This is a genomic window from Streptomyces cyaneochromogenes, from assembly GCF_003963535.1.
Lineage (GTDB): Bacteria > Actinomycetota > Actinomycetes > Streptomycetales > Streptomycetaceae > Streptomyces > Streptomyces shaanxiensis.
The window spans coordinates 4,113,099-4,226,599 of sequence record NZ_CP034539.1; the positions used below are offsets into that span (position 1 = coordinate 4,113,099).

Genomic DNA, 113,501 nt, shown 5'->3' on the forward strand with positions numbered 1-113,501 from the left:
GACGTCTCCTTCACCGAGGTCAAGCAGCAGAAGAAGAAGGAGGCCGCCGCCGTGGCCGCCCGGCTGAAGGGCACCAAGTCCGACGCCTCCGAGGTGCGGGTGCGGATCCTCAACGGCGGCGCCGAGGCCGGCAGCGCGTCGTCGACACTCACCTGGCTGCAGACCGAGGAGGGCGTGACCAAGTCCGAGAACGCGGGCAACGCCCCGGCGACGCTGGCGAAGACGACGCTGGAGTACGCGCCGGACCAGGCGGACCAGGCACGCCGGCTCGCCGCCATCATGGGGCTCTCCGGGTCCGCGATGAAGCCCGGCAAGAGCGTGACCAACTCCCAGGGCCTGCCCACGATGACACTGACGCTGGGCAAGGACTTCGAGGGTGCGGGCGTGTCCCTCACGACTCCGACCAAGGCGCCCGACGTGGAGAAGTCCACCGCCGACAAGGTCGAGTGCGCGAAGTAGTACCGGCCCAACGGGTCCGTCCCACAGCCGACTTGGGCTGAGGGCGGGCCCGTTGCCGGTACGCGGACTCCGGCTGTGAAACTCCGGCCGGGAACGCAACTGTGCAGCAGGTTCGTTGGTCTGACACAGGACGTGGTTGTGTCAGGCGGCGGCGGTGGTTGATTCAGGCGCCGTTCGTCCGACACACCGAACGGCCGTGCCGGGCGTGGATTTTGCCGACACGTGGCCAACCCGATGCGGACCCACAGTGGTCTGACAGGGTGCGAACCGGTGTCGGACAGGGAGGTCTGACATGGTGCGCTCCGCACCGGACAGGGAGGTCCGGCGCGCAGCGGAGCCATGTCGGACCAAGGGTGGGGAAGGGCAGAGAGTTGGCGCAGAGCAGTGTGCGAGGGGAGGCCCCTGCGGTGGACGACACCATGTCGCTCACTCCGCAGACCGACCAGGACACGCCGGCCGACCAGGGCGGCCGGCACGGCGGCGGGGGTCGCAGGGGCGGCCGGGGAGCCGACAGCAGACGCCGCAGACGGCGTGTGCTGCGCTGGTCGGCGACGGTTCTGGCGGTGGTGATACTGGGCACCGCGGGTGCCGGCTATCTCTACTACCAGCACCTCAACGGCAATCTGAGGAAGGACGACCTCAACATCGGCGACGCCAAGGACCGCGCCGCCGAGACCGAGGCGAACGCGGCCGGCCAGACGCCGCTGAACATCCTGCTGATCGGCTCGGACGCGCGCGACAGCAAGGAGAACCAGAAACTCGGCGGCGCCAAGGAGACGTTCGGCGGCACTCCGCTCGCCGACGTGCAGATGCTGCTGCACGTCTCCGCCGACCGCACCAACATGTCGGTCGTGAGCATGCCGCGCGACACCCTGGTGGACATCCCCAAGTGCACGGACCCGGACAGTGGTGACGTCTACGAGGCCCGCGAGCGCGAGATGACGAACCGCTCGCTCGGCCGGGGCGGCCCGGGCTGCACGGTGGTGACGTGGGAGAAGCTGACCGACATCCACATCGACCACTTCATGATGATCGACTTCTCGGGTGTGGTGTCGATGGCGGACGCGATCGGCGGCGTCCCGGTCTGCGTCGACAAGAACATCGAATCCAGGGACCGCAAGGGCCACGGCTCCGGGCTGAAGCTGGAGGAGGGCACCACGTACGTCAAGGGCGAGCAGGCCCTTCAGTGGCTGCGCACCCGGTACGGCTTCGGGGACGGCAGCGACCTTCAGCGCGCCAAGGCGCAGCACATGTACATGAACTCGATGGTCCGCGAGCTGCGCAAGAACGCCAAGCTGAGCAACCCGGGCAAGCTGCGCGCCCTCGCCGAGGCGGCCACCAAGGCGCTCGTCGTCGACCCGGGCCTGGGCAGCCTCACCAAGCTCTACGACCTGGCGGAAGAGCTCAAGAAGGTGCCCACCTCGCGCATCACCATGACGACGATGCCGAACGAGTACGACACGATCCAGACCGGCCGGGTGGTGCCGACCGACGACGCGACCAAGCTGTTCCGGCTGGTCCGTGAGGACATCGCGCTCGACGGCAAGGACAAGAAGAAGTCCACCAAGGAGAAGGCCTCCACCGACCCGGCCGCGGCGGACGACAAGATCGCCGTCCAGGTGCAGAACGGCACCCGCACCGAGGTCCTCGCCCCGGCCCAGGGCCGCGCGACCACCGTCGCCGGGCTTCTCGTCGGCAAGGGCTTCACGCAGGCCGTGGCGGACTCGTCGAACACGCCGACCGCGGACACGACACTCGTCCGCTACCCGTCCGCCGACCTCCAGGGCGACGCCCAGCGGGTCGCCAAGGCCCTCGGCATCCCGACCAGCGCCGTGAAGAAGTCCACGGACGTCTCCGGCGTCACCCTCGTCGTCGGCGCCGACTGGCGGGAGGGTACGGCGTACAAGGCGCCCAAGCAGGACGACAGGACGCCGGACACGGCGGAGGCGCTGAACGCCTCCGACACCAAGGCCTGCATGAAGGTGGACCCGGACTTCACCTGGTGACGTCACTCGCCACCCGGCGGGCTCAGTTGGTGCTGAGTACCGCCGGGCGCCGGGACGCGATGACCTTCTTCGCCAGCGCACGCGGGCTGGTCAGAAAGCCGTAGCCCCAGCACATGTGCATGGTGGCGAGGGCGACCGGGATCTGGAGGCGTGCCTTCAGGGGCAGGCCCTTGCCGGCCGGGACCGAGCCGGCGGTGATGGCCGCGAGGTAGCCGCCGGGGATCAGCAGGGCCCACGGGGTGACCAGGACGCCCACCACCAGGCCCGCCGCGATCGCGCACACGGCCGTCGGCGGGGCGAGGTAGCGCAGGTTGATGGAGCCGGCGTGGTAGCGGGCGACGACGTGGCGCCAGCGGCCGTAGTCCTTGTACTGCTTGGCGAGGGCGCGCACCGACGGACGGGGGCGGTACGACACCTTCAGCTCGGGCGAGAACCAGATGAGCCCGCCCGCCTCCCGGATCCGGAAGTTGAGCTCCCAGTCCTGGGCGCGGATGAACTCCTCGTTGTAGCCGCCCTGTTGCTCCAGCGCCTCGCGCCGGAAGACGCCGAGGTAGACGGTCTCGGCCTGCTGGGCCGCGCCGCCCGTGTGGAAGGCGGCGTTGCCGACGCCGATCTTCGAGGTCATCGCGGCCGCGACGGCGTGCTCCCAGTCGTTCTCGCCCTCGGCGTGCATGATGCCGCCGACGTTCTGCGCGCCGGTCTCCTCCAGGAGCCGTACGGCGGTGGCGATGTAGTTCGGCGAGAGCATGCCGTGGCCGTCGACGCGGACGACGATCGGATGCCGGGAGGCCTTGATCGCGGCGTTGAGGGCGGCGGGGGTGCGGCCGGTGGGGTTCGGGACGGTGTGAACGCGCTTGCTCTGAAGAGACGCGGTTTCGGCCACGAGCTCGGCGGCGATCTCGTCCGTGCGGTCCGTGGACGGACCGAGGGCGATCACGACCTCCATCTCGCCGGCGTACTCCTGCGCGAGGATCGCTTGGACCGCTCCGCGCAGATGCCGCTCCTCGTTCAGGACGGGCATGATCACGGAAACGGCGGGGAGCTGCGCGTCGGGATTGGCGTTCATAGGGGGCTCACGTTACCGCGAACGGGGGACACCCTTGCGCGCCGCCGGGGTCGCTGCACCGGGCAGGAGATCGTATGGGCCTACGGTGCTCACGGATCCCACGTACGGCCCCCAGGGCAAGCGACAGCGGAGGTATCTCCCCCATGCCCACGCCGCCCCGCCAGTCCCCCTCCCCCGCGCAGCGCCGTCCGCAGCCGTCGTCCCGCCGCGGGGCGCGGCCGGTCGCGCCGGTACGGCGGAAGAGGCCGCGGTGGGCCATGCGCGCGGTGACCACGCTGTCCGTCGTGATCCTCGCCTCGGCGGGGATCGGGCACGCGGTGGTCACCAGCCTGGACGCGAAGATCGAGCGGGTGGACCCGTTCAAGGACATGAAGAACCGGCCGCAGGCCGGGACCGGGATGAACGTCCTGCTCGTCGGCACGGACGGCCGCGACCGCATCAGCGCGGAGGAGCGGCGCAAGTACCGGCTGGGCGGGGCGCCCTGTCACTGCACCGACACGATCATGATCGTGCACATCTCGGAGGACCGGGAGCGGGCGAGCGTGGTGAGCCTGCCGCGCGACTCGTACGCCGAGGTGCCCGACGGTGAGGGGCGCGAGGCGCACCCCATCAAGATCAACGCGGCGTACGCGGAGGGCGGTCCGAACCTCACCGTGCGCACGGTCGAGCACATGACCCACGTCAAGATCGACCACTATCTGGAGGTCGACTTCACCAGCTTCATGAAGACGGTGGACGTGGTCGGCGGCGTGCAGATCTGCACCGCCGAGCCGCTGAAGGACTCGTACACCGGACTCGACCTGCCGGCCGGCACGCACCGGCTGATGGGCGGCGAGGCGCTGCAGTACGTGCGCGCGCGGCACATCGACAGCGGCTCCGACCTGGGCCGGATGCAGCGGCAGCAGCGTTTCATGGCGGCGCTGATCGAGCGGGCGACGTCGTCCGGGATCCTGCTGAACCCGATGCGGTTCAGGGACGTGACGCGGGCGGTGCTCGGGTCGGTGCGGGCCGACAAGGGCTTCGGTACGGGGGAGCTGCTGGATCTCGGGCGGGCGATGCGGAACTTCTCGCCGTCGTCGTCGGAGTTCACGACCGTGCCCATCGGACAGATGGGGTACACCGTGAAGGGCATCGGCTCCACCGTGAAGTGGGACACCGAGAAGGCCGAGCGGCTCTTCCGGGCGCTGCGCGAGGACCAGCCGCTGGCCACGCAGCGGGTGCGGAGCAGGGTGGTCCCGGTGGAGGTGGCCCCGCAGGAGATCCACGTCCAGGTGGAGAACGGCACGAAGACCGAGGGCCTCGCCAAACGCGTCGACACGGCGCTGGCGGCGACCGGGTTCCGGACGACCGGGCGGCCGGTGGACGGGGAGAACCGCTCCGTGCCGCAGACGGTCGTCGCCCACGACCCTCGCTGGGACCGCTCGGCGAAGTCGCTGGCGGCCGCGCTGCCCGGGAGCCGGCTGCGGCCGGTGAAGGGGCTGGGGCCGACGTTGAAGGTGATCGTCGGGGAGGACTTCCGGCAGGTCAGGAAGGTGCGCTCCGAGGATCCGACGCAGGGTGAGTCGATCGTGGTGCGGGGGGACGAGGCGGTGTGCTCGTAGCTTCGGGCGCACGCGGGTGACCTGCCCGGAAGTCCGGGCCCTCCCGGCTCACGTACCTCTCGGCCTCGTTCCCGTCAGGCCTCGCGTCGCCTCAGTCCTCGTACCCCTCCGCCGCCCGCTTCTCGCGCAGCTCCTTGATCGCGCGCCGGCGGGCCAGGCGATGGGTCCGGCGGATCTGGGCCTCCTGGTAGCGGCGGTTGTCGCGCTCGGTCTCCGGTATGACGGGCGGGACCCGGCGCGGTTTGCCGTCGGCGTCCACGGCCGCGAAGACCAGGTAGGCCGAGCCGACCTGGGTGGGCGGCGCCGACTCGTTCCAGCGCTCGGCCAGGACCCGTACGCCGACCTCCATCGAGGTGCGGCCGGTCCAGTTGACCTGGGCCTTCACATGGACGAGGTCGCCGACGCGGACCGGCTCCAGGAAGGCCATCTCGTCCATGGACGCGGTGACGGCGGGTCCGCCGCTGTGCCGGCCGGCCACCGCACCCGCGGCATCGTCGACGAGCTTCATGATCACACCGCCGTGCACCGTGCCCAGAAGGTTGGTGTCGTTGTGGGTCATGATGTGGCTGAGGGTGGTGCGGGATGCGGATATCGGCTTGCCCGGGATTTCCGGAGTGCCCGACTCCGCTGTGGTGACCTGGTCTGTCATGGCCTCCACCTTATGCCGAGCTGACATTCGCGGACTTTGTGTTGGGTTCGCAACAGCCGTGCCTCTATTTTCCGCCGAACCTTGTAAGAGGCATGGCCATGCCCTGCACACTGGGGCGCATGAATGACTGGCCCCAGGCATGGTCCGACGACAACCGCGGCAACCGTTACGGACGCGGCAGCGCGAGCGCACAGCCCGAGGGCGCGCGCGTGATGCGGCAGGTCCGCCGCGGTCAGGCGGCACCGCCCGGCCAGGGCTACGGCGGGGTGCCGCAGCAGCCGTCGTACGTGAACGGCCAGGGCCACGGCGGTTACCACAACGACAGCGGCTACGACGACGGGTACGACAGCGGCTACAACACCGGCCAGGTCTACGGCGGTGGCGATGACGGTGGCGGCAGAGGGACGCGCGAGCCGCGGCCCGCGCCGAACTGGCGGCGCCGGATAAAGGTGACCTCGATCACGCTCGTGACGTTGCTGCTCGTGACGACCGTCGCCACCTACTTCTGGGCCGACGGCAAGCTCAACCGCGAGGTCGACCTGTCCAAGGTCATCGAGCGGCCGGAGGCGGGCGAAGGCACCAACTACCTGATCGTCGGCTCCGACAGCCGTGCGGGCATGTCCGCCGAGGAGAAGAAGAAGCTGCACACCGGGTCCGCCGAGGGCAAGCGCACGGACTCGATGATGATCCTGCACACCGGCAGCAACGGCCCGACGCTGATCTCGCTGCCCCGTGACTCGAACGTCACGATCCCGTCGTTCAAGGGCTCGGACTCCGGCAAGCTCTACCAGGGCACCGGCCGTCAGGTGAAGCTGAACGCGGCGTACGCGGAGGACGGCCCCGAACTGCTGGTCCGCACCGTCGAGGCCAACACCGGTCTGCACATCGACCACTACGTCGAGATCGGCTTCGCCGGTTTCGCGAACATCGTGGACTCGGTCGGCGGCGTCGAGATCGACATCCCGCAGGACATCAAGGACTCCAAGTCCGGCGCGGACTTCAAGAAGGGCAAGCAGACCCTGAACGGCGAGGAGGCGCTCGCCTTCGTCCGCACCCGGTACGCGCTGGCCGGCTCCGACCTGGACCGTACGAAGAACCAGCAGAAGTTCCTCTCGGCGCTGGCCAACCAGGTGGCGACGCCGGGCACGGTCCTCAACCCGTTCAAGCTGTACCCGACGATGGGTGCCGGCCTGGACTCCCTGATCGTCGACAAGGACATGGGCCTGTACGACCTGGCGTCCATGTTCTGGGCGATGAAGGGCGTCAGCAGCGGCGAGGGCAAGTCCATGAACATGCCGATCTCGGGCAACTCCGCGAACGGCAACCTCCAGTGGGACACCGCGAAGGTGAAGACGCTGGTGGAGCAGCTGAAGAACGACGAGACGGTGACCGTCTCCGGCAAGTGAGCAGCGCGCACCGCGCACACATCGAGGGCACCCCGAGGGGTGCCCTCGCGTGCGTCACGCACGGCGCACGTCACATCGTGGCGCCCGCCATCGTGCGACAGGACTCGGCGCAGCGGCGACACGCCTCGGCGCAGCGCATCATCTGGGGATCGTCCGGCATGGACATACACGCCTCGGCGCACATCTCACAGGCCTTGGCGCACATCGCGCACATCTCGGCCGACATGGGCGAGCGGCGCATCATCATGTCCGCGCACATGCGGGTCGTCTCGGCGCAGTCCATGAGCGCCCGCATGATCTGCATCTGCGGCTGACCGCCCATCTGCATGCAGGAGCTCATGGTCTCCTCGCAGACCACGTGGCAGGACATGCACGCGTCCACGCAGGCCTGCATCTCCTTGCTCATGGCGGTCATGGTTCCGGGCTGGGTCATGGCTCCTCCTGGGGGGGCGGGAGCCCAGGGCGGGCCCCGTGCCCTTCCGTCCTACGCCTACCGGACGCGGGGCGCCATCGGGCGGACGGGAACAATCCGCACCGGATGCCGCACAGGGCACGGACCTCCGTGTTCCACCGAAGGCGAAGATACGGGACCGAACGGGTGAAGGGTGCCCGGAAGACCCGGACACCCTTCGACGTCAAATCCCCTGGGGTTACGGCAGGTTGCGCGCCATGACGATGCGCTGGACCTGGTTGGTGCCCTCGTAGATCTGCGTGATCTTGGCGTCGCGCATCATGCGCTCGACCGGGTAGTCACGGGTGTAGCCGTAGCCGCCGAGGAGTTGGACCGCGTCGGTGGTGACCTCCATCGCCACGTCCGAGGCGAAGCACTTGGCGGCGGCGCCCAGATAGGTGAGGTCGGCGTCGACGCGCTGCGAGGCGGCCGCCGCCTGGTACGTCAGGGCGCGGGCGGCCGAGATCTTCATGGACATGTCCGCGAGCATGAACTGGATGCCCTGGAAGTCGGCGATCGGCTTGCCGAACTGCTTGCGCTCCTGGACGTAGCCCTTGGCGTAGTCCAGGGCGCCCTGGGCGATACCGAGGGCCTGGGCGGCGATGGTGATGCGGGTGTGGTCCAGCGTCTTCATCGCCGTGGCGAAGCCGGTGCCCTCCTCGCCTATCATGCGGTCCGCCGGGACGCGAACGTTGTCCAGGTAGACCTCGCGGGTCGGCGAGCCCTTGATGCCGAGCTTCTTCTCGGGGGCGCCGAAGGAGACGCCCTCGTCGGACTTCTCCACGACGAAGGCCGAGATGCCCTTCGAGCGCTTGGTGGGGTCGGTCACGGCCATCACCGTGTAGTACTCGGACTCGCCCGCGTTGGTGATCCAGCGCTTCACGCCGTTCAGGACGTAGTGGTCGCCGTCGCGGACCGCCTTCGTCTTCATGCCGGCCGCGTCGGAACCGGCGTCGGGCTCGGAGAGGCAGTACGAGAACATGCCGTCGCCCTTGGCGAGCGGGGTCATGTACCGCTTCTTGAGGTCCTCGGAGCCGGAGAGGATCACCGGGAGCGAGCCCAGCTTGTTCACCGCGGGGATGAGGGAGGAGGACGCGCAGACGCGGGCCACCTCCTCGATCACGATCACCGTGGCGAGCGCGTCGGCGCCGGCGCCGCCGTACTCCTCGGGTACGTGGACGGCGTGCAGGTCGTTGGCCACCAGCGCGTCCAGCGCCTCCCGCGGGAAGCGCGCCTCCTCGTCCACCGCGGCGGCGTACGGCGCGATCTTCGCCTCGGCCAGGGAGCGGATGGCGTCACGGAGCATGTCGTGCTCCTCGGACGGGCGGTACAGGTCGAAGTCAGCCGATCCGGCCAAGGTCTCTCACGCTCCAAGGACGCTGGTTGTAAGTGCGCTGGTGCTAATTACCGTTAAGTAACTCAAATTTTAGAGGGCGGCTCACGGGAGTGATACGTGAGCTTGGCGACAGGGGGGAAGTTGCCCGTCGGAAGCGCCGACTATGCTCGGGCGCGCACTGCCCCGTCCCCGTTTCTGGAGTCCCCATGGCCCTGAAGATCACCGTGATCGGCACCGGCTATCTCGGCGCGACGCACGCCGCCGCCATGGCCGAGCTGGGGTTCGAGGTACTGGGGCTGGACGTGGTGCCCGAGAAGATCGAGATGCTCCGGCGCGGCGAGGTCCCGATGTACGAGCCGGGACTCGAGGAACTGCTGCGCAAGCACGTCGCCGGCATCGAGGGGTCCACCGGGCGGCTCCGGTTCACCATGGACTTCGCCGAGGTCGGCGAGTTCGGCGATGTGCACTTCGTGTGCGTGAACACGCCTCAGCGGCATGGCGAGTACGCCTGTGACATGTCGTACGTCGACCGCGCCTTCGAGTCCCTCGCCCCGCACCTCACCGGTCCCGCCCTCGTCGTCGGCAAGTCCACCGTCCCCGTCGGCTCCGCCGACCGCCTCGCCTCCTACCTCGCCGAGCACGCACCGGCCGGCGCGGACGCCGAGCTGGCCTGGAACCCGGAGTTCCTGCGTGAGGGCTTCGCGGTCGACGACACGCTGCACCCGGACCGGATCGTGGTCGGTGTGCGCAGCGAGCGGGCCGAGAAGCTGCTGCGCGAGGTGTACACGACCCCGATCGCCGACGGCTCCCCGTTCGTCGTCACCGACTTCCCCACCGCCGAGCTGGTGAAGACCTCCGCCAACTCCTTCCTCGCCACCAAGATCTCCTTCATCAACGCGATGGCCGAGGTGTGCGAGGCCGCCGGCGGCGATGTCGCCAAGCTCGCGGAGGCCATCGGGTACGACGACCGGATCGGAAGGAAGTTCCTGCGGGCCGGGATCGGATTCGGCGGCGGCTGCCTGCCCAAGGACATCCGGGCCTTCATGGCCCGCGCCGGCGAGCTGGGCGCCGACCAGGCGCTGACCTTCCTGCGCGAGATCGACTCCATCAACATGCGCCAGCGCGGGCAGATGGTGGAGCTCGCGAGGCAGGCGCTGGGCGGCGGACCGTTCCTCGGCAAGCGGGTCGCGGTGCTCGGCGCCACCTTCAAGCCCGACTCCGACGACGTACGGGACTCGCCCGCGCTGAACGTCGCCGGCCAGATCCACCTCCAGGGCGGCCAGGTCACGGTCTACGACCCCAAGGGCATGGAGAACGCCCGTCGTCTCTTCCCGACCCTCGGCTATGCCGACAGCGCGGTCGAGGCGGTGCGGGGCGCCGATGTCGTACTGCATCTGACGGAATGGCGGGAATTCCGCGAGCTTGACCCGGCGGAACTCGGTGAGGTCGCGGCGGCGCGGGTCGTTCTGGACGGGCGTAATGCGCTCGATCCGGCGGTGTGGCGGAAGGCCGGTTGGACCTATCGGGCGATGGGGCGGCCGACGGCCTGAGAAAAGGGCCTTTCCGGTAGGGGAATTCAGCCCTTTGACGGACGCGTAGCCCTGCGGAATTCGCTCGCCACTCTGGTCGGTCATCGACGAGGAGGACGGACACGCCTCCTCCGGCAGGCTGGACTTCGGCATCGGCACCGGCGCGTACGGCCCACTCGGCGGCCTGCGCGACGCGCTGCGCGCCAGACGTACGTGGACGGACGCCGGTCCGGCCGAGGCTCAGTCGGCCGGACCGGCGCTCCCCCCATTGTCCCCGTCACCGCCGCTTTGACGGAACCGCTTTCCAAGGAGACCGGGATGACAACCGTCACCCTCTTCACCGAACCGACCCCTCCCGGCGCCCCCGGCTCGGCCGCCCCCTGGCTGCCGCTGCCCGGCCACTACAAGGTGCCCCCGGCCGCTCACTGGTCGAACTCACCGCCCTCTGCGGCCCGTTACCGGTACGCCGCCGTATCCTCACCCTCGCCGAGGCCACGCAGGCCCAGCAACGACGCCCTTTCTCTCAGGGGCGCGGGGAACCGCGCGACCAGCCCCCACGGCGCAGCAGACGATCAACTACTTCGCCCGATACCGCCGCATCTTCGCCCGCGCCCCACACACCTGCATGGAGCACCACCGCCCCCGCCCCGCCGGACTCCGGTCGTAGTACGCCCAGTGGCAGTCGACCGCCTCACAGGCCTTCAGCCGCATCCAGGTGCCCTCCACCAGGGCCTGGGCTATCGCCGCCGCGACCCGGGAAGCAAGCGGAACCTCATCGACCGCCCCCAGCACGGCGGAGCCACCCGCGTCGACCCGGACGAGCAACGGAGCCGCCGCCAGCAAGTCACCCAACGGCGTCACCACCCGATGCGGCACATGCCCCGCATGCGCGAGCAACGCCACCCGCAGCGACTCCCGCAGTTCCCGCACCCCCGCCAGATCCGCCTCGGCCACCCCGAACCGCGCCCGCCCTTCCACGGTGTCCAGCGAGTCGGCCCCCGACTCGATGTCCAGCGTGTTGACCAGGGACTGGACCAGCTCCAGGCCCCCGGGCGCGGGCGATCTCTCACTCATGGCTGCACGCTACCTCCGACTGTCCCCTTGCGACGTTACCGCCAATGCGGGACCATGCGGTAACGGAGTTACCTGTTGCAGCGTGTTGCAGGTAACCGAGACTTCGAGGAGGAAGTCATGGCCATCGCCGAACTGGGCGTCGTCGTCCTGGACTGTCCCGACCCCCGCGCCCTCGCCGACTTCTACGCCCGCGTGCTCGGCGGCAGCGTCGAGGGCGAGGGCGACTGGGTGGACCTGAAGGTGTCCGGCGGACAGTCGCTGGCGTTCCAGGCCGCGCCCGGTTTCGTACCGCCGAAGTGGCCCGCGCCCGACCACTCGCAGCAGTTCCATCTGGACCTGACCGTCGAGGACCTGGACGCGGCCGAGAAGGAGATCCTGGCCCTGGGCGCGAGGCCGCTGGACACCGAGGACCGCTCGCGGAGCTTCCGGGTTTACGCGGATCCGGCGGGGCACCCGTTCTGCCTGTGCGCCTGCTGATCACACCAGCGCTGATCACACGTCTCACACCTCGACCGCCGGAGGAACCACCCATGGCCCCCGTGGCACGCCTGCGTACCGTCGCCATCGACTGCCCCGACCCGCGCGCCCTGGCCCGCTTCTACGCCGATGTCGCGGGCGGTACGCCGGAGGACGACGACCCCGAATGGGTCGTGCTCCAGCTGCCGGACGGGCCACGGCTCGCCTTCCAGCCGGCGCCCGGGTACACCCCGCCGGAGTGGCCGCGCGCCGACCGCAACTCGCAGCAGTTCCACCTCGACTTCGACGCCGGGTCCACCTGGGAGGAGGTCGAGGCGGCCCAGGAGAAGGTGCTGGCGCTGGGCGCGCGGCTGCTGCAGGCGGAGGACAAGGAGGGCTGGCGGGTGTACGCCGACCCCGCGGGCCACCCCTTCTGCCTCTGCCTGATCGAGCGCCCCTGAGCAGCCCCGGTTGCCCTCCTGATCAGCCCCTGATCAGCCCCTGATCAGCCGTCGAAATCCGCGATCTTCGCCGTCGACGGCTCCCGCCGCCGCTGCGCCTCCCGCGCCGTGAAGTCGGCCTCGCGCAGCACCCGCTGAACGTTGCCCCAGGTCAGCAGCGCGATGTCGGCCTCGGACCAGCCCCGGCGCAGCAGTTCGGCGATGAGGTGGGGGTAGCGGGAGGCGTCGGCGAGGTCCTGGGGGTGGGCGGTGCCGGCGTCGTAGGTGCCGGAGAGGCCGACGCACTCCGGGCCCGCGACCGCACGGACGTGGTCGAGGTGGTCGGCGACGTCCCGTACGGACGGCCCGGTCTGCTCGGCGGTCAGCGGCACCATGCACACGCCCTTGACGGCGCCCAGGTCGGTGAGCAGGTCGTCGGGGAGGTTGGCGGGGTGGGGGCGCAGGGCGCGGGCGGCGGAGCGGGCGCACAGGACCGGAGCCTTGGAGACCGCGCAGGCACGGCGGACGGTGTCGGCGGAGCCACCGGAGAGGTCGGCCACCACCCCGAGCCGGTTCATCTCGCGCAGCACCTCCTCGCCGAACCGGGTCATCCCCGCCTCGCTCGCCCAGGACGTGCCGGACAGCGTGAGGGCGCGCAGTCCGAGCCCGTGCAGGGAGCGCAGGATGCCGAGCGAGTCACCGAGGGCGGCGGCCCCGGCGGGTCCGGGCAGGACGGCGATGCGGCCGCTGTGGCGGGCGTCGGTGATCGGTCCGGGGGTGCAGGCGAGGCGCAGGCCGTCGGGGTGGGACCGTACGACGGTCTTCACCAGGTCCAGCTGGTCCAGCGTGGCACTGACCGCCTGGTCCCCGTCCAGTGACTCGGGCAGGTGCAGCGCCCAGAACAGCGCGCCGACGTGACCTTCGCGCATCCGCGGTATGTCCGTGTCGACGGCGCTCTCGCCGAGCTCCAGGTCGAACCAGGGCAGGTGACGCAGCGCCCACGGCAGTCCGCTGTAGCCGTCGGCCACGGGGTGGGCGGCGAGCAGGACGTGGGCACGGTCGAGGAGGTCGCTGCCGGTGCCGTCGGCCGGGCCGGAGACGGACGCGGACCGGCCGCCGGGCAGCGGGTCGGGCAGGTCGTCGAGTTCGCCGACCTCGGGGCTGGTGTCCAGTTCGTCCTTGAGGTCGGCCATGGCGGTCTCCGTACGTGATCGGTGCCCTGATCAGCAGTAACGTCACCGTCGCACGGACCCGGAGCGGCTTCCTGGTGGACGGTCCGTTCGGGGGTGAGGCCCGGCGATCCGCGTGGAGAGGCGCCTTCGGGGGTAGAGGGCGGCCGTCAGCGTTCCCGGGCCGCCTCGATCACCCCGTCCAGGGTGTCCCGGGAGCGCACGAGGTCGGCGATCAAGCGGTCGATACGGTCACGTTCGGCGGTGAGGTCCTCGACCAGCCGGGGCGTGGCGACGGCGGAGGGGCCGCCGTCGGTGTCCCGCATGCAGGGCAGCAGCTGCGCGATCCGGTTGCTGTGCAGTCCGGCGGCGAACAGCTCCTGGATCCGGATGACCCGGTCGACGGCCGCCTCCGGGTAGTCGCGGTGCCCGCCCGGGGTGCGCGCGGCGGGCAGCAGCCCCTGGGTCTCGTAGTAGCGCAGCGACCGCTCGCTCACGCCGGTGCGCCGGGCGAGTTCACCGATCCGCATCCGAAACCTCCGAGGGTTCACGGGCTTGAATCTGACACTGATGTCAGGTTCTAGCGTACGGGCATGACGCAGACAAAGGGCTTTCTGGCACCAGCCCGGCTGGGCCGGCTCGAACTTCCCAACCATCTGGTGATGGCCCCGCTGACCAGGAACCGGGCGGAGGCCGACGGCACCCCGACGCCGCTCATGGCGAGGTACTACGCCCAGCGCGCCTCGGCCGGGCTGATCATCGCCGAGGCCTCGACGCCGAACGCGGTCGGGCAGACGTATCCGAACATCACCGCGATCCACACGCCCTCGCACGTGTCCGGCTGGCGGCAGGTCACTGAGGCCGTGCGGGCGGCCGGTGGCGGCCCGATGTTCCTCCAGCTCCAGCACGGCGGCCGGGTCGGCCACCCCGCCACCAGCGGGCTGACCCCGGTCTCGCCCTCGCCTCTGCCGCTCCCGGAGACGATCTTCACGCCCGACGGGCACCGCCCCGCCGTAGTCCCGCAGGAGATGACCGTCGACGACATCCGCGCCACCGTCGCCGACTTCGCCACCGCCGCCCGCAATGCGATCGACGCCGGTTTCGAGGGTGTGGAGGTGCACTCGGCCAACGGCCATCTCCTCCACCAGTTCCTGGCCGGCAACACCAATCGCCGCGGCGATGCGTACGGCGGCCCGGTGGGCGGGCGGATCCGGTTCGTGCGGGAGGTGACCGAGGCGGTGGCCGCCGCGATCGGACCGGAGCGGGTGGGCGTACGGATCTCGCCCCGGAACACCGTCAACGGCATCGCGGAGACCGACACCGACGCGCTCTACCCGGCGCTGGTCGAGGCGCTGGGCGGGCTGGGGCTCGCGTATCTGCACATCGTGTACGCCGACCCGGACGACCCGCTGTTCCAGCGGATCCGTGCCTCCTGGCCGGGGACCCTCATCGCCAACCCCGTACTGCCGGAGCTGTCCGCCGAGGCGATCGGCGACGAGTCGGACCGGCTGCTGGCGGCCGGCGCCGATCTGATCGCCCTGGGGCGGCCGTTCCTGGCCAACCCCGACCTGGTGCGACGGCTGGCGGTCGGGGCGCCGCTCAACCCGGTGCGGGACCGGTACCTGATGTACACGGGCGGGGCGACCGGCTACACCGACTACCCCGCCCTCGACGATCAGCCGTCCAGTGCCTCGATGGTCGCGTTGGACGGACCCCGCGTCGCCTGAAGGTCGCGCGCCACGTCCTCCGCCGCGCCCAGGACCCGCACCGCGTTCTGCCAGGTCAGCTTGGCCAGGTCGGGCTTGGACCAGCCGCGGTCCAGCAGTTCGGCGAGCAGGTTGGGGTAGCCGGTGACGTCGCTGAGGCCGTCGGGGGTGAACGCCGTGCCGTCGTAGTCGCCGCCGATGCCGAGGTGGTCGACGCCGACGACCTCGCGCATGTGGTCCAGGTGGTCGGCGACCGTGGACGCCGTGGCGATCGGGCGCGGGTTGCTCTCCTCGAAGGCGCGGTGCACCTTCATCGCCTCGGCGGTCGTGTCGAGGTGGTGGAAGCCGTGGGCGCGCATGTTGTCGTCGGCCGCGGCCGTCCAGTCGACCGCCGCCTGCAGCACGAACTTCGGCACGAAGGTCACCATCGCGACGCCGCCGTTGCCGGGCAGGCGCTCCAGGACGTCGTCCGGGATGTTGCGCGGGTGGTCGCACACCGCGCGCGAGGACGAGTGGGAGAAGATCACCGGGGCGATGGTGGTGTCGAGCGCGTCACGCATCGTCGAGGGCGCCACGTGCGAGAGGTCCACGAGCATGCCCTCGCGGTTCATCTCCCGGACCACCTCGCGGCCGAAGGCGGACAGTCCGCCCACGCCCGGCTCGTCCGTCGCCGAGTCCGCCCACGCGATGTTGTCGTTGTGGGTGAGGGTCATGTAGCGGACGCCGAGCGTGTACAGCGCCCGCAGCGTGGCGAGGGAGTTGGCGATCGAGTGGCCGCCCTCGGCGCCCATCAGGGAGGCGATACGGCCCTCCGCGCGGGCCGCCTCCATGTCCGCCGCCGTCAGCGCGCGGCGCAGGTCGGCCGGGTAGCGCGCCAGCAACTGCCGTACGCAGTCGATCTGTTCGAGGGTGGCGCTGACCGCCTTGTCACCGGCGTAGTCCGACCGCACGAACACCGACCAGAACTGCGCGCCCACGCCGCCCGCGCGCAGGCGGGGGATGTCGGTGTGCAGATGGGCGGCCTGGTCGCCGGCGATGTCGCGGGCGTCGAGGTCGTAGCGGACCTGCTCGCGCAGGGCCCACGGGAGGTCGTTGTGGCCGTCGACGACGGGGAACTCGCGCAGGAGTTCCCGGGCTGCCTCCACAGAGGTCATCGTCGTCACTTCCCCGTGCCGAAGCCGAAGCCGCCCGATCCCTCTACCTTGGCGCGCAGACGCTTGCCCTTCTCGGTGGCCTGGTCGTTCAGGTCCTGCTGGAACTCCCGCATCCGCTGCTGCAGGTCCTCGTCGTGGGCGGCGAGGATGCGGGCGGCGAGCAGACCGGCGTTGCGGGCGCCGGCGACCGAGACGGTGGCCACGGGCACGCCGGCCGGCATCTGCACGATGGAGAGCAGCGAGTCCATGCCGTCGAGGTACTTCAGCGGCACCGGGACGCCGATGACCGGCAGCGGCGTGACCGAGGCGAGCATGCCGGGGAGGTGGGCGGCGCCCCCGGCCCCGGCGATGATCACCTTCAGGCCGCGCTCGGCCGCCTGCTCGCCGTACGTGACCATCTCGCGCGGCATGCGGTGCGCGGAGACGACGTCGACCTCGTACTCGATCTCGAACTCGTCGAGGGCCTGGGCGGCGGCCTCCATGACGGGCCAGTCGGAGTCGGACCCCATGACGATGCCCACGACGGGGCCGGCAGCGGTACTCATTCGGTGATCGTGCCCTTCAGGTAGCCGGCTGCGTGACGTGCGCGCTCCAGCACGTCGTCGAGGTCGTCGCCGTAGGTGTTGACGTGGCCCACCTTGCGGCCCGGCTTCACGTCCTTGCCGTACATGTGGATCTTGAGCTGGGGGTCGCGGGCCATGCAGTGCAGGTACGCGGAGTACATGTCCGGGTAGTCGCCGCCGAGGACGTTGACCATGACCGTCCACCTGGCGCGCGGGCGCGGGTCGCCGAGGGGGAGGTCGAGGACGGCCCGGACGTGGTTGGCGAACTGCGAGGTCATGGCCCCGTCCTGGGTCCAGTGGCCCGAGTTGTGGGGGCGCATCGCCAGCTCGTTGACGAGGATGCGGCCGTCGCGGGTCTGGAACAGCTCGACGGCGAGGTGGCCGACGACGCCGAGTTCCTTGGCGATGGTCAGGGCCATCTCCTCGGCCTTCAGGGCGAGCGTCTCGTCGAGGTCGGGGGCGGGCGCGATGACGGTGTCGCAGACGCCGGCCACCTGCTGGGACTCGACGACGGGGTACGCGACCGCCTGGCCGTGCGGGGAGCGGACGACGTTCGCCGCGAGTTCGCGTACGTAGTCGACCTTCTCCTCGGCGAGGACCGGGACGCCGGCGCGGAACGGTTCGGCGGCCTCCTCGACGGAGTCGACGACCCACACGCCCTTGCCGTCGTAGCCGCCGCGGACCGTCTTCAGGACGACCGGGAAACCGCCCGCCCGTCGCCCACCACCGCCCTTGCCGGAGGGCACTTCGTGCCCGCCCCTTTCGAGCTCGGCGGCGAAGGCCGCCACGTCGTCCGGATCGGCGACGATCCGGTGCCGTGGGCACGGGACGCCGATCGCGTCGAGCTTTGCGCGCATCACCCCCTTGTCCTGGGCGTGCACGAGTGCGTCGGGGCCCGGGCGGACGGGGATGCCGTCCGCCTCCAGAGCCCTGAGGTGCTCTGTGGGTACGTGTTCGTGATCGAAGGTGATCACATCGCAACCGCGCGCGAACTCGCGCAGCGTGTCCAGGTCGCGATAGTCGCCGATGACGACATCGCTGACGACCTGCGCCGCGGAATCCTGTGGGGTGTCACTGAGGAGCTTGAACCTGATGCCCAGCGGGATGCCTGCCTCGTGTGTCATACGAGCGAGCTGGCCCCCGCCGACCATGCCGACTACCGGGAACGTCACGTGCCTAGGGTATCGGCCGACCGGAGTGCCCCTCTTACCGGAGTTTTCCGGGTCTCTTCCCGACCTATGAGCCGGCGCACAGGCAATCACGGAGGGGGGTGGTTAGCATGGCTGGGTTGACGAAACCGTCCGACGAATCGACCGACAGGAGCCTTCACGACCATGGGACGTGGTTCCTCGGGGCTTCATGCGGCGCCTCCGGTACCTCAGAGTGCCGTCCGGCAGCGCTTCGACCGGCTGATGCGTGAGCTCGCCAAGTTCGGGGCGGTGGGAGGATCGGGGGTCCTGGTCAACTTCCTCGTGTTCAACCTGGTGCGGCATGTGACCGACCTCCAGGTGGTGCGGGCGAGCGTGATCGCGACGCTGGTCGCGACTCTCACGAATTACATCGGCTACCGGTACTTCACGTACCGCGAGCGCGACAAGGGTCGCCGTACGAAGGAACTGGGTCTGTTCCTGCTGTTCAGCGCGGTCGGCCTGGTGATCGAGAACGGTGTGCTGTACGCGGCGACGTACGGCTTCGGCTGGGACAGCCCGCTGCAGAGCAACGTCTTCAAGTTCCTCGGCATCGGGGTCGCGACGCTGTTCCGGTTCTGGTCGTACCGGACGTGGGTGTTTCGCGCCCTTCCTTCGGAGAAGGAGAAGGCGGCGGCTGCCTCCGGCGCGGAATCGTTCCTGGAGCCGCGGCGGCAGCGGGCGGAGCAGCGAGTGAAGCAGCGGGTCGGCTGAGACGGTTTTCGCCCCCGCCGCCCCTACCCTTCCCGTCCCTGGGGGCCTGCGGCCCCCAGACCCCCGCTTCGGCCCGAAGGGCCTCGTCCTCAAACGCCGGACGGGCTGAGTTTGCCTGGTCCGGCGAGAAACGAAACCCCTACCTGACCGTCGCCCCCGACTCCTCCGCCGCCTTCTTCGCCGGTGGAGTGCGGGACAGGAACAGGGCGATGACCGGCGGCTTCGCCTGGAGCATCTCCAGGCGGCCGCCGTCCGCCTCCGCCAGGTCGCGGGCCACCGCGAGGCCGATGCCCGTGGAATTGCGGCCGCTGATGGCGCGCTCGAAGATGCGGGCGCCGAGGTCGGCGGGGATGCCGGGCCCCTCGTCGGTGACCTCGATGACCGCCTGGTTGCCGGTGACGCGGGTACGCAGCGCCACCGTGCCGCCGCCGTGCATGAGCGAGTTCTCGATCAGCGCGGCGAGGACCTGCGCGACCGCGCCGGGCGTCCCTACGGCCTCCAGGTGCCGCTTGCCCGAGGTGACGATCGCCCGCCCCGCGCTGCGGTACGCCGGCCGCCACTCCGCCAGCTGCTGCTGGATGACCTCGTCGAGGTCGAAGGTGACGGCGGAGCCGTTGCGCGGGTCGCGGGAGTTGGTGAGGAGGCGTTCGACGACGTCCGTGAGGCGTTCCACCTGCGTCAGGGCGATCGTCGCCTCGTCCTTCACCGTGTCGGGATCATCGGTGAGGGTGATCTCCTCCAGGCGCATCGAGAGTGCCGTGAGCGGCGTGCGGAGCTGGTGGGAGGCGTCCGCGGCCAGCCGCCGCTCCGCCGTGAGCATGCGCGCGATGCGCTCGGCGGAGGAGTCGAGGACGTCGGCCACACGGTCCAGCTCCGGGACGCCGTACCGCTTGTGCCGGGGGCGGGGATCCCCCGAGCCGAGACGTTCCGCCGTCTCCGCGAGGTCGGTCAGCGGCGAGGCCAGCCGGTTCGCCTGGCGCACCGCCAGCAGGACCGCCGCGATCACCGCGAGCAGCGCCACCGCCCCGATGATCAGCAGCGTACGGCCGACCTCCCGGGTCACCGACGACCGCGGCTCCTGCACGGTGACGGTCTCGCCCTCCTCGCCCGTCTCACGGGCGCTGATGACGTCACCGGTCGGCCTGGTGCCCACCTCGATCACCGGCTTGCCCGGGATCCGGATCTCGGCGTAACGATCCCCCTGGATCTGCTCGCGCAGCACGGAAGCGTCCACGGTCTCGTCCCCGAGCAGCCGGCTGTCCACGATGCTGACCAGCCGGACCGCCTCGGTGTCCACCCGCTCCTGAGCGGTGCTGGTGATGGTCCGCGTCTCGACGATGACGAGCGACACGCCGAAAACGGCGATGACGACGAGAACGACGGCGAGAGTGGACTGGATCAGTCGGCGGCGCATGTCCTCTTACTCACCTGTACTGCGTGGTTACCGTGCGGCGTGGTGACCGGTACGGCTGGGTGACGTGACTTGTGGCGGCGCGGGAGCGCGGAGGCTCGGGGGCTCGGGGGCTCAGGGATCGGGGGCTCAGGGGCTCAGGATTTCTCGAAGCGGAAGCCCACGCCGCGCACCGTGGCGATGTAGCGGGGGTTCGCCGCGTCGTCGCCGAGCTTCTTGCGCAGCCAGGAGATGTGCATGTCGAGCGTCTTGGTCGACGACCACCAGGTCGTGTCCCAGACCTCGCGCATCAGCTGGTCCCGGGTGACCACCCGCCCGGCGTCCCGCACCAGCACCCGCAGCAGGTCGAACTCCTTCGCCGTGAGCTGGAGTTCCTCCTCCCCCATCCACGCCCGGTGCGACTCGACGTCGATGCGCACCCCGTGCGTGGCCGGCGGCTGCTGCGGCTCGGCCGCCCCGCGCCGCAGCAGGGCCCGCACGCGGGCGAGCAGCTCGGCGAGCCGGAACGGCTTGGTGACGTAGTCGTCGGCGCCCGCGTCCAGACCGACGACGGTGTCCACCTCGTCGGCACGCGCGGTCAGGATGAGGATCGGCACGGTGTGGCCCTCGGCACGCAACCGACGGGCGACCTCCAGGCCGTCCATGCCGGGCAGGCCGAGGTCCAGCACGACCAGGTCGATACCGCCCTGATTTCCGGCGTCGAGCGCGGAGGGGCCGTCCTCGCGTACCTCGACCTCGTACCCTTCCCGGCGCAGTGCGCGGGCCAGCGGCTCCGAAATGGACGCGTCGTCCTCGGCGAGCAGTACTCGGGTCATGAGCTGATGGTAGTCCGCCCATGACAAGAGCCGGGGTGTGATCGGAGCCCTTGATTCTTACCGCTCTCGGGCCCGTCTCTTACCTTCACCCGCTGTGGTACAGACCTATGCCTACGAGGTGCGATCCTGGAAAGGACCTTGGAATGGGCGTCCGCGGTTCCCTCGACACCTGTGATCCCAGTCTCAAGTCCTTCCATTTCCGGCAGTGTCCTGACGTATGGTGAATCTACGCCCGTAGCACTGCGGGGACCTTCGGCGCACTTGACGCCGGGGGTCTCTTTTGTGTGCGGGCCGTGTTGCGGATCAAGGATCCGAGGAATGTGTTGTGGCCGGGCGGCCGAACCCGCCGGAGCCGGCCGCCCCCCACCGGGCGCGTGACCCCCAACGTCGATGCGCGTCCCGACCAGCAAGGATCGACCATGGCGTCCAGCCTGACGAAGGACTCGGCCTCCCCGGGCACCCCCGGCTCCGAGAAGACCTTCTTCGGCCACCCCCGCGGTATGGCCACGCTCTTCATGACGGAGATGTGGGAGCGCTTTTCCTGGTACGGAATGCGCGCCATCCTCACCCTCTACTTGATCGCGGCCGTCCTCGACGGCCCCCTGGAGGACCGGGAAGCCCTGGCCGCCGCGATCTACGGCGTGTACAACGCGGTCGTGTACATGGCCGCCATGCCCGGCGGCTGGGTCGCGGACCGCCTCTGGGGCGCACGCAAGGCCGTGCTCGTCGGCGGCATCGTCATCGCCGCCGGCCACTTCACGCTGGCGATCCCCTCGGACATCGCCTTCTTCTGCGGTCTCGGCCTGATCGCGATCGGCACCGGCCTGCTGAAGCCGAACATCTCCGCGATGGTCGGCGGCCTCTACGAGGGCCAGTCCAGCGCCCGCCGCGACGCCGGCTTCACGCTCTTCTACATGGCGATCAACATCGGCGGCATGGCCGCCCCGCTGGTCGTCGGCTACCTCGGCGAGAACGTCAACTGGCACCTCGGCTTCGGCGTCGCCGGTGTCGGTATGACCCTCGCCGTCATCCAGTACGTCCTCGGCGGCCGCCACCTCGGCGACATCGGCAAGGAGCCCGGCACCCCTGCCTCCCCGGAGGAGAAGCGCACCGCGCTGCGCAAGGTCGCGCTGTGGGGCGGCATCGCCGTCGTCGCGCTGGTCGCGGACATCGCGCTGGGCACGTACGACATCGAGCACATCGTCAACGTGCTCGCGGTCCTCGGCATCGTGGTCCCGATCGTCTACTTCGTGACGATGTACCGCAGCCCGGCCCTGGCCACCGAGGACAAGCCCAAGATCAAGGCCTTCGCCTGGTTCTTCGCCACCGCCGTGCTGTTCTGGATGATCTACGACCAGTCCGGCTCGCTGCTGACGATCTTCGCGGACACCAAGACCGACCGCATGATCGGCGGCTGGGAGTTCCCGGCGTCCTGGTACCAGTCGGTGAACCCGGCCATGGTCATCGTGCTCGCCCCGATCTTCGCCGCCCTGTGGGTCAGGCTGGCGAAGCGCAACCGTGAGCCCAGCACGCCCATGAAGTTCGCCCTGGCGATGCTCCTCATCGGTGGCTCGTTCGGCATCATGGGCCTGGCCGGCGCGGCCGCCGCGAACAGCGACACGGGCAAGGTCACCGTCTTCTGGCTGCTGAGCGTCTACCTCGCGCAGACCCTCGGCGAGATGTGCCTCTCCCCGGTGGGCCTGTCCCTGTCGACGAAGCTCGCGCCGAAGCAGTTCGTGGGCCAGATCATGGGCCTGTGGTTCCTGGCCGTCGCGACGGGCAACGCCCTCAACGGCTGGACCACCAAGCTCAACGCTCCGCTGGGTGACGCGCTCTACTACAGCCTGTGGGCCGTCATCGCCGTGGCCGCCGGCCTGGCCTTCATGATCGCCGGCCGCAAGATCCGCGCACTGATGGGCAACGTCCGCTAGGCGCCTGCGGCTGGGCTGAACGGACGGAGGCCGTCGCACCTTGGGTTGGTGCGGCGGCCTTCGGCTTTTTGCGGGTCAGGTCAGGTCAGTTCGGCAGTTCGTTGCGTCGTACGGCCGTGACGAAGGAGGCCCAGGCCGTCGCCGGGAGGATCAGGGCGGGGCCTTGGGGGTTCTTGGAGTCGCGGACCGGGATGAGGGGGGTGGGGAGGTTGTCGGCGACTTCGAGGCACTGGCCGCCGTCCGGGTTGCTGTAGCTGCTCTTGCGCCACGTCACGCCGTTCAGGTCGATGGATCGCACGGTGCTTCCTCCAGCATCTGCCCGATGAACTTCAGCGACTCGGCCGGTGACAGCGCCAGGTCGCGCATCGAATCGTACGCACGTAGCAGCCGCTCAACCTCCCCGTTCTTCTCGATCAGTTCACCGTGGTAGGCGGTCTCGGTGTAGGCGACCGTTCGCCCGTCGGGCAACCACAGGAACATGACGTCGGTGCTGACCAAGCCGTGCATACCGGCACCCAGAGGCAGCACCTGAATGGTGACGTTCGGGCGCTCGGCCATTTCCGCAAGGTGTTCAAGCTGCTCCCGCCAGGCTCCGGTTTCCCTCAACAGCGTGCGTAGTACGGCCTCGGACAGGATGGTGCGGAACGTCGGCGCGTCCTCACCCACCAGCAACGCGCGGCGGCCGACACGAGCCTCCACTTGCTGAGCAAGCTGTCCGCCCTCGATGCCGCCCGTCGCGAGCACCTCACTCGCGTAGCCGTCCGTCTGGAGCACGCCCGGCAGAATGCTCACACCGAAGTGCCACAGCCTCACCGCCTCGGCCTCCAGCAGCATGTACCTCCGGTACTGCTCCTTGAACTGCGTCGGATCCCCCACCGCCAGCTCCCACAACGCCAGCAACAACCCCGGCGTCCCGTAGAACTCGTCCAGCGCCTGCGCCACCTCAGGGCTCCCCAGCGTCTGGCCCCGCTCCAGCTTCCCCAGGGTCGACCAGTCCCAGCCCAACTGGTCAGCGAGCTCCCGCAGGGTGAGCCCTCTCCCCTCGCGCAGCCTCCGTACCTCCTCCGCGTACCTCAATCGCGGCTCGTGACTGCGACTCGTCACCGTCCGTCGCTGCGGCAACCGTTCCTCCCCATCCGCCCGGCTGTGGAATTTGTGGAATTTGGCGTACCGAGCGTGGAACTAGCGCGTCTCAACAGCCATTTCGCGTCCCGGGCACGGCATGCTCGTATCTGCACCTGAACACGCACCGTAATCCAGCGGATGCGTACAGCACAGGCGTTCCCCCGAATCGCCCCTGAAGGAGTCAGCCATGATCACGCCCACGACGCTCCCCCGCCTCCCGCGCCGCACGCGTCCGGTCCGCCCGTCCGCCGCCACCTGGACGCCGCGCGGCGGCTGGGCGCGGCCGACGCCCTCCGTGCTGCGGGCGATGGAGTCGGCGCTCGCGCGGTGGTCCGCGTGACCACGCGTGCGGCCTGGGCGGCGGCGCCCCCTCCCCCGCCCACCTGTGATGTGTGCGGGGCGTTAACGGCCCAGCGGGACGCGGCGAGGGAGGCGGGCCGGACCGCCGAAGCCAGCGCCTGCGAACGGGAGTTGAGGGAGCACTGGAGCCTCGGACGGGGGTGTACGCGGTGACCGAGCAGCCGCCCCGGACGAAGCCCTCGTTCGACGTGAGCCGCTCACCCGCCCCCGTGGCCGGCTGCGAGTCCTGCCGGGACCTCGCGGCACGGCGGGCGGCGGCGCGGACCGCGTTCGACTACAGCGCGGTGGCCGACGCCAACGTGATGATGCGCTCACATCAACGTCTGGACCACTGACCGACTGACGGCAGCGGCAACGTCCCTAAGGGGCGCGGGGAACTGCGCGACCAGCCACAACGGACCCGCAGACACCCGACGCCCCTTCCCGGCACTACCGCAGACGACGCCCGGGCATGAACGTGAAGACCGCACCACCCAGCAGCAGCGCCGTCCCTGCCACCAACCCCAAGGCCTTCAGAGAACCGTGGTCCTCAGCGCCGGTCGCCGCCAAGCCGCCGTCCGTGGACGAACCACCCGCGGAACCGCCGGCCGAACCGCCACCGGCAGCCCCACTCGCCTGCTCGGTGGTATCCAGCGTCAACGACACCTCCGTCTTGGCCGGCGTGCACGTCGTCGTCGTACCGAGGGCCTCGATCGTCAGCACGCCCGGCGACAGCGTCGACTCCCCGCTCGCGCCCGGCTTGTACGTGCCCGTGAGGTCCGGGATCTCGATCGGCTCGCCCGCCTTGATGTCCTCGGAGTTGGTCGGGCCCTCGACGTGGACCGTGCCCTTGTCCGCGCCGCCCAGGACGACCTCCATCGACGGCTTGACCGAGTCCTTGGGGATGTCGGCGGGGCTGTCCATCACCGACTTCTTGAACTGGACCGTGAGGTCGAAGCTCCCGCCGTTCTTCTTGGCGTTGATCTGGACCGGCGAGGTCGCCTCCTTGTCACCGATGGGCGTCTTGCACTCGTACGGGACCTGGACCTCCTTGCCCGTGAAGTCGCTCTGGCCGCCGTCACCGCCCCCACCGGTGCTCGATCCGCCGGCGTCCCCGCCCGTCTCGCTCTCACTCGGCGACGGAGTCGGAGTCGGGCTCGACGACCCTGTCGGCAGCCCGGTGGGCAGATCGGTCGGCACACCCGTCGGCAGCGTCGGTACGACCGTCGGCAACCCGCCCGTCGTACCGCCCGGGCCCCCGCCGCCGTCCGTCACCTTGATCGTCGCCGCCTTCTGCACCGTCTCCTTCGGCGTGCACTTGGTGTCCGTGGAGATCGGCTTGTTGACGTTGATGTTGTACGCGCCCGGCGTCAGGGTCACCTCGCCCGGCGCCGTCAGCTTCAGCTTGCCCTTCATGTCGGACAGCTTCATGTCGCTGTTCTTGGGGATCGGCGGGTTCTCGCGCGGCCCCTGCATCGCGATGTCCGCCGTCTGCGCACCGGCGGCCTTCAGGGTGCCGGTCGGCTGGACCGTGTTCTGCTCCAGGTCGAGGATGTTCGGGTTCTTGGACGCCGCCTGCACGAACTTCCAGACGACCTCCACCTCGTCGCCGACCTTCGCCTCGGCGGGCGCGGTGATCTCCACCTTGGTGGTGCCCTGGACCGGCGGCAGCCCGGAGATGGCGGGCGGGATGCACTCGGTCGCGTACGCCACCCCGGCCGCCTGCGCGGGCGCGGCGGCGACGCCGAGCAGGATGCCCGCGCCGCCGAGCATCAGGGCGGCGCCCGCCGCCGCCCCTCTCCGGGGTCGTGCCGGTGTGACTCTCCTTCGCATGCTCACGGGGGTCCTTTCCTGAGGGGAGTCGTAGGACTCGTCGGGCTGTCGTCGTGCGGTGCGGAGAGCCGACCGGCCGCGCCCGGGTCGTTGTCCGGGGTGAACCACGGCAGGGTCGAGGGAGCGGGCGAGGCGTGCCTCGCTTCTTGCCGGGGCCTCAGCCCCGGGATGCGCAGGGCCACTTCGGGCATGCGAAGACCGCGGCGGCGGGACGTCTGCCGCGGCCGTACCCGGTCCACCACCGCCATCCCGGCGCGGAACAGAGCCGCCGGTACGACCAGGCAGACCAGCACCCAGAACAGCGTCACGCCCCAGGGCCGGCCCACGCCCCAGGGCTGTTCGGCCATCACCTTGCCGCCGTACTTCAGGGAGACCGTGTAGTCGCCGTGCGCTCCGGCGGTGAGCTCCACCGGCAGTTCGATCCGCGCCTTCTTGCCCGGCTGGATCGTGCCGCGCCACTGCTGTTCCTCCCACTGAGGGGCGAACACGCCGTGGGAGGTGCCGACCTGGAAGACCGGGTTCTTCACCGGCGACGTGCCGACATTGCCGACGGTGAACACCAGCCTCCGTGCCGGCGGTGCGCCGAACCAGGTCAGCAGGGAGCCGGAGCCGTCGAGGCGGGTGTCCGTGAGGACCGACAGTCTGCCGCCCGCCGCCTCCGCGGGCAGCGGCTCGACCGCGTGCCCGGCCACCTGGAAGATCGCGTCGGCCTCGGCCTTCGCCCCGGTCACCGTCGCCACGTGCACGACGCACGGGCACGGCACCGGCGGCTCGGCCACCGGCAGCTTCCGGCTGAACCGCCCCTCGGCATCCGTCGTCACGGCCCTGCCGTCCGCGTTGGCGCAGGAGTTGGTGCCGCCGCTCACGCCGGTCGACGGCACGGACTGGCCGCAGATGAGGATCATCAGCAGCGCCTTCGACCGCCAGCCGCTGCCGGTCACGGTGATCGAACCACCCGTCCCCGCCTGCGACTTGGAGAGCTTCACGGCGGGCGGATCGGCGGCCGCGGCAGGGGCCGGAGCCAGCAGCAGCGCCAGCACGGCCGCCACGGTCGGCAGCACAGCCATTCGCACCCTGCCGTTCACGCCCCTGCTCCCGTCAACTCTGCTTGCCTGTCCGGCCGTTCGACCTCGGCGACCTCTCCGTCGTATGGCCTGCGCCGCCTTCGATGTCGTACGACCAGCCAGGCGCCCAGCGCCGCCCCCGCGCACCCCGCGACCCCGGTCACCGCGCCCCACGGCACGAACCGCGCGGACGCCTCAGCCGTGTCGCGCACTCCGCCCGCCGCCGTCACCGTCAGCCGCACGTCGACCGCGTCGAGCGCCGGCCGGTCCGGCCACGGCTCGTCGAGCTTCGTCCTGCTGCCCGGGGGCAGCTCGACGGGGAGATCGCGCGGGGCCCTGTCGAGGACGCGGCCGAAGACACCGTCGGCCCGGACGGCCAGCCTCGGGGCGATGGGCGTCGTACCGCGGTTGACCAGCTCGTACGCGATACGGTCGCCGCTCACCCGCACCCGCTCGACGGTCAGCGCCGACAGCTCCGGGACGGTGACACGGAGCTGCACCCGCACCCGCCGTTCGTCGCCGTCCGTGTCGCGGGCCACGATCTCGACGGCTCGGTCGGCGGTCGGGACGGTCACCGTGAAGGGAACGTCGGCGCGGGTGCGGGCGGGGACGCGCACGGTGCCGTCCTTGAACGTGACACCGGCGCCGCGCAGACGGACCGTGACCGGCGTGCCGCTCCGGTTGGTCACGGACACCGCGTCCTCGAGGACCGTCCCCGCCGGACCCTCGCCGTAGAAGGACGGTCGTCCACCGCCCGAGGGCGCGAGGGACCACCGCTCGGCGGCCGTGGCGGCAGGGCACACCGCGAGCAGAAGCAGCAGGGACAGGCACAGGACACGGGCGGCTGACGACATCGGCGGCTCCTGCAGTCTGACGAAAACCGGTCAGCGACGTACCGTCTGTCCCCTCCGCGTCAGCCACAGCGCACCCGCCGCGCCCGCCAGCAGGACCGTGCCGCCGAGGGTGCCCAGGGCGATCGCCGAGTCCTCGGGGCCGGTCTGCGGGAGCTCGGAGCCGGAGCCGGAGCCGCTCTGGGTTCCGCCGCCGCCTCCACCGCCCACCGTGGTCACGTCGAGGGTGAGCGACGGTCCGGGGCTGTTGGTGGGCGTGCACGTGGTCGTCGTACCGAGGGCCTTGATGGTGAGCACGGCCGCCGTGAAGGTGACCTTGCCGGTCTTCTTCGGGGTGTACGTGCCCGTGAGGTCGTTGATCTTGATGGGGGTGTTGGCGGGAATCGCCTCCTGGTTGGCGGGGCCCGTCACCGACAGGGTGCCGCTGTCGGCGCCGCCCAGCTTGATGGTGGCGCTCGGGTTCATCGCGCCCTTGCCCAGCTCGACCGGGCTGGACGAGACGCCCTTCTGCCACGACATGGTGATCTTGTAGCCGCTGCCGCTCTTGACTCCCTTGATGTCGATGGGCGAGACGGCGCTCTTGTCGCCGATCGGCGTCTTGCAGGCGTAGTTGACGTCGACGACCTCGGCCCGGGCCGCGGGGGCGGCCATCAGCACCGCCGATCCGGCCAGGGCCGCGGCGGTCGCGAGCGCGGCGGTTCGCTTCTGCTTCGACACGGTCCCCTCATTCCTGACGGCACATCAGATCGGCCGTCAAGGTACGCCCGGGGCCTTGAGGAAGGAAGACACGGCGCACGCCGGAGTTGTGGCGATCCGGCGTGCGCGCGAAGGGGTTCGGGTGGAGAGCGACCCCCTCAGGGTGACCCTGGGTAACACGGGGTCAGGCCGGGCCCAGCACCTCGGGCAGCCCCCACCGTCGCAACACCTCCGGCACGGCCACCGTCCCGTCCGCCCGCTGGTGCTGCTCCAGGATCGCGGGCAGCAGGCGGCTGGTGGCCAGCCCCGAGGCGTTGAGGGTGTGGACGTACTCCGCCTTGCCCCCGCCGGCCGGGCGGTACCGGATACCGCCGCGCCGGGCCTGGTAGGCGCGGGCGTTCGACACCGAGCTGACCTCGGCGTACGCGCCCAGGCTGGGCAGCCAGACCTCCACGTCGTACGTCCTGGCCTGGGCGGCGCTGGTGTCCCCGGCGGCGAGGTGGGTGACCCGGTGATGCAGGCCCAGTCCGGCCACCAGCTCCTCCGCCCGGGCCAGGAGTTCGAGGTGGGCGGCGTCCGAGTCCTCGGGCCGGACGAACTGGAACAACTCCACCTTGTTGAACTGGTGGCCGCGCAGCGTCCCGCGGTCCGCCGTGCGGTGGCTGCCGCTCTCCTTGCGGTAACAGGGCGTGTAGGCGACGTACTTGCGCGGGAGCTCGGCCTCGTCGAGGGTCTCGCCGCGGTGGAGGTTGACCAGAGCGGTCTCGGCGGTGGGCAGGAGGAAGTGCTCGCCCATGCGGAAGACCTCGTCGGCGAACTTCGGGAACTGGCCCGCCGTATAGCCCGCTTCGTACGTCAGCAGATGCGGCGGCAGCACGAACTCGTAGCCCGCCCGGCGATGGGCGTCCAGGAAGTGGTTGAGCAGCGCCCACTCCAGGGCGGCGCCCTCGCCCCGGTAGACCCAGTGGCCGTTGCCGGCCAGGCGCGTTCCCCGCTCGTAGTCGACGAGGCCCAGCTCCTGGGCGAGCCGGACGTGGTCCTTCGCGGCGAAGCCGAAGGCGGGCGGGGCGCCCACGCTCCGTACGACCTGGTTGTTCTCCTTGCCGCCCATCGGCACGTCGTCGTCGGGCAGGTTGGGCAGGGCGTCGAGGAACTCCTGGTGTCGGGCGGCGAGTCGAGCGAGGCCGGCCTCGGCCTCGGTGAGGCGGTCGGTCAGGGCCTTGGCCTCGGCCCGGAGCTCGTCCGCGGGGGCGTCCGTACGGTGTCGTACGGCGACCTCGGCCGAGATCCGCCGCCGCTCGCCGCGCAGCCGCTCCACGGCGGTACGGGCCTCGCGGAACTCGGTGTCCAGGGCGAGGAAGGCCGGGATGTCGGCGTCCACGCCGCGTTTGCGCAGGCCGTCGCGGACCTGGTCGGGGTGGTTTCGGATGAGGGTGACGTCGAGCATGGTGCGCGCTCCGTCCAGTTCTGCCGGAACGGCACACACCGCCCCGGGGTGGGTCCCTCGGGGCGTGGGCGAGAGGGTGCTCGCGGTGCCACCACGCCTTCACCGTCGTACGTACGAAGACTCACGGCCGTACGACGGTCTCGTTGTGGCCCGATGACGGGGGCCGGCCGGCGGGGCATTTCCTCCCCGCACTCGGGAGTGGATTCACCCGGGCCCGTGCGGCCCCGGCTACTTGTCTCCGTCAGCGCGTTGCCGGAGAGCGTAGAGCAGCACGTCAGCGGCACGGAACCGATTTTTCGGTACGGCGGTGGCGGGCGGCCCTAGGCCGGTGCTCCCAGCTCCGCCCACACCGTCTTGCCCGCGACCCCCGGCGACCGTACGACCCCCCAGTCCAGGCACAGCCGCTGCACGATGAACATGCCGTGGCCGCCGGGGCGGCCCGCGCGGTGCGGGGTGCGCGGGGCCGGCTGGCCCGTGCCCCGGTCGGAGACCTCGACGCGGATCACCTTGTTGTCGCAGGCGATCGCCATCTCGGCCGGTCCCTCGGCGTGCAGGCAGGCGTTGGTGACCAGCTCGGAGACGACGAGCAGCACGTCCTCGGCGGCGGCCCGCTGGTCGGCGGTGGCGGCGGGCAGCCAGCCCCACGCGTACAACGCCTGGCGGGCGAAGTCACGGGCGAGCGGGACGACGCCGCTCTGGCCCGCGAAGTCCAGCCGCCGGACCTGCCGCCCCGCGGGCGGCTCGGCGGACGACGCGGGCCCCTCGGACGCCCCTGAGGGCCCCTCGGGCGCGCCAGAGGGCCTTTCCGACGCCCCGGAAGCGCCGCTGGGCTCAGGGCCGCGGTCGCCCGGCGAGAAGGGCCGGGTGGTGCTCATCAGCGCTTCACCTCACCGATTCACCGATACCAGTACCAGTTCAACATTCACACGATTCACAAGTCAGTACGCAGAGTCAGTACGCCTGTACACGGCCCTTGCCCTGATACGTCGGTCACAGTCCCCACCCCCCGGTGGCCGACATCACAGCCGACAGGTTCAGGGTGTCTCCTGCCCGACCGCGCCGAGGGAACACCCCCGTATTCGGCACAAATGATGTGACGTCTGATGCGGCGTCGGACCCGTGAGGTCAGCCCGGCCCGTCGGCCTCGTCGACCAGGGCGTCGTCGAGCGAGTCGTGGACCGTGAAGACCGCCGAGGCCCCCGTGATCTCGAACACGCGCGCAACGGCGGGCAGCATGCCCGCGAGATGCACTCCGCCGCCGGCGGCCTCCGCCTTCAGGCGCGCGCCGAGCAGTACGTTCAGCCCCGTGGAGTCACAGAACTCGAGCCGTGAGCAGTCGACCACCAGCCGGCTGAAGCCCTTGGCGAGGCAGTCCTCGAGTGGCTCACGCAACAAATCGGCAGTGTGGTGATCCAACTCACCTGCCGGGGTCACCACGGCACTGGAGCCCTCTTCCCGCACCTCGACCAGAAGTCGGCCAGACTGTGCGCTGCCGACGGTCCCGCGGTCCATGCCGTCTCTCACTCCCGACGTCGTGGCTGCTGACTCACGCTCTCGAACACTACGCCTTCCCTACGCCCCCCAACACCCGAACATCCACCCAGAAACGGACATTTCGGAACACAGCGCACTTGCGGTGGGCTCCCGAAAGCGGGTAGGGCTAGTAGAGACACGTAACCGACTCGGCCGGCTTTGGAGGCGCCGCACACCGCAGTGCACACACAGGCTCCGGCAGCCATATGCCGAGAACGATGGAGGACATCATGTCACCCCGGCTCGACGCATCGCATACCCAGAACGCGACGTCGGCACCCCGACCGGAACATCTGGATCCCATCGAGCAGAGCAACGACGTACACCCCGAACCGGACTTCGGTCAGGAGTTCGGGCAGGACGACGTACTCGCCGGGCTTCCGGACATCCCCCCTTATGACGAGGTGGGGCCGGTGGACGCGCGGGCCTTGTCGAAGACTCTCTTCGAACGGCTGGAGTCGCTGGAGGAAGGGACCCACGAGTACTCGTACGTCCGGAACACGCTCGTCGAACTCAACCTCGCCCTGGTCAAGTTCGCCGCCTCCCGCTTCCGCTCGCGCAGCGAGCCGATGGAGGACATCATCCAGGTCGGCACCATCGGCCTGATCAAGGCGATCGACCGCTTCGAGCTCAGCCGCGGCGTGGAGTTCCCCACCTTCGCGATGCCGACCATCATCGGCGAGATCAAGCGCTTCTTCCGCGACACCTCGTGGTCGGTGCGGGTACCGCGCCGGCTGCAGGAGCTCCGGCTCGACCTGGCCAAGGCCGGCGACGAGCTGGCCCAGAAGCTGGACCGCGCCCCGACGGTGGCGGAACTGGCCGAGCGCCTCGACCTGACCAACGAAGAGGTCGTCGAGGGCATGGCCGCGTCGAACGCGTACACCGCCTCGTCGCTGGACGCCCAGCCCGAGGAGGACGACGCCGAGGGCGCGCTGGCCGACCGGATCGGCTACGAGGACCACGGCATCGAAGGCATCGAGTACGTCGAGTCGTTGAAGCCGCTCATCGCCGAACTCCCGCCCCGGGACCGGAAGATCCTCTCCCTGAGGTTCGTCGCGGGTATGACGCAGTCGGAGATCGGCGACGAACTCGGCATCTCGCAGATGCATGTGTCGCGGCTGCTGTCGCGCACACTGATCCGGCTCCGAAAAGGGCTGACGGTCGAGGAATGACCGGTCGAGGAGCGGTGTCCGCTCCTTCGCACCGCCCAGCGCTGTGCCCGGTGCCCCGCCGAATTCGTCGGCAGGGCACCGGGCACAGCGCGTTCAGGAGTTACCCACAGAAACCCTTTCCCCAGAGCTTCCCTTCCTCCACTATGAGCCGTCATACCCGCCGGTAAGTCAGGACTCCGGACGGGTCGCACGGCTGCAAGGAGGCAGGCGGATGGCTCGGGCCGACGACGGCAGGGACTCTGGCCCACGGGTGCACGCGGGCGCGTCCGACGCACGGCTCACCGAACTGCTGCGCGCCGACACGGCCACCGCGTACACGGCGCTCCAGGAACTGCGCGCCCGCCATCACGCACCCGTCCTCGGCTACGCCCGCCTGTGCACCCCGAACGCGTCCATGGCACGGCAGCTGGCGGCCCAGGCGTTCGCGCTGGCGGCCCGTCAGACGGCGCGCGGCGTCGACCCGGGCCTGCCCTGGCGGCTCCGGCTCCTGCTGCTGACCGCCCGGACGGCCGGGACGTGGGCCATGGACGAGCGGGCCGCCGGACTCGACGCGGGCCTGCTGCTCGTCCTGAACACGACGGGCCCCTCCGGCCCGGTCCCGCCGATGCTCACGGCGTTCCAGACCCTGTCGTCCCGCACACAGGGCCTGATCTGGTACGGCGTGGCGGAGGAGGAGCCGGGGGAACGGACAGCCGGTCTGCTCGGCCTCACCCGCGAGGACGTGCGGTACGGCACCGCCCCTGCGCTACAGCAGCTCGCCCGCGCCTGTCTGCGCACCCGCCTCGCCGCCTCCGACGACCCCGACTGTCCCGACTTCGGCCGCCTCATCGAGGAGTCGGTACGTCCGGACAGCCCGCGCGCCAGCGCCGACCTGCACGCCCACATGGCGCACTGCCCGCACTGCACGACGGCGTACGAGGAGCTGTCGGCCCTGCGGGACGCGCCGCGCACGGCGCTGGCGGAGGGGCTGCTGCCGTGGGGTGGGACGGCCTATGCGGCGGGCAGCGCGGGAGAGTCGGAGACCGCCGGCCCGTCCGCGCGGGGGAGTTGGACGGAGCGGGCCCGGTCGTCGGACCGGCACCGGATCGTGCTGGTGTCGGCGGCGCTCGGAGTGGCCCTGCTGCCGCTGGTGGCGTTCCTGGCGGCACAGGGCGGATCGTCCGCGCAGGATCCGGTGGGCTCGGTCGGCACGCCGGTGAGCGTGCCACCGGCGGTGACGGTGACGGCCACGGTGTCGGCGACGCCGACCACGGCCTCCCCGTCGCCCTCACCGTCACCGTCGCGCAGCTCCAAGTCGCCGTCCCCCACGAAGAGTCCGACGCCGACGAGGACGACGCGCCCCAAGCCGTCGCCCTCCCCCACGCGCCCGCCGGGCAGCGCGTACGCCCAGGTCGTGAACGTCGCCTCCGGGCTGTGCCTGGACGTGGGCGGCGCCTTCTTCAATGGGACGGACGTGGTCACGGCCCCCTGCAGCTCGTCGAGCACCCAGCGCTGGCGGGTCGACTCCGCGCGCGGTGTGCTGCAGTCGGCCGCCGATCCCGACTTCTGCCTGGACAGCCGGGGTTCGACGGACCGGGGCGTCGGGATCTGGGAGTGCGCGTCGGTCCACGGGTCCAACGGGCAGAACCTGCAGTTCGTCGTGGACGGCGACGGGGTGATCCGGCCGGCCATCGCGGTGGAGACCGCGGTGACACCGTGGGGTGGGGCCGGGGACGGGCTGTCGTTGGAGTCGGTGAGCGGGGGTGCGGGGCAGCGGTGGAAGGCGGGGGCCGCCTGATCAGACTTCGCGTACGCCGCGCCGCCACACCTCGCTGACCAGCGGAACCCCCGGCCGGTACGCCAGGTGCACATGGCTCGGTGCGTCGAGGAGGAGCAGGTCCGCGCGGGCGCCCGGGGTGAGGCGGCCGATGTCGTCGCGGCGCAGGGCCGCGGCGCCGCCCGCCGTGGCGGACCAGAGCGCCTCGTCCGGGGTCATGCCCATGTCCCGTACCGCGAGCGCGATGCAGAACGGGACGGACGACGTGAACGACGAGCCCGGGTTGCAGTCGGTGGACAGGGCGACGGTGGCGCCCGCGTCGAGGAGGCGGCGGGCGTTCGGCCACTGGGCGCGGGTGGAGAACTCGGCGCCGGGGAGGAGGGTGGCGACCGTGTCGCCGTTCGCGAGGGCGTCGACGTCCGCGTCCGTGAGGTGCGTGCAGTGGTCGGCGCTGGCCGCGTCCAGTTCGACGGCCAGTTGCACGCCGGGGCCGTAGGTGAGCTGGTTGGCGTGGACGCGGGGGTGCAGGCCCTTGGCCTTGCCCGCGGTGAGGATCGTGCGGGCCTGGTCGCCGTCGAAGGCGCCCTTCTCGCAGAAGACGTCGATCCAACGGGCGTACGGGGCGCAGGCGTCGAGCATCTCGCCGGTGACGAGGGCGACGTACGACGCCGGGTCCTCGGCGTAGTCCGGGGAGACGATGTGGGCGCCGAGGTAGGTGACCTCGTCGGTGTGGGCGGCGGCGATGCGCAGGGCGCGGGCCTCGTCCTGGACCGTCAGGCCGTAGCCGGACTTGGTCTCGAAGGTGGTGGTGCCCTGGCGCAGGGCCTCGGCGAGGTAGCGGGTGAGGTTGCGCTCCAGCTCCTCGTCGCTCGCCGCCCGCGTGGCCGCGACGGTCGTACGGATGCCGCCGGCGGTGTAGCCGCGGCCGGACATGCGGGCGTTGAACTCCTGCGTGCGGTCGCCCGCGAAGACGAGGTGCGAGTGGGAGTCGACGAAGCCCGGGATGACCGCCCGGCCACCTGCGTCGACCCGATTGTCAGTGGCGGGTGCTTTGCTTTGATCACCGGTCCACACGACGCGGTCGCCTTCGATGACGACGGCCGCGTCCTGGATCAGTCCGAGGGGGGAATTGTCACCGAGGGAGGGGTCGTTGGTGACCAGGGCGGCGATGTTGGTGATGAGCGTGCTTGCGGTGCTCGCGGAGTGGGCGGGGCTGACGGTCGTCGCGTTGCTCATGGCGTCCTTGGTGGCCTGGTCGGCGGTGGGGTCGGGTTCGGGGGCGGAGGCCGGTGCGGGCCGCGCGGGTGGGCGGCCCGCGGTCGTCATCCGCGCAGGGCTTCGACGGCGTCCGCGAGGGCTCCCGGCACATCGGGGACGAGGGTGTGGACCCCGTCCCGTACGACGTGCCGACCTCCCACGACCGTATGCGACACGTCTGCTGCCGACGCGGCGAATACGGTCGTCTCGGCCCCGAGCCGCGGAAGCGGCCCTGCCGTCCTGACCGAGTCGAGCGCGATCGTCGCGAAGTCGGCGCGCGCGCCCGGCTCCAGGGAGCCCACGTCGTCCCAGCCGAGGGCCGCGTGGCCGTCGGCCGAGGCCGCCCGCAGGAGGGCCGCCGCCGTCCAGTGACCTCGCGTGCGGGTGCGCAGGCGCTCGTTGAGCTCCATCGCGCGCGCCTCTTCGAGCAGGTCGATCACGGCGTGGCTGTCGGAGCCGAGGGAGAGCGGGGAGCCCTCGTTCTGCAGGGCGACGGCCGGTCCGATGCCGTCGGCGAGGTCCCGCTCGGTCGTCGGGCACATGCAGGTGCCGGTGCCGCTGCCGCCGATCAGGGAGATGTCCTCGGCGGTGAGGTGGGTGTTGTGGACGCCGGTGGTGCGCGGCCCGAGGACGCCGTGCAGGGCGAGGAGCTGGGTCGGGGTGCAGCCGTGGACCTCCAGACACGCCTCGTTCTCCGCGGTCTGCTCGGACAGGTGCACATGGAGCGGGGCCCGCCGCTCCTCGGCCCACCGCGCCACCGTCTCCAACTGGTCGGCGGGCACGGCCCGTACGGAGTGGATGGCCGCTCCGATCCGCGCGTGATCCTGTTCCTTGAGAACTGAACAGCGTTCGGCCCAGGCCTCGGCGTCGCCGTCGGAGAAGCGGAGCTGGTGGGTGGTGGGCGGCTGTCCGAAGCCGGAGGAGAGGTAGACGGTGTCGAGGAGGGTGATGCGGATACCGGCTTCGGCGGCGGCCGCGACGAGGGCCTCGCCCATCGCGTTGGGGTCGGCGTACGGGGTGCCGCCGGGCGCGTGGTGGACGTAGTGGAACTCGCCGACCGCCGTGATCCCCGCCAGCGCCATCTCGGCGTACACCGCGCGGGCGAGGGCGTGATAGGTGTCCGGGGTGAGCCGGTCGGCCGTGTTGTACATGACCTCGCGCCAGGTCCAGAAGGTGCCGGAGCCGACCTGGACGGTGCCGCGCAGGGCGCGGTGGAAGGCGTGCGAGTGGGCGTTGGCCAGGCCGGGGAGAGTCAGCCCCCGGAGGATCTCGGCGCCGGGAGGCGGGGTGGGGACCTCGGTTTGGACGGCGGTGATGCGACCGTCCGCCCCCGCGGCGGAGCCGCTGGTGGACACGGTCACGGCCACACCCGGCTCGACGTGGGTGTCGAGCCAGGCGTGCTCCAGCCAGTAGGTCTTCGATGTCACCTGCAGGCCAGCCCTTCCAGTACGTCGGCGAGTGCGAGGACCCCGGCCACGCAGTCGTCCTCGGCGGCGAACTCGGCCGGGGAGTGCGAGACGCCCGTGGGGTTGCGTACGAACAGCATGGCGGTCGGGATGCTCCCGGACAGGATTCCGGCGTCGTGTCCGGCGCCGGTGCCCAGGACGGGGACGGTGAGGTCGGTGTCCTTGCCCAGGATGCGGCCCAGTTCGTCGCGCAGGGCGTGGTCGAACTCGACGACGGGCGTGAAGGACTCGCGGACGACGTCGAGGTCGATGCCGTGCGCTGCCGCGTACTCCCGCGCCGCCTTCTCGATGCCGCCGACGACGCGGTCGAGGGCGGCCTGGTCCTCGGCACGGGAGTCGAGCCAGCCGCGCACCAGGGAGGGGATGGCGTTGACGCCGTTCGGCTCGACGGCGATCTTGCCGAAGGTGGCGACGGCGCCGGCGAGTTCGGCCTCCCGGCGGGCTGCCAGCACGGTCTCGGCGTACGACAGCATCGGGTCCCGCCGGTCCACCAGCCGCGTGGTCCCCGCGTGGTTGGCCTCGCCCCGGAAGTCGAACCGCCACCGGCCGTGCGGCCAGATCGCGCTGGCGATGCCGACCCGGTCACCGGACAGGTCCAGCGCCCGGCCCTGCTCGACATGCAGCTCGACGAAGGCACCGATGCGGGCGAGCCGCTCGGGGTCGGCGCCGATGGCGTCGGGGTCGTACCCGGCGGCCTCCATCGCCCGGGGCAGGCTGACCCCGTCCCCGTCGGTCAGCTTGTGGGCGCCCTCGACGGTGAGCTGCCCGGCGGTGAGCCGCGACCCGACGCAGGCGAGCCCGAACCGGGCGCCCTCTTCGTCGCCGAAGTTGACGATGGCGAGCGGTTTGGCGAAGTCCACGCCCCTGCCGCGCAGTTCGTCGAGCGCGGCGAAGGACGACACGACGCCGAGGGGGCCGTCGAAGGCACCCCCGTCCGGCACGGAGTCCAGATGCGACCCGGTGACCACGGCGTCCCCGGCAGCGGGGTCCCCGAGCCAGGCCCACTGGTTCCCGTTCCGGTCGACCTCGTAGGCGAGCCCTCGTGCTTCGGCCTGCTCCTTGAACCAGGCCCGGCAGTCGACGTCCACGCCGGTCCAGGCGAAGCGGCGGTAGCCGTGGGAGGCGGGGTGGCGGCCGATGGGGAGGAGGTCGCGCCACATGTCGTGGAAGGAGGGACCACCCGCGACCGGCCGCGCTTCGTCAGTCGGTACAGGCTGTGGGCAGCCGTTCTGCGTCACGCGTCGTCACCTTCGCGCATAGGAACCCGGACACCCCGCTCGTCGGCGACCGACTCCGCGATGTCGTACCCGGCATCGACATGCCGGATGACGCCCATGCCGGGGTCGTTCGTCAGCACCCGGCGAATCTTCTCCCCGCCGAGCTTCGTACCGTCGGCCACCGTCACCTGCCCGGCGTGAATGGACCGCCCCATCCCCACGCCACCACCGTGGTGCAGGGACACCCAGGACGCACCCGACGCCACATTCACCATGGCGTTCAGCAGCGGCCAGTCGGCGATCGCGTCGGACCCGTCGAGCATGGCCTCGGTCTCGCGGTAGGGCGAGGCGACGGAACCGCAGTCGAGGTGGTCGCGGCCGATGGCCAGCGGTGCCGCGAGCTCCCCGCTCGCCACCATGTCGTTGAAGCGCTCGCCGGCCTTGTCCCGCTCCCCGTAGCCGAGCCAGCAGATACGCGCGGGCAGGCCCTGGAAGTGCACCCGCTCCCCGGCCATCTTGATCCAGCGGGCAAGGGACTCGTTCTCCGGGAACAGGTCCAGGATCGCCTTGTCGGTCTTGGCGATGTCGGCCGGGTCGCCCGAGAGCGCCGCCCACCGGAAGGGGCCCTTGCCCTCGCAGAACAGGGGGCGGATGTAGGCGGGCACGAAGCCCGGGAAGGCGAACGCCCGGTCATAACCGGCGAGTTGGGCCTCGCCACGGATCGAGTTGCCGTAGTCGAAGACCTCGGCACCGGCGTCCATGAAGCCGACCATGGCCTCGACGTGCCTGGCCATGGACTCACGGGCCCGGGTGGTGAAGCCGGCCGGGTCCTTGGCCGCGTAGGAGGCCATGTCGTCGAAGTCGACGCCCACCGGGAGGTAGGCCAGCGGGTCGTGCGCCGAGGTCTGGTCGGTGACGATGTCGATGGGGGCGCCCTCGGCGAGCATGCGGGGCAGCAGCTCGGCGGCGTTGCCCAGCAGGCCGATGGAGAGCGGGCGGCGGGCGTCGCGCGCCTCGACCGCGAGATGGAGGGCGTGCTCCAGGCTGTCGGCCTTCACATCCAGGTAGCGGTGCTCGATGCGCCGCTCGATGGCGCGGGGGTCGACGTCGATACAGATCGCGACGCCGTCGTTCATGGTCACGGCGAGCGGCTGGGCGCCGCCCATGCCGCCGAGGCCGGCGGTGAGGGTGATCGTGCCGGCGAGGGTGCCGTCGAACTTCTTCGCGGCGACGGCGGCGAACGTCTCGTAGGTGCCCTGGAGGATGCCCTGGGTGCCGATGTAGATCCAGGAGCCGGCCGTCATCTGGCCGTACATGGTCAGGCCCAGCTGTTCCAGGCGGCGGAACTCCTCCCAGTTGGCCCAGTCGCCGACGAGGTTGGAGTTGGCGATGAGGACCCGCGGGGCCCACTCGTGGGTCTGCATGACGCCGACGGGACGGCCGGACTGGACGAGCATGGTCTCGTCCTGCTTCAGCCCCTTGAGGGTGCGCACCATCGCGTCGAAGGAGCGCCAGTCGCGGGCCGCCTTGCCGGTGCCGCCGTAGACGACGAGCTTGTCGGGGTGCTCGGCGACCTCGGGGTCGAGGTTGTTCTGCAGCATCCGCAGGGCGGCTTCCTGCTGCCATCCCAGGGCACTCAGTTCCGTACCGCGCGGCGCTCGGACGGGGCGGGGTCCTGACATGGTCTGCCTCCCAGCGGACTGTGACTGCGAACAGTCGAGGTGGAACTGTTGAGGTGGATATTCACATCCTGGCCGTCTGAATAGAACTAGTCAATACATTCGTGCGCCAGCAAGGCCGCGTCCCGGGTGTTTGGCTGGATGCATGGGCTCGTACAACGACACCACGGGGGATGTTGTGGACAACGGATTCGAGGTCCCGGGAGACGACGCGGCCCGGGTCGTCCGGCGGGACGACGCGGTGCGGGCCGCCGTGGAGCAGGGCCTGCTGGGGCCCGCCGACCCCATCGTCGGGCTGCTCGACGTGACCGGCATCCGCCAGTCGGCGGCGGCGCTGCGGGCGGCGTTCGACGCGGTGACGGCGCCGGGCACGCCCGTGCTGCACGCCTTCGCGGTGAAGGCGACCCCGCTGGTGCCGGTGCTGGCGCTGCTGCGCGAGGAGGGCATCGGCGCGGAGGTGGCCAGCCCGGGTGAGCTGGCGCTGGCGCGGGCGGCGGGGCTGCGACCGGAGATGACGGTGCTGGACTCGCCCGCGAAGACCCCGGCCGAGCTGCGCGAGGCGCTGGCGCTGGGCATCGCCGTCAACGCGGACAACCCGCAGGAACTGGACCGCATCGACGGCCTGATACTCCCCCACAGCCCGAAAGGCGTGGGAGGTGCCCCCATCGCCACCAGCCGCTCCCCGCTCGGGATCCGGGTGAATCCGCAGGTCGGAGGGGGTTCCATCGAGGCGACGTCCACGGCGACGGCGACGTCGAAGTTCGGGGTGGCGCTGCGCGACGAGGGGGCGCGGGAGTGGGTCGTACGGGCGTATCAGGACCGGCCGTGGCTGACCCGGCTGCATGCGCACACCGGCTCGCAGGGCATTCCGCTGTCCCTCATGACGCAGGGGGTCGCGGAGACGTACGCGCTCGCCGAGGAGATCAACCGGCGGATCGGCCGGCGGCAGATCGACACGCTCGACATCGGCGGCGGGCTGCCGGTGAACTTCGCGTCGGACGCGACCGCGCCGACGTACGCGCAGTACGCGCGGCTGCTGAGCGAGGCGGTGCCCGGACTGTTCGACGGGCGGTACGGGCTGGTCACCGAGTTCGGGCGGTCGCTGCTGGCCAAGCACGGGACGATCGTGGCGCGGGTCGAGTACGCCAAGAGCGCGGGCGGCCGTCCGGTGGCGGTGACGCACGCGGGCGTGCAGGTCGCGACACGGACGGTGTACGTGCCGGGGAGCTGGCCGCTGCGGATCGCCGCGTACGACGGCAAGGGGCGCCCGAAGGAGGGTCCGGCCGTGGTGCAGGACGTGGCCGGGCCGGCCTGCTTCTCGGGCGACCTGCTGGCCGAGGCGTCCGCGCTGCCGCTGCTGGAGCAGGGGGACTACGCGGCGGCGCTGGACACGGGGGCGTACTACTTCGCTCATCACTACGCCTACAACTCCCTTGCCCGGCCCGGTGTTTACGGTTTCGTGCCGGACGACGCCGGGGGCGTCGCCTTCGCGACCGTGCGGGAAACGCAGTCGCTCGACGAGATCGTGGCCGAATCCGGAGGGGCGCACGCGACCTCACTCACCACCCTGCGCGCGCCGAAGCGCCGTTGACGCAGGCCACAGGGCAGCAGTACGCCATACACGATCAAGTGACGTGAAAACGGGGTCAGTTGACCCACCCTAGTCACTCCGCGCATGTTCCACTGGAAAATGCCCGAACGCTCACTCGCCGCACACACGTTGCGTAGTTTGGCCGTCACTCAGCCGAACCCCAGGCGGGAGGGGAGCGACGGTGCCCGGAATCGACGAGTGCTTGCTGGAGACGATGCGGTTGCCCGGTGCGCGGGGCGCAGCGCTGGTCGACTGGACCAGCGGGCTGGCCCTGGGCACCGTGGGCGATCCTCCGGGCGGTGACCATGAGGCGGCGGCGGCCGAGGCGGCGGAACTGGCGCGGCTCGCGGCCGAGCAGCACGCGTTCGGGCCAGGTGACGGCGCCGACGCCACGGATCCGCCCGTCGAGGACGTGATCCTCAGCAACCGGGACAGCTACCACGTGCTGCGGTTCGTGCCGACGACCTTCGACAGTAGCGTGGTGCTGTACCTGTGGCTGGCCCGTGCGGACGGCAACCTCGCGCTGGCCCGCATCCGGCTGGGCGAGATGGCCGAACGGCTGGTGCTGGCATGACCGTGGTCGGAACCACCCCGCCGCCCCGGCTGCCGGTCCGGGACCGGACGGCGGCCGGTGAGCGCAGCCCGGGCTGCGTCTCGCCGATGCTGACCCGGCTCGCGGAGGAGCGGGCCACCGGCGTCCTGGACCGCGAGCACGGCACGCTCTACCTCGCCGAGGGCCGGGTCGTGCATGCCGAGAGCCCGCTCGCGCCGAGCCTCGGCACCCTCCTCACGGCCCACGGCGCCCTCGACGCCGCTTCCTGGCAGGACGCCGAGGACAGCGCCGACGAAGGGCGGCTCCTGTGGCACGGCGTCACCCCGGGCGCGCTGGAGCTGGCCCAGGTGAGCGCGTTGTACGACGCGGCGTACTTCGCCCTCGCCCCCAGCAGCACGCCCGGCCGCTTCCGCTACGGCACCGCGCACTGGCTCGCCTCGGTGCATCCCGTGCCGGTCGCCGACCTGGAGCGCGAGACGCTGCGCCGCCGCGCCCTGCTGTGCCGTATCTGGCCCGACCCGGCGACGGACGTCGCGCCGCTGATCCGGGCCGATCCGGTCTCGGCACCCGCGGTGCCGTCCCGGCAGGCCGCCGTGCTGGAACAGGTGGACGGCGTGCGCAGGGCCACGGACATCGCGCGGGAGCTGGGCAGACCGGCGTTCCACACGCTGGTGCACATCAGACGGCTGGCCGCGGCGGGGCTCGTGTCCTCGCAGCCGCCCCCCGTCGACGACCACCCACCCGACGCCGCCGATCCCTATGTCGCGCTGCTGAAGAGGGTCAGGGATGCGCTGGAGGCCCTTTGACCGCAAACCCTTCGAGGACCGCGCGCCGGCCGGGGTGCCTCGCCCGCCGCAGCGGTCCCGTGCCGAGAGGAGAAACCTGATGGCGGCAGAGGCCCCGCTGCTCGACGAGTTCCGTCGGCTCAGAGCCCGCGTGCCCCAGTTGACCGGAGCACTCGCGGCCGGCGTGGACGGCCTCGTCCTCGCCCACGACACCCCCGGCGTCGAACCCGACGGCCTCGCCGCGCTCACCGCGGCCGCGCTCGGCGTCGCGACGCGGGTGACGGACGCGACCGGCCGGGGCGACTTCCGCGAACTGCTCGTACGCGGCACGGACGGCTATGTCGCGACGTACGCGGCGGGCCGCACCGCCGTACTGACGCTGCTCGCCTCCGACGGCGTCAACGTCGGCCGGCTGCATCTGGAGGGCCGCCGCGCCGGTGCCCGCATCGGCGAGCTCGTCGACGCGAACGCCGCGCCGCCCAGGAGGAGCCCTGCCAAGAGCTCCGCCAAGGAGCCCGCCAAACCCATGCCCACCCGCACGAGAACCGCGCGTTCCGCACGCAGCAACACCGCCAACGCGCGTACCACTACCGAGAGTTGAGAGGAACACACGTCATGGCCAACACCGAGACCACCCTGAAGGAATGCCTCGCCTCGATCGAAGGGGCGACCGGAGCCGCGCTCGTCGACTACACCAGCGGGATGGCGCTCGGCACGCTGGGCGGCAGCAAGAGCTTCGACCTCAATGTCGCCGCCGCCGGCAACACCGACGTCGTCCGCGCCAAGATGCGCACGATGGAGCATCTCGGCCTCAAGGGCGGCATCGAGGACATCCTGATCACCCTCACCGACCAGTACCACCTGATCCGGCTGATCGCCGGGCGCGGGGGCAACGGCCTCTTCCTGTACCTGGTCCTCGACTCCAAGCGCGCCAACCTGGCCATGGCCAGGCACCAGTTGAAGAAGATCGAGGAGGACCTGGAGGTCTGACCTAGACCAATTCCGCGGTGCGGCGGCGGGCCCCACCGGGGGCCGCGTCGCCCGCCGCGATGCCCGTACTGCGGTAGGCCTTCACGGCCTTGCCCGCCGGGCGCCCGCCGCGGCCGTCGAGCCAGTCGACCCGCACCCACAGCAGGGCGTCCTCGGCCCGCTCCCGCCGACCGAGCCACGCCGCCTTGAGCCGGAGCCCCGCCCCGCACCCCGCCAGCAGCATCCCGCCGGCCGCCGGCACCGCGAACGCGCTGCCCAGCGCGGCGAGGAACACCAGGAGCAGCCACCAGCGGTGGCCCCGGCGCCAGTTGCGCACGGCCACCGCCCGGTCCTGGAGCACGTCATGTTTGCCGGCGCGGGCGGCCGAGCGGATCAGGGCGGCATAACGCTTGCGGCGGGCGTACGCGACCACGGCCGCCGCCACGATGAACAGCGCGGCGCCGGCCAGGACGCCGATCCGGCGTCCTGTCAGCCCCGGCACCAGCACCCCGATGCCCGCAGCGAACACCCCGAGCCACCACAACGGCCCCGCCCCGGCCCGTACGACGACGGCCACCCGAGCCAGCCCCTGTCCTCCTGCGCGCACCACGTCCGGCCTCCCGTCCACGTCTGTCCAGATGCTGTGAAGCGCACGCTAGCCACTCAACGTGAGACAAGCCTTAAGAAGCCGCCCGGACCTGCCGCCCGGAAGTTCTGACCGGCTGGGCCGCCCGGCCCTCGGGAAGTCACTCGACGAACAGCCCCCGCGCCACCGCTCGCGCGTCGAACTCCTCCAGCCGCGCCTGCGCGTCCGGCAGGTCGTCGCACATCGCCTCCAGCAGCACGCGGCCCAGCAGCATCGGCGCGCAGGCCGTGTCGAAGGCGAGGCCGGTGCCGACGGCGGCGGGCAGCAGCAGGTCGGAGACCTTGGCGACCGGCGCGAAGGCGGAGTCGGCCACCGTCACCACGGCCAGCCCGGACTCCTTGGCGTAGGCCAGCGTGTCCACGACCTCGCGCGGATGCCGGGGCAGCGCGAAGCAGAGCAGGGCCGTGGCGCCCGCCCGGACGGCGGCGTCGATCCGGTCGTGGATCATCGTGCCGCCCTCGTGCAGCGGCCGTACGTCCGGGTGGACCTTGGCGGCGAAGTACGAGAAGCCGTACGCCTGGGAGGCGGCGGCGCGCAGGCCGAGCACCGGCAGCGGGCGCGAGGCCGCGAGCAGGCGCCCCGCCTTCTGCACCGGGCGCGGGTCGGCGAGCACCTCGGCCAGATGCCTGAGGTTCTCGATCTCGGCCTCGACGGCCTGCTGGTACTCGTTGTACGAACCGGCGTCGGGCGCCGGCTCGGCGGGCGCGACCTCGCGCAGGTGCTTGCGCAGCGCCGGGTAGCCGTCGAAGCCGAGGGCGACGGCGAAGCGGGTCACGGACGGCTGGCTGACCCCGGCCAGTTCGGCCAGCTCCACGCTGGACAGGAACGGCACGTCGGCGGCCCGCCGCACCATGCTGTGCGCGATGCGCCGCTGGGTCGGGGTGAGCCGGTGCCCCTCGAAGAGCGCCTGAAGTCGCGCGGCGGGGCTGTCCGTCCCGTTCGTGTTCCTGTCCGCGCTCATTCCGCGCTTCCCCTCCAGATCTCCGTGAACCGGTCCAGCAGTGCGGCCGCCACCGTCACGTCATCGGTGAGCGGACGGTCGGCCAGGTCGTCGTCGAGCACCGACTCGGCCAGCTCCATCGCCCGCCCCGCCGGTAGCTCAGGGTCGGGCCTGAGGTCGCGCTGGCGCAACGCCCGCACGGCGGCGACGAGTTCGCAGCCGACGACGAGACGGTACGCGCCGCACGCGCGCAGTGTCTGCCGCGCGGCGAGCGAGGCGAAGCTGGCCTGCTCCTCCACGCCCCGGGAGAGTACAGCGTGGCCGAGCGAGGCGGGGGCGGAGAAGGCCCGTAGATCACCGAGGGCGGCCGCGGCGGCGTACTCCAGGATCATCACGCCGGACGAGGCGGGCTCGTGGTCGGCGAGGAAGGGCTTCAGGCGGGTGTAGGCGGGCTCGTTCAGGGTGGAGAGGCGGGACGTCGACAGGCGGGCCACCTGGGTCAGGGCCAGCCTGAAGTGGTCCAGGGCGAGGGCGAGTTGGGCCTGGTAGAAGCCGCCGTGGTGGTAGGCGGCCATGTCCTCGGGGGAGATGAGGGGGTTCTCGGCGGCCGCGTTGATCTCGACGGCGAGCACCTCCTCCAGGGCGTCGGCGGCGTCGTGCGCGGGGCCGTGGATCTGGGGCAGGCAGCGGAAGCCGTACGGGTCCTGGATCCGGCCGAGCGGCGGGGTCGGCCGGTCCTCGGCACCGATCAACTCCCGCATCCGGCGGGCGACCTCGGCGCTGCCCCGGTGCGGGCGGGCGGCGTGCACGGGGGCGGCGTACGCCTCGTGGGAGCCGTCCACGGCGAACAGCGACAGGGCGGCGACGACCTGGGTGGCGGCGACCAGGCCGCGCAGTTCGTGCAGGGCGAGGGCGGCCTGGCCGAGGGTGAGGGCGTTGCTGCTGATGAACGCGAGGGCGTCGTTGTTGTCGAGCGGCTGCGGTTCGGGGGCGCCGGAGCCGCGCCACGGGTGCTCGCCGGCCAGCGCGAGGCCGGCCTGCGCGAGGGCCGCGAGGTCGCCGGTGCCGACCGAGCCGAACTCGTTCACCACCGGGTGGGTCCCGTTCTCCAGCGCCTCGCACATCGCGGTGATGACGGTGGGGCGCAGGCCCGCGCCGCCCGCCAGCAGCTGGTTGGCGCGCACGGCGAGCATGGCCCGCACCTGCCGGGCGGGCAGCTCCTCGCCGATGGCGCCGGCGTGGCTGCGCAGCAGGCGCAGGCCGTGTTCGGCGGCGGCCTCGGTGGGCACGTCCTCGTTCCGGTTGGCGCCCACGCCGGTGGAGCGGCCGTAGACGCGGCCGGTCGCGGCGATGAGGCGGGCCGCGTCCCAGGACTCCTCCGCGCGCTTCATCGCGTCGGTCGCGGGCACCGGCCGCGCGGTCCCGTCGGCGAGACGTGCGACGTCCTCGACGCCGAGCCCGATCCCGTCGAGGACGACCAGCCCGGTGTGCCCGGAAGCCATCACACCCGGTACGTCCACGATCCGAGACGACATCAAGCCCAAACACCCCTCAATCCGGACACCCGATCTTGCACTTCAGTCATCCGTTACTTCGGATTTACACCAACCCGTTGACAACCTATTCAGGCACCAACAACTCTGCATGACGTTATACAGCCGGGCAAGGGACATCTCATGATCCAGTTCGACGCGGTCCACAAGCGCTTCCCCAACGGCACGACAGCAGTCCATGATCTCTCCCTGGAGGTGCCGGAGGGCGGCGTGACCGTCCTGGTCGGCTCCTCCGGTTGCGGCAAGACCACCACCCTGCGGATGATCAACCGGATGGTGGAGCCGACCTCCGGCACCATCCGCGTCGGCGGCAAGGACGTCACCCGCCAGGACGCCGCCGACCTGCGCCGCTCCATCGGGTACGTCATCCAGCAGTCGGGCTTGTTCCCGCACCGCACGGTGCTCGACAACATCGCCACCGTGCCGCTGCTGCTCGGCTGGAGCCGCCGCAGGGCCCGCGCCCGCGCGGCGGAGCTGCTGGAGACCGTCGGTCTCGCGGCCGACGCCGGCAAGCGTTACCCGCACCAGCTCTCCGGCGGCCAGCAGCAGCGCGTCGGCGTCGCCCGCGCGCTCGCCGCCGACCCGCCCGTGCTGCTGATGGACGAGCCGTTCGGCGCGGTCGACCCCGTCGTGCGCACCCAGCTCCAGGACGAACTCCTGCGCCTGCAGAAGGAGTTGAACAAGACCATCGTCTTCGTCACCCACGACGTCGACGAGGCCGTACGGCTCGGCGACCAGATCGCGATCTTCCGCACCGGCGGCCACCTCGTCCAGTGCGCCTCCCCCACCGAACTCCTCGCCCGCCCGGCCGACGACTTCGTGGCCGACTTCCTCGGCGCCGAGCGCGGCCTGAAGCTGCTGTCGCTACGGACCCTGGCGGACGTCCCCAAGGGCCCGGCGCCGGAGGGCGGCGACTGGAGCCTCGTGCTCGACGCGGCGGACAAACCGCTGCACTGGGCGTCGAAGGACACCGAGATCCCCGTACGACCGCTGAAGGACGACGACTCGCTCCTCTCGGCGCTCAACGAGTCCATCGCCTCCCCCACCGGCCTGATCGCCCGCGTCGACGCGGACGGCGTCCTCACCGGCGTCTCCTCCCGCGACGACATCCACCGGCACGCGGGCCAGGCGCACACCGAGGCGCGGGTGGCGGCATGACGATCGACTGGTCGTGGATCGGCGACCACACCGACGACCTCACCACCCTGACGATCTCCCACCTCCAGGCCGCGCTCACCGCCGTCTTCCTGGGTGTCCTGATCTCCCTCCCCCTCGCGGTGATCGCCCACCGGGTCCGCCCGCTGCGCGGTTTCCTGCTCGGCGTCTCGAACGTCCTGTTCACGATCCCGTCGATCGCGGTCTTCGTACTCCTGCTCCCGGTCTCCGGCCTCACCCGCACCACCACGGTCATCGGCCTGACGATCTACACCCTGGTCGTCCTGCTCCGGAACACGGTCGAGGGCCTGGACTCGGTCCCCGTGAAGGCGAAGGAGGCCGCGAAGGCGATGGGCACCCGCCCCCTGCGCACGCTGCTCACCGTCGAGTTCCCGCTCGCGCTCCCCGTGATCATGGCCGGCGTCCGGATCGCGACCGTCATGTCCATCTCCCTGGTCTCGGTCGCGACCTACATCGGCGACGGCGGCCTCGGCCAGCTCTTCACCGACGGCTTCCAGCGCAACTTCCCGACCCCGGTGATCGTCGGAGTGGTCCTCACCCTCCTGCTCGCCGTGGTCGCGGACGCGGCCCTGGTCGCCCTGCAGTACGTCCTGACCCCGTGGCGGAGGCGGCGAGCCTGACATGTACGAACTCTTCAAGAACCTCGGCGCGTGGCTGGTCGGCGGCGAGCAGTGGGCCGGCCCGGACGGCATCGCGCACCGCCTGGCCGAGCACCTCCAGTACTCCCTCCTCGCCACCCTCATCGCGACCGCGATCGGCCTCCCCCTGGGCCTGCTGATCGGCCACACCGGCAAGGGCGCCTTCCTCGCGATCAACCTCGCGTCCTTCGGCCGCGCCCTGCCGACCGTCGGCCTCGTCGTACTGGTCTTCCTGGCCGGCGGGCTGTCCATGCTCCCGGTCTACGTCGCCCTGGTCGCCCTCGCGGTCCCGGCGATCGTCACCAACACCTACGCGGGGATGACGGCCGTCGACCCGGACGTGAAGGACGCGGCGCGCGGGCAAGGGATGCGTGGCCACCAGGTCCTCCTCCAGGTGGAACTCCCGCTCGCGCTCCCCCTGATCATGACGGGCCTGCGCCTGGCACTGATCCAGGTCGTGGCCACGGCGACCATCGCCGCGTACGTCTCCTTCGGCGGCCTGGGCCGCTACGTCTTCGACGGCCTCGCCCAGCGCGACCTCGTACAGGTGCTCGGCGGCGCGGTGCTGGTCGCCGTGGTCGCCGTGGCCCTCGACCTGGCCCTGTCCGCCCTCCAGCGCTTCCTCTTCCGCCACCGCACCGCTTAGGACCCCTCGATGAACCGACGCACTCTCCTCGGCGGCCTCTTCGCAGCGGCCTCCGTCCCCGCCCTCGCCGCCTGCTCCGGCGGCATCACCTCCCTGGAAGGCCAGGGCAGCGCAGGCTCCGGCGGCGGCTCCAGCAAGGACGGCATCACCATCGGCACCGCCAACTTCACCGAGAACCAGGTGCTCGGGTACCTGTACGCGGCCGTGCTGCAGGAGGCCGGCGTGAAGGTGACGGTCCGCCCCAACCTCGGCACCCGCGAGATCCTCATCCCCGCCCTCAAGGGCGGCGACATCGACCTGCTCCCCGAGTACCAGGGCGCCCTGCTGCACTACGTCGCCCCCAAGGCGACGGCGACCGAGGAGGGCGAGATGCAGAACGCGTTGACGATCGCCCTCCCCAGCGGCCTCCAGGTGCTGCCGTACGGCATGGCCGAGGACTCGGACGCCTTCGTCGTCACCCGTGAGACGGCCCGGAAGTACGGCCTGACGTCCCTCGCCGACCTGAGGAAGCAGAACGGCAAGCTGGTCATCGGAGCGGCGCCCGAGGTGAAGAAGCGGGAGGTCGGGGTCGTGGGCCTGAAGGAGGTCTACGGGGTCGAGTTCAAGGAGTTCAAGTCCCTCGACTCCTCCGGGCCGCTGGTCAAGGGCGCCCTGAAGAAGGGCGACGTGGACGTGGCGAACCTCTTCACCACCGACACCGACATCCAGGCCAACGACTGGGTGGTGCTGACCGACCCCAAGAACCTCATCCCCGGCCAGCACGTCGTCCCCCTCATCGCCGACCGCAAGGCCGACTCCACCGTCCGCAAGGCCCTCGCCGAACTCGGCAACACCCTGACCACCGCCCAGCTCACCGAGCTGAACCGGCAGGTGGACAAGGACAAGAAGGACCCGCAGGACGTGGCTGACGCGTACGCGAAGGAGCACGGGCTGGTGAAGTGACGGCACGCCCCCTGCCGAACAGGGGGGCTAACCCCAGTGCGAGCGCCCGCCCCGCTCCCTACCGTGGATCGCATGACCGGAATGGACGCGCGGGACACCGAGCTCAAGAAGGAACTGAACGCCACCCTGCAGGCCCGCAGGGAGCTGGGCGACGAGTACGAGTCCGCGCTGGTCGACTCGTTCATGGAGAAGGTCGACCAGCGCATCGACGGGGCGGTCGAGCGCCGGATGCGGCGGCAGCTGGCCGAGCAGCAGATGGTGGCGGCCCGGGGCGGCCGTTCGCCGAAACCGACGGACTCCTTCGGGGAGCGCTTCGGCTTCGGCATCGTCACGCTGGTCGTGGCGATTCCGCTGTCCGCCATCGGCGGTGGCATCGCCAACCTCTCCGGTCTGCTGGTCACCTGGATCGGCATCGTCGGCGTGAACGTCGTGCAGGCGGCGCGTACCAACCCCGGGCTGTTCCGGGGCTGGCGCCGCAAGTCGGGCAAGAGCGAGGACCGCTGGGAGGACTGAGCCTCCCCGGGCTCAGACCTGCCGGGTCGGCAGCACCATCAGCTGCCGCAGGTTCATGTGCCGGGGGCGGCTGGTGACGTAAGCGACGACATCGGCGAGCTCCGCGGGCGCCAGTGCGCCGAACGCCTCGACCAGCCCGGCGAGCTGCTCCCGCATTCCGTCGTCCTCGACATGTGTGGCGATCTCGGTCTCCGTCACCCCGGGCTCGATGTTGGTGACCCGCACGTCCCGCGGACCGAACTCGCCACGCAGCAGCGCCGAGAGCTGGGTGACCGCGGCCTTCGTCGCCCCGTACACGGCGATGCCCTGGAAGCCGGTCAGATGCGCGGCGATGGACGAGATGTTCACCAGGTCCGCGCTGCGGCCCTGCGCGGCGGCGGCCGTCAGGTCCTTGGCGAAGGCACTGGTGACGCGCACGACCCCGGTGACATTGGTGTCGATCATCCGCTGCGACTCCTCGGCCGGCGCGTCCTCGATCGCGTTCATCAGCGCGATGCCGGCGTTGTTGACCACCAGGTCGACGGTCCCGTACGCCGCATGGATCCGTTCCACGGCGGTCGCGACGGACGCGTCGTCGGTGACATCGGCGACCACGGCCAGTGCCTGCCCGCCGTCGGCCCGGATCTTCTCGGCGACGGCGTCGAGCCGCTCCGCCCGCCGCGCCAGCAGCGCGACCTTCGCCCCCTCCGCGGCCAGCCGGACGGCGATGGCCTCGCCGATGCCACTGGCGGCCCCGGTGACGACGGCCGTACGTCCGGCCAGGTTCTCGTACGACATTGAGGTGCTCCTCGGGGAAGTCCGCCGGGGCGTCTCCCCGGCCTCGGCTCCGACTCTCCGCCGCCCTGGCCGCCGTACCCAGGGATGAGCTTTTCCTGGGTCTGCCAGTACCAGGTTCGGATCCGGCCCCTCCCCTACGATCGAGCCCATGGACGGGGAACTCGGAGACTTCCTGCGCTCACGCCGCGCCCGCATCCAGCCCGAAGAGGTCGGGCTGCCCTCGTACGGCCGCCGCCGGGTGCCCGGGCTGCGCCGCGAGGAGGTGGCGCAGCTGGCCGGGGTGAGCGTCGACTACTACATCCGACTCGAACAGGGCCGGGGCCCGAGCGTCTCGGACGCCGTCCTGGACTCCATCGCGCGGGTGCTGCGCATGGACGAGACCGAGCACGCCTATCTGATCACGGTGGCCCGCCCGCCGAAGAAGGCCGAGCGCCGCCGGATCGCACCGCTCCGCGTCCGTCCCGGCGTCCAGCTGCTGCTCGACAGCATGGAGCGCTCCCCGGCGTTCGTCCTCGGACCTGGCATGGGCGCCCTCGCCTGGAACGCCCTAGGCGACGCCGTGCACGGCTTCAGCCGCATGCCCCCCGGCCGGCGCAACCCCGTCCGCCAGCTCTTCCTCGACCCCGAGGGCCGCGATCTCTACGTCGACCGGGCCACGGCGGCCACCCAGTGCGTCGCCAACCTGCGCCTGAGCGCGGGCGCCCACCCCGACGACCCCGGCCTGCGCGACCTGGTCGGCGAACTCTCCCTCAAGAGCGAGGAATTCCGCCGCCTGTGGGCAGACCACCAGGTCAAGGCATGCCTGTACGGCGTGAAACACCTCCGGCACCCGGTCGCGGGCCTGCTGACCCTGTCGTACGAGTCCCTGGCACTCCCGGAGACACCGGGACAGACCGTCGTGATCTACACGGCGGAACCGGGGTCGGAGACGGCGGAGAGGCTGGCGCTGCTGGGGAGTTGGGCAACCGCCCACTGAGCCGGAGGACCGGAAAGCTATGCGCGGGGACCGCCGCACCCCCGTTGCCGGGGGGCGGGACGACGGCGGTCCCCGCGAGGGACGCGGGCCGGGTCAGGGCCGGGCTTGCGCGTCCTAGGCGTCTGTGGAGGTCCGGGAGCCGCTCCGGAGGTCCGTGACGCCGTTTTTGTGCCGGCTGGGCGGGGAGCCGCTCCCGCCCTGCCGACACCCACTAATGTGCCGGACCCGTGTTAAGCGGGTGCTGCGTGGACGTGACGCGTGCGTACCAGTTCCGCGACGGTCCGAGCGGCGCCGGTCACCGCAAGTTCGCCGCGGTCACGGCCCGTTCACCGCAAGTTCGCCGCTACTTCCCGCCCTTGGCGAGGAAGGCCAGCAGGTCCTGCCGGCTGACCACACCGGTCGGCTTGCCCTCGACGAGCACGATCGCCGCGTCCGCCGCGCCCAGCACCGACATCAGGTCCGCGACCGGCTCACCGGAGCCGACCTGCGGCAGCGGCGCCGACATGTGCTTCTCCAGCGGGTCCTCGAGCGAGGCCCGCTTGGTGAACAGCGCGTCGAGCAGTTCCCGTTCGACGACGGAGCCGACGACCTCCGCCGCCATGACATCGGGGTGGCCGGCGCCGGGCTTCACGATCGGCATCTGCGAGACGCCGTACTCGCGCAGCACCTCGATGGCCTGACCGACCGTCTCGTCCGGGTGCATGTGGACGAGGGACGGGATGGCGCCGTGCTCCTTGTCGCTGAGGACGTCACCGACGCGCGCGCTCGGGCCCTCGTCCTCCAGGAAGCCGTAGTCGGCCATCCACTCGTCGTTGAAGATCTTGCTGAGGTAGCCACGGCCGCTGTCGGGCAGCAGCACGACCACGACGTCGTCCGGGCCCAGCCGCTCGGCGACCCGCAACGCCGCCACGACGGCCATGCCGCACGAACCACCGACGAGCAGCCCTTCCTCACGGGCCAGTCGCCGGGTCATCTGGAAGGAGTCCTTGTCGGACACGGCGACGATCTCGTCGGCGACGGTGCGGTCGTAGGCGGTCGGCCAGAAGTCCTCACCGACACCCTCGACGAGGTACGGCCGGCCGGATCCGCCGGAGTACACGGAGCCCTCGGGGTCGGCGCCGACGACCTGCACCTTGCCGTCGCTGACGTCCTTCAGATAGCGCCCGGTGCCGGAGATGGTGCCACCCGTACCGACCCCCGCCACGAAGTGCGTGATCTTCCCCGCCGTCTGCTCCCAGAGCTCGGGGCCGGTGGAGTGGTAGTGGGAGAGGGGGTTGTTGGGGTTGGAGTACTGGTCCGGCTTCCAGGCTCCGGGCGTCTCGCGCACGAGCCGGTCCGAGACGTTGTAGTACGAGTCCGGGTGCTCGGGATCGACGGCGGTCGGGCAGACGACCACCTCGGCGCCGTAGGCACGCAGCACGTTGATCTTGTCGGTGCTGACCTTGTCAGGGCAGACGAAGATGCACTTGTACCCCTTCTGCTGGGCCACGATCGCGAGCCCGACACCGGTGTTCCCGCTGGTCGGCTCGACGATGGTGCCCCCGGGCTTCAGCGCCCCGCTCTCCTCGGCCGCCTCGATCATGCGCAGCGCGATGCGGTCCTTCACCGAGCCGCCCGGGTTGAAGTACTCGACCTTGGCCAGGACGGTGGCCTGGATGCCCTTGGTCACGTTGTTGAGCCTCACCAGCGGGGTGTTGCCGACGAGACTGATCATCGAGTCGTGGAAATGCACCGTTGTCTCCGGATGCTGCAAAAGGGGTGGTCGTAGTGGTTACGCCAGCCTAAGGCCCTGTGGCCTGCACGGGCCCGTGAAGGTCGTTCACCCGCCGTTGGGATTGGGCCACGGTCCGTGCGGGGCAATCAGTGGATGTACGGCTATGAGGAGGTGGCGGCGACGCATGACGAGCATGTCGAGGGCGCGGGTGGCCCGGCGGATCGCGGCCGGCGCCGCGTACGGCGGAGGCGGGATCGGCCTCGTCGGCGCGGCGGCCGTCGGTCTGCTCCTCGCCGAGGTGCGGCTGGCCAGGCGCCACGTGGGCAACGGCACCAACAACCACGTACCGAACGCCGAAGGCGGGTACGGCCACTCATACGACACCGCGGGCGAACCGCCGCTGCGCCTGACGATTCTGGGTGACTCGACGGCCGCGGGCCAGGGTGTGCACCGGGCGGGGCAGACGCCGGGGGCGTTGCTGGCGTCGGGGCTTGCGGCGGTGGCGGAACGGCCGGTGGTGCTGCGCAACGTGGCCCTGCCGGGTGCCCGTTCGGACGACCTGGACCGCCAGGTGGCCCTGGTGCTCGCCGACCCCGCCCTGGCGCCCGACGTCTGCGTGATCATGGTCGGCGCGAACGACGTCACGAACCGCATGCCGCCGACGCGCTCGGTGCGTCACCTGTCTTCGGCGGTACGGCGTCTGCGCACGGCCGGCGCGGAGGTGGTGGTCGGCACGTGCCCCGATCTCGGCACGATCGAGCCGGTGCAGCAGCCCCTGCGCTGGCTGGCCAGAAGGGCCTCACGCCAGTTGGCGGCCGCCCAGACGATCGGCGTCGTCGAACAGGGCGGCCGTACGGTGTCGCTGGGCGACCTGCTGGGGCCCGAGTTCGCGGCGAACCCGCGTGAGCTCTTCGGTCCCGACAACTACCACCCCTCGGCGGAGGGGTACGCCACGGCGGCGATGGCGGTGCTGCCGACGGTCTGCGCGGCCCTCGGGCTCTGGCCGGCCGAGGAGGAGCGTCCCGACGTCAGCCGCCGTGAGGGCTTCCTGCCGGTCGCCCGCGCTGCGGCCGAGGCCGCGTCGGAGGCGGGCACGGAGGTCACGGCCGCGATGCCGACCGGCCCGAAGGGGCCGTGGGCCCTGCTGAAGCGCCGCCGCCGTCGGCGCGTCCCCGAGCCGGACCGCGCACCGGCGACGCCGTCGCCCTGAACGCCGGGGAGGATCTCGCCCCCGCCGCCCCTACCCGTCCCATCCTTCTGGGGCTCCGCCCCAGACCCCGCTCCTCAAACGCCGGAGGGGCTGGATTTTGCCGGCGGCGCTGGACTTCGCCGGGCCCGGCATTTCAGCCCGCCCGGCGTTTGAGGACGAGGCCTCACCGTCCCGAGCCCCCACCCACCCCTACGGGGCGTGCTTTAGGCGGGGGTCACCTGTCGGCGCCGGCCCCGGCAATTTCAGCCCGTCCGGCGTTTGAGAACGAGGCCCCGCCATCCCGAGCCCCCACCCACCCGCAGGGGGCGTGCTTTAGGCGGGGGTCACCTGTCGGCGCCGGCCCCGGCAATTTCAGCCCGTCCGGCGTTTGAGAACGAGGCCCCACCATCCCGAGCCCCCACCCACCCGCAGGGGGCGTGCTTTAGGCGGGGGTCACTTGTCGCCGCCGGGCCCGGCAATTTCAGCCCGTCCGGCGTTTGAGGACGAGGCCCCTTCAGGGCCGAAGCGGGGGTCTGGGGGCGGCAGCCCCCAGGGGCGGGACGGGTAGGGGCGGCGGGGGCGAGGAAAGCAAGCGCTTAGAAAATTGCGGCCAGGGTCACACCCTCACACCCGTGACCCGATACGTACGTACGGGTAACTTCCCTCACAGCCCTGCCCGACCCCCCGGTATGCCCACCCGTCGCCCGACCGCCACCCCTCAACGAGGCGCTACGCGCCGCACCTTTCAACTGGAGCCGTGATGCCCGAAGCCGTGATCGTCTCGACCGCCCGCTCCCCCATCGGCCGCGCCTTCAAGGGCTCCCTGAAAGACCTGCGCCCCGACGACCTCACCACCACGATCATCCAGGCGGCCCTCGCCAAGGTCCCCGAGCTGGACCCGCGCGACATCGACGACCTGATGCTCGGCTGCGGCCTCCCCGGCGGCGAGCAGGGCAACAACCTCGGCCGCATCGTCGCCGTACAGATGGGCATGGACCACCTCCCCGGCTGCACCATCACCCGGTACTGCAGCTCCTCCCTGCAGACCTCCCGCATGGCCCTGCACGCCATCAAGGCCGGCGAGGGCGACGTCTTCATCTCGGCCGGTGTCGAGACGGTCTCCCGCTTCACCAAGGGCAACTCCGACAGCCTCCCGGACACGCACAACCCCCTCTTCGCCGAGGCCGAGGCCCGCACCGCCGCCGTAGCGGAGCAGGAGGGCACGACCTGGCACGACCCGCGCGAGGACGGGCTCGTCCCGGACGCGTACATCGCCATGGGCCAGACCGCGGAGAACCTCGCCCGGATGAAGGGCCTCACCCGCCAGGAACTGGACGAGTTCGGCGTCCGCTCGCAGAACCTCGCCGAGGAAGCCATCAAGAACGGCTTCTGGGAGCGCGAGATCACCCCGGTGACCCTCCCCGACGGCACGGTCGTCTCCAAGGACGACGGCCCGCGCGCCGGCGTCACCATGGAGGCCGTCGGCGGCCTGAAGCCGGTCTTCCGCCCCGACGGTCTGGTCACCGCCGGCAACTGCTGCCCCCTGAACGACGGCGCCGCCGCGCTCGTCATCATGTCCGACACCAAGGCCCGCGAGCTCGGCCTCACCCCGCTCGCCCGCATCGTGTCCACCGGCGTCTCGGGCCTGTCCCCCGAGATCATGGGCCTGGGCCCGGTGGAGGCGTCCCAGCAGGCCCTGCGCCGCGCCGGCCTCACCATCGACGACATCGACCTGGTCGAGATCAACGAGGCGTTCGCCGCCCAGGTGATCCCCTCCTACCGCGACCTGGGCATCGACATCGACAAGCTGAACGTCAACGGCGGCGCCATCGCCGTCGGCCACCCCTTCGGCATGACCGGCGCCCGCATCACCACCACGCTCATCAACTCCCTCCAGCACCACGACAAGCAGTTCGGCCTGGAGACGATGTGCGTCGGCGGCGGCCAGGGCATGGCGATGGTCATCGAGCGCCTCAGCTGAAGCCCTCGACACCAACCCCTGAGTAGTCAACTCGCGACCCACCGTGAGCCTTCGGCCCAGAACCCGGGAAACTCCAAGGTTCTGGGCCGTTTTGTGATCCAATCTCCCCCAGGATGTGACCTATCTCCCTCGACGGAGGGATTTACGCAGCTCAGAGCCGTTGCACCACTAAACCCCAGGCCCAAAGTCCTGTCCGTTTCGTGACGTTACGCACTGACAGCTGGATAGTCCGCCCTTCAAGCTGATGTAGGAAGTCGGGGGTCGACTTTGAACCGGGAGTACGTCAGTGAGCGCCATGCCGATCGCCTTGCTGCTCACCACGGCCGCCACCGGCGCCGTGGGCGTCGCCGTCCTGCGCACGCTCATGGTGCTGCGCCGGCAGGTCGCGGCCCTGCACACCGAGCTGGCACAGAGCAACCAGAACAACGCTGACCGGACCCGCGGTCTCGTCCCGCCGGCCCGCCTCTCCGCCGACGCCGATGAGATACGCGCCGCGGTGGCGGAGGCCCTGGCCGAGGAACGTGAGCGGGAGCTCGCCGAGGCGCGCGCCTTCTGGGCCGCCCAGGAGGCCCGTGACGCCTCGGACGCGCCCACACTGCTGGGCCTGTCCGACAGCGAGCTGCTCCTGCCCCGCCAGGCCGATTTCGCGGGCCTGGAGCACCTGGAGCCGGTGACCGAGCCGACCGCCGACGCCGACGAGTTCGCCGGGGACTCCCCCGAACTGGCCGCGGCCCGCCGCCGTCACCCCTCCCACCCGGACTTCGTCCCGGTCTCCTCACCGACCGTGAACGACCACGAGCGCACGGTGGCCACCCTTGAGGACCTGGCCGCCTCCGCCACCGAACTGACCGACGTCCGCCCCGGGCCGCTGGGCACCCTCGACGTCTACGTCTTCGCCGACGGCACCACCCTCTGCATGACCCCGGGCCACCGCGAGACGGCGGAGCGCCTGGCGACAGCACTGCGGTCGGGCGAGACGCCGGTACTGCTGGGCGGCTCGGGAGTGTCGGGCGCGTACACCCTGACGTTCGGGTGCGGCGAGGAGAACGTCTACATCCTGGCGGACAGGGTCATAGCGTCCCTCTAGGGATCACGCCCAGGGATCACGCCCAAGGATCACACCCAGGGATCGATCCCGGCCCTCACACTCCCGCCCTCTTCTGCGCCTCCTCCACCAACCGAACAGCCTCAGCCACTTGGCCCTCGTCCACCAGCACGAGGGCCAAGTCATGTACGGCGACGGTGATTTGGTCGGCGGCAGCGAACATCCCGGCGTCCGGCATCTCCCGCGGCTCGACCCCGGGCGCCTCCAGAACCTGTGCCCGACGTGCCAACTCTCTGGCAAGCGCCAGCGCCTCCGCGGCCCCGTTTCTCTGCAACCGGCTCTGCGGCGCCGCCCTCAACCGGTCGGCGAAGTGATCAACGGCTCGGGTCAGACGCGTCGTATCAACCACGCCGTGAGCGTACGCGACTGTTGCCAACGGGCGAACGCTCAGGCACGGTGACCTGAAGGACCGGCTTACATCCCCTTTGCGTCCGGAGGCGCCGATGTCCCACGTCCTCTCCGAGGAGACCCACCGCAACATGCTCGCCCGCATCCCCCACTGCACCGGTCGTGAAGTCTCCGACTGGCTCCGCACCGTAGAAGAAGGCCCGGCCCTCGTCCGCTTCGAGGAGAAGGTCAGCTGGCTTCGGCACGAATACGACCTCGCGTACGGCCACGCGAAGGCGATCGTCCACGAGTACGACCTGAGGAGGGCGGCGCGCAAATTCCTCTAGGCGCGCACAGACGCGGAAGGGCCCCGGGACAGACGCCCGGGGCCCTTCTTTGTACGACCGCCATGTACGGCCGTCGCAGATCAGTCGCTGCTGTTGAGGATCGAGATGAGCCTCAGGAACTCCATGTAGATCCACACCAGCGTCATCGTGAGACCGAAGGCCGCCAGCCAGGCCTCCTCCTTCGGCGCGCCGTAGGCGATGCCGTCCTCGACCTGCTTGAAGTCCAGGGCGAGGAAGCAGGCGCCGAGCAGGATGCCGACGATGCCGAAGACGATGCCGAGCGGGCCGCTGCGGAAGCCGAGGCCGTCACCGCCGCCGAAGACGGCGAACAGCAGGTTGACCGCCATCAGCAGGATGAAGCCGAGCGCGGCCGCCATCACGAAGCCGACGAAGCGGCGGTTGACGCGGATCCAGCCGGCCTTGTACGCCACCAGCACGGAGGCGAAGACCGCCATCGTGCCGAGCACCGCCTGCATGGCCGCACCGCTGGCGATGTGCTCGTCGACGACGCTGGAGACGACGCCGAGGAAGACACCCTCGAGCGCGGCGTAGGACAGGATCAGCGCGGGCGAGGCCTTGCGCTTGAAGGACTGCACGAGCGCCAGCACCATGCCGACCAGACCGGCACCGATGGCGATGCCGTACGACCGGTTGATGTTCGCGGCGTCGACCGGCAGCAGGAACCAGGCGAGCGCGGCCGTGACGATCAGTGTGCCGAGCGTCGTGCCGGTGCGCAGGATGACGTCGTCGATCGTCATCCGGCCGGTGGCGGCCGGGGCCTGCGGCGGCGCGCCGTGCTGGATGTCCTGCTGGGCGTAAGGGTTCTGCGCGTACGGGTTGCCGGCCTGCGGCTGGGCGTACGGGTTGCCCTGCGTGCCGACAGCGGCGCCCCCGGCCTGCGGCGCGGTGTTGAAGCCCGCGTAGCCGTTGTCGCGGCTGAACCCCCGTCGCGAGAAGACCGGGTTGCTGCTCCTCATTTCACTCCTCCATGGCCACCGTGCGCGGCCTTGGCCTCAAGAGTAATAGGTAGGCAAAGGATTGACCCTAGTGCTTGGGGAGGATCTTTCCCTCGTCGTGGTGCGCAACACGCTACGCGGCCGGGTGATTCCCGGCCACGGAGGGGCTCATTCATGACGAACCTGGTACGTGGCCGGAATCGATCGGAGATCACTCCCCTGGCCCGCGTCCGGTCACCCGAACGGGAACCCGGTGTAGCCCTCGGCGAGGTCGGTCTCCGCCGCCCTCGACCCCGCGATGCGCTCCAGCCGCGCCAGCTGGAGCCGGTCCTCGAAGGGCGTGGAGTCGGGGGCGCGGTGCAGCAGCGTCGTCATGTCGTACGAGAACCGCTCGGCCTGCCAGACCCGGCGCAGACAGGTCTCGGAGTAGGTGTCGAGCAGCTCCGCCGAACCGGTGTCCTTCTCGTGCGTCAGCGCCCGCGCGAAGGTGACGACGTCACCTACGGCCAGATTCAGTCCCTTCGCACCCGTCGGCGGCACGATGTGCGCCGCGTCGCCCGCCAGGAACAGGCGGCCGTAGCGCATGGGTTCGTGGACGTAGGACCGCATGGGCGTGACCGACTTCTGGGTGATGGGGCCGCGCTCCAGCCGCCAGTCGTCGGCGGTCTCGAAGCGGCGCTCCAGCTCCGCCCAGATCTCGTCGTCGCCCCAGTCCTCGGCGTCCGTGCCCTCGGGCACCTGGAGGTAGAGGCGGGAGACGGACGGGGAGCGCATGGACAGGAGGGCGAAGCCGCGGTCGTGGCGGGCGTAGACCAGTTCGTCGTGGGAGGGGGCGACGTCGGCGAGGATGCCGAGCCAGCCGAAGGGGTACGTCCGCTCGAAGACCCGGGTCAGCTCCGCGGGGATCGCCTTGCGGGACACGCCCCAGAAGCCGTCGCAGCCGACGACGTAGTCGCATTCGAGAACGTCCTCGTTGCCCTGGTACCGGAAGCGGACGCGCGGGCTGCCGGTGTCCGCGCCCTCGACCGCCAGGGCCTCCGCCTCGAACAGCAGCGGGCCGCCCTCCTTGAGCTGGAGGGCGATGAGGTCCTTGCAGACCTCGGTCTGGGCGTAGACCGTCACCGACCGGCCGCCGGTGAGGGCGGGGAAGTCGACGCGGTGGCGTTTGCGGGCGTACCGCAGCTCTATGCCGTCGTGCCGCAGCCCCTCGCGGTCCATCCGCTCCCCGGCGCCGGCCGCGCGCAGCACGTCCACCGTGCCCTGCTCCAGGATTCCGGCGCGCTGGCGGTGCTCGACGTAGGCGCGGTCGCGGCTCTCCAGGACGACCGAGTCGATGCCGGCGTTGTGGAGCAGCCGGGCGAGGAGGAGGCCGGCGGGGCCCGCTCCGATGATGCCGACGGTGGTGCGCATCGCCGAACCTCTCTGTTCGCGTGGTGAAATTTCATTCACCAACTTCCGAACAGGAGTGTGCTCCCCTCGTCATGAGGTGTCAATGAATGCTGCAGTGATCGACGAACGTCGGAAGTGCCCAGAGCCGGACTTGAACCGGCACGCCCGCGAAGGGGCAGCGAGGTTTAAGCTCGCCGTGTCTGCATTCCACCATCTGGGCAGGCCATGGGCTCCGCATCGAGGTTCCGAGCCTATCGGGATACATCCCCCGAACAGCGGACGGGCGGACCGATGTTGTCTTATTTTATTGACGTCTGAGGGTGCATCAGCCCAAGGAACACGCCATCCGCACTTGCCAATAGCCTTACGTGCGGCGGTAGACGGCGCATACGGAATGACGGAATTTCACCGTCCAAACGAGGACGCTCCACCTGTTCCCGACGCGAACACCCGTCAGGGTCCCTCGTCATCCTCAGGTATGACACAGCCGTGCCCGGTCCATCCGCAGTCTGCCTTCGGAACCGGAACAGCGACTGACTACACGGCGCTCCTCGGCCAGGACGATGGATGACGTCCATCGAACACACCGTCGTCCTTCAGGAGCGTTCCTCTCGTGACCACCGCATCCATCGCCGGCCGGGCCACCGCCGTGGCCGCGCGTGCCACGGATCTGTCGAAGATCTACGGACAGGGCGAGACCCAGGTGGTCGCCCTCGACCGGGTCTCCGTCGACTTCCGGCAGGCCGAGTTCACCGCGATCATGGGCCCCTCCGGCTCCGGCAAGTCCACGCTGATGCACTGCGTCGCCGGTCTGGACACCTTCTCCTCCGGCTCGGTGCGCATCGGCGACACCGAGCTCGGCTCCCTCAAGGACAAGCAGCTGACCAAGCTGCGCCGGGACAAGATCGGCTTCATCTTCCAGGCGTTCAATCTGCTGCCGACGCTGACCGCGCTGGAGAACATCACCCTTCCGATGGACATCGCGGGCCGCAAGGCCGACAAGCAGTGGGTGGATTCGGTCATCCGCATGGTCGGCCTCGCCGACCGGCTGAGCCACCGCCCCACCCAGCTCTCCGGTGGCCAGCAGCAGCGCGTCGCCGTCGCCCGCGCGCTCGCCTCCAAGCCCGAGATCATCTTCGGTGACGAGCCGACCGGAAACCTCGACTCGCGCTCGGGCGCCGAGGTGCTCGGCTTTCTTCGCAACTCTGTACGGGAGTTGGGTCAGACGGTCGTGATGGTGACCCACGACCCGGTGGCCGCGGCGTACGCGGACCGCGTGGTGTTCCTCGCCGACGGTCGGATCGTCGACGAGATGTACCGGCCGACGGCCGAGACGGTCCTCGACTTCATGAAGCAGTTCGACGCGAAGGGCCGCACCAGCTGATGTTCCGCACCGCCCTGCGCAACGTACTCGCGCACAAGGCCCGGCTGCTGATGACCGTGCTCGCCGTGATGCTCGGCGTCGCGTTCGTCTCCGGCACCCTGGTCTTCGCCGACACCCTCTCCAACGCCTTCCGCAACCAGTCGGCGAAGAGCTACGACGACGTGGCCGTCGCCGTCACCTCGCACGCCAACCCGGACGACCCCGAGGTGGAGCCCGGCCTCTCGGAGAAGACCCTCGACAAGATCACCGCCGTGGAAGGCGTCGACGCCGCGTACGGCCGCGTCGACGGCTTCGCCGGGGTCGCCGACCCCGACGGCAAGCTCATCGGCGTCGGCTGGTCCAACAAGGGCTCCAACTTCGCCCCCGGCAAGGACGGCAAGGACTCCGCCTACACGTTCACCGACGGCTCGGGCCCGGTGAAGGACGATCAGATCGCCCTGGACAAGGACTCCGCGGCCAAGGGCGAGTACCAGGTCGGCGACCGGGTCCGCGTCGCCACCAACGGCCCGGTGAAGGAGTACACCCTCAGCGGTGTGTTCACCACCGAGGACGGCGCCGTGAACGCCGGCGGCAGCCTCGTCCTCTTCGACACCGCGGTCGCCCAGAAGCAGTACCTCAAGCCGGGCTACTTCGAGAGCGTCACCGTCACCGCCGCCCCCGGCGCGGACGACGCGAAGATCCTGGACGCGGTCAAGCCGCTGCTGCCGGACACCGCCGAGGCGCAGACCGGCAAGGCGCTCGCGGACGAGCAGGCCGAGCAGATCGAGCAGGGCATGGGCAACCTCAAGCAGGTCCTGCTCGGGTTCGCCGGCATCGCGCTGTTCGTCGGGGTCTTCCTGATCTCCAACACCTTCACGATGCTGGTCGCCCAGCGCACCAAGGAGATCGCGCTGATGCGGGCGGTCGGTGCCTCGCGCAAGCAGATCACCCGCTCGGTGCTCGCCGAGGCCGCGGTGGTCGGCCTGGTCGCCTCGGTGATCGGCTTCGTCCTCGGCATCGGGCTGGCCGTCGGTCTGCGGTCCGGGATGGCCGCGTTCGAGATGAAGATCCCGGACGGCCCGCTGGTCCTGTCCGCCACGCCGGTGATCGCCGCGATCGGCGTCGGTGTGCTGATCACGATGTTCGCCGCCTGGCTGCCCGGCCGCCGGGCCGCGAAGATCCCGCCGGTGGCCGCCATGAACAGCGTCCACGCGGTGGCCACCACCAAGTCGCTGGTGGTGCGCAACACCATCGGCGCGATCATCACCGCCCTCGGCGCGGCCGGGATCGTGCTGGGCGCCTCGACCGGCGGCGACGACGGCCGGATGTACATCGGGGCGGGCGCGTTCCTCGCGCTGATCGGCGTGATCATCCTGATCCCGCTGCTGTCCCGGCCCGTGATCGCGCTCGTCCGTCCGCTGCTCGTCGGCCCCTTCGGCGTGGCCGGCAAGCTGGCCGGCCAGAACGCGGTCCGCAACCCGCGCCGTACCGGCGCCACCGCCTCGGCGCTGGCGATCGGGCTGACGCTGGTGACCGGCCTGTCGGTGCTCGGTGTCACGGTCGGCAAGGCCATCGACAAGATGACCACGGACAACATCAAGGCCGACTACATGGTCTCGATGGCCAACGGCGGGGACCTCGACCAGTCCGCGCTGAGGGCGCTGGAGAAGGCCAAGGGCGTCTCCGCGGTCTCGCCGCAGCAGGACGCCTACCTCCAGGCCGGCGACGACTACGTCTCCGCCTCCGCGGTCACCCCGGGCGACATCCAGCGGGTCCTGACCGTCGACGTCGTCAGCGGCAACGTCGACTCGCTCGCCAAGGGGCAGATCGCGGTCGCCGAGAAGACGGCCAAGAGCAAGGGCTGGAAGCCCGGCGACAGCATCCCCTTCACCTTCGCCGACGAGAAGAAGGCCACGCTGACCGTCGGCGCCGTCTACAAGGACAGCGAGTTCCTCTCCCCCGTCCTCCTCGACGCGAAGATCGTGAACCAGCACGAGGCGAAGCCGTACATCCGGCAGATCTTCGTGAAGACGGACGGCGGCCAGACCGCGTCGAACGAGAAGGTCCTCATCGACGCGCTGGGCGACAACCCCGCGATCACGGTCATGGACCGGCAGGACATCCGCAACGAGTTCGGCGGCGCCATCAACACCCTGCTGAACATCATGTACGGCCTGCTGGCGATGGCCCTGATCATCGCGGTGCTGGGTGTCGTCAACACCCTCGCGATGTCGGTGTTCGAGCGGCAGCAGGAGATCGGCATGCTGCGGGCGATCGGTCTCGACCGGCGCCGGGTGAAGCGGATGGTCCGGCTGGAGGCCGTGGTCATCTCGGTGTTCGGCGCGGTGGTCGGCATCGGTCTCGGCTCGTTCCTCGGCTGGGCGATCGGCGAGACCTTCGCGGACCAGATCCCGGGCTACGCGCTGGTCCTGCCCTGGGACCGGATCGGGATCTTCCTGGTGCTGGCCGGCCTGGTGGGCGTCCTGGCCGCGCTGTGGCCGGCCCGCAACGCCGCGCGGCTGAACATGCTGAACGCGATCAAGGCCGAGTGACCGCACCCTGACACACGAAAGGGCCGGGCTTCCCCAGAACTGGGGAAGCCCGGCCCTTCGCTCGTGCCCGTATCAACGGCTCAACGGCGCTCGGGCTCGGTCCACTCGCGGGCCCGCAGCGGCATCCCGGAGTCACCCGCGTCCGGCGTGCGCACCGCCAGCACCTGGTTGACGCCGATGCGGTTGCGCTCGAAGGCGAGCGCGCAGGCGGCCATGTACAGCCGCCAGACACGGGCGCGGCCGGGGCTGGTGAGCTGGACGGCCCGGGCCCACTCGGCCTCCAGGTTGGCCACCCAGCGGCGCAGGGTCAGGGCGTAGTGCTCGCGGATCGACTCCACGTCGCGCACCTCGAAGCCGGCGCGTTCGAGCTGGGTGACGGTGGTCCCGATGGGCTGCAGCTCGCCGTCGGGGAAGACGTAGGCGTCGATGAACTCGTCGACCTGGTACGAGGATTCGTCCCGCTCCGGCCGCCGCCCGATCTGGTGGTTCAGCAGCCGCCCCCCGGGCTTCAGGAGCCGGTACAGCACATCGGCGTACTCCAGGTACCGTTCGGCGCCGACGTGTTCGGCCATGCCGATGGAGGAGATCGCGTCGTACGGGCCGTCGGCGACGTCCCGGTAGTCCTGGACCCGGATCTCCACCTTGTCGGTGAGCCCCTCGTCGGCCACGCGCTTGCGGGCGTACGCCGCCTGCTCCTGGGAGAGGGTGACGCCGACGACGCTCACGCCGTACTCGCGGGCCGCGTGCACCGCCAGCGAGCCCCAGCCGCAGCCGACGTCGAGCAGCCGCAGGCCGGGCCGCAGGTCGAGCTTGCGGCAGATGAGGTCGAGCTTGTCGCGCTGGGCGGTTTCGAGGGTGCCGTCCGGGGGCGGGGCCGGCCAGTAGGCGCAGGAGTACACCATGGACGGCCCGAGGACGATCTCGTAGAAGTCGTTGCCGACGTCGTAGTGATGGCTGATGGCGCGTTTGTCGGTGCGCTTGGTGTGCAGGTGGCCGTGCCGGCGGACCTCCTCGGGAGGCGGCGCGGGCGGCAGCAGAAGCCCGCCGAGCCTGACCAGCCCGAGGACGGCGGCGCGCACCTCGGGGTCCCGAAGCGCCTGAGCCGTGCTCCGGGCGTCCTCGTCCCGTTCCCAGACCAGCCCGGCGAGCAGGTCGAGGGCGGCGTACAGATCCCCCTCGATGTCGAGGTCCCCGGCGACCCAGGCCCGGGCCAGGCCCAGTTCGCCCGGCTTCCACAGCAGTCGGCGTACGGCACGGCGGTTGCGTACGACGAGTGTCGGCGCGCCCGGCGGCCCCGCCTGTGATCCGTCCCAGGCGCGGATGCGCACCGGGAGCGGAACTCCCAGCAACTGTTCCAGAAGGCCCTTCAGCCGCACCGCGGCGTCTGCCATGGCGCACACCTCCGTGATAAGCGATCCCGGAATGTCCAACACCACGTAAACACCTGCGGGCCCCCGGCGCAGTCCCCCACGCGCGTTACGGCTGGGCAAACCCTTGGAGGGCGTACGCGGCCGCAGTTGATCAATTGAGTACGGGTACCTACTCGGTGCCGGTCGTCGCACCCATCCGCCGTGCTCCCCCGCCGTCATAGCGTCCCCCGTATGCCCGACAACACCCCGCCCGTGAACGCCGCCCCCGCCCGGGACCCGTACGCCGCCCCGTCATGCGTCCGCGGGGCTCTCGGCTGCGCGGGCGTCGGGCTGCTCGCCCTGATCATCACGATCGCCGTCCTTTCGTGGCGGTCGTCGCAGGCGACGGATTTCCCGCGCGCCGCGCCCGAGGCCATGGCGGACCGGGCCTTTCAGCGCTCCCAGGAGGCGTACGACGTCCTGGGGTTCGAGCGGACCGTGGAGCCGGTGGACGGGGAGGCCGGCTCCGGTACGGACAACTCCTTCAGCGCCGACTACTGCTACGACAACGGCCCGTTGGGGCTGGAGGACAGCACGGTCGACGGCGCGTACGAGATGAGCCACGGCTGGGCGCTGGACGAGGTGCGCGCGAGCCGGGCCGCCGCCGGCCTGCGGCGACTGCACCGGCACCTGAAGGACGAGGGCTGGGAGGTCACGACCTACCGTGAGGACGACAAGGGCCTGGACTGGCGGCTGAGCGTCCGGCGGGACGACGGGGACGAACGGATGTCCTTCGCCTGGTACCCGGACCGCGGCCACTTCACCGGCGCCGCGACCGTGCCCTGCGCCTACGCTCCCGAGGAGGAGTCCGGCGACATCCTGTCCGGCTACGACCTGGAGCCGGAGCCCCTCGGGCCCTCGCGGTAGTGGCAGGGCCGGTCCGGCGGATCATGCGGGCCCGGACACGCCGAAGGGGGCCGCCCGCACCACGGATGGCGGGCGGCCCCCTTCGGGGCGTTCAAGTGACCTGAGGTCAGGAGGCCTTGGCCTTCTCCTCGGTCTTGGCGGCGGCCGGGGCCTCCGCCTTCACGGCCGGAGCCGGGGCCGGCTTGGCGGCCTCGTAGAACTCCTCGCGCGGGTGCTCCATCGCGCCGAGGGAGACGACCTCGCGCTTGAGGAACATGCCGAGGGTCCAGTCGGCGAAGACGCGGACCTTGCGGTTCCACGTCGGCATCGCGAGGCCGTGGTAGCCGCGGTGCATGTACCAGGCGAGACGGCCCTTGAGCTTGATCTTCATCTTGCCCATGACGATCATCGCGACGCCCTTGTGCAGGCCGAGACCGGCCACCGCGCCCTTGTTGGCGTGCTCGTAGTCCTTCTGCGGGAAGCCCCGCATACCGGAGATCACGTTGTCGCCGAGGATGCGCGCCTGACGCAGCGCGTGCTGGGCGTTCGGCGGACACCAGGCGTTCTCGTTGCCCGCCTTGCGGCCGACGAGGTCCGGGACCTGGGCGTTGTCGCCGGCGGCCCAGATGTAGTCGGTGCCCTTGACCTGGAGCGTGGTCTCACAGTCCACGTGGCCGCGGGGGCCGAGGGGCAGACCGAAGCGGCCGAGGGCCGGGTTCGGCTTGACGCCGGCCGTCCACACGATCGTGTTGGAGTCGACCTCGAGCCCGTTCTTCAGCACGACGTGGCCGTCGACACAGGAGTCCATGGAGGTGGAGAGGTAGACCTCGACCCCGCGGCTCTCCAGGTGCTCCTTGCCGTACTGGCCGAGCTTGGGGCCGACCTCGGGCAGGATCTTGTCGGCGGCGTCGACGAGGATGAACCGCATGTCCTCACGGGACACGCTGGTGTAGTACTTCGCCGCGTCGCGGGCCATGTCCTCGACCTCGCCGATGGTCTCCGCACCCGCGAAGCCACCGCCGACGAAGACGAAGGTGAGCGCCTTGCGGCGGATCTCCTCGTCGGTCGTGGAGTCGGCCTTGTCCAGCTGCTCGAGGACGTGGTTGCGCAGGCCGATGGCCTCCTCGATGCCCTTCATGCCGATGCCCTGTTCGGCGAGGCCGGGGATCGGGAAGGTGCGGGAGACCGCGCCCATCGCGATGACCAGGTAGTCGAAGGGCAGCTCGTACGCCTCGCCGACCAGCGGGGCGATCGTGGCGACCTTGCGGTCCTGGTCGATGGTGGTGACCCGGCCGGTGAGGACCTCCGCCTTGGGCAGCACGCGTCGCAGCGGGACGACGACGTGGCGAGGGGAGATGCTGCCGGCGGCGGCTTCGGGGAGGAAGGGCTGGTAGGTCATGTACGACCGGGGGTCGACGACCGTGACGGTCGCCTCGCCGTAGCGCATCTTCTTGAGGATGCGCCGAGCTGCGTACAGGCCTACGTACCCACCGCCTACTACGAGGATCCTGGGACGCTCCGTGGTGCTCATGCCATCGAGTATCCACCCGCCCCAGGGGGGTCGCTCGTGCGCCCCTTCACAAGCTCTTGCAGGCCCTGTGCTACACTCCCCGGCCCGCGTGACGCAGGTCATGGTCACGATCGGGAACCCGGTTGCGCTACGACCCGTTGTCAATGCCGCGTGAGCTGGCTCTCTGCCCCGGCGGGCCCCCTGTGAGCGGAGCGAAACACCCTCCGCCGCCGGCTCCCTGGAGCCTCTTTACACCGTCCATCTGAACATGTTCAAGGGCCTGTTCACCCCTCGGAAGGGCCAACCGGCCCCTGTCCGTGCTCCTACGGGGCCGAATTCCTTGTGAAGAACTTCACGAACTTTCTTCGGCGGGCGCCCCGTGGGGCTCGTACGGGGGTTGCGAAGGGGTCCGAACGCGCCCCCGGGAAGCGCTCATACGCTAGCCGACCTGCTCAGCCGATGACTACCGCGTAGTAACAAACGAGACCGGGGCCACCCTCCGACGGCGATCTGGATCACCGTTCACCCGTCAGCCACATTCCGCGCGCGAACGGAGAAAAGTGTGCATAGCGTGCAGCCATGATCACTACGCAGAAGGCCCTCGTGCGGGCCACAGCTCGAATAGTCTCGGTCGGCGCTGCCCTCGGCATCGCCCTCGCGGCAGGGGCGGCCACGGCCGCTGCCGCTGCCCCCGTCGCCACCAAGGCGACGGCCGTCCAGTCGAGTCAGGCCCGGGACGGCCACGGTCATCATCACGACGGAGGAGACGGCGGTGATTGCGACGGCCTGATCGTCCTCCTCTGCAACTGACCGACAGCCCAGCACCTGGGCTCAGGCAACGGCCCCGGTTCCTCCCGCGAGGGACCGGGGCCGTTCCGTGTCCTGGACGTCCTACGGCGTCCTACGCGTCCTCCGCCACCTTGAAGGCGATGCCGTCCAGGATGTCGTGCTCGCTCACCACGACCTCCTCGGCGCCGATCCGCTCCATGATCGCGAGCAGCACGAGGGCGCCCGCGGCGATGACGTCAACTCGCCCCGGATGCATGGACGGTACGGCCGCGCGCTCCGCATGCGTGGAGTGCAGGAGCCAGTCGGTGATCTCCCGGACCCGGTCGTGGCCGATCCGGGAGTGGTGGATGCGGGTCGAGTCGTACTCAGGCAGGTCCTGGGCGATCGCCGAGATCGTGGTGACCGAACCGGCGAGCCCCACCAGGGTCCTGGCCTCGCGCAGCGGCACCGTCTCCTCGGCGAGGTCGAGGGCCGCCTCGATGTCGGCCCGCATCGCCGCGATCTGCTCCTCGGAGGGCGGATCGGAGACGACACCGTCGCGGACCAGATGGCGCTCGGTCATCCGCACGCAGCCGACGTCCACCGAGCGTGCCGCGCGGACGTGCTCCTCGCCGACGACGAACTCGGTCGACCCGCCGCCGATGTCCACGACGAGGTAGGGCCGGTGCACGTCCTGCCGCCCCGTCAGCTCCTTCGTCGCGCCCGTGAAGGAGAACTCGGCCTCCTGGTCGCCGGTGACGACCTCCGGCTCGACGCCAAGGATGTCCATGACCCCGCGCACGAACTCGTCCCGGTTCTCGGCGTCCCGGGAGGCGGACGTGGCCACGAAGCGCAGCCGCTCGGCGCCGTGCTCCTTGATGATCGCCGCGTAGTCCCGGCAGGCGGCGAAGGTCCGCTCCAGCGCCTCGGGGGCGAGCCGGCCCGTACGGTCGACACCCTGGCCGAGCCGCACGATGGTCATACGGCGGTCCAGGTCGACGAGTTCGCCGGTGGCGCCCGCGCCGGAGGCGCCAGTGGGCACAGTGACATCGGCGACGAGGAGCCGGATGGAGTTGGTACCGCAGTCGATGGCGGCGACGCGGGTCACTGGCCGCCCTCCTCGGACACCTCGGACTTCTCGGACTCCCCGGGCTTCTCCGGGAGCGTCACGCACGCGCCCTTGCGCCACCACTCCGGCAGCATCGCGATCGCCTCGTCGCCGAGCGGGTTGACCCCGGGACCGGCCGCCAGGGAGTGGCCGACCAGCACATGCAGACACTTCACCCGGTCGGGCATGCCCCCCGCGCTCGGGAACCCCGTCAGCTCCTCGATCTCGTCGCGCCGCCGGATGTAGTCCTCATGCGCGGCGCGATACGCGGCGGCCAGCTCCGGGTCGCTCTCCAGCCGCGCCGTCATCTCCTTCATCACGCCGTTCGCCTCCAGCGTGCCGATCGCCGACGCCGCCTTCGGGCACGTCAGGTAGTACAGCGTCGGGAAGGGCGTGCCGTCGGGCAGCCGAGGGGCCGTCTCGACCACGTCCGGCTGCCCGCACGGGCACCGGTGCGCGATCGCGCGCAGCCCGCGCGGCGGACGCCCGAGCTGCTGCTTGAAGGCCTCGACGTCGGCGTCGGTGGGCTCGGTGCGCGGGGTGGGCGGCGGGGGCGTTTCCATGCCTGTCTTTCTATCGGTGTTCACTGACCGGTTCACCGGCCGGGTTCACTGGTCGGAGGCGTCGGCCTTGTCGATGCCGTCCCAGATGTTCGAGTACCAGGGGCGGTCGGCCTCGGCCACGTCGGCCCGCGACTGCTTGGCGGCGTCCGGGTCGACCACGATGTAGCCGGTCTCCCCCGGCATCACATAGTGCAGCCGCCGCCGGATCTGCTGCTCGGCGTACGCGTCGTCCTGCCAGCGTGCCTTGGTGTCGCGCAGTTCCTCGACCCGTTCGGCGGCCTCTTCCTTCTGCCGCCGCATGTCCGCGATCTCGGCACGCTGGGAGACGTACTGCCTTATCGGGTAGGCGAGCGCCACGACCATGGAGCAGAGCACCAGCGCGAGCAGCGCGGCGCGTCCGGTGAGCCTGGAGCGCCGGGCCTGCCGCTTGGTCTGGGAGCGGTAGACACGGGCCGCCGTCTGCTCGCCGAGCAACCGGATCCTGGTCGCGGTGGAGAACCGGTCCCGGTCCTTCACGGCCATGTTCCCCGCCTCCCGTTTCACATGCGTACGTCCCCGCACACGGTACGGGACCGAGTACGGGGACGTACGTACGACGCTTCCTATGAGGCTACGGCTCAGCCCTTGAAGCGCGGGAAGGCACTGCGGCCGGCGTACACCGCGGCGTCGTCGAGGATCTCCTCGATGCGCAGCAGCTGGTTGTACTTGGCGACGCGCTCGGAGCGGGCCGGGGCGCCGGTCTTGATCTGGCCGCAGTTGGTGGCGACGGCCAGGTCGGCGATGGTGACGTCCTCGGTCTCGCCGGAGCGGTGGGACATCATGCACTTGAAGCCGTTGCGCTGGGCCAGCTCGACGGCGTCCAGGGTCTCGGTCAGGGAGCCGATCTGGTTGACCTTGACCAGGAGCGCGTTGGCGGCGTTCTCGTCGATGCCGCGGGCCAGTCGCTCGGGGTTGGTGACGAACAGGTCGTCGCCGACGAGCTGGACCTTGTCACCGAGCTTGGCGGTGATGGTCTTCCAGCCCTCCCAGTCGTCCTCGAACAGCGGGTCCTCGATGGAGACGAGCGGGTACGCCTCGACGAGCTCGGCGTAGTACTCGGTCATCTCGGCGGCCGAGCGGGACTTGCCCTCGAAGGTGTAGGAGCCGTCCTTGTAGAACTCGGACGCGGCCACGTCGAGCGCCAGGGCGATCTGCTCGCCGGGGGTGTAACCGGCCTCCTTGATCGCCTCGAGGATGAGGTCGAGGGCCTCGCGGTTGGAGCCGAGGTTCGGGGCGAAGCCGCCCTCGTCGCCCAGGCCGGTGGCCAGGCCCTTGCTCTTCAGGACCTTCTTGAGGGTGTGGTAGACCTCGGTGCCCCAGCGCAGCGCCTCGGAGAAGGACTCCGCGCCGATCGGGGCGATCATGAACTCCTGGATGTCCACGTTGGAGTCGGCGTGCGAGCCGCCGTTCAGGATGTTCATCATCGGCACCGGCAGCAGGTGCGCGTTCGGGCCGCCCAGGTAGCGGAAGAGGGGGAGGTCGGAGGCCTCGGAGGCGGCGTGGGCCACGGCGAGGGAGACGCCGAGGATGGCGTTGGCGCCGAGGGAGCCCTTGTTGTCGGTGGCGTCCAGGTCGAACATGGCCTGGTCGATCAGGCGCTGCTCGGTGGCGTCGTAGCCGACGAGCTCCGGGCCGATCTGCTCGATGACGGCGAGGACGGCCTTCTCGACACCCTTGCCCAGGTAGCGGTTGGGGTCACCGTCGCGGAGCTCGATGGCCTCGAAGGCGCCGGTGGAGGCGCCGGACGGGACGGCGGCACGACCCGTGCTGCCGTCGTCGAGGCCGACCTCGACCTCGACCGTGGGGTTGCCTCGGGAGTCCAGGATTTCCCGGGCTACGACGACGTCGATGGACGGCACGAGCATCTCCTTCTTCGGATGTGACGCGGGTACGCAGACCGCGGTGGGTGCTGCGAGATGAGCCTAACCGGCTCCGGGCGATCGGCCAGCGGTCGACCGCTCCGTGAACAGAACCGAGAGCGAATTGTTTCCGAACGGAACAAAAACCCACGGTACACACCGGTGCACCACCGCAGGGCGCAAAAGAAAACCCCGCCCCGGTGCGTACGGGGGAACACGCACCGGAGCGGGGAGCCCGTGGGGGACGGGGGTGACCCTCACGAGGTCTTCACTATGAGGTCCACGTATGTGAGGGCGCCGTGGTTCAGCTACCTGCCCGCTGTCACTTCAGGTGCAGCTGCTGACCCGGGTAGATCAGGTCGGCGTCCTCGACGATGTCCTTGTTCAGCTTGTACAGCTTCTCCCAGCCGCCCTTGACGTCGTGCTCGGCGGCGATGGTGCTGAGGGTGTCGCCCTTGGCGACCTTGTACTCGCCGTCGCCCTTCTTGACCTTCTTGCCGGTCGGGGTCGTGACGGTCTTGGTCGACTTCTTGGCGGCCGGGCGCTCGGTGGAGCGCGAGGCCGACTGCTGCTCGGTGGAGCGCGTGGTGGTCTCGGTGCTCTGCGAGGAACCGCTCGACGAGGAGCCGGAGTAGGCGGCGCTCGACAGGCCGGTGCCGCAGTGCGGCCAGGCGCCCTTGCCCTGGCCGGCGAGGACCTTCTCGGCTATCTGGATCTGCTGGTCCTTGCTGGCCTGGTCGGCGGTGGCGGCGAACTGCGTGCCGCCGTACGCGGCCCAGGTGGAGGCGGAGAACTGCAGACCGCCGTAGTAGCCGTTGCCGGTGTTGATCGACCAGTTGCCGCCGGACTCGCACTGCGCGACGGCGTCCCACTCGGAGGCGGTGGCGGCGGAGGCGCTGCCGGCGGCCATCAGCGGGGCGGCGACGGCGGCGGCGCCGGTGACGCCGACGACGGCGATGGCACGAGCGGCTTTGGACGGACGACGGTGCTTGCCCTTGCTGGAAAACAGCATGGAGAGATCCCCTCACCGACGCCTGCGAGGTGAGCTGTCGGGTTCGGGCCGGTTGAGTTGCCCGGCCGCGCACGTTCGCCTCTCGGCTTCCGCTGCGCGACTTCACCCCAAGCCGGCTCCGGCCGTGCGGCCCCGATGGGCCTCAACTGCCGGACCCGGCGCAAACCTTGGGTCCCCCGCTCCTGCCTACGGCGCTTGACGCGACGACTGTTCCCGTACGGCCGCTGGCAGGATTCGGCGTTGCGGCAGCCGGGGCTCGTGGTGACGAGCGATCACGACCGTAGACACTCAATTCGCGGAATGACAAAGACGATCAGGGCTTCTGAGATCTATCTCTCACCGCCACCAAAACGGACATTAAGGTGCGAAGCGGGGCGCGAACTCGCGCTGCATTTCGCCCTATTCGGCAGGTACTTCCAGGGTCTGACCGGGGAAGATGTGATTCGCGTCAGCGCCGATGTCCTGCTTGTTCGCCTGATACAGCGCACGCCACCCGCCGTCGAGGTCAAGGGAGTCGGCGATGGAGGCGAGAGTGTCGCCGGCGCGGACGGTGTACGAGGCGTGGCGACCGGAGGACTTGACGGCCCCCTCGACGGTCTCGCTCTCGTCGGCGGTGGCACCGCGATGGCGCCCGGAGCCGGCAGTGGCGTCGACCACGTCGGCGGCACCGGTGTCGACGAGACCCCAGGAGCCCACACCTTGCTCCGAGTTGTCCTGATTGTCGCTCTCGGGGCTCCCCGTGGGGGATCCGTCGGGCGACTGCGAGGTCTCTGTCCCGGGTGACGCATCGGACTTGGCGGAGCTGTCGGTCGTACCGGAAGAAGAGGGTGAAGAGGATGAATCCTTGGACGATTCGGACGAATCATCGGTGGAGTCGTTCGACGAGCCGGGGGAATTCGAGGCGTTCGAGGAGTCGTCGGACTCCCCCTGGGACTGCGACGAACCCGACGAGTTGGATGATCCCGTCGATCCGGACGAGCCGGACAATCCAGATGAATCAAGCAATCCGGAGGATCCCGATACGGCGGACGGGGAGTCCTCCTCGACACCGGTGTCCAGGTCCACCGAACCGGACTCCTCGGTGAGCCCGCTGAGCAGTCCACAGGTGCGCCAGGCGCCCACGCCCTGGTCCGCGAGGATGTTCTGGGCCACGGCGATCTGCTGGGAGCGGCTCGCCAGGTTGGGGCTCACGGCGTAGTCGAGGCCGCCGTACTCGTCCCAGTCGTCCTGGGTCAGCTGCAGTCCGCCGTAGCGCCCGTTGCCTTCGTCGGCGCTCCAGGAGCCGCCGCTCTCGCACTCGGCCACCTTGTCCCAGACGTTGCCTTCGGCGGCGCCGGCGCCCGAGGCGCCGAGGAGCGGGATGGCGATGGCGGAGCCGGTCACTCCGGCCGCGACGAGGAGAGCCGGAGCCTGACGGGGGCGTCGGTGGCGACCGTTCCCGGAGAGCATGCGGGGACCTTTCACGAGACAACGGTGACCGCGGCGCGTGAAACCTGGGCGCCGTCGTTGATCCGTGAACGTATAGGCAGACGATCACTTGTCACAAGTTAATGCCGCGTAGATCACGTGAAGATCACAGAATTGAACGCGTGTCACGTTTGTACGGGTGGACGTACTCACCTAATAGGGGTGAACTCCACCGGAAGCGTACGCAGTCCGCGCATGATGAGGCCGCCCCGCCAGCGCAACTCGGCCGGGTCCGCGGCGAGTTCCAGATCCGGGAGTCGGGTGAGGAGGGTGGCGAGGGCGGTCTGGCCCTCCAGGCGGGCGAGCGGGGCGCCGAGGCAGTAGTGGATGCCGTGGCCGTAGCCGAGGTGCTGGTTGTCGCGGCGGCCGAGGTCGAGGACGTCGGGATCGGCGAACCGCTCCGGGTCCCGGTCGGCGGCGGCCAGGACGACGAGGACGGGGTCGCCGGGTGCGATGTGCTGCCCGCCGATGGAGAGCGGCTCGGTGGCGAAGCGCCAGGTGGCCAACTCCACGGGGCCGTCGTAGCGCAGGAGTTCCTCGATGCCGGTTTCGAGGAGGGCGGTGTCGTGGGCGGCGAGGGAGGACTGGAGCCGGGCGCGCTGTTCGGGGTGGGTGAGCAGGGCGAACGTGCCGTTGCCGATGAGGTTGACGGTCGTCTCGAAGCCGGCGAACAGCAGGATGAAGGCCATCGCCGCGGCCTCGTTCTCGGTGAGGTGCTCACCGTGGTCGGAGGCGCGGATGAGGCCGGAGATGAGGTCCTCGCCGGGGGTGGGGGCGTCGGGGAGTGCCTCGCGCTTGCGGTGGATGAGGTCGGCGAGATAGCCGCGCATCTTCTTCACGGACCGTGCGACGCCGCCCCTGGGGCCGCCCTGGTGGCGGATCATCATGCCCGCCCAGTCCCGGAAGTCGTCCTGGTCCTCGCGGGGGACGCCGAGCAGGTCGCAGATCGCGTAGATGGGGAGCGGGAAGGCGAACTCGTGGATGAGGTCGGCGCTTCCCTCGGCGGCGAACCGGTCGATGAGCTGGTCGGTGAGCTCCTGCACGCGTGGGGCGAACTCGGCGACCCTGCGGGGCGTGAAGGCCTTGGAGACGAGTCGGCGGAGCCGGGTGTGGTCCGGCGGGTCGATGTTGAGCAGGTGCGTCATCAACTCGGCCTTGCGCTCGCCGGGGATACCGGTCTTGCCCTTGGCGTGCGCGGGTTCGTCGTGGTGGGCCGGGTTCTTGGAGAGACGGGCGTCGGCGAGGGCCTGCTTGGCGTCGACGTAGCGGGTGACCAGCCAGGCCTCCACGCCGCTGGGGAGGCGGGTGCGGTGCACGGGGGCGTGTTCGCGGAGCCAGGCGTAGGCGGGGTAGGGGTTGGTGGCGAACTCCCAGGTGAAGAGGTCGGGAGTGGTGCTCTCGGGTGTGGGCTGGTCGGTCACTCCTTGACGGTATCGGGCCGGCCGGACGTCTCGGAGAGGGCCTTCCTGGCGCCGGGGTGGCCCATGTCGGCGGCTCTTCGGTACCAGTCGGCGGCCTCGTCGGGCCTGCCCTCCTGTTCGAGGAGGGCGGCGAGGCGGTAGGCGCCGTAAGCATCGCCGATCTTGTAGCCCTTCTCGTAGGAGGTGCGGGCCTCGCGGAGGCGTCCCTGCTTCTCCATGACGACGCCGTAGTGGGTGTGGTCCAGCGGATAGGTGCTGGTGGTCGCGAAGTAGTCCTCGGCGTCCGACACGGACTGGGGCGCGCGCCGGGCGTCCTCCAGCAGCTCGGCCGCCCGCTCGTCGCCGGCGTCCGCCGCACGCGTCAGCCACACCTCGGCCGCCTCGCGCCCGTTCACGAGGAGGTGGTACACCCCCGAGCTCCTGGCGACCTCCGCGTATCCGTGCTTCTCCGCCGTCAGGTACGAGTCGTCCGCTTCGTCGAGGTCACCTCTTCCGAGCAGCAGATCCCCCAGCAGGCGCGCCGCGTCGGGATCCCCCTTCTTCGAGCCGATCCTCAGCCACTTCTCGGCCCGGCCGAGGTACAGCCGCCCAGCCTCACGCGCGGCGCCTCCGCTTCCGCTCTCCGCCGCCATCTCCAGATACGGCAGTGCGGCTGCCTCATCCCCGGCCTTCAGCAGGATCGCAGCCAGGTCCTCGGCCGCCGTGGCGTCGCCCGCGTCCGCCGCCCGGTGCAGCAACTCCCGGCGCTCGTCGGCACCGACGCGCGAAGCGAAGGCGATCATCAGTGCCGTGTCCTGTTCCAGCCGGGGGTGCAGCGCGGCTCGGGCGGCGTCGAGGACGGCGTCGCGGTCGATGGAGGCGCTCGCCTCCGACGTGTCCAGCAGCGTCCACCAGACCTCGTCCGGCACCGGCTCCAGGGCACCCGACCGCAGCGCCTCCGCGACCAGCGCCCCGTACGCCCGCCAGGTTCCGTCCTTCTCGCCGGACACGAGCAGTCCCGACACCCCGAATAGCGGTTCCGTCGCCCAGGCGAGGGCGTCCTCGAACGACTGCCGTTCCTCCGCCCTGTACTTCTCCTGGATCCTTCTGAGCAGATCGGTCGGTACCGCCCCAGTGACCCCGCACCGGGCGAGATCGACCGCCGCCCGGACCAGTAACTGCCCGCGCGGGTGCTCCAGTTGGGTGCCCACTCGACGCCACTCGTCGTACAGGTGGTGTCCGACGGCAAAGTATGAGGCCACGCCCTCCCGGCCGCTCCACACGTACGCCGGGTACGCACGCGGGTCGTCGAGCGCGGCCAGCCGCGCCAGCTCGGCCTCGCTCCACTCGCGCGCCAGCTCCACCGTGCGGGCCGCGGCGACCACCCGGTCGCCGGGGGCAGTCCCGGTGCGGCGCCGGTAGTACTCGGTGGGGCTCATCGTGCCGAGCAGGACGGCACCACCATCGATCAGGCCCCACAGCAACGACGGATCCAGCCCGCGCGCGCCGAGGTGGCCGGTCAGTTCGTCCAGCCAGAGCACATACTTGCCGGAGCTGCCCCGCAATGGGGCGACCAGGGGCCGTAGGTCCTCACCGGCAACCGGAGCGTACAGGCGGCGGTCCTCCAGGGACTGCACACCGTGCCACGCGGTGTACGACTTGCCCGCGCACGGCTCACCCAGGATCAGCACCAGGCCGTTGCGGGCAAGCATGGCTCGCAAAGCTTTGTCGCAGTCACGCTGCACATACGGCGGCACCCTGGGCAGCCCGGGCACATGTCTGGTCGGCTGTACTCCGAACTCCAGCGGCCCCACCTGACGGACCTGCCGCCACTGGGCCGGGACGTGGACGGCGGCGAAGTGGTTGTGCTGAACGCCGACGACCTGATCGTGGAAGGTGCCGTCCCGGAAGTCGACGTGATCTCCCGCGACATGGGCTCCGCCGGTGCTGTCACCAGGCACGACGGGCCGGGGCCTGTCGGCCGCGCCAGTCGTGTCCGTGCCGGTCGAGTCGGGGGCGTACTCCTCCGCGATGGCCTGCAGGTCGGCGATCCTGCCGGGGTGCCTGGCACGCAGGGCGTCCAACGACGTCAGCAACAGACTGGCCGTGTTCCATCGGTTCTGGGACCGGACAGCTCGTGCGGCCCGGCTGAATCCCGACGACTCCAGCAGCTGTCCAACGCGCTGTCTGGCGGTGGGCGAGCTCTTCACCGCCAGCAGCAACGCATCCCTCAGCAGCTCCGACTCCGTTGCCACGCCAGCCCCCACGCCTCGCACCGCCCGTAGGGAAAACGGTACTAAGCAAAGAGCCCCTCAGCAGCCTGCACCGCATCCCGATAAGCCCGCGCGGCAACCCGCAACGCCGCCTCCGGATCCACCCCCGCCGCCTCCGCCCGCACGGCCATCGCGAGCAGCTCGTACCCGACGCCCTCCCCCGACGGCAGCGGTACTTCCAGCCCCGCCGTGCGCACCCGGGAGGCCAGCTTCGACGCGAGGGCGAGGCCCGGCTGGCCCAGGGGTATGCCCTCGGTCACGGACTCCCGCTGCTTCTCGACGGCCTTCGTGCGCAGCCAGTGCTCCTTGACCTCCTCGGGGGTCGTCGCCGTCTCGTCGCCGAAGACGTGCGGGTGGCGGTGGATGAGCTTGGTGACGATGCCGCCGGCGACGTCGTCGATGGAGAAGGGAGCCTGCGGGTCCTCCTCCGCGATACGGGCGTGGAAGACGACCTGCAACAGGACGTCGCCCAGTTCCTCGCGCAGTTCCTCGCGGTCGCCGTCCTCGATCGCCTCGACGAGTTCGTACGCCTCCTCGATGCCGTACTTCGCCAGCCCCTTGTGGGTCTGCTGGGAGGACCACGGGCACTCGGCGCGGATGCGGTCCATGACCTGGACGAGGTCGAGGAGGCGGGCGCCGGGCAGGTCGTAGGAGGCGGGGAGCAGTTCCAGGTCCGGCATCTGGATGCGGCCGCTGCCCGCGAGGCGGGCCAGGCCGTCGGTCAGGGTCGGCTCGCCCTCGCCTGTCGCGACGACCACGACCGTGTGACCGCCCGCGCACGCGTCGATCAGTTCCTCGGCGCTCGGGGCGGCCTCGTCGACCGTTATCCCGGCCTCACGCAGATACGGCAGCTGCGGATGCGCGCCGTCCGCGCACAGCACGCGGTCGGCGCCGTGCAGCGCCTGCCAGGCGGGCCAGGACAGCAGGCCGGGCGCGACGCGGTGGCTGGTGGTGAGCAGGACGATGCGGCCGGTGGCGGCGGCTTCGGGACTGGTTGCGTTCACGATCCGAACGTAACCCACGTCGCCGACCGCACCCCGAGTTGTCCACAGGCCCAGGCCCCGGGTCGCCCATCGGCTCCGAGTTGTCCACAGGCCGGGGACAGCCGCCCTGCCGTCACATCGTCGGCTGGATCCCCGCCGCCGTCACCTCGCGCACCCACGGCGTCTTCGCGTCGGCCCGGCTGCTCTTCTGGACGTCCCAGGTGCCGTAGCGCGGGTTGAGGTCGATGTCGAGCTTCTTGGACGCCTCGGACAGGGCGTTCCAGAAGGCGGGCTTGCCGGTGTCGGTGCCCAGTGACGTGGCGAGTTTCTGGGCCTCGAGCTGGAGGCGGAGGTTCTCGTCGAGGCGCTGCGGTGGGATGCCGTACTGCTGGAGCCAGGCCGCCTCCAGCGCCTTGGCGCCGCCGACCTGCTCCTCCAGGTCACCGCGCATGCCCTGGATCTCCTTGCGGGTGACAGTGACGCCCGCGTCCCGGGCGGCGCGGTGCAGTACCTGGTCGAGGACCATGGTGTGCAGGACGTCGCGCGGGAGGGTGCCGGACTTGGCGATGACCTGCGCGTACTGGCTCTCGTCCGGTACGGCCGCGCGCTGTGCCGCGCGTACCTCGCCCACCCTGTTCTCCAGCTGCGCGACGGTGATCCGCTGGCCGCCGACGACGGCCGCGGCGCCGGGATGCGCGTCGTTTCCGCAGGCGGTGAGGACAGGCGCCGCGGCGATCGCGACGGAGAGGAGGAGCGCGGTGCGACGGCGGCGGTGCAAGGAGACCTCCCGAGGAGAGCTTGTGCGACGGTGCACAAAGTCTTGCGGTGATCGATGGTAGGCAGTGGGCAAGCTCTGGCCAACCCATTCGACCAACGATTCACCAGGACTTCGGGCACCGAAGCCCGCCGAAGCACCCCCGGCCGGCCCACTCCTTCGGCGAGCCCGTCAGAACCTAGCCCCGCATCTGCCCCAGCCAGTGCAGCGTCCGCCGCACCTCCCCCGCCAGCGGGTGGCCCGGTCCGTGCAGGCGTTCCACCTCGAGCAGCAGGCGGGCCAGGGTGTCGTGGGCGGCGGGGCGGTCGCCGAGGGCGAGCAGGAGGTGGCCGATGCGGCGGCGGACGTCGTGGGCGAGTTCGGTGTCGCCGCCGGAGACGTACTGGTTCTCGTAGTACGGCAGCAGCGCGCGGTACTCGGCGAGCGCGGCCGCCGGTTCGCCGAGCTGCTCCAGGCACTGGGCGGCGTCGTAGCGGAACCGCAGGGACTGCGGGTCGGCCTGGCCGGCCTCGGCGGCGCGTTCGTCGGCGAGGCGGCGCAGTTCGGGCAGCGCGCGCCGGTACTGGCCGTCGTCCATGAGCGTGGCCGCGTACTGCTTGCGCAGGGTGCGGACCACCGGGGAGTGCTCGCCGTGCTGTTCGGCGGCGGCGGGCAGGATCGCGCCGAGGATGTCGACGGCCTGGGTGATACGGCCCTCGCCGAGGAGGCGTTTGACCTCGTCGACGGCGCGTGCGACGTCCGGTTTCTCGGCCTTCTCGGGGACGGGCGCGACCGGGGCGGGCTGGGGCGCCGGGGTGCGGGCGCGGTCCGGCCAGGGCGCGTGCGGGCGCAGGAACGGGCGGGTGGGGTCGAGGGGCGCTCCGGTGGGTGTCCCGCGCGCGGGCAGCAGCAGGGCCAGGTGCTCGTACACCTCCTGCGCGGAGGCGGGCCGGTGCTGCGGGTCCTTCGCGAGCAGGCGCAGGACCAGGGCTTCGAGTGCCTCCGGGACCTCGGGGCGGATACGGCGCACGGGCAGCGGCGGCTCGTAGAGGTGCCGGTGCAGCACGCCGAGGGCCGTCGAGCCGGAGAACGGCACGTCTCCGCTGAGGAGTTCGTGCAGGAGTACGCCGAGTGCGTACAGGTCGGTGTACGGGCCGACCGCGCCGCCCATCGCCTGCTCGGGGGCCATGTAGGCGGGCGAGCCGATGGGGGTGCCGGTGTGGGTGAGGCGGGTGGTGTCGGCGTCCATGACGGAGGCGACGCCGAGGTCGAGGACGGTGACCGTGCCGTCCTGCTTCACCATCACGTTGCGCGGCTTGAGGTCGCGGTGGACGATCGGCACGGCGTGCACGGCGCTCAGTACGGCGCACAGTTGCGCGGCGACCGCGACCGCCCACTGCCAGGGGTACGGGTCGTGCTCGGCGAGATGGTCGGCGAGGTCCGCGCCGTCGACGTACTGCATGACGAGGAACAGCTCCTCGCCCTCGCTGCCCGCGTCGTGCACCGTGACCAGGCCGGGGTGGTCGACCTGCGCGGTCACCCGGCACTCGCGCACGAACCGGCGGCGCAGCTCGTCCGCCTCCTGCCCGGCCACCTTGTCGGGGCGCAGCAGCTTCACCGCCACGCGCCGGTCGAGCCGCTGGTCGTACGCCGTCCAGACCTGTCCCATGCCGCCCTGGCCGATGAGCGTGGACAGTTCGTAGCGGCCGGCGACGACACGTCCTGTCGCCACGGTCACCTTCCGCCCTCGTGGTTGCCGTCCGGCCGGCCGTCGTGCCGGCGCAGATAGTCACTGAGCTCGTCGAGCTCGGCGCGCACCTGGTCGATGCGCGCGGGCGCGGGGCGTTGCGGGGCCGGAGGCGGCGGTACGGGGCTGTGAGGGGCGGCGTCGCGAGGTGCCGGCGAAGGCGGCGCCGGTGTGCGGGGCACCGGTGTGTGGGGCATCGGGGGCGGCTGCGGCAGGGACGCGGTGGTGTACGGCGACTGGGGCTGCGGGTAGCCGTAGGCCGGGGCCTGCTGCGCGGCGTATCCGGGGAAGCGGAGCTGGTGGAAGTGGCGTATGTCCGCGGAGAGGTAGTACGCGATCGAGAGCACCATGCCGCCCAGCAGGAGGGCGAGGCCGGTCCAGCCGCCCACGGTGTGGATCTCCTCGCCGGGCTCGGAACCCAGCAGGTAGAAGCTGAGGAACAGCACCACGACCGTCGCCACGAACAGGTACCAGTCGAGCGCCTTGCGGGTCACGATGGCCAGGCGGAGCATCATCGCCCACATCAGCAGGCCGAAGCTCAGCACCGAGAGCACGACGAAGAACACGCGCAGCAGGACCAGCCATCCGGTCGGCGGCGGCGGCTTCACCGGCTGCGTGTGGCCGTGGCCTTGCATGACTGCTCCTGATGCCTGATGTGGACGCACGAGATGCCTGAAGCGGACGTACCAGGTCGACCGCCCCTGCCCGGGGCGGGACAACCTCGGTCATGCGATTGTCGCTTCGAGCGTATAGGTGGACACCGACATACGGTCACCGGTTGTACCGAACCGTTGTCGTGCTGATCACGTCGCACGACGGCGCAGATCAGGCGGAGTCAGCGCCTCCGGATCAGCGGCTCGGCCGCCGGATCAGTCGGGCGCGACGGTCCCGTCCGTCAGGCCGTCGTACATGCCGCGCACCAGTTGTTCCCCGAGTCGGCCCGCGTGCCGGAGCGCCCGTTCGAACTCGTCGAGTGCGCGGAAGCGGGCGCCGTAGCGCCGTTGTTCGTCCAGCGGGAGCCGGGGCAGCTGGAGGCGGCGCACGTCGAGGCGGGTGGCGGTGGAGGCGTAGCTGCTGGCCTGGCGGTTGTTGGCGGTGCCGCGCAGGAAGCCGGCGAGGAACCAGGGGTCGAGCGCCGTGGGATCGGGGCGCAGCAGCACGAGGTTGCGGCCCAGGGCGGCGCCGCCGGTCGCGTCGTCGATCACGCGCGCGATGGAGCCGCCGCCGACGACCGGCACGACGACGTCGCCGGGTTCGGTCAGCACCGCTTCCTCGTCGCTCTCGGGCAGGGTCCCGGACGGGCCCGTTCCGGCGAGCACGTCATGGTCGGTGAGAACGGGCACGCGCGCGTGGCCGCCGTGTCCGCCGGTCCGCACCATCAGACCGCCCCCGCGCGCGAGTTCGCCGAGGGTGGTGAGCGGCCAGCGGGCGGGCTGGGCGGCGTCGGCGGGCGGCGGGGTGAGGTCGGCGGTCAGGCGCAGGGTCTCGCCGAGGCGCTCGCGCACGGCCGTGAGCTGTTCGGCGCCGTCGGCGGCCGTGGGGGGCGGGAGATGACGGGCGGGGGCGAGGTCCACGTCGTCGTCGAGGAGCTCGATGACGGGCAACGAGCGGGCCAGGCCCGGGCGTTCGTCGAGCGAGCCGGTGCGGTCGTGGACGCGCCAGGCGTCGAGGACGGCGTCCCGCACCGCCTGCCAGTCCGGCCCGCCCCGCCCCTCACCGGCGAACCGTCCCACGTCGGCGAGCAGCACCTCGGGCTGCCCCGGCGCCCGGTCGGGCCGGCGCAGCACCCACAGGTGGAGCGGGATGTTGTACGGCGGTGCCGCGCCGACCGGCAGGGCGATGACGGCACGCAGCGCACCGCGCCGCAGCAGGTCGGCGCGGATGCGGCGGCCGGAGCGGCGGGAGGCGGCGGCGGGCGGCATGAGCAGGACGGCGGTGCCGCCGTCCCTGAGGCGGGCGAGCGCGTGCTGCACCCAGGCCAGCTCGGACTCGTTGCGGGCCGGGAAGCCGAACTCCCAACGGGGGTCGTAGGCCAGTTCGTCGTGCCCCCAGTTGCGCTCGTTGAACGGCGGGTGGCACAGCACGGCGTGGGCGCGCAGCCCGGGGTGGGCGTCGGCCCGCAGGGTGTCACCGACGGCGCCGCTCACCGCGGCACCCGTCTGCAGGGCGAGCCGGAGCGCGGTGAGCGCGGCGAGTTCGGGGGTGCTGTCCTGGGCGTAGAGCTCCTGGTCGGGACGGGGGGTGACGGCACGCAGCAGGGCGCCGGTGCCGCAGGCCGGGTCGAGGACGGTGCGGGCGGGGCCCGACAGCTCGGCCAGGTCGGCCATGAGACGGGCGAGTTCGGCGGGGGTGAGCGTGTACTGGCGCGGGTTGGCGTCGAGGTGCCGGCCGAGCAGGAACTCGAAGGTCTGGCGGGCGCCGAGTTCCGCGGCCAGTTCGGCGGTGCCGCGCAGGAGGGGGGCGGAGGGGAGGAGCTCGGGGGCGGTGGGGAGGCGGACGGCGGGGGTGGCCGGTGGCGTGGCCGGCGAGGTGGGCGTGCCGTGAACGGTCGGCGACGCGGCTGCAGCGGACGGGGTGTTCACATGGGCCGGGGTGTTCACACCCAGCCTCGGCGCGAGCACCTGTTCCAGCGCACCGGGCAGCGTCGCGGCGAGCCGCTCGTCGGAACCGGCGCCGACCTCCAGCCAGACGGTGGGCCGGTCATGGATGAGCAGGAGGACACAGCCGGCGTGGATCAGGGCGGTGACCGGGCCCTCGGGATGTCCGGCGAGCTGCTGCCAGACGCGTTCCCGCAGGGGGACCTCGGCCAGTTTGCCCTGGTTGCGCAGCCAGGCCTCGACTTCGGCGAGGGCGAAGGAGGGGCTGGTCTCGGTGCCGCCGACCGGCTTGGGGAAATCGGCGTGCCGGCGGCGCCAGTTACTCACGGCAGCACGCCCCACGCCGGCGAGCCGGGCGATCCCGGCCGCGGTCACCTCTGTCGCGTTGTCCTGCCGCACCCGCCCGCTCCCCTCGTCGTCCCCGCGCGTTCGCGTGTGACGCCGAGCATACCGACGCACACAAGAGCCACTCATTCACGACCGTGTACACACGATTTTTCGTGAACCGTGTTGACTCGGTTCACACGCACTGCTCTTATTGACCCAGCGAACGAGCGACTGCCGATCGGCGGCGGTCGCCGTGCTCGGGGAGGGGAACAGAGCCATGGGCATGAAGGGCAGGATCGCGCTGGGGGCCGTCGTGGGGATCGTGGTCATCGGCGCCGTGTCGGCGAACGCCGGAAGCGGTGGCGACGGCGACTCCGGCAGCGGCGACCAGGGCTCTTCGGCGTCCGCGGAGCGCAAGGACGGCGGCGAGCGGGGGGACGAGGACACGGCCGAAGTCGCCGAGAAGAGGACCGCGTTCGCGGGGGACGGTGACTTCCAGGTCGGTACGGACGTCAAGCCCGGCACCTACCGCACCACGGGCAACACGGATGGCATGTGCTACTGGGAGCGGGCCAAGGACTCCTCCGGCGAGATGGACTCGCTACTGGCCAACGACAACGTGACCGGCACGAGCTACGTCACCCTCAAGGCCACCGACAAACTGTTCACGTCGAGCGGCTGCAAGGACTGGGAGGCCGTCGACGAGAAGGCGAAGGGCTCCCCCGCCTCGGCGATGGCCGGCGAGGGCGGCATGTTCAGGGTCGGCGTCGACATCGCCCCGGGCACCTACAAGTCCACCGGCAACACGGACGACTCCTGCTACTGGGAGCGCACCAAGGACGCCGAGCACGGCATCGACTCGATCATCGCGAACAACAACGTGACCGGTACGGCCGTCGTCACCGTCAACGCCTCGGACGGGTACTTCAAGACGACCGGCTGCCAGGACTGGAAGAAGTCCGGCTGACCCGGCCGACTCGCACGGCACGGCCGAAGACCCGTATCGGCGTACGGCATCCCTCACGGCTCGGGGCGCGACGCGAACCACTCGACGCGCGCCCCGGGCCGGCTCACAGCGGGTGCCGCATCCACACGTTGGGCTCGACATACACCGCGTGGTCCCGCTCCGGCTCGCACCGCACCGGCACCAGCGCGCCGGGGACCTCGATGTCGCCCGCGGTGTCGAAGGGCAGGCCGGTCCACTCGCGCCACTGCTCCAGGGAGCCGGCGACGGTCATGGAGGCCGGGGCGACGGAGTCGATGGTGGCGCCGGCGCGGGCGTGGACGCGCAGCCACGGGTCGTGGGGCAGGCCGTCGGGGCGTACGCGACGGGCGTACTCCTCGATGGGGGTGTGCGGTTCGAGGTGCTTGGCGTTGGGGCGGACCGGGGCGACGACCTCGCCGAAGCCGTGGGCCCGGGCGTTGTCGCGCATCGCGGAGAGCATCCGGGCAGACAGGCCGCCGCCCTGGGCGTGCGGGGCGATGACGACGGAGATGGCGCTGACCGTGTCGGGCCGGACGCCGCCGCGCAGGTCGGCGAAGGCCCACACCAGCACCTGGTCCCAACCGCGCCCGGGCAGCCGGCCGCGGCCCTCCGCGGCGAGCGCGAACGGCACGCTGTAGGCATGGGCGACGACCTCGCCCCGCTCGTCCTCGGCGAACTGCACGTACTGCGGGAGTTCGTGGGCGATCCGGCCGTAGTGGGCGTTGCCCACGAGGTCCTGGACCACGAACTGCGGCCATGTGTCGGCCATGCCGACGACGCGCTCGAGCATCTCGGGGCGCTCGGCGAGGGTCGATACCTTCAGCTCCATGACCGGCACCGTAGACACGGGACGGCTACGCCGGAAAGCCGTTTTCGACGCCCCCGACGCCCCGGCGCGCGCCGGGCCGCGGGTCATCCCCCGCACTGGCGCAGCATCGTCTCCTTGTCGGCGGCCGTCACCGGCAGTTCGTACTTCAGCGACACCTGGGCGAAGCGCACCGCGTACGAGCAGCGGATCCCCTTGTTCGGGGGCAGCCAGGACGCGGGGCCGGAGTCGCCCTTGGAGCCGTTGGTCGGGCCGTCGACCGGCATGAGATTGAGGGGGTCGTTGGCGATGTCCTGCCGCTTGCCCTTCGGCCAGCGGGAGGCGCCCATCTGCCAGTCGTACGACAACGGCATCACGTGGTCGATCTGTACGGTCGTGGCGCGGGACTTGGCCCAGTCGATCGTCCGGCCCGTGTACGGGTCGCGCAGGGTCATGGAGCTGACGACGCAGTCCGAGCCGGAGCGGAAGCGGAGGTCCTCGCCGTCGCGCTTGAGGAGGTCGTTGCGGGTGTCGCAGCCGTTGCGGGCGAACGGGATGCCGCCCGGGGCGGAGTCCATCCAGGCGTAGCCGAACTTGTCCCGGTCGTAGCCCGTTCGGGGACCGCGGCCCTTCGTCGCCACCTTCTCGATCAGGTCCCGTGCCTCGGCCCGGTCGGCGTCGGAGGTGAGGGGCGCGAGCCCCGGTTTCGTGCCGTCGGGGTTGTCGAGCGGGCTGGTGGCGCGGCCGGAACCCGTGGCGGGGACGGAGCCGGAGGGCCCGCCGTCCCCGGACAGGTCGACGTTCTCGCACCCCGCCAGTACCAGCACCATGCCGAGCATCGCCGCGGCGCTCGCCGCCCCGCCCCTCAGACGCATCACGATGCGCCCCTCCCCTTGCAGCCCGTTCCGCCCCGCAGAGGCGGTTTTCCCTGGTACGCCGTCACGAACACGGTAGCGACGACGGCGAACACGGTAGCGACCCGGCACACGGCGGCATTCAGGCGGCTCGCACCGGAGGTCCAGACCACCCATGGGCCAACCGCGCATACTTCACAACCCGGGCGTATCGTCGGTGGTGAATCATCTCCGGAAGGAGCTCTGGATGGGCATCTTCGACAGGTTCAAGAACCGCCACGCGCAGGACAAGGCCAGGGACATGTCCGACGCCGGGGAGCGGAAGGCCAACGAGAAGACGGGCAACAAGTACGAGAGCCAGGTCGACGACGCGCAGCAGCGGATGGAGCGCGGACTCGGCATGGACCGCGACAGGCCCGACCAGCCGTAAGGCCGAAGACCCACGGAGGACCACGAGCCCGCTTTCGCTGAACCACCTTGAGAACGGCGGCCGTCCGCGGAGTCACTCCTTCCGCGGGCGGCTTCTCGCGCAACACTTGACCTCAAGTCCGCTCGAGGTACCAGAGTGGTCGCCATGACCACCGAAACCGCGGACATCAACACTTCCGAAGCGGCCGACCTGAAGGCCATCGCCCAGGTCGTCGCCGACGTCGAACGCACCCAGCGCGCCAAGGACCCCGACGGCTTCCTCGCCCTCTTCCACCCCGACTCCCTGTGGACGACCGCCCACGGCAAGGTCCTCATCGGCTTCGACGCCATCGCCGAGTTCACCCGTGCCGTGCTGCCCACCGCCACCTGGGACGGCGAGGTCACCTACGAGGTGGCGCACACGCAGTTCCTGCGGCCCGACGTGGCGGCCGTCAAGGTGCGGCAGGTCTACCACTCACCGGCGGGCGACACGGAGGGCGCCCCGCTGTACGTCATGACGAAGCAGGACGACGGCAGATGGCTGCTGCACGCCTGCCAGAACACCGAGGTGCGGGGCGAGTAGGGACAGAGGGTGCGGCACCGTCTGCGGGTGCCGCACCCAGTCCGGCCACGGCCCGGTCAGGACCCCAGAATCGACGCCAGGAACTCCCCGACCCACCCGAGCAACTCCCGCCCGACCAGCGGCTTCCCGCCCACCTTCGCGGTCTTCGGGCGCGGCACCAGGACCTGGTGCACCGCCGGCTTGATGACGGAGCCCGGATACAGCCGCTTGATGCGCAGCTCCTGCGACTCTCGCAACTCCACCGGGGCGAAGCGGATGTTGTTGCCCTGCAGGACGATCTCGCCGACGCCGCACGCGCGGGCCAGCATGCGCAGGCCCGCCACCAGGAGGAGGTTCTCGACCGGCTCCGGCAACTTGCCGTAGCGGTCGGTGAGTTCCTCTCGTACGGCCTTGACGTCCTCCTCCGTGTTGGCGGAGGCGATGGAGCGGTAGGCCTGGAGCCGGAGCCGCTCGCCCGGCGCGTAGTCGTGCGGGACGTGTGCGTCGACGGGGAGCTCGATCTTGACCTCGAGCGGCGGCTCCTCCTCGACGCCGCCCTCCAGCGAGGCGCGGTAGTCCGCGACCGCCTCGCCGACCATACGGACGTACAGGTCGAAGCCGACGCCCGCGATGTGGCCGGACTGCTCGCCGCCCAGCAGGTTGCCGGCGCCACGGATCTCCAGGTCCTTCATGGCGACGTACATGCCCGCGCCCATCTCCGTGTGCTGGGCGATGGTGGCGAGGCGCTCGTGGGCCGTCTCCGTGAGGGGCTTCTCCGGCGGGTACAGGAAGTAGGCGTACCCGCGCTCGCGCCCACGCCCGACACGGCCGCGCAGCTGGTGCAGCTGGGACAGGCCGAAGTTGTCGCCGCGCTCCACGATCAGGGTGTTGGCGTTGGAGATGTCGATGCCGGACTCGACGATCGTGGTCGAGACGAGGACGTCGAACTTCTTCTCCCAGAAGTCGACGACCACCTGCTCCAGGGCCTGCTCGGACATCTGGCCGTGGGCCGTCGCGATGCGTGCCTCGGGGACGATCTCGCGCAGGCGCGCGGCCGCCCGGTCGATCGACTCGACCCGGTTGTGGATGTAGAAGACCTGGCCCTCGCGCAGCAGTTCGCGGCGGATCGCGGCGCCGATCTGCTTCTCCTCGTACGGGCCGACGAAGGTCAGGACCGGGTGGCGCTCCTCGGGCGGGGTCGTGATCGTCGACATCTCCCGGATGCCCGTGACCGCCATCTCCAGGGTCCTCGGGATCGGGGTCGCGGACATCGTCAGGACGTCGACGTTCGCGCGCAGCTTCTTCAGCTGCTCCTTGTGCTCGACGCCGAAGCGCTGCTCCTCGTCGACGATGACCAGGCCGAGGTCCTTGAACTTGGTCTCCGACGAGAACAGGCGGTGCGTGCCGATGACGATGTCCACCGCGCCGTCCTTCAGGCCCTCCAGGACCGCCTTCGCCTCCGTGTCGGTCTGGAAGCGGGACAGGGCCCGGGTGTTCACCGGGAACTGCGAGTAGCGCTCGGAGAACGTCCCGAAGTGCTGCTGCACCAGGAGGGTCGTGGGGACGAGTACGGCCACCTGCTTGCCGTCCTGGACCGCCTTGAAGGCGGCGCGGACCGCGATCTCCGTCTTGCCGTAGCCGACGTCGCCGCAGATCAGGCGGTCCATCGGGACCGACTTCTCCATGTCCTCCTTGACCTCGGCGATGGTCGTCAGCTGGTCGGGCGTCTCGGCGTACGGGAAGGCGTCCTCCAGCTCGCGCTGCCAGGGCGTGTCCGGGCCGAAGGCGTGTCCCGGGGCCGCCATGCGCGCGCTGTAGAGCTTGATCAGGTCGGCCGCGATCTCCTTGACGGCCTTCTTGGCCCGCGCCTTGGTCTTCGTCCAGTCGGCGCCGCCCAGCCGGTGCAGGGTGGGCGCCTCGCCGCCGACGTACTTGGTGATCTGCTCCAGCTGGTCGGTGGGGATGTACAGCCGGTCGCCGGGCTGGCCGCGCTTGGCGGGGGCGTACTCGACGACGAGGTACTCGCGCGTGGCGGCCTGGACGGTGCGCTGCACCATCTCGATGTAGCGGCCCACGCCGTGCTGCTCGTGGACGATGTAGTCGCCCGTCTCCAGGGTGAGCGGGTCGATGGTCTTGCGGCGGCGGGCCGGCATCCGGGCGCCGTCCTTGCCGGCGGCTTTCTGCCCGGTGAGGTCGGTCTCGGTCAGGACGGCCAGCTTGAGCAGGGGGTCGACGAAGCCGTAGTCGATCGAGCCGCACGCCACGTGCACGACGGACGGGGAGATCTCGCCCAGGTCCGCCTCCAGGCGCGCCGCGACGCCCTCGCCGCCGAGCACCTCGACCGTGCGGGCCGCCGGGCCGTGGGCCTCGGTCACGAAGACCGTGCGCCAGCCCTCGGCGAGCCAGCCCTTGGTGTCGGCGAGGGCCCTGGCGGTGTCGCCACGGTAGGACTCGGGGGCGTGCATGCCGAGCTTGAGGGTGTCGGCGTCGAGCGTCTCGTCGGCCGCGAACGGCGAGACCGACCACCACAACATGTCCAGCTCGCGAGCGCGGTCGCGGACGTCCGCGATGGACCACAGCGAGGCCGCGCCGACGTCGATGGGCGCCTCGCCGCCGCCGGCCGTCGCGGCCCAGGAGGCCTGCAGGAACTCCTGCGAGGTGGCCACGAGATCGGCGGCACGCGTGCGTACCCGCTCCGGGTCGCACACGACGGCCATGGCGCCCTTGGGCAGGACGTCGAGCAGCAGCTCCATGTCGTCGACGAGGACGGGGGCGAGGGACTCCATGCCCTCCACCGCGATGCCCTCGGCGATCTTGCCCAGGAGTTCGCCGAGCTCGGGGTGCTGTTCGGCGAGGGCACGCGCGCGTGCGCGTACGTCGTCGGTGAGGAGGAGCTCGCGGCAGGGCGGGGCCCACAGGCCGTGCTCGGCGACCTCCAGGGAACGCTGGTCGGCGACCTTGAAGTAGCGGATCTCCTCGACGTCGTCGCCCCAGAACTCGACGCGCAGGGGGTGTTCCTCGGTGGGCGGGAAGACGTCCAGGATGCCGCCTCGGACGGCGAACTCGCCGCGCTTCTCGACGAGCTCCACGCGCGCGTACGCGGCGGCGGCGAGGTCCTCGACGATGGTGTTGAGGTCGGCCGTCTGTCCGGTCTTCAGAGCCACCGGTTCGAGGTCGCCGAGACCCTTGACCTGGGGCTGCAGGACGGAGCGGACCGGTGCCACGACGACGGAGACCGGGCCCGTCTCGGGGTCGTCCGGGCGAGGGTGGGCCAGGCGGCGGAGTACCGCGAGCCGTCGTCCCACGGTGTCGCTGCGGGGGCTGAGGCGCTCGTGCGGGAGGGTCTCCCAGGACGGGTACTCCACGACGCCCTCCGGGGGGAGGAGGGAGCGCAGGGCCGCCGCCAGGTCCTCGGCCTCCCGGCCCGTCGCCGTCACCGCGAGGACCGGGCGGCCGGTGTCGCGGGCGAGGGCGGCGACCGCGAACGGGCGGGCCGCCGGGGGGCCGACCAGGTCGACGTGCATGCGGTTGCCGTCTGCGGCCGCCGTGATCGCTTCCGCGAGGGCGGTGTCCTTGACTACGGCGTCGAGCAGACCGTGCAGGCTCATTCGGGGGCGCTTTCCGTCCAGGGTGGGCAACACGAAGGGCCCGACGCGTGGTACGGGCCGGGGGTTCCAGCGTACGTCGCTGCGGGGGCGGGTGCCGGGGGCTGTGGACAACGTCGGGTTCTCTGATACGGGGGCGGCACTGCGGCGGGCCTCGCCTTTTCTCGCCCCCGCCGCCCCTACCCGTCCCGTCCTTCTGGGGCTCCGCCCCAGACCCCGCTCCTCAAACGCCGGAGGGGCTGAATTCAGCCCGTCCGGCGTTTGAGGACGAGGCCCGTTCAGGGCCGAAGCGGGGGTCCGGGGGCGGCAGCCCCCGGGGACGGGACGGGTAGGGGCGGCGGGGGCGAAGAAAACCGGGCGACTACAGGCCAAACATGTACACCGCGTAAGGTCCCCTCATGCCCACCCCCACACCCTCCGCGGCGCCGAACACGTCCTCCGACCCCCACATACCGGCGCCGGCGACACCCCCGTCCTCGGAGACCGAGCGGCGGCGGCGCGACGCGGCCCGGCGCGATCCGTGGCTGCTCGCCGCGGCGCTCTTCGTCGGCTACGCGGTCGTCTCCGTCGGGCGTTATCGGCATCTGGGGCAGCGGTCCTGGGATCTCGGCATATTCGAGCAGGTCATCCGCTCGTACGCGCATCTGCAGGCCCCCGTGGCCGACCTCAAGGCACCGGGCTTCAACATCCTGGGCGATCACTTCAGCCCGGTCACCGCGCTCCTCGCGCCTGTCTACCGCCTCTTCCCCTCACCGGTCACGCTGCTCCTCGCCCAGGCCGCGCTGTTCGCCCTGTCCGCCGTTCCGGTGACCCGCGCGGCCGCCCGCCTGCTCGGGCGCCCGCGCGGGCTCGCGATCGGCGTCACGTACGGGCTGTCGTGGGGGCTGCAGCAGGCCGTCGACTTCGACTTCCACGAGATCTGTTTCGCCGTACCGCTGATCGCCTTCAGCCTGGAGGCGCTGCTCGCCCGGCGCCATCGTGCCGCCCTGCTGTGGGCGCTGCCCCTCGTCCTCGTGAAGGAGGACCTGGGGATGACGCTCGCCGTCCTCGCCCTGGTCGTCGCCCTGAAGGCCAAGGAGAGCTCACCGCGCGCCGCCCGGTACGCGATCGGCGTCGCCGTCCTCGGCGTGGTGGCCGTCGCCGTCACCCTCCTGCTCGTCATACCGAGCTTCAACACGGCGGGCACCTACGACTACTGGAACAAGGTCAGCGAGTCGGGCGACGGCGGCGGACCCTTCGACGGCCTCGACACCAAGCTCCGCACGCTCGGCTGGCTGCTCATCCCCACCACCGGGCTGCTCGCCCTGCGGTCCCCGATCCTGCTCATCGCCCTGCCCACCCTGGGGTGGCGGTTCGTCTCCTCCTACTCGGAGTACTGGGGCACCGACTGGCACTACAGCGCCGTGCTGATGCCCGTCGTCACGTTCGCCCTCGTGGACGCCCTCGACAGCGCCCGGCACAGCACGCGCGCGTGGCTGCGGTCCTACGCCCGACACGTGCCCGCCGCCGTCGCCGCCGCGTCCCTCGCGCTGACCACCTCGCTGCCGCTGTCCGCCCTGACCGAGAGCGAGATCTACCGCAAGCCCGCGCGCGTGAGCGCCATCGAGCGGCTGCTGGCGGAGGTGCCGGACGGGGCCTCCGTCGAGGCGAACATCGCTCCGATCAGCCGGCTCACCTCGCGTTGCCGCGTCTTCTGGATCACCAACACGCGCGGCATCAACCCCGACTTCATCGCCCTCGACAACTCCCGCAAGCGCTACCGCGACGTCGAGGCGTACGCCAAGGCCCTGCACCCCGACGCCCTGTACACCGTCCACGGCACCGCCTACGGGGTCGTACTCCTCAAGCGGCAGAGCCAGTCATGACTGGGGGCCCGGTCCGGAAGGTGTTCCCCCCGGACCGGGCCCGTCCCCCGCAACCCCCGTGTGCGGTGGCTATTTGGTGGCTGTTCAGCCGCTACACGGTCGCTTCGGCCGCTACACGGTCGCTTCGGCCGCTATTCGGTCGCAATCGCGTTCAGTACGTTCATCCGGCCCGCCCGGAACGCCGGGATCAGTGCCGCGAACAGCCCCACGAACGCCGAGCCGATGAAGACCCCGATGATCGTCGGCCAGGGGATGTCGAGGACGTTCATGCCCTCCAGGGCCAGCAGCTTGTGGGCCGTCGCGCCCCAGCCCATGCCCAGCCCCAGGCCCAGGAGGGCGCCGAACAGGGCGATCACGACCGACTCCATGCGGATCATGCGGCGCAGCTGGCGGCGGGAGAGGCCGATCGCGCGCAGCAGGCCGATCTCCCTCGTCCGCTCGACCACCGACAGGGCCAGGGTGTTCACGACACCCAGGACCGCGACGATGATCGCCAGGGCCAGCAGACCGTAGATCATGTTCAGGAGCTGGCCCATCTGGTCCTTGAGCTCCTGCTTGTAGTCGGTCTGGTCGCGCACCGGGTACTGCGGGTAGTCGTGCAGCGACTTCTTCAGGGCCGCGTACGCCGCCTCCTCCTGGCCTTCCTTCGCCTTGCCGAGCAGCATCTGGCTCTGCGGGATCCGGTCGGCGGGGAGGTACTTCTGCAGCGTCTCGATGCTGATGTAGCGCGCGCCCTGGTCGAAGGAGGTGTCGTCGTCCGTGATGGCCGCGACCTTCAGTTTCGCCGTCTCGCCGCCCTTGAAGGCGACGCTGATGGTGTCGCCGACGTGCACGCCGTGCTTGGTGGCGTAGTCGGAGCCGACCGACATGGCGTCCTTGCCGTAGGCGGCGGACAGGGTGCCCTCCGTGGTCGTACGGCGCAGGTCCTCGGCGTACGTCGGGTCGGCGGCCGTGACGCCGGTGTCATCGGTCTTGCCGTCCGGGGAGGTCAGCGTGGCGCCGACGTCCTTGGAGCGGGTGACGTGCTCCAGGCCCGGGGTCTGCCGCATCGCCTTCTCGGCGTCGGCGACGATCATCTGCTGGCCGCGCATGACGATGAAGTCCGCGCCCACCGACTTGTCCAGCTCGCTCGTCGCCGAGGCGACCATCGAGGAGCCGACCACCGACAGGCAGGCCACCAGCGCGAGGCCGATCATCAGGGCGGCGCCCGTGGCGCCGGTGCGGCGCGGGTTGCGCAGGGCGTTGCGCTCGGCCATGCGGCCGACCGGGCCGAAGGCCCGCAGGAGCACCGCGCTGATCACCCGGACCACGCCGCCCGCGAGCAGCGGGCCGATGACCACGAAGCCGATCAGGGTCAGCACCACGCCGCCGCCCAGCATCAGCGAACCCTCGCGCGCCTTGTCGGCCGTGGCCGCCGCGTAGAGGGCGAGGGCGCCCGCGCCGGTCAGCGTCAGGCCGATCAGGCCGCGTATCCAGCCCGCCTTGCCGTCGGCCGGCGTGCCGGCGTCGCGCAGGGCGGCCATCGGGGAGACCTTGCCGGCCCGGCGGGCGGGCAGGTAGGCCGCCAGCACCGTCACCACGACGCCGAGGACGAGGCCGACGACAGGGGTCGTCACCTTGATCGTCAGGTCGTCGGTGGAGAGGTTCATGCCGGCCATCGACATGAGCTTCATGAGGCCGATCGCGATGCCGACTCCGGCGCCGACGCCGAGTACCGACCCGACGAAGCCGAGCAGCAGCGCCTCCACCAGCACCGACCGGTTGACCTGTCGGCGTGAGGAGCCGATCGCCCGCATGAGGCCGATCTCGCGGGTGCGCTGGGCGACCAGCATCGAGAAGGTGTTGATGATCAGGAAGATGCCGACCAGGAACGCGATCCCGGCGAAGCCGAGCATGGCGTACTTCATGACGTTCATGAACTCGCCGACGTCCTTGCGGTTCTCGTCGGCGGTCTCCTTGGCCGTCTGGATCTTGTACGCGCCATCGGACGCGCCGTTGGACGCGCCGTTCAGCGCCTCGGCGACGTTCTTCTTGAGCTGCGCGTCGCTCACGCCGTCCGCCGCCGTGACGGAGACCTGCGTGAACCGTCCGGTGGCGCCGAGCAGGGCGCGCTGGGCGGTCTCGGTGTCGAAGTAGACGACGGCCGCGCCGGGGTTGGTGACCTTCCAGGAGGCGATGCCGACGATCCGCGCGCGGATGTCGCCGGTGGCGGCGATGGTGCGCAGTTCGTCGCCGAGCTTCAGGTCGTGCTTGTCGGCGGTGTCCGCGTCGACCATGACCTCGGTGGGCCCGCGCGGGGCGTGCCCGGAGGTGATCTCCATGGACTTCAGGTCGTTGCGGGTCCAGTTGCCGGCGAAGGTGGGAGCGCCGGTGGAGGAACCCATGTTCTTGTTCTCGGAGTTGACGACGGTCACGCTCGTCGAGGCGACCGCGCCCTCCGCCTTCTTGACGCCGTCGACGGCCGCGACCTGCTCGACGGTCGAGGCGGGCAGCGAGGCGGGCTTGCCGGTGCCGGCGCCGTCGTCCTCGTCCTCGGCGTCCTTGGAGCTGACCGTGACGTCGGACGACGTGACCGCGAAGAGCTTGTCGAAGGTGGTGTTCATCGTGTCGGTGAACACGAGCGTGCCGCACACGAAGGCGACGGACAGGAGCACCGCCACGGCCGACAGGGCCATGCGCCCCTTGTGCGCGAAGAAGTTGCGCATGGAGGTCTTCAGGACGGTCATGACGTACGCCCCCGGGCGTCGAAGTCCTTCATGCGGTCCAGGACGGCGTCGGCGGTCGGCTTGTACATCTCGTCGACGATGCGCCCGTCGGCGAGGTACAGCACCCGGTCCGCGTACGAGGCCGCGACGGGGTCGTGGGTGACCATCACGATGGTCTGCCCGAGCTCGTCCACGGACCGCCGCAGGAAGCCAAGCACTTCGGCGCCCGCGCGCGAGTCGAGGTTTCCGGTCGGCTCGTCGCCGAAGATGATCTCCGGGCGGGCGGCGAGGGCGCGGGCGACGGCGACGCGCTGCTGCTGGCCGCCGGAGAGCTGGGTGGGCCGGTGCTTGAGCCGGTCTGACAGACCGACGGTGTCGACCACGCGCCCGAGCCACTGCTTGTCCGGCTTGCGGCCCGCTATGTCCATGGGCAGCGTGATGTTCTCGAGGGCGTTGAGCGTCGGCAGCAGGTTGAACGCCTGGAAGATGAAGCCGATCCGGTCCCGGCGCAGCCGCGTGAGCTTCTTGTCCTTCAGGCCGGTGATCTCGGTGTCGTCGAGGTAGATCTGGCCGCTGGTGACGGTGTCGAGCCCGGCGAGGCAGTGCATGAGCGTGGACTTGCCGGAGCCCGAGGGGCCCATGATCGCGGTGAACTGGCCACGCGCGATGTCCACGTCGACATGGTCCAGAGCGACGACCCGGGTCTCCCCGGACCCGTACGCCTTGACGACCTGCCGCGCCCGCGCGGCAACGGCCGTTCGCCCTCCAGTGCCCCCGTGCCTGGGAATGGTCACAGCCGATGTCACGGTATGTCTCCTAAGTCGGTCAGCAGGTGAATCGCGAGAACTCGCTACGGCAGTCAGTCTCGTGGCGGGAGAGGGTCCGGCGCGCTGGTGCCCGGCCCCGTCTTGTGCGGGGGAAAACCCCACCCCCATGGGTTCGGTCAGCCGCCCCCCAGCGGCGTAAAGCCAGGCTAAGGACGAGCGGTACCCCGTCTCGTCCTCCGGCGGTACGAACCCTCCCCGAGACCTGGTACGGAGATCCCCCTAGGGGCTGTCCTCCCACCGGTGGAGCTCTTCTCGGGGTCGTCTCCCCCCTCGGACGCATCCAGCCTCCACCCTCCCGCAACGTCAGGGTCAAGTGGGAAGCTGTTCGGCGGCAGATAGATGCAAGGGGAAACCAAAAGGGAAGGCACCCGGTGGGCAGTACGACACCCGCGATACGCGACACCGCACAGCGCACCGGAAACGGCAAGCGCGCGGCGGTGGTCGCGGCCCTGATGCTGGCGATGGCGCTGGCCGCCCTGGACGCCACCATCGTCTCCACGGCCGTACCGCAGATCGTCGGCGACCTGGGCGGCTTCTCCGTCTTCTCCTGGCTCTTCTCCGGATACCTGCTGGCCGTGACCGTGACCCTCCCGGTCTACGGCAAGCTCTCCGACACCTTCGGCCGCAAGCCGGTGCTGATCGCGGGCGCGGCGGTGTTCCTGCTGGGGTCGCTGCTGTGCGCGGTGGCCTGGAACATGTGGGCGCTGATCGCGTTCCGGATCGTGCAGGGGCTGGGCGGCGGAGCCCTTCAGGGAACCGTCCAGACCCTGGCCGCCGACCTGTACCCGCTCGAGGAGCGCCCGAAGATCCAGTCCAAGTTGTCCACGGTGTGGGCGGTTTCGGCGGTGGCCGGACCGGGGCTGGGCGGAGTCCTCGCGGCGTACGCGGACTGGCGCTGGATCTTTCTCATCAACCTGCCCATCGGGGCGGTGGCGTTGTGGCTGATCGTGCGTCATCTGCACGAGCCGAAGCGCGAGACGACGGGCACGCGCGCGCGTGTCGACTGGGCCGGCGCTCTGGCGGTGTTCGCGTGCGGAGGCGTGCTGCTGACGGCGCTGGTGCAGGGCGGGGTGGCATGGCCGTGGCTGTCGGGACCGTCGATCGCCCTGTTCGGTACGGGACTGGCGCTCGCGGCGGTCGTCGTGGTGGTGGAGCGCCGGGCGGCCGACCCGATCATCCCCGGCTGGGTGTGGCGCCGGCGGACGATCGCGGCGGTGAACCTGGCGCTGGGCGCGCTGGGTCTGCTGATGGTGGCTCCGGCGGTCTTCCTCCCCACCTACGCCCAGTCGGTCCTCGGCCTGGCCCCGGTGGCGGCCGGATTCGTGCTGTCCGTGTGGACGTTGAGCTGGCCGGTGTCGGCGGCTCTCAGTCAGCACGTTTACCGAAAGATCGGCTTCCGCAACACGGCGATGCTCGGGATCGGCACGGCGTCCCTGATCCTGCTGGCGTTCCTGTTCCTGCCCTACCCCGGGCACGCCTGGCAGCCGACTGTGCTGATGCTGCTGCTGGGAGCGGCGCTGGGCCTGTTCCAACTGCCGCTGATCGTCGGCGTGCAGTCGACGGTCGGCTGGTCGGAGCGCGGTACGACGACGGCGTCGGTGCTGTTCTGCCGGCAGATTGGCCAGACCTTGGGCGCGGCGCTGTTCGGTGCCGTGGCGAACGGCGTGCTGGCGTCGCGGCTCGGCGGGGCGAGCGACCTGGACTCGGTGACACGGGCCCTGGATTCCGGCGGAACGGCCCCGGAGGCCACCAGGCGGGCCATCGCCGACGCGGTGCACGCCGTGTATCTGGGGGCGTCGTGCGCGGCGGCGTTGGCCTTCCTGGTGCTGTTGCTGCTGGCGCCCAGGCGGTTCCCCGTCCTCAAGGAAGACGAACGGTGACCTCGGGACTGGCCGGTGACGGGCCGTCGAGCAGCGGCTGCGGGACGCCCTTCAGGTGCAGGTCGAAGAAGGCGGTGACGTACGCGCGCGTGAGGACCTGCGAGCGCTCGTAGGGCAGCGTCGCAGGGTCGGGGATTGCGGCCAGCTCCGCGAGGAGAGGTACGTCGGTGAAGGAGCTGTGGCCCGCTCCGGCGAAGCTCAGCCAGCGCTTCCAGCCGTCCAGGTGGGCCCAGGCCTCGTTCCAGTCGCGGTCATCGGTCCTGGCCTGCTGCCCGAGCATCAGGAAGGGGCGGCCGCCGAGGCCGGTGTCCGGGACGGGGACATGGAACGTGCCGTCCATGTTCACGCCGGCCCGCACGCGTGCGTCGGCGGCCATGGTCGCGGCTGTGGAGGCGCCGCCGACGGAGTGGCCGCCCATGCCGATGCGCTCGGTGTCGATCACGCGCGCGTACCGCCACGCGGGATGGCGGCCGGTGAGCCGGTCGACGACGAAGGAGAGGTCCTTCGCACGGCTCTCGGCGACGGCCGAGCCGTCCGGCCCCGTCTCGCCGCAGAGGGCGCAGGGCAGGGTCTGCCCGTCGGGGAGGGTCGTTCCGGCGTTCTCGTACGGGTGGTCGACGACCGCGACGACATAGCCGCGGGCGGCCAACTCCTCGGCGAGACCCGTGAGGGTGGCGCGCTGGAACGTGAACCCGGGCGAGAGCACGACGAGCGGGAACCGTCCGCGCGCGGGGCGGGCATCGGGGTGCGCCCAGGTACGGACGCCGCTGAGCGTCTCGGGCGGGACGGCGGAGTCCGGCGCCCTCAGCTCAAGGAGGAGACGGGCCTCTTCGGTGGTCATGTAGGGGGCCGTCGGTCCGCCCGTACCGGGCCGTGCGGGGTAGTACATGGACACCATCAACTGGCGCGCCCCGGCGGACGGAACCCACGGATCCGGACGATCGGCGTCGACGAGGTGGAGGGTGCTGCGGCCTACGGCGTGCGGGCCGGTGGGGCGGGGAAGTTGGGCCGCCGCGGCGACGGAAGCCGAGGCGGAGGCCGGCACGGAGGCTGCGGAAGTGGCGGGGGCGGCGGGGGCGGAGCTCGCGCCGACGGCCGGCAGGGTCAGGGCGGGTCCGAGCACGAGCACGAGGGACGCGGCCGCCGCGGCTAACAGGCGTGGTCTGTTCATGCCGAGGACGTTAGGCCGCAGGCCCGTGGGCCCACGTCGCCCCGAAGTCGCAAGTCCCCCTGATGTGTTCCCCTACTTCGTCCCCACCCCCTCGTTCACCTCAAGTAGCGCCCCCGTCGCCTCCCGTAGCCTTGAAGCCGATTCAAAAGTCTGAGTTAACCGGGGTAACAACCCAGGTCAGACGGCATTCTGCGCAGTAAGCGCATACCGACCACTCAGTTTGATGAAACCCTCGACCACTCCCGGTACCGCGCAGTAACGTGCGTGGCTCGCCCGCCCCCCACAACTCCCTGCGGTCCGCGCACCGGACCCGAGCCACGCAAGGAGCACCGGGATGTCCTCCCCGTACCACCCGTACGACCCGCACGACCGGCACCACCCGCACGACCCGTTCTCACCGTCCCCGCGGTACCCGGCGCCCCCGGCGACTCCGTCCCCGTCGTACGCCACCTACCCCTGGCAGCCCCCCGTCCCGCCGGAACCGACCGCACCCCCGCGCCACCGGACCCCGGACCACCCGCCCCTCGGGCACCACAGCGACCTGCGGATCCTGCGCACCGCCTACCGCTGGCAGCGGCGCGTGGCGACGCTCACCGCGCTCGGGTACTTCACCCTCTTCCTGATCCTGTCCGCCGGCGCGCCCGGGTTCATGACGAGCACGGTCACCGACGGGCTGCCCGTCGGCCTGCTCCTCGCCCTGCTCCAACTGCCGGTCACCTGGCTGGCGATCTGGCTGTACGAGCACACGGCCAGCCGCTACGTCGACCCGCTCGCGGACCGTATCCGCAAGGAGGCCGCGGTCGACGCCAAGCGCGATGCGGGCAAGAGGGAGGCCGGGCGATGACGGACTTCAGCTCGGACGCGCAGGCGTGGTCGCTCGTCGCCTTCTGCACCGTGGCCACGATCACGCTGCTGCTGTGCGTGATGATGGGCCCGGACCGGGACGACCTCGACGAGTTCTACACCGGCTACAGCTCCCTGTCCCCCATGCGCAACGGCCTGGCGATCGCGGGCGACTACATCAGCGCGGCGACCGTGCTGGGCACGACGGGCGTGATCGCGCTGTGCGGCTACGACGGCATCGTGCTGGCGCTGAGCACGGCCCTGTCGCTGATGCTGCTGATGTTCCTGCTGGCCGAACCCCTGCGCAACGCGGGCCGGTTCACGATGGGCGACGCGCTGGCACGCCGGATGCCGGGCCGGGCCGTGCGGGTCGCGGCCTGCGCGGTGACGCTGGCCGCGCTGCTGCCGCTGATGCTGGTGCAGTTGGCGGGGACCGGGCAGTTGCTGGCATTCATCCTGGGGTTCTCGGGCGACTCCCTGAAGACGGGGTGCATCGTCGGGCTGGGTGTGCTGATGATCAGCTACGCGGCGATCGGCGGGATGAAGGGCACGGCCCTCATCCAGATCCTGAAGATGGTGATGCTGCTGGGGTCGGGCGCCGTGGTCGCCGTACTGGTGCTGCGGCGGTTCGACTGGGATCCGGTCGCGCTGTTCGACGCGGCGGCGGCACAGAGCGGGGTCGGCTCGGCCTTCCTCGAGTCGGGGCTGCAGTTCTCGGGCGGTCCGCATCCCAGCCTCGACATGATCAGCTCCCAGATGGCCGTCGTCCTCGGCGGTGCGGTTCTGCCGCACATCACCATGCGTATGTACACGGCGACCGGCGCGCGTCAGGTGCGGCGGTCCATGTCCTGGGCGGTGTCCAGCGTGGCGGTGTTCGTGCTGGTGATCACGGTGGTCGGCTTCGGTGCGACGGCGCTGATCGGGCGGGAGGTGATCGCCGGGGCGGATCCGCAGGGCAACACGGCCTATCTGCTGGGTACCAGGGCCGCGTTCGGCGCCGACGTCTCCACCACGGAGACGCTCGTGTTCACGGCGGTCACCACGGCCATCTTCCTGACCGTGCTCGCCTCGGTCGCCGGCATGATCCTCGCCTGCGCGAACTCCCTCGCCCATGACGTGTTCGCCACCCGGCTGCGGGAGCTGTCCGGCCGCCGCGAGATGGCGCTGGCCCGGCTGTCGGCGCTGGCGGTGGGCGTCCCGGCGATCGTGCTGGCGACGATGGTCCAGCACCGCAGCCTGCAGCCACTGGTGACCCTGTCCTTCACCCTCGGCGCCTCCGCCATCGCCCCGGCGCTCGTCTACAGCCTCTTCTGGCGCCGGTACACCCGCGCCGGCCTGCTGTGGACCCTGATCGGCGGCTCGGCGGTGGTGCTGGTCCTGATGCCGGGAACCAACCTGGTGTCCGGCTCACCGATCTCCGCCTTCCCCGAGGCCGACTTCAACTGGTTCCCTTTCACGACACCCGGTCTCGTGTCGATACCGGCCGGCTTCCTCTTCGGGTGGCTGGGGACGGTCGTGTCCGGGCGGGGCAAGGAGGAGGAGCAGCGGCGGCAGTACGAGGCCGTGGAGGGGTGGATTCTGGCGGGGGCGGTGCGGAGGGGGAACTGAGCGGGGGTGATGGGTGCGGCGGGGACTAGCGGGGGGGTGATGGGTGCGGCGGGGGACTAGCCGGGGGTGATGGGTGCGGCGGGAGCCGCGGGAGTGGCCCGGGATTCGGGTCACTCGCGGGGGCGGGCCGCATTTCGGCGTCCGGGTCTTCGGGTTCGCGGGGGCGGGCTGCCTTTCCGCGTCCGGGACTTCGGGGCACGCGCCGGGGCCGACGCCATGTGCGATCCGGGCCTTCGGAGCACGCGCCCGGCGGCCAACTGCATCCCCGCAGCCGGACCTTCGCGCCACTCACCCGGCGGCCGGCTACATCCCGGCGGCCAGCCGCACCCCCGCGGCCAGACCTTCGCCCTACTCACCGGGCGGCCAACCACACCCTCCCGCGTCCGGACCTTCGGGCCACTCACCGGGGCGGGGCTGCATTTCGACATCCGGGACTTCGGGGCACCCGCCGAGGCCGACTCCACCTGCCGTACGGGCCTTCGGGGCACGCGCCCGGCAGCCAACCACACCCCCGCAGCCGGACCTTCGCGCCACTCACCCGGCGGCCGGCTACATCCCGGCGGCCAGCCGCATCCCGGTGGCCGGACCTTCTCCCCACTCACCGGGCCCGGGCTACCTCCCGGCACCCCAACCTCCACGTCACTCGCCGGAGGCGGCCCGCATCTCGGCGTCCGGGTCCTCGCCTGTCTCCGGCCGGGGTTGATTGCCGCGGGCGCGCAGCAGGTCCGCCCGGGCGTAGGTGAGATGAGCGACCGCCTTGATGATCGCGGCCGCGCCCGCGGTGACGCCCGAGGTGAGGCCCGCGATCGCCACGATGACCTGTGCGGTCTCGGAGGCGTCGAAGCCGAGGGGGTGGGGCTCGTCCAGCAGGGGCCGGGCGGCGAGGAACGCGATGGCGTATCCGAGCAGGGCCACCGCGGCCAGGAGGATCACCTCACGGAAGCGCCGGACGGGGTCCGCGACCTGCACGGAGGCGCTGGGGACGTGGTGGCGCCCGCGGCGTCTGAGCACCGCCGCCGCGAAGGCACCCAGCGCGGCGGAGGCCACGGCGACGCCGACCACCTGCGCCGCGGTCACGCCCCCACCGCCGGACACGTCGTCGCGGGTGAGGACCACCCCGGCGAGAACCAGGACGCAGAACGTCAGCGCGAAGGCGACCAGCCGGGCGGCGTTGTTGAACAGCGGCGGCCTGTCGTCCGGCGTCACGGCGCGGTTGGGGTGCACCTCGCCGTCCCGGATGCCGCCGAGCAGCCGTACCGGGCTGCCCACGCGGCCACCCGACAGCAGCACCAGCACCTTGAAATGGTCGCCCTGGTGGAGCGGCACGCGCGGCAGGCGCAGCCGGTTGCCCTCGTAGGCGAAGCCCCGGGACGAGGTGAAGTGGCCCATCAGATGATCGAGGTAGGGCGGCTGGGTGACCGAGACCCCCCGGACGGAGCGGTCGGCGAACACCACGGTCAGGCCATGGGATTCGGGGCCCGTGTAGTCGTCGCGGTCGATGCTCCGCGAGCCGTCGTTCTCGACGCGCAGCAGCACGAGGGTCGCGTCGTCCATGCCGGGCGCCTCGTCGAACAGGCCCAGCCGGACACCGGCCGGTCTGCGCCACGCGTCGTCGTCGACCGGGCTGTCCAGCTGCACCCGGTAGCCGATCCGCTTGCGCCCCGGCGCCCCGCGGTCGTACCAGACCGTGGCCACCGAGGCGACGACACCCACGACGACCGCCACCACGGCTACGACATCCTGCGCGCTCAGCCAGTCCACGGTGCCTCAACTCACGTCCGATGCCGGGCAGTTCCCGACCCCACCCTGCCCGAACGTACCGGCCCGCAACCGGCGTCGCTCACTCCAGGGCGGCCTGCCGGGTCAGCGTCGCCAGGCTGTTGCGCAACTGGTTCATGTGCGTGCGGACCTCGTCCCACTTCTTGCCGTGCTCATGGAGTACCTGCTCGGTCTCCCGGGCGATCTCGTCCGCGCGCTTGTGGGCCGCCGCGAGCACCTCGGTCGCGTGCGCCTGCGCCTCCTCCTGGAGCCGTTTCGCCGATGCCTCCGCGTCCGCGAGCACCAGTTCCGCCTCGGCCACCGACGCCTCGGCCAGCGCCACCCGCTCCACCTCCGACGCCCTCAGCGCGGCAACCTTCTCCTCGGCCTCCCGCTCGGCGTCGGCCCACCGATCGGCGTGCTCCTTCGCCTGGTCGGCGAGCAGACCGTTGGTGCGCTGCCGCGTCTCCCGCAACGGGCCGAGCACCTCCCCGCGCCCGTCCTTCAGCGCGCGTTTCGCGGCGATACGGATCTCCCCCGCCTCACCGCGGGCCGCGAGCAACCGCTGACGGGCGTATTCGTCGGCCTCGGCGCCCACAGCATCGGCATGCGCCTGCGCCGCCTCCCGCACGCCCTCCGCGTACGCCTGCGCCTCCTCCACCATGCGCCGCGCCTCCTGCCGCGCGGCCTCCCGCACGGCCGCGGCCTCCTCCTCCACCAACTCGAAGATCCGCCGCGCGCCCTCCCCGAGCGTCTCGTACGTCTGCGGGGCCAGCTGCGCCACCGTCTCCCGCAACCGCTCCGCCTCCTCGTCCATCTCCCTGGCGAGCACGGTGAGCCGGGCAGCCCGTTCCCAGGCGGCGTCACGGTTCCGGAAAAGGGCGTCGACATAGGCATCGACCTGGTCGGGACGGTAGCCACGCCCTCGTACGACCACGAAGTCGTGGAACGAGCCGGGTGCGCTGCTCATCCTGGAACCCCTCTCCGCCGGGGATACGAAAATGATGATTTAGCGCACATCTTGATGTATGGGGCGGAAGCGTTCATAACGCGACACTCCGCACACGGGACACGGGCGGAGGCACTGAGCCCCGCAGGAAAAGCGCATACGGGCGCATACGAAAGGGCCGGCTCCCCGTCGCACAACCGGAAGCCGGCCCTTTCACTCCCGCACGCCGCCGCGGCGGCAGCCGGGTGATGTCACATCACGTCACGACGAGCGGCCCGGTGACGCGATCTCGTGGAGAGCGGCCGGGGCCGCCGGGTCGTGTCGCCTTGCGGCGAGCGGCGGGCCACCGGACGGCGGCCCCTCAATGCGAGCAGCCGCAGCAGCCAGACGGCGCCACCTCACGGCAAGCAACGGGGCCGCCGGGTGGTGCCACCTCACGGCGAGCAGGCGGGGGCGCCGAGAGGCGCCACGTCGCGGCGAGCAGCCGCAGCCACCAAGCGGCGCCACGTAACGGCAAGCACCAGGGCCGCCGGGTGGTGCCACCTTGCGGCAAGCGACCAGGGCCGCCGGACGGTGGCCCGAGCAGCTGGGGCCACCGGAAGGTGGCCCCTCCGCAAGCTGCGCAGCGGCCAGACCGCGCCCACGCAGCCAGCAACCTGGGCCACCGGGCGTCAGGTCGCGGCGAGCAGGCGGGGCCGCCGAGAGGCGCCACGTCGCGGCGAACAGCCGCAGCCTCAGCCTCCAAACGGAGCCAGCAACCTCACGGCAATCAGCCGCCGCGCAGCCAGACCGCGCCCACACGCAGCCGGCAGCCCCAGCCACCCGACGGGGCCACCTCACGGCCTGCGGCCACCGCAGCCCCGCGATGTCACAGCAACCCGTCCCACATCTGCTCCAGCAGCACCGACCACCAGCTCTCCGGTGAGCCGAGCGCCGCCGGGTCGAGGGAGGCGAGCTGGGCCTGGAAGTCGACGGTCCAGCGGCCCGCCTGTTCCTGGGTCAGGCCGAAGCGAAGACGCCACATGCGGCCGAGCAGCGCCAGGCAGCGCTGGAACTCGGGCAGGCCCGTGTTCACGAACTGCGGCGGCACCGGCGCACCGCCCGGCCCCGCCTCCACCGGCACGGCGACGATGTTCGCCGTCCCGTACTGCACACAGAGCGCCTTGCCGAAGTCGCTGCCCATGACGAGGTACGACCCCGCGTCCGAGGCCGGCTGCACCCCGCGCTCCTGCGCCAGCTCCGCCAGCGTCGGAACCGGCCGCCCCGGCTGGGCCTGCGCCCAGAAGAACGGACCGACGTCCATCGGCAGACCGCCGACGACCAGACTGTGCGCCACGACCGGCGGCACGCCCTGCCGGGACACGGCGGCCTGCTCGAACCGGAAGATCCCCGGCCCGAACGCCCCCGCCAGCTCCTGCGCCACGCCCTCCGGCGGAATCGGCGGCACCGGCTGCACCTGCGGCAGCGGGGCGCGCACCGGCGCCGGGCGGGCGGGCCCGTCGGCCACCTGGTGCAACTCACCCTGGTGCACCAGCAGCTGCCCCATCCCCTGCTGCCGGCTCGCGTGATCCGTGCCGTACGGCGCGATCGACGTGATCCGCGCCTGCGGCCACTGCTCCCGGATCATCCGAGCACAGTACGCACCCGGCAGCTCGCACGACTCCAACTCCGTGTGCAGCTCCAGCACCTGGTCCGGCGGCACGTTCATGCCCCGCAGCTCATGGAAGATCTGCCACTCCGGGTGCGGCGTACCCGGCGCCGAACGCCGGATCAGCTGCTGCTCCGACCCGTCCTGCGCGCGGTAGCGGAGGACGGCCTGGTAGCCGGGGCCGACGGTCGGCTGACCGGTGGGCTGCGGGTAGCCGTATGCCGGGGGCTGGCCCGGGGCGGAGGGCTGCGCCGGGGCCGGTGCCGGGTGGCCGGGTTGGCCGAGCCGGCCGGGGGGCGGCGGTACGGCACCTGGCGGCATCGGGGGCTGAGGGGCGGCCGAGGGCATGCCCGGGGCGCCGGGCATACCGGGGCCGCCTGCCAGGCCGGGGGCGCCGGGAGGCTGTGGCGCCCCGGGCGCACCGGGCGCAGGGGGCATACCGGGAGCGCCAGGAGCACCCGGCACACCGGGCGGCTGCGGAGCGCCAGGCATGCCCGGGGCACCCGGAGCACCGGGCGGGTTGGGGACGCCCGGAGCACCGGGCGCCTGCGCCGACGGGACACCGGGGCCGCCCACCGGGGGCGCCGCCAGCACGGTCTCCGCATGGTGAACGGCACCCCGAGCACCGCCCGCGGACCCCTGGCCGCCCTGCCCACCGGGGGCACCGAGAGGCTGCGGGGCGGCGCCGGGCGCACCCGGAGCACCGGGGACGCCAGGAGGCTGTGGAGCGCCGGGCACGTTGGGGACACCCGGCGGATTCTGCGCACCCGGAGCACCAGGGGCGCCGGGCGCACCGGGCGCACCCGGAGGCTGCGGCGGACCGCCCATCTGACTCGGGTCGGCCAGCACAGTGGCCGCATGGTGCACAGCACCCGGAGGCGTACCGGGCGGATTCGGTCCGCCAGGCCCACCGGGAGCCCCGGGAGCGCCCGGCGCACCCGGCGCACCGGGCGGCTGCGGAGCGCCAGGCATACCCGGGGCACCCGGAGCACCCTCAGGCCCGTCCGGCCCCAACGCGGACACGAGCTGCGTCGGAACGTACCCACCCGCAGGCGTCCCCGGCGCACCCGGGGTGCCCGGCGTTCCCGGTGCAGACGGCGGCGGAGGCGGCGCACTCCCCGCCCGCGCACCCGGCGTCCCCGGCGCACCAGGCGGAGGAGGCGGCGCCGCCCCACCCCGCGCACGCGGCGGAGGCGCCGCCTTACTGGTCGCCGCATCGGCGATGTCCCCGGCGTTAGACGCGAGCGGCCGCCCCGGCGCACCCGGCGCACCCGGAGCCTGCGGCACACCAGGAGCCTGCGGCACACCCGGGTAGCCGTACGACGGCGCACCCGGCCCAGGCGGAGGCGGCGGCGTGGCACCCGGCGGAGGCGTACCCGGCACCGGCGGCCCAGGCGGCGGAACCTGACCGCCACCCGACAACAGCGCCGTCCTGTCATCCGGCAGCGCGCTGTCGTCACCGCTCAACGGCGGCGCGAACACCGTCTCCGGCAAGGGCACGGAACGGTCCTCCCCGGCATCGCCACCGGTGTCCGTCCCGGCCCACGGAGTCGCGCCTACGGGCACACCAGGCGCACTCGGCACACCAGGCGCAGGAGCCGCCGGAGCCCCGCCCTGCGTCCGAGGCAGCGCTCCACCACCGGACGTACCAGCGCCAGAACCGCCAGAACCATCAGAACCGTCAGAAGCACCGGAACCGCCGGAACCCGACCCCGCTCCGGCCCCTGTCCCGGCACCGGTCCCCGCCCCCGAATCCCCAGCCCCGCCATCCCGCCGAGCATCCGAGATCCCCAACTTGTCCGCCGCCTCCTGCAACCACTCCGGCGGCGTCAACAGGAACGACGTCTGATTCAGATCCACCCGAGCCGGAGCGGCCGGCGCCGGTTGCGCCGCCGCGCCGCCACGGCCGTACTCCTCCTCGTACCGGCGGATCACCTCACCCACCGGCAGCGACGGCCACAACGTGGCCTCCCCGCTGTCCCGGGCGAGCACCAGCCGCTGACCGCCCCCGTCCGAACTCGGCCCGCCCGCACGGTCCTCGGCCCACACCACGAACCCGAGCTCGAACTCCCGCACCCGCACCTCACGATGCTGGTACGACGGCACATCCCCGTTGATCCACTCTTCCGCGCGCTCCTGCGCCTGTGCGAACGTCACCATCGCGAAGCTCACTCCCCCACAGCCGCGGCAGCCACGGGCACCACACGCGCGAACCCGCCGTCCACCATCAGATTCGCCACCGTCTCCAACTCCGGCGGAGAACCCGCCAGTCGGGACAGGAACGCGTCGAAGTCCTCACCGCACGGCACCAGCAACCGCTCCACCCGCTCGGCCGCCGGCCAGGCCGGATCCACGTCCCGCGCGTCGTCGTACGCGCAGAACCACACCGAACCCAGCCGCTCGCCCTTCACCTTCACGGCCAGCAACCCGCCCTGCACGAACCCGACACCCAGGTAGTCCTTGGTCAGATGGTCCCGCAGGCACTTGTTGACATAGACCAGGTCATTTATCGCGGCCTCGTCCCGCACGGTGAACAGCGGCTGATCGACCAGCAGCCCCAACTCCGCGTCCAGCGCCGTCCCCACCGGGGCACACCCGCCCGCCGCCTTCAGGAACGACCGATACGCGCCCGGCAGCCGATACCCCAGGTCCTCCTCGACACCCAGCACCTGCGACTCCGTCACCGCCACACCCGACTTCGGCAGCCCGAAGTGCGCCGGCCGCGTGTCCTGCAACGGCCGCGTCCCCCGCTTGTTCTGATCCACCGCCGACGTCGCGATCCCACCGTGGTGCCGCAGCAACGCCTTCACCTCGACCGGAACCAACTCCAACCGCCGTGAGTTCACCGCGTGATGCCACGTCCAGCCGTGCGGCGTCGCCACCGACGGCACCGTGTCCCACAGATCGTGCCCCGAAGCCGCCAGCGCCGCGTTCGCCGACACATAGTCCGTCAGCCGCAACTCGTCGACACCGAAGCCCTCCGGCGGCTCCGCGATCTCCGCCGCCGCACGCGCGTACGGCGAGAAGTCGGGGTAACCACGCTCGTCGACCCGTACTCCTCTCGGGTGACGGGACGCCCGTACCGGATCCGGGAAATGCACGACCTGCCCGGCGTAGGCCGCGTTCGGCGGCGCGGCTTGCTGCCCGAGCCGACCTGTCGTCATGGCGGTTGCCCCCTGCGGCGTTCTGATACGGACCCACCGTGACCACACACGGTCACAACGCCCCGTATCGACTGTCTCATCTGCGTCCACACGTCACCGCATGGAAAGCGGTGCCGACAGCCTATGCGGTACGACGAGACCGGTCACCGGCGCCGGTCATGACCCCCTCCGCTTCCGTGACCAGCCGTCACCCCGCCGTGACAGCCCGCCCAAACCCGGGCGTGTCGCGCCGCCCCAGCTTCCGCACCCGCCACGCCGTTTGGCACTCTGTGACGTCCGAGAGCATGCCCGGGGGATGCTCGGGAGGGGATGATGATCATGAACACCACGCAGACGGGACCCGACGCGGCGAGGTCCGGCGACCCCCGCATCGGCTGGAGCGCCACCGAAACCCCCCACGCGCCCGCCCTCCGCCACCGCCGCGACGGCATACTCCCCACCGTCGCCGCCGCCCTCTCGGTACGCGGCGCCACCCTCACCGGCACCGCCGCCCGCGGTGACCAGGCCCCTCCCCTGCACCACCTCGTCCAGGACTTCCTCGACACCCTCACCAGCGGCGAACGCGACCGCTTCACCGGCCGCTGCGCCGAGACGATCCTGATCTCCCGCCACCTCGCCACCGCCGACGAAGCCCGCAGCAAACGCGCCGCCCGCAAACCCATGACCAACGGCGAAGCCCGCAAAGCCCTCAAACAGGCCAAGCTCACCGCCCGCCGCATCCGCGAGGACGGCGACCCCCTCCACGGCAGCTTCGCCGCCCCCTGCCGCGCCTGCACCGCGCTCAGCGCCCACTTCGGCGTCCGCATCGTCGACCCGACAACGGCAGACGACTGACCCCCACACCCCCACACCAGCAAAAACGGCACCAGTAAGACGGCACCCCGCCGGGCCGCCGCAACCCCGGCGTATCGACGAACGAAGGGCAGATGCACACCGACCGCACCTCCACCACCCGCTTCCCCGTCCCCGTCGACGCCGCCCTGCGCGCCGCCGGCTGGCAACCCGGACGCTGGGAC

Annotated in this window: 99 protein-coding genes, 1 tRNA gene, 1 pseudogene and 1 riboswitch (2 of these 102 cut by a window edge); of the genes and pseudogenes, 42 read left to right on the plus strand and 59 right to left on the minus strand. The window is 71.1% G+C overall.

The annotated features are described in order from the left end of the window. Both EJ357_RS18320 and EJ357_RS18325 read left to right on the plus strand, forming a co-directional pair. Window positions 1-459: the 3' end of an LCP family protein gene (locus EJ357_RS18320; RefSeq protein ID WP_126392695.1), read on the plus strand. Its footprint begins 1,335 nt before the window's first position; the window shows 459 of its 1,794 coding nt (coding positions 1,336-1,794); the start codon falls outside the window, past its left edge; its stop codon occupies window positions 457-459. A 419-nt stretch (window positions 460-878) separates the two neighbouring features. Further along, window positions 879-2,465: an LCP family protein gene (locus EJ357_RS18325; RefSeq protein WP_126399629.1), complete on the plus strand. Its 1,587-nt coding sequence runs from the start codon at window positions 879-881 to the stop codon at window positions 2,463-2,465. 22 nt (window positions 2,466-2,487) lie between these two features. Here the strand turns inward: EJ357_RS18325 and EJ357_RS18330 are convergent, their stop codons facing one another. Then, window positions 2,488-3,531: a glycosyltransferase family 2 protein gene (locus EJ357_RS18330; RefSeq protein ID WP_126392696.1), complete on the minus strand. Its 1,044-nt coding sequence runs from the start codon at window positions 3,529-3,531 to the stop codon at window positions 2,488-2,490. A 143-nt stretch (window positions 3,532-3,674) separates the two neighbouring features. Here EJ357_RS18330 and EJ357_RS18335 point away from each other — a divergent pair, with 143 nt between their 5' ends. Beyond that, a complete protein-coding gene (locus EJ357_RS18335) occupies window positions 3,675-5,132 on the plus strand; it encodes an LCP family protein (protein ID WP_175647429.1) in 1,458 nt (485 codons plus the stop codon). A gap of 91 nt (window positions 5,133-5,223) precedes the next feature. Here EJ357_RS18335 and EJ357_RS18340 read toward each other — a convergent pair whose 3' ends face one another. Next, window positions 5,224-5,781, minus strand: coding sequence for an acyl-CoA thioesterase (locus tag EJ357_RS18340; RefSeq protein ID WP_228473091.1), 558 nt, complete (start codon window positions 5,779-5,781; stop codon window positions 5,224-5,226). A gap of 119 nt (window positions 5,782-5,900) precedes the next feature. On the opposite strand from EJ357_RS18340, the gene EJ357_RS18345 reads away from it, so the two are divergent. After that, window positions 5,901-7,187 (plus strand): LCP family protein, encoded by a 1,287-nt coding sequence (locus EJ357_RS18345; protein ID WP_175647430.1) that lies wholly within the window; start codon window positions 5,901-5,903, stop codon window positions 7,185-7,187. Window positions 7,188-7,257: 70 nt separating this feature from the next. Here the strand turns inward: EJ357_RS18345 and EJ357_RS18350 are convergent, their stop codons facing one another. After that, complete coding sequence (locus EJ357_RS18350) at window positions 7,258-7,620, minus strand: four-helix bundle copper-binding protein (protein ID WP_126392700.1); 363 nt, start codon at window positions 7,618-7,620, stop codon at window positions 7,258-7,260. Between the two features lie 217 nt (window positions 7,621-7,837). Beyond that, window positions 7,838-8,995, minus strand: a complete 1,158-nt coding sequence (locus EJ357_RS18355; RefSeq protein ID WP_126392701.1) for an acyl-CoA dehydrogenase family protein — start codon at window positions 8,993-8,995, stop codon at window positions 7,838-7,840. Between the two features lie 185 nt (window positions 8,996-9,180). Between EJ357_RS18355 and EJ357_RS18360 the strand changes: the two genes are divergently transcribed. Next, window positions 9,181-10,524, plus strand: coding sequence for a UDP-glucose dehydrogenase family protein (locus tag EJ357_RS18360; protein WP_126392702.1), 1,344 nt, complete (start codon window positions 9,181-9,183; stop codon window positions 10,522-10,524). 555 nt (window positions 10,525-11,079) lie between these two features. On the opposite strand, the gene EJ357_RS18365 is transcribed toward EJ357_RS18360, so the two are convergent. Beyond that, window positions 11,080-11,577 (minus strand): CGNR zinc finger domain-containing protein, encoded by a 498-nt coding sequence (locus tag EJ357_RS18365; protein WP_126392703.1) that lies wholly within the window; start codon window positions 11,575-11,577, stop codon window positions 11,080-11,082. Window positions 11,578-11,694: 117 nt separating this feature from the next. Here EJ357_RS18365 and EJ357_RS18370 point away from each other — a divergent pair, with 117 nt between their 5' ends. Continuing rightward, a complete protein-coding gene (locus tag EJ357_RS18370) occupies window positions 11,695-12,054 on the plus strand; it encodes a VOC family protein (protein ID WP_126392704.1) in 360 nt (119 codons plus the stop codon). Between the two features lie 53 nt (window positions 12,055-12,107). Further along, a complete protein-coding gene (locus tag EJ357_RS18375; protein WP_126392705.1) occupies window positions 12,108-12,494 on the plus strand; it encodes a VOC family protein in 387 nt (128 codons plus the stop codon). Window positions 12,495-12,538: 44 nt separating this feature from the next. Here EJ357_RS18375 and EJ357_RS18380 read toward each other — a convergent pair whose 3' ends face one another. Next, window positions 12,539-13,666: a dipeptidase gene (locus EJ357_RS18380; RefSeq protein WP_126392706.1), complete on the minus strand. Its 1,128-nt coding sequence runs from the start codon at window positions 13,664-13,666 to the stop codon at window positions 12,539-12,541. A gap of 146 nt (window positions 13,667-13,812) precedes the next feature. Beyond that, the gene (locus EJ357_RS18385) at window positions 13,813-14,172 is read right to left on the minus strand and encodes a MerR family transcriptional regulator (protein WP_126392707.1); all 360 of its coding nucleotides are present in this window, start codon (window positions 14,170-14,172) and stop codon (window positions 13,813-13,815) included. A 63-nt stretch (window positions 14,173-14,235) separates the two neighbouring features. Between EJ357_RS18385 and EJ357_RS18390 the strand changes: the two genes are divergently transcribed. After that, entirely contained in the window at window positions 14,236-15,369 is a 1,134-nt protein-coding gene (locus EJ357_RS18390) for an alkene reductase (RefSeq protein WP_126392708.1), read from the plus strand. Here the strand turns inward: EJ357_RS18390 and EJ357_RS18395 are convergent. The 3 genes from EJ357_RS18395 to EJ357_RS18405 are packed head-to-tail and all read right to left on the minus strand — an operon-like array spanning window position 15,318 to window position 18,216. Then, a complete protein-coding gene (locus EJ357_RS18395) occupies window positions 15,318-16,502 on the minus strand; it encodes a dipeptidase (RefSeq protein ID WP_126392709.1) in 1,185 nt (394 codons plus the stop codon). The genes EJ357_RS18390 and EJ357_RS18395 overlap by 52 nt on opposite strands. A 5-nt stretch (window positions 16,503-16,507) precedes the next feature. Beyond that, complete coding sequence (purE, locus tag EJ357_RS18400; protein WP_175647432.1) at window positions 16,508-17,047, minus strand: 5-(carboxyamino)imidazole ribonucleotide mutase; 540 nt, start codon at window positions 17,045-17,047, stop codon at window positions 16,508-16,510. After that, window positions 17,044-18,216, minus strand: a complete 1,173-nt coding sequence (locus tag EJ357_RS18405; RefSeq protein ID WP_407698522.1) for a 5-(carboxyamino)imidazole ribonucleotide synthase — start codon at window positions 18,214-18,216, stop codon at window positions 17,044-17,046. The genes purE and EJ357_RS18405 overlap by 4 nt, the downstream gene beginning before the upstream one ends. A 183-nt stretch (window positions 18,217-18,399) precedes the next feature. On the opposite strand from EJ357_RS18405, the gene EJ357_RS18410 reads away from it, so the two are divergent. Continuing rightward, window positions 18,400-18,966 (plus strand): GtrA family protein, encoded by a 567-nt coding sequence (locus EJ357_RS18410; RefSeq protein ID WP_126392711.1) that lies wholly within the window; start codon window positions 18,400-18,402, stop codon window positions 18,964-18,966. A gap of 139 nt (window positions 18,967-19,105) precedes the next feature. Here EJ357_RS18410 and EJ357_RS18415 read toward each other — a convergent pair whose 3' ends face one another. Next, complete coding sequence (locus EJ357_RS18415; protein ID WP_126392712.1) at window positions 19,106-20,380, minus strand: ATP-binding protein; 1,275 nt, start codon at window positions 20,378-20,380, stop codon at window positions 19,106-19,108. A 134-nt stretch (window positions 20,381-20,514) separates the two neighbouring features. Beyond that, entirely contained in the window at window positions 20,515-21,192 is a 678-nt protein-coding gene (locus EJ357_RS18420; protein WP_126392713.1) for a response regulator transcription factor, read from the minus strand. A gap of 419 nt (window positions 21,193-21,611) precedes the next feature. Here EJ357_RS18420 and EJ357_RS18425 point away from each other — a divergent pair, with 419 nt between their 5' ends. Further along, window positions 21,612-23,123: a peptide MFS transporter gene (locus EJ357_RS18425; RefSeq protein WP_126392714.1), complete on the plus strand. Its 1,512-nt coding sequence runs from the start codon at window positions 21,612-21,614 to the stop codon at window positions 23,121-23,123. An 85-nt stretch (window positions 23,124-23,208) separates the two neighbouring features. Here the strand turns inward: EJ357_RS18425 and EJ357_RS18430 are convergent, their stop codons facing one another. Next, entirely contained in the window at window positions 23,209-23,421 is a 213-nt protein-coding gene (locus tag EJ357_RS18430) for a DUF397 domain-containing protein (RefSeq protein WP_126392715.1), read from the minus strand. Then, window positions 23,403-24,245: a helix-turn-helix domain-containing protein gene (locus EJ357_RS18435; protein WP_126392716.1), complete on the minus strand. Its 843-nt coding sequence runs from the start codon at window positions 24,243-24,245 to the stop codon at window positions 23,403-23,405. Before EJ357_RS18435 ends, EJ357_RS18430 begins: the two co-directional genes overlap by 19 nt. Window positions 24,246-24,435: 190 nt before the next feature. On the opposite strand from EJ357_RS18435, the gene EJ357_RS48330 reads away from it, so the two are divergent. Both EJ357_RS48330 and EJ357_RS18445 read left to right on the plus strand, forming a co-directional pair. Further along, entirely contained in the window at window positions 24,436-24,588 is a 153-nt protein-coding gene (locus EJ357_RS48330) for a hypothetical protein (RefSeq protein WP_175647433.1), read from the plus strand. A gap of 169 nt (window positions 24,589-24,757) precedes the next feature. Continuing rightward, the gene (locus tag EJ357_RS18445) at window positions 24,758-24,943 is read left to right on the plus strand and encodes a hypothetical protein (protein WP_126392718.1); all 186 of its coding nucleotides are present in this window, start codon (window positions 24,758-24,760) and stop codon (window positions 24,941-24,943) included. Window positions 24,944-25,037: 94 nt separating this feature from the next. On the opposite strand, the gene EJ357_RS18450 is transcribed toward EJ357_RS18445, so the two are convergent. From EJ357_RS18450 to EJ357_RS18480, 7 genes are all read right to left on the minus strand, one after another. Further along, entirely contained in the window at window positions 25,038-26,420 is a 1,383-nt protein-coding gene (locus EJ357_RS18450) for a hypothetical protein (protein WP_407698496.1), read from the minus strand. Window positions 26,421-26,422: 2 nt separating this feature from the next. Beyond that, window positions 26,423-27,487 carry a hypothetical protein gene (locus EJ357_RS18455; protein ID WP_126392719.1) on the minus strand — a complete coding sequence of 355 codons (1,065 nt, stop codon included), beginning with the start codon at window positions 27,485-27,487 and terminating at the stop codon, window positions 26,423-26,425. Between the two features lie 14 nt (window positions 27,488-27,501). Beyond that, window positions 27,502-28,338 (minus strand): hypothetical protein, encoded by an 837-nt coding sequence (locus EJ357_RS18460; protein ID WP_126392720.1) that lies wholly within the window; start codon window positions 28,336-28,338, stop codon window positions 27,502-27,504. Between the two features lie 30 nt (window positions 28,339-28,368). Then, the gene (locus tag EJ357_RS18465) at window positions 28,369-29,052 is read right to left on the minus strand and encodes an LPXTG cell wall anchor domain-containing protein (protein WP_126392721.1); all 684 of its coding nucleotides are present in this window, start codon (window positions 29,050-29,052) and stop codon (window positions 28,369-28,371) included. Between the two features lie 163 nt (window positions 29,053-29,215). Continuing rightward, entirely contained in the window at window positions 29,216-30,478 is a 1,263-nt protein-coding gene (gene serS / locus EJ357_RS18470; protein ID WP_126392722.1) for a serine--tRNA ligase, read from the minus strand. A 320-nt stretch (window positions 30,479-30,798) separates the two neighbouring features. After that, window positions 30,799-31,353: an ATP-binding protein gene (locus EJ357_RS18475; RefSeq protein WP_126392723.1), complete on the minus strand. Its 555-nt coding sequence runs from the start codon at window positions 31,351-31,353 to the stop codon at window positions 30,799-30,801. Window positions 31,354-31,603: 250 nt separating this feature from the next. Beyond that, window positions 31,604-31,990 carry an STAS domain-containing protein gene (locus tag EJ357_RS18480; protein WP_126392724.1) on the minus strand — a complete coding sequence of 129 codons (387 nt, stop codon included), beginning with the start codon at window positions 31,988-31,990 and terminating at the stop codon, window positions 31,604-31,606. A gap of 239 nt (window positions 31,991-32,229) precedes the next feature. On the opposite strand from EJ357_RS18480, the gene EJ357_RS18485 reads away from it, so the two are divergent. Next, a complete protein-coding gene (locus tag EJ357_RS18485; protein ID WP_126392725.1) occupies window positions 32,230-33,183 on the plus strand; it encodes an RNA polymerase sigma factor SigF in 954 nt (317 codons plus the stop codon). Window positions 33,184-33,394: 211 nt separating this feature from the next. After that, complete coding sequence (locus EJ357_RS18490; protein ID WP_126392726.1) at window positions 33,395-34,960, plus strand: RICIN domain-containing protein; 1,566 nt, start codon at window positions 33,395-33,397, stop codon at window positions 34,958-34,960. Here EJ357_RS18490 and hutI read toward each other — a convergent pair whose 3' ends face one another. The 4 genes from hutI to hutU form a co-directional block, all read right to left on the minus strand. Further along, the gene (gene hutI / locus EJ357_RS18495) at window positions 34,961-36,265 is read right to left on the minus strand and encodes an imidazolonepropionase (protein ID WP_126392727.1); all 1,305 of its coding nucleotides are present in this window, start codon (window positions 36,263-36,265) and stop codon (window positions 34,961-34,963) included. Then, on the minus strand, window positions 36,262-37,623 hold the full coding sequence (locus EJ357_RS18500; protein WP_407698497.1) for a formimidoylglutamate deiminase: 1,362 nt from the start codon (window positions 37,621-37,623) through the stop codon (window positions 36,262-36,264). Before EJ357_RS18500 ends, hutI begins: the two co-directional genes overlap by 4 nt. Then, a complete protein-coding gene (locus tag EJ357_RS18505; protein WP_126399638.1) occupies window positions 37,620-38,822 on the minus strand; it encodes an allantoate amidohydrolase in 1,203 nt (400 codons plus the stop codon). Before EJ357_RS18505 ends, EJ357_RS18500 begins: the two co-directional genes overlap by 4 nt. Window positions 38,823-38,896: 74 nt before the next feature. Further along, complete coding sequence (gene hutU / locus EJ357_RS18510; protein WP_126392728.1) at window positions 38,897-40,561, minus strand: urocanate hydratase; 1,665 nt, start codon at window positions 40,559-40,561, stop codon at window positions 38,897-38,899. Window positions 40,562-40,703: 142 nt separating this feature from the next. On the opposite strand from hutU, the gene EJ357_RS18515 reads away from it, so the two are divergent. From EJ357_RS18515 to EJ357_RS18535, 5 genes are all read left to right on the plus strand, one after another. Continuing rightward, the gene (locus EJ357_RS18515; RefSeq protein WP_126392729.1) at window positions 40,704-42,149 is read left to right on the plus strand and encodes a type III PLP-dependent enzyme domain-containing protein; all 1,446 of its coding nucleotides are present in this window, start codon (window positions 40,704-40,706) and stop codon (window positions 42,147-42,149) included. Window positions 42,150-42,330: 181 nt separating this feature from the next. After that, window positions 42,331-42,723, plus strand: coding sequence for a hypothetical protein (locus tag EJ357_RS18520; RefSeq protein WP_126392730.1), 393 nt, complete (start codon window positions 42,331-42,333; stop codon window positions 42,721-42,723). Continuing rightward, complete coding sequence (locus tag EJ357_RS18525; RefSeq protein ID WP_126392731.1) at window positions 42,720-43,508, plus strand: DUF4388 domain-containing protein; 789 nt, start codon at window positions 42,720-42,722, stop codon at window positions 43,506-43,508. The genes EJ357_RS18520 and EJ357_RS18525 overlap by 4 nt, the downstream gene beginning before the upstream one ends. Window positions 43,509-43,587: 79 nt before the next feature. Beyond that, on the plus strand, window positions 43,588-44,088 hold the full coding sequence (locus EJ357_RS18530; RefSeq protein ID WP_126392732.1) for a roadblock/LC7 domain-containing protein: 501 nt from the start codon (window positions 43,588-43,590) through the stop codon (window positions 44,086-44,088). Window positions 44,089-44,102: 14 nt separating this feature from the next. Next, a complete protein-coding gene (locus EJ357_RS18535; protein ID WP_126392733.1) occupies window positions 44,103-44,477 on the plus strand; it encodes a roadblock/LC7 domain-containing protein in 375 nt (124 codons plus the stop codon). A 1-nt stretch (window position 44,478) separates the two neighbouring features. Here the strand turns inward: EJ357_RS18535 and EJ357_RS18540 are convergent, their stop codons facing one another. The 3 genes from EJ357_RS18540 to EJ357_RS18550 all read right to left on the minus strand — a co-directional run bounded on the left by EJ357_RS18540 (window position 44,479) and on the right by EJ357_RS18550 (window position 47,577). After that, a complete protein-coding gene (locus EJ357_RS18540; protein ID WP_175647827.1) occupies window positions 44,479-45,033 on the minus strand; it encodes a hypothetical protein in 555 nt (184 codons plus the stop codon). A 169-nt stretch (window positions 45,034-45,202) separates the two neighbouring features. Continuing rightward, complete coding sequence (locus tag EJ357_RS18545; protein ID WP_126392735.1) at window positions 45,203-46,063, minus strand: MurR/RpiR family transcriptional regulator; 861 nt, start codon at window positions 46,061-46,063, stop codon at window positions 45,203-45,205. Beyond that, the gene (locus EJ357_RS18550) at window positions 46,060-47,577 is read right to left on the minus strand and encodes an aromatic amino acid ammonia-lyase (protein WP_126392736.1); all 1,518 of its coding nucleotides are present in this window, start codon (window positions 47,575-47,577) and stop codon (window positions 46,060-46,062) included. The genes EJ357_RS18545 and EJ357_RS18550 overlap by 4 nt, the downstream gene beginning before the upstream one ends. Before the next feature lie 141 nt (window positions 47,578-47,718). Here EJ357_RS18550 and EJ357_RS18555 point away from each other — a divergent pair, with 141 nt between their 5' ends. The 5 genes from EJ357_RS18555 (at window position 47,719) to EJ357_RS18575 (ending at window position 51,510) form a co-directional block, all read left to right on the plus strand. Beyond that, window positions 47,719-48,753, plus strand: a complete 1,035-nt coding sequence (locus EJ357_RS18555; RefSeq protein ID WP_126392737.1) for an ABC transporter ATP-binding protein — start codon at window positions 47,719-47,721, stop codon at window positions 48,751-48,753. Beyond that, entirely contained in the window at window positions 48,750-49,391 is a 642-nt protein-coding gene (locus EJ357_RS18560; RefSeq protein WP_126392738.1) for an ABC transporter permease, read from the plus strand. The genes EJ357_RS18555 and EJ357_RS18560 overlap by 4 nt, the downstream gene beginning before the upstream one ends. A 1-nt stretch (window position 49,392) precedes the next feature. After that, window positions 49,393-50,055, plus strand: coding sequence for an ABC transporter permease (locus EJ357_RS18565; RefSeq protein WP_126392739.1), 663 nt, complete (start codon window positions 49,393-49,395; stop codon window positions 50,053-50,055). Window positions 50,056-50,064: 9 nt separating this feature from the next. Then, a complete protein-coding gene (locus EJ357_RS18570; RefSeq protein WP_126392740.1) occupies window positions 50,065-50,997 on the plus strand; it encodes an ABC transporter substrate-binding protein in 933 nt (310 codons plus the stop codon). 81 nt (window positions 50,998-51,078) lie between these two features. Continuing rightward, on the plus strand, window positions 51,079-51,510 hold the full coding sequence (locus EJ357_RS18575; protein ID WP_175647828.1) for a hypothetical protein: 432 nt from the start codon (window positions 51,079-51,081) through the stop codon (window positions 51,508-51,510). A gap of 12 nt (window positions 51,511-51,522) precedes the next feature. Here EJ357_RS18575 and EJ357_RS18580 read toward each other — a convergent pair whose 3' ends face one another. After that, window positions 51,523-52,287 carry an SDR family oxidoreductase gene (locus EJ357_RS18580; RefSeq protein WP_126392742.1) on the minus strand — a complete coding sequence of 255 codons (765 nt, stop codon included), beginning with the start codon at window positions 52,285-52,287 and terminating at the stop codon, window positions 51,523-51,525. 148 nt (window positions 52,288-52,435) lie between these two features. On the opposite strand from EJ357_RS18580, the gene EJ357_RS18585 reads away from it, so the two are divergent. After that, the gene (locus tag EJ357_RS18585) at window positions 52,436-53,263 is read left to right on the plus strand and encodes a helix-turn-helix transcriptional regulator (protein WP_126392743.1); all 828 of its coding nucleotides are present in this window, start codon (window positions 52,436-52,438) and stop codon (window positions 53,261-53,263) included. Window positions 53,264-53,606: 343 nt separating this feature from the next. On the opposite strand, the gene EJ357_RS18590 is transcribed toward EJ357_RS18585, so the two are convergent. Beyond that, window positions 53,607-54,995, minus strand: coding sequence for a cystathionine beta-synthase (locus EJ357_RS18590; protein ID WP_126392744.1), 1,389 nt, complete (start codon window positions 54,993-54,995; stop codon window positions 53,607-53,609). A gap of 166 nt (window positions 54,996-55,161) precedes the next feature. On the opposite strand from EJ357_RS18590, the gene EJ357_RS18595 reads away from it, so the two are divergent. The 3 genes from EJ357_RS18595 to EJ357_RS18605 all read left to right on the plus strand — a co-directional run bounded on the left by EJ357_RS18595 (window position 55,162) and on the right by EJ357_RS18605 (window position 59,234). Further along, entirely contained in the window at window positions 55,162-56,187 is a 1,026-nt protein-coding gene (locus EJ357_RS18595) for an SGNH/GDSL hydrolase family protein (protein ID WP_126392745.1), read from the plus strand. A gap of 739 nt (window positions 56,188-56,926) precedes the next feature. Beyond that, window positions 56,927-58,147: an acetyl-CoA C-acetyltransferase gene (locus EJ357_RS18600; protein ID WP_126392746.1), complete on the plus strand. Its 1,221-nt coding sequence runs from the start codon at window positions 56,927-56,929 to the stop codon at window positions 58,145-58,147. Window positions 58,148-58,442: 295 nt separating this feature from the next. Then, window positions 58,443-59,234: a hypothetical protein gene (locus tag EJ357_RS18605; protein ID WP_175647829.1), complete on the plus strand. Its 792-nt coding sequence runs from the start codon at window positions 58,443-58,445 to the stop codon at window positions 59,232-59,234. A gap of 55 nt (window positions 59,235-59,289) precedes the next feature. Here EJ357_RS18605 and EJ357_RS18610 read toward each other — a convergent pair whose 3' ends face one another. Beyond that, window positions 59,290-59,601: a hypothetical protein gene (locus tag EJ357_RS18610; protein ID WP_175647434.1), complete on the minus strand. Its 312-nt coding sequence runs from the start codon at window positions 59,599-59,601 to the stop codon at window positions 59,290-59,292. Window positions 59,602-59,695: 94 nt separating this feature from the next. On the opposite strand from EJ357_RS18610, the gene EJ357_RS18615 reads away from it, so the two are divergent. Next, window positions 59,696-59,926: a DUF4287 domain-containing protein gene (locus EJ357_RS18615; protein WP_030049879.1), complete on the plus strand. Its 231-nt coding sequence runs from the start codon at window positions 59,696-59,698 to the stop codon at window positions 59,924-59,926. A gap of 80 nt (window positions 59,927-60,006) precedes the next feature. Here the strand turns inward: EJ357_RS18615 and EJ357_RS18620 are convergent, their stop codons facing one another. The 3 genes from EJ357_RS18620 to EJ357_RS18630 all read right to left on the minus strand — a co-directional run bounded on the left by EJ357_RS18620 (window position 60,007) and on the right by EJ357_RS18630 (window position 62,491). Beyond that, window positions 60,007-60,903, minus strand: coding sequence for a Bax inhibitor-1/YccA family protein (locus EJ357_RS18620; protein ID WP_126392748.1), 897 nt, complete (start codon window positions 60,901-60,903; stop codon window positions 60,007-60,009). Between the two features lie 213 nt (window positions 60,904-61,116). After that, on the minus strand, window positions 61,117-62,292 hold the full coding sequence (locus EJ357_RS18625) for a 4-hydroxybenzoate 3-monooxygenase (RefSeq protein WP_126392749.1): 1,176 nt from the start codon (window positions 62,290-62,292) through the stop codon (window positions 61,117-61,119). Between the two features lie 115 nt (window positions 62,293-62,407). Beyond that, window positions 62,408-62,491: transfer RNA gene (locus tag EJ357_RS18630), tRNA-Leu, on the minus strand. A gap of 393 nt (window positions 62,492-62,884) precedes the next feature. On the opposite strand from EJ357_RS18630, the gene EJ357_RS18640 reads away from it, so the two are divergent. Beyond that, the gene (locus tag EJ357_RS18640; RefSeq protein ID WP_126392750.1) at window positions 62,885-63,655 is read left to right on the plus strand and encodes an ABC transporter ATP-binding protein; all 771 of its coding nucleotides are present in this window, start codon (window positions 62,885-62,887) and stop codon (window positions 63,653-63,655) included. Then, window positions 63,655-66,186 carry an ABC transporter permease gene (locus EJ357_RS18645; protein WP_126392751.1) on the plus strand — a complete coding sequence of 844 codons (2,532 nt, stop codon included), beginning with the start codon at window positions 63,655-63,657 and terminating at the stop codon, window positions 66,184-66,186. The genes EJ357_RS18640 and EJ357_RS18645 overlap by 1 nt, the downstream gene beginning before the upstream one ends. Before the next feature lie 80 nt (window positions 66,187-66,266). Here the strand turns inward: EJ357_RS18645 and EJ357_RS18650 are convergent, their stop codons facing one another. Continuing rightward, window positions 66,267-67,577, minus strand: a complete 1,311-nt coding sequence (locus tag EJ357_RS18650; RefSeq protein WP_126392752.1) for a class I SAM-dependent methyltransferase — start codon at window positions 67,575-67,577, stop codon at window positions 66,267-66,269. Between the two features lie 210 nt (window positions 67,578-67,787). On the opposite strand from EJ357_RS18650, the gene EJ357_RS18655 reads away from it, so the two are divergent. Next, window positions 67,788-68,462 carry a hypothetical protein gene (locus EJ357_RS18655; RefSeq protein WP_175647435.1) on the plus strand — a complete coding sequence of 225 codons (675 nt, stop codon included), beginning with the start codon at window positions 67,788-67,790 and terminating at the stop codon, window positions 68,460-68,462. A 106-nt stretch (window positions 68,463-68,568) separates the two neighbouring features. Here EJ357_RS18655 and EJ357_RS18660 read toward each other — a convergent pair whose 3' ends face one another. Then, entirely contained in the window at window positions 68,569-69,972 is a 1,404-nt protein-coding gene (locus tag EJ357_RS18660) for an NAD(P)/FAD-dependent oxidoreductase (protein WP_126392753.1), read from the minus strand. A gap of 558 nt (window positions 69,973-70,530) precedes the next feature. Here EJ357_RS18660 and EJ357_RS18665 point away from each other — a divergent pair. Next, complete coding sequence (locus tag EJ357_RS18665; RefSeq protein ID WP_126392754.1) at window positions 70,531-70,761, plus strand: hypothetical protein; 231 nt, start codon at window positions 70,531-70,533, stop codon at window positions 70,759-70,761. A 91-nt stretch (window positions 70,762-70,852) separates the two neighbouring features. Here EJ357_RS18665 and EJ357_RS18670 read toward each other — a convergent pair whose 3' ends face one another. The 13 genes from EJ357_RS18670 to EJ357_RS18730 all read right to left on the minus strand — a co-directional run bounded on the left by EJ357_RS18670 (window position 70,853) and on the right by EJ357_RS18730 (window position 86,896). Further along, complete coding sequence (locus tag EJ357_RS18670; RefSeq protein ID WP_126392755.1) at window positions 70,853-71,827, minus strand: Ppx/GppA phosphatase family protein; 975 nt, start codon at window positions 71,825-71,827, stop codon at window positions 70,853-70,855. Beyond that, window positions 71,824-72,390: a DUF501 domain-containing protein gene (locus EJ357_RS18675; protein ID WP_126392756.1), complete on the minus strand. Its 567-nt coding sequence runs from the start codon at window positions 72,388-72,390 to the stop codon at window positions 71,824-71,826. Before EJ357_RS18675 ends, EJ357_RS18670 begins: the two co-directional genes overlap by 4 nt. Window positions 72,391-72,435: 45 nt before the next feature. Next, window positions 72,436-72,912 (minus strand): FtsB family cell division protein, encoded by a 477-nt coding sequence (locus tag EJ357_RS18680; RefSeq protein ID WP_126392757.1) that lies wholly within the window; start codon window positions 72,910-72,912, stop codon window positions 72,436-72,438. Between the two features lie 95 nt (window positions 72,913-73,007). Beyond that, on the minus strand, window positions 73,008-74,288 hold the full coding sequence (gene eno, locus EJ357_RS18685; RefSeq protein ID WP_126392758.1) for a phosphopyruvate hydratase: 1,281 nt from the start codon (window positions 74,286-74,288) through the stop codon (window positions 73,008-73,010). A 322-nt stretch (window positions 74,289-74,610) separates the two neighbouring features. Next, the gene (locus EJ357_RS18690) at window positions 74,611-75,300 is read right to left on the minus strand and encodes a LysM peptidoglycan-binding domain-containing protein (RefSeq protein ID WP_126392759.1); all 690 of its coding nucleotides are present in this window, start codon (window positions 75,298-75,300) and stop codon (window positions 74,611-74,613) included. Window positions 75,301-75,304: 4 nt separating this feature from the next. Continuing rightward, window positions 75,305-75,504: riboswitch (cyclic di-AMP (ydaO/yuaA leader) on the minus strand. A gap of 195 nt (window positions 75,505-75,699) precedes the next feature. Then, the gene (locus EJ357_RS18695; RefSeq protein WP_126399645.1) at window positions 75,700-76,749 is read right to left on the minus strand and encodes a LysM peptidoglycan-binding domain-containing protein; all 1,050 of its coding nucleotides are present in this window, start codon (window positions 76,747-76,749) and stop codon (window positions 75,700-75,702) included. 167 nt (window positions 76,750-76,916) lie between these two features. Next, window positions 76,917-78,188, minus strand: a complete 1,272-nt coding sequence (locus EJ357_RS18700) for a cytochrome P450 family protein (RefSeq protein ID WP_126392760.1) — start codon at window positions 78,186-78,188, stop codon at window positions 76,917-76,919. Beyond that, complete coding sequence (locus EJ357_RS18705) at window positions 78,185-80,422, minus strand: SEL1-like repeat protein (RefSeq protein ID WP_126392761.1); 2,238 nt, start codon at window positions 80,420-80,422, stop codon at window positions 78,185-78,187. Before EJ357_RS18705 ends, EJ357_RS18700 begins: the two co-directional genes overlap by 4 nt. Window positions 80,423-80,463: 41 nt before the next feature. Continuing rightward, complete coding sequence (locus tag EJ357_RS18710; RefSeq protein WP_126392762.1) at window positions 80,464-81,444, minus strand: nucleoside triphosphate pyrophosphohydrolase; 981 nt, start codon at window positions 81,442-81,444, stop codon at window positions 80,464-80,466. Window positions 81,445-81,556: 112 nt separating this feature from the next. After that, window positions 81,557-82,201, minus strand: coding sequence for a SurA N-terminal domain-containing protein (locus tag EJ357_RS18715; RefSeq protein ID WP_126392763.1), 645 nt, complete (start codon window positions 82,199-82,201; stop codon window positions 81,557-81,559). A gap of 175 nt (window positions 82,202-82,376) precedes the next feature. Further along, the gene (locus EJ357_RS18720; protein ID WP_267132860.1) at window positions 82,377-83,873 is read right to left on the minus strand and encodes a serine/threonine-protein kinase; all 1,497 of its coding nucleotides are present in this window, start codon (window positions 83,871-83,873) and stop codon (window positions 82,377-82,379) included. A gap of 38 nt (window positions 83,874-83,911) precedes the next feature. Next, on the minus strand, window positions 83,912-84,559 hold the full coding sequence (locus tag EJ357_RS18725; RefSeq protein ID WP_126392765.1) for a hypothetical protein: 648 nt from the start codon (window positions 84,557-84,559) through the stop codon (window positions 83,912-83,914). Window positions 84,560-84,793: 234 nt separating this feature from the next. Further along, entirely contained in the window at window positions 84,794-86,896 is a 2,103-nt protein-coding gene (locus tag EJ357_RS18730; RefSeq protein ID WP_407698523.1) for an N-6 DNA methylase, read from the minus strand. A 229-nt stretch (window positions 86,897-87,125) separates the two neighbouring features. On the opposite strand from EJ357_RS18730, the gene EJ357_RS18735 reads away from it, so the two are divergent. Further along, entirely contained in the window at window positions 87,126-87,815 is a 690-nt protein-coding gene (locus EJ357_RS18735; protein WP_126392767.1) for a hypothetical protein, read from the plus strand. Window positions 87,816-87,918: 103 nt separating this feature from the next. Here EJ357_RS18735 and EJ357_RS18740 read toward each other — a convergent pair whose 3' ends face one another. Beyond that, the gene (locus EJ357_RS18740) at window positions 87,919-88,662 is read right to left on the minus strand and encodes an N-acetyltransferase (RefSeq protein ID WP_175647436.1); all 744 of its coding nucleotides are present in this window, start codon (window positions 88,660-88,662) and stop codon (window positions 87,919-87,921) included. Between the two features lie 83 nt (window positions 88,663-88,745). Further along, a complete protein-coding gene (locus tag EJ357_RS18745) occupies window positions 88,746-89,513 on the minus strand; it encodes an HNH endonuclease family protein (protein ID WP_126399651.1) in 768 nt (255 codons plus the stop codon). Between the two features lie 226 nt (window positions 89,514-89,739). Here EJ357_RS18745 and EJ357_RS18750 point away from each other — a divergent pair, with 226 nt between their 5' ends. Together EJ357_RS18750 and EJ357_RS18755 are read left to right on the plus strand one after the other, a co-directional pair. Then, window positions 89,740-89,922: an Rv0909 family putative TA system antitoxin gene (locus tag EJ357_RS18750; RefSeq protein WP_126392768.1), complete on the plus strand. Its 183-nt coding sequence runs from the start codon at window positions 89,740-89,742 to the stop codon at window positions 89,920-89,922. Between the two features lie 144 nt (window positions 89,923-90,066). Continuing rightward, window positions 90,067-90,483 (plus strand): SgcJ/EcaC family oxidoreductase, encoded by a 417-nt coding sequence (locus EJ357_RS18755; protein ID WP_126392769.1) that lies wholly within the window; start codon window positions 90,067-90,069, stop codon window positions 90,481-90,483. A 56-nt stretch (window positions 90,484-90,539) separates the two neighbouring features. Here EJ357_RS18755 and mfd read toward each other — a convergent pair whose 3' ends face one another. Further along, on the minus strand, window positions 90,540-94,070 hold the full coding sequence (gene mfd, locus EJ357_RS18760) for a transcription-repair coupling factor (protein WP_126392770.1): 3,531 nt from the start codon (window positions 94,068-94,070) through the stop codon (window positions 90,540-90,542). A 395-nt stretch (window positions 94,071-94,465) separates the two neighbouring features. Here mfd and EJ357_RS18770 point away from each other — a divergent pair, with 395 nt between their 5' ends. Further along, window positions 94,466-95,932: a DUF2079 domain-containing protein gene (locus tag EJ357_RS18770; RefSeq protein WP_126392771.1), complete on the plus strand. Its 1,467-nt coding sequence runs from the start codon at window positions 94,466-94,468 to the stop codon at window positions 95,930-95,932. 131 nt (window positions 95,933-96,063) lie between these two features. Here the strand turns inward: EJ357_RS18770 and EJ357_RS18775 are convergent, their stop codons facing one another. Together EJ357_RS18775 and EJ357_RS18780 are read right to left on the minus strand one after the other, a co-directional pair. Then, window positions 96,064-98,658 carry an ABC transporter permease gene (locus EJ357_RS18775; protein ID WP_126392772.1) on the minus strand — a complete coding sequence of 865 codons (2,595 nt, stop codon included), beginning with the start codon at window positions 98,656-98,658 and terminating at the stop codon, window positions 96,064-96,066. Then, window positions 98,655-99,443: an ABC transporter ATP-binding protein gene (locus EJ357_RS18780; protein ID WP_126392773.1), complete on the minus strand. Its 789-nt coding sequence runs from the start codon at window positions 99,441-99,443 to the stop codon at window positions 98,655-98,657. The genes EJ357_RS18775 and EJ357_RS18780 overlap by 4 nt, the downstream gene beginning before the upstream one ends. A gap of 392 nt (window positions 99,444-99,835) precedes the next feature. Between EJ357_RS18780 and EJ357_RS18785 the strand changes: the two genes are divergently transcribed. After that, window positions 99,836-101,344 (plus strand): MFS transporter, encoded by a 1,509-nt coding sequence (locus EJ357_RS18785; RefSeq protein WP_126392774.1) that lies wholly within the window; start codon window positions 99,836-99,838, stop codon window positions 101,342-101,344. Here EJ357_RS18785 and EJ357_RS18790 read toward each other — a convergent pair. Then, window positions 101,325-102,515, minus strand: a complete 1,191-nt coding sequence (locus EJ357_RS18790) for an alpha/beta hydrolase family protein (protein WP_126392775.1) — start codon at window positions 102,513-102,515, stop codon at window positions 101,325-101,327. The two genes, EJ357_RS18785 and EJ357_RS18790, sit on opposite strands and share 20 nt — an antisense overlap. 334 nt (window positions 102,516-102,849) lie before the next feature. Here EJ357_RS18790 and EJ357_RS18795 point away from each other — a divergent pair, with 334 nt between their 5' ends. Both EJ357_RS18795 and EJ357_RS18800 read left to right on the plus strand, forming a co-directional pair. Then, window positions 102,850-103,359, plus strand: a complete 510-nt coding sequence (locus tag EJ357_RS18795; RefSeq protein WP_126392776.1) for a DUF485 domain-containing protein — start codon at window positions 102,850-102,852, stop codon at window positions 103,357-103,359. After that, complete coding sequence (locus EJ357_RS18800; protein ID WP_126392777.1) at window positions 103,356-104,966, plus strand: sodium/solute symporter; 1,611 nt, start codon at window positions 103,356-103,358, stop codon at window positions 104,964-104,966. The genes EJ357_RS18795 and EJ357_RS18800 overlap by 4 nt, the downstream gene beginning before the upstream one ends. A 1,095-nt stretch (window positions 104,967-106,061) precedes the next feature. Here EJ357_RS18800 and EJ357_RS49390 read toward each other — a convergent pair. The 4 genes and pseudogenes from EJ357_RS49390 to EJ357_RS18820 form a co-directional block, all read right to left on the minus strand. Then, a pseudogene (locus EJ357_RS49390) lies at window positions 106,062-106,727 on the minus strand (phosphate ABC transporter substrate-binding protein); the annotation flags it as partial. A gap of 79 nt (window positions 106,728-106,806) precedes the next feature. Beyond that, on the minus strand, window positions 106,807-107,694 hold the full coding sequence (locus tag EJ357_RS18810; RefSeq protein ID WP_126392778.1) for a cellulose-binding protein: 888 nt from the start codon (window positions 107,692-107,694) through the stop codon (window positions 106,807-106,809). 847 nt (window positions 107,695-108,541) lie between these two features. Beyond that, the gene (locus EJ357_RS18815) at window positions 108,542-111,481 is read right to left on the minus strand and encodes an SUKH-4 family immunity protein (RefSeq protein WP_126392779.1); all 2,940 of its coding nucleotides are present in this window, start codon (window positions 111,479-111,481) and stop codon (window positions 108,542-108,544) included. Window positions 111,482-111,489: 8 nt separating this feature from the next. Further along, window positions 111,490-112,485: an SMI1/KNR4 family protein gene (locus EJ357_RS18820; RefSeq protein WP_126392780.1), complete on the minus strand. Its 996-nt coding sequence runs from the start codon at window positions 112,483-112,485 to the stop codon at window positions 111,490-111,492. Window positions 112,486-112,803: 318 nt separating this feature from the next. Here EJ357_RS18820 and EJ357_RS18825 point away from each other — a divergent pair, with 318 nt between their 5' ends. Both EJ357_RS18825 and EJ357_RS18830 read left to right on the plus strand, forming a co-directional pair. After that, entirely contained in the window at window positions 112,804-113,319 is a 516-nt protein-coding gene (locus EJ357_RS18825) for a YwqJ-related putative deaminase (protein WP_126392781.1), read from the plus strand. 92 nt (window positions 113,320-113,411) lie between these two features. Next, a protein-coding gene (locus EJ357_RS18830) for an SUKH-3 domain-containing protein (protein ID WP_126392782.1) crosses the window boundary here: on the plus strand, window positions 113,412-113,501 show its start. It continues 405 nt past the right edge of the window; the window shows 90 of its 495 coding nt (coding positions 1-90); it begins with the start codon at window positions 113,412-113,414; its stop codon lies beyond the right edge, outside the window.

What these genes read in the sequence shown, in the direction of transcription:
- EJ357_RS18325 (WP_126399629.1), top strand. Translation starts at nt 879, where the DNA reads ATGTCGCTCACTCCGCAGACCGACCAGGACACGCCGGCCGACCAGGGC.
- EJ357_RS18330 (WP_126392696.1), bottom strand. Translation starts at nt 3,531, where the DNA reads ATGAACGCCAATCCCGACGCGCAGCTCCCCGCCGTTTCCGTGATCATG.
- EJ357_RS18335 (WP_175647429.1), top strand. Translation starts at nt 3,675, where the DNA reads ATGCCCACGCCGCCCCGCCAGTCCCCCTCCCCCGCGCAGCGCCGTCCG.
- EJ357_RS18340 (WP_228473091.1), bottom strand. Translation starts at nt 5,781, where the DNA reads ATGACAGACCAGGTCACCACAGCGGAGTCGGGCACTCCGGAAATCCCG.
- EJ357_RS18345 (WP_175647430.1), top strand. Translation starts at nt 5,901, where the DNA reads ATGAATGACTGGCCCCAGGCATGGTCCGACGACAACCGCGGCAACCGT.
- EJ357_RS18350 (WP_126392700.1), bottom strand. Translation starts at nt 7,620, where the DNA reads ATGACCCAGCCCGGAACCATGACCGCCATGAGCAAGGAGATGCAGGCC.
- EJ357_RS18360 (WP_126392702.1), top strand. Translation starts at nt 9,181, where the DNA reads ATGGCCCTGAAGATCACCGTGATCGGCACCGGCTATCTCGGCGCGACG.
- EJ357_RS18365 (WP_126392703.1), bottom strand. Translation starts at nt 11,577, where the DNA reads ATGAGTGAGAGATCGCCCGCGCCCGGGGGCCTGGAGCTGGTCCAGTCC.
- EJ357_RS18370 (WP_126392704.1), top strand. Translation starts at nt 11,695, where the DNA reads ATGGCCATCGCCGAACTGGGCGTCGTCGTCCTGGACTGTCCCGACCCC.
- EJ357_RS18375 (WP_126392705.1), top strand. Translation starts at nt 12,108, where the DNA reads ATGGCCCCCGTGGCACGCCTGCGTACCGTCGCCATCGACTGCCCCGAC.
- EJ357_RS18380 (WP_126392706.1), bottom strand. Translation starts at nt 13,666, where the DNA reads ATGGCCGACCTCAAGGACGAACTGGACACCAGCCCCGAGGTCGGCGAA.
- EJ357_RS18385 (WP_126392707.1), bottom strand. Translation starts at nt 14,172, where the DNA reads ATGCGGATCGGTGAACTCGCCCGGCGCACCGGCGTGAGCGAGCGGTCG.
- EJ357_RS18390 (WP_126392708.1), top strand. Translation starts at nt 14,236, where the DNA reads ATGACGCAGACAAAGGGCTTTCTGGCACCAGCCCGGCTGGGCCGGCTC.
- EJ357_RS18395 (WP_126392709.1), bottom strand. Translation starts at nt 16,502, where the DNA reads ATGACCTCTGTGGAGGCAGCCCGGGAACTCCTGCGCGAGTTCCCCGTC.
- purE (WP_175647432.1), bottom strand. Translation starts at nt 17,047, where the DNA reads ATGAGTACCGCTGCCGGCCCCGTCGTGGGCATCGTCATGGGGTCCGAC.
- EJ357_RS18405 (WP_407698522.1), bottom strand. Translation starts at nt 18,216, where the DNA reads ATGGTCGGCGGGGGCCAGCTCGCTCGTATGACACACGAGGCAGGCATC.
- EJ357_RS18410 (WP_126392711.1), top strand. Translation starts at nt 18,400, where the DNA reads ATGGGACGTGGTTCCTCGGGGCTTCATGCGGCGCCTCCGGTACCTCAG.
- EJ357_RS18415 (WP_126392712.1), bottom strand. Translation starts at nt 20,380, where the DNA reads ATGCGCCGCCGACTGATCCAGTCCACTCTCGCCGTCGTTCTCGTCGTC.
- EJ357_RS18420 (WP_126392713.1), bottom strand. Translation starts at nt 21,192, where the DNA reads ATGACCCGAGTACTGCTCGCCGAGGACGACGCGTCCATTTCGGAGCCG.
- EJ357_RS18425 (WP_126392714.1), top strand. Translation starts at nt 21,612, where the DNA reads ATGGCGTCCAGCCTGACGAAGGACTCGGCCTCCCCGGGCACCCCCGGC.
- EJ357_RS48330 (WP_175647433.1), top strand. Translation starts at nt 24,436, where the DNA reads ATGATCACGCCCACGACGCTCCCCCGCCTCCCGCGCCGCACGCGTCCG.
- EJ357_RS18450 (WP_407698496.1), bottom strand. Translation starts at nt 26,420, where the DNA reads ATGCGAAGGAGAGTCACACCGGCACGACCCCGGAGAGGGGCGGCGGCG.
- EJ357_RS18455 (WP_126392719.1), bottom strand. Translation starts at nt 27,487, where the DNA reads ATGGCTGTGCTGCCGACCGTGGCGGCCGTGCTGGCGCTGCTGCTGGCT.
- EJ357_RS18460 (WP_126392720.1), bottom strand. Translation starts at nt 28,338, where the DNA reads ATGTCGTCAGCCGCCCGTGTCCTGTGCCTGTCCCTGCTGCTTCTGCTC.
- serS (WP_126392722.1), bottom strand. Translation starts at nt 30,478, where the DNA reads ATGCTCGACGTCACCCTCATCCGAAACCACCCCGACCAGGTCCGCGAC.
- EJ357_RS18475 (WP_126392723.1), bottom strand. Translation starts at nt 31,353, where the DNA reads ATGAGCACCACCCGGCCCTTCTCGCCGGGCGACCGCGGCCCTGAGCCC.
- EJ357_RS18480 (WP_126392724.1), bottom strand. Translation starts at nt 31,990, where the DNA reads ATGGACCGCGGGACCGTCGGCAGCGCACAGTCTGGCCGACTTCTGGTC.
- EJ357_RS18485 (WP_126392725.1), top strand. Translation starts at nt 32,230, where the DNA reads ATGGAGGACATCATGTCACCCCGGCTCGACGCATCGCATACCCAGAAC.
- EJ357_RS18490 (WP_126392726.1), top strand. Translation starts at nt 33,395, where the DNA reads ATGGCTCGGGCCGACGACGGCAGGGACTCTGGCCCACGGGTGCACGCG.
- hutI (WP_126392727.1), bottom strand. Translation starts at nt 36,265, where the DNA reads ATGACGACCGCGGGCCGCCCACCCGCGCGGCCCGCACCGGCCTCCGCC.
- EJ357_RS18505 (WP_126399638.1), bottom strand. Translation starts at nt 38,822, where the DNA reads ATGTGGCGCGACCTCCTCCCCATCGGCCGCCACCCCGCCTCCCACGGC.
- hutU (WP_126392728.1), bottom strand. Translation starts at nt 40,561, where the DNA reads ATGTCAGGACCCCGCCCCGTCCGAGCGCCGCGCGGTACGGAACTGAGT.
- EJ357_RS18515 (WP_126392729.1), top strand. Translation starts at nt 40,704, where the DNA reads ATGGGCTCGTACAACGACACCACGGGGGATGTTGTGGACAACGGATTC.
- EJ357_RS18525 (WP_126392731.1), top strand. Translation starts at nt 42,720, where the DNA reads ATGACCGTGGTCGGAACCACCCCGCCGCCCCGGCTGCCGGTCCGGGAC.
- EJ357_RS18530 (WP_126392732.1), top strand. Translation starts at nt 43,588, where the DNA reads ATGGCGGCAGAGGCCCCGCTGCTCGACGAGTTCCGTCGGCTCAGAGCC.
- EJ357_RS18535 (WP_126392733.1), top strand. Translation starts at nt 44,103, where the DNA reads ATGGCCAACACCGAGACCACCCTGAAGGAATGCCTCGCCTCGATCGAA.
- EJ357_RS18545 (WP_126392735.1), bottom strand. Translation starts at nt 46,063, where the DNA reads ATGAGCGCGGACAGGAACACGAACGGGACGGACAGCCCCGCCGCGCGA.
- EJ357_RS18550 (WP_126392736.1), bottom strand. Translation starts at nt 47,577, where the DNA reads ATGTCGTCTCGGATCGTGGACGTACCGGGTGTGATGGCTTCCGGGCAC.
- EJ357_RS18555 (WP_126392737.1), top strand. Translation starts at nt 47,719, where the DNA reads ATGATCCAGTTCGACGCGGTCCACAAGCGCTTCCCCAACGGCACGACA.
- EJ357_RS18560 (WP_126392738.1), top strand. Translation starts at nt 48,750, where the DNA reads ATGACGATCGACTGGTCGTGGATCGGCGACCACACCGACGACCTCACC.
- EJ357_RS18565 (WP_126392739.1), top strand. Translation starts at nt 49,393, where the DNA reads ATGTACGAACTCTTCAAGAACCTCGGCGCGTGGCTGGTCGGCGGCGAG.
- EJ357_RS18570 (WP_126392740.1), top strand. Translation starts at nt 50,065, where the DNA reads ATGAACCGACGCACTCTCCTCGGCGGCCTCTTCGCAGCGGCCTCCGTC.
- EJ357_RS18575 (WP_175647828.1), top strand. Translation starts at nt 51,079, where the DNA reads ATGGACGCGCGGGACACCGAGCTCAAGAAGGAACTGAACGCCACCCTG.
- EJ357_RS18580 (WP_126392742.1), bottom strand. Translation starts at nt 52,287, where the DNA reads ATGTCGTACGAGAACCTGGCCGGACGTACGGCCGTCGTCACCGGGGCC.
- EJ357_RS18585 (WP_126392743.1), top strand. Translation starts at nt 52,436, where the DNA reads ATGGACGGGGAACTCGGAGACTTCCTGCGCTCACGCCGCGCCCGCATC.
- EJ357_RS18595 (WP_126392745.1), top strand. Translation starts at nt 55,162, where the DNA reads ATGACGAGCATGTCGAGGGCGCGGGTGGCCCGGCGGATCGCGGCCGGC.
- EJ357_RS18600 (WP_126392746.1), top strand. Translation starts at nt 56,927, where the DNA reads ATGCCCGAAGCCGTGATCGTCTCGACCGCCCGCTCCCCCATCGGCCGC.
- EJ357_RS18605 (WP_175647829.1), top strand. Translation starts at nt 58,443, where the DNA reads ATGCCGATCGCCTTGCTGCTCACCACGGCCGCCACCGGCGCCGTGGGC.
- EJ357_RS18615 (WP_030049879.1), top strand. Translation starts at nt 59,696, where the DNA reads ATGTCCCACGTCCTCTCCGAGGAGACCCACCGCAACATGCTCGCCCGC.
- EJ357_RS18620 (WP_126392748.1), bottom strand. Translation starts at nt 60,903, where the DNA reads ATGAGGAGCAGCAACCCGGTCTTCTCGCGACGGGGGTTCAGCCGCGAC.
- EJ357_RS18625 (WP_126392749.1), bottom strand. Translation starts at nt 62,292, where the DNA reads ATGCGCACCACCGTCGGCATCATCGGAGCGGGCCCCGCCGGCCTCCTC.
- EJ357_RS18645 (WP_126392751.1), top strand. Translation starts at nt 63,655, where the DNA reads ATGTTCCGCACCGCCCTGCGCAACGTACTCGCGCACAAGGCCCGGCTG.
- EJ357_RS18650 (WP_126392752.1), bottom strand. Translation starts at nt 67,577, where the DNA reads ATGGCAGACGCCGCGGTGCGGCTGAAGGGCCTTCTGGAACAGTTGCTG.
- EJ357_RS18655 (WP_175647435.1), top strand. Translation starts at nt 67,788, where the DNA reads ATGCCCGACAACACCCCGCCCGTGAACGCCGCCCCCGCCCGGGACCCG.
- EJ357_RS18660 (WP_126392753.1), bottom strand. Translation starts at nt 69,972, where the DNA reads ATGAGCACCACGGAGCGTCCCAGGATCCTCGTAGTAGGCGGTGGGTAC.
- EJ357_RS18665 (WP_126392754.1), top strand. Translation starts at nt 70,531, where the DNA reads ATGATCACTACGCAGAAGGCCCTCGTGCGGGCCACAGCTCGAATAGTC.
- EJ357_RS18675 (WP_126392756.1), bottom strand. Translation starts at nt 72,390, where the DNA reads ATGGAAACGCCCCCGCCGCCCACCCCGCGCACCGAGCCCACCGACGCC.
- EJ357_RS18680 (WP_126392757.1), bottom strand. Translation starts at nt 72,912, where the DNA reads ATGGCCGTGAAGGACCGGGACCGGTTCTCCACCGCGACCAGGATCCGG.
- EJ357_RS18690 (WP_126392759.1), bottom strand. Translation starts at nt 75,300, where the DNA reads ATGCTGTTTTCCAGCAAGGGCAAGCACCGTCGTCCGTCCAAAGCCGCT.
- EJ357_RS18695 (WP_126399645.1), bottom strand. Translation starts at nt 76,749, where the DNA reads ATGCTCTCCGGGAACGGTCGCCACCGACGCCCCCGTCAGGCTCCGGCT.
- EJ357_RS18725 (WP_126392765.1), bottom strand. Translation starts at nt 84,559, where the DNA reads ATGCAAGGCCACGGCCACACGCAGCCGGTGAAGCCGCCGCCGCCGACC.
- EJ357_RS18735 (WP_126392767.1), top strand. Translation starts at nt 87,126, where the DNA reads ATGGGCATGAAGGGCAGGATCGCGCTGGGGGCCGTCGTGGGGATCGTG.
- EJ357_RS18740 (WP_175647436.1), bottom strand. Translation starts at nt 88,662, where the DNA reads ATGGAGCTGAAGGTATCGACCCTCGCCGAGCGCCCCGAGATGCTCGAG.
- EJ357_RS18745 (WP_126399651.1), bottom strand. Translation starts at nt 89,513, where the DNA reads ATGCGTCTGAGGGGCGGGGCGGCGAGCGCCGCGGCGATGCTCGGCATG.
- EJ357_RS18750 (WP_126392768.1), top strand. Translation starts at nt 89,740, where the DNA reads ATGGGCATCTTCGACAGGTTCAAGAACCGCCACGCGCAGGACAAGGCC.
- EJ357_RS18755 (WP_126392769.1), top strand. Translation starts at nt 90,067, where the DNA reads ATGACCACCGAAACCGCGGACATCAACACTTCCGAAGCGGCCGACCTG.
- mfd (WP_126392770.1), bottom strand. Translation starts at nt 94,070, where the DNA reads ATGAGCCTGCACGGTCTGCTCGACGCCGTAGTCAAGGACACCGCCCTC.
- EJ357_RS18770 (WP_126392771.1), top strand. Translation starts at nt 94,466, where the DNA reads ATGCCCACCCCCACACCCTCCGCGGCGCCGAACACGTCCTCCGACCCC.
- EJ357_RS18775 (WP_126392772.1), bottom strand. Translation starts at nt 98,658, where the DNA reads ATGACCGTCCTGAAGACCTCCATGCGCAACTTCTTCGCGCACAAGGGG.
- EJ357_RS18790 (WP_126392775.1), bottom strand. Translation starts at nt 102,515, where the DNA reads ATGAACAGACCACGCCTGTTAGCCGCGGCGGCCGCGTCCCTCGTGCTC.
- EJ357_RS18795 (WP_126392776.1), top strand. Translation starts at nt 102,850, where the DNA reads ATGTCCTCCCCGTACCACCCGTACGACCCGCACGACCGGCACCACCCG.
- EJ357_RS18800 (WP_126392777.1), top strand. Translation starts at nt 103,356, where the DNA reads ATGACGGACTTCAGCTCGGACGCGCAGGCGTGGTCGCTCGTCGCCTTC.
- EJ357_RS18810 (WP_126392778.1), bottom strand. Translation starts at nt 107,694, where the DNA reads ATGAGCAGCGCACCCGGCTCGTTCCACGACTTCGTGGTCGTACGAGGG.
- EJ357_RS18815 (WP_126392779.1), bottom strand. Translation starts at nt 111,481, where the DNA reads ATGGTGACGTTCGCACAGGCGCAGGAGCGCGCGGAAGAGTGGATCAAC.
- EJ357_RS18820 (WP_126392780.1), bottom strand. Translation starts at nt 112,485, where the DNA reads ATGACGACAGGTCGGCTCGGGCAGCAAGCCGCGCCGCCGAACGCGGCC.
- EJ357_RS18825 (WP_126392781.1), top strand. Translation starts at nt 112,804, where the DNA reads ATGAACACCACGCAGACGGGACCCGACGCGGCGAGGTCCGGCGACCCC.